Source organism: Deinococcus budaensis (assembly GCF_014201885.1).
Taxonomy (GTDB): domain Bacteria; phylum Deinococcota; class Deinococci; order Deinococcales; family Deinococcaceae; genus Deinococcus; species Deinococcus budaensis.
Window position 1 is genome coordinate 53,869 of the sequence record NZ_JACHFN010000001.1, and the last position, 109,953, is coordinate 163,821.

109 protein-coding genes (1 of these 109 only partly in view) are annotated in these 109,953 nt (G+C 71.3%); 64 read left to right on the forward strand and 45 right to left on the reverse strand.

The genetic code is table 11. The features are described from left to right. The 3 genes from HNQ09_RS00285 to panD all read left to right on the forward strand — a co-directional run. Positions 1–930, forward strand: partial view of a BamA/OMP85 family outer membrane protein gene (locus HNQ09_RS00285; protein ID WP_184023916.1) — the 3' portion only. Its footprint begins 1,617 nt before the window's first position; only the last 930 of its 2,547 coding nucleotides appear in the window; its start codon lies off the left edge, out of view; its stop codon occupies positions 928–930. Between the two features lie 499 nt (positions 931–1,429). Then, on the forward strand, positions 1,430–2,980 hold the full coding sequence (locus HNQ09_RS00290) for an Rqc2 family fibronectin-binding protein (RefSeq protein ID WP_184023918.1): 1,551 nt from the start codon (positions 1,430–1,432) through the stop codon (positions 2,978–2,980). A gap of 130 nt (positions 2,981–3,110) precedes the next feature. Continuing rightward, positions 3,111–3,473, forward strand: coding sequence for an aspartate 1-decarboxylase (gene panD / locus HNQ09_RS00295; protein WP_184023929.1), 363 nt, complete (start codon positions 3,111–3,113; stop codon positions 3,471–3,473). Between the two features lie 74 nt (positions 3,474–3,547). On the opposite strand, the gene HNQ09_RS00300 is transcribed toward panD, so the two are convergent. Then, positions 3,548–4,471: a carbohydrate kinase family protein gene (locus HNQ09_RS00300; RefSeq protein ID WP_184023932.1), complete on the reverse strand. Its 924-nt coding sequence runs from the start codon at positions 4,469–4,471 to the stop codon at positions 3,548–3,550. A 136-nt stretch (positions 4,472–4,607) separates the two neighbouring features. On the opposite strand from HNQ09_RS00300, the gene HNQ09_RS00305 reads away from it, so the two are divergent. The 6 genes from HNQ09_RS00305 to HNQ09_RS00330 all read left to right on the forward strand — a co-directional run bounded on the left by HNQ09_RS00305 (position 4,608) and on the right by HNQ09_RS00330 (position 10,038). Beyond that, complete coding sequence (locus tag HNQ09_RS00305) at positions 4,608–5,522, forward strand: histone deacetylase family protein (protein ID WP_343057544.1); 915 nt, start codon at positions 4,608–4,610, stop codon at positions 5,520–5,522. Between the two features lie 144 nt (positions 5,523–5,666). Next, positions 5,667–6,302: a Crp/Fnr family transcriptional regulator gene (locus tag HNQ09_RS00310; protein WP_184023936.1), complete on the forward strand. Its 636-nt coding sequence runs from the start codon at positions 5,667–5,669 to the stop codon at positions 6,300–6,302. Between the two features lie 98 nt (positions 6,303–6,400). Continuing rightward, positions 6,401–7,453 carry a DNA double-strand break repair nuclease NurA gene (locus HNQ09_RS00315; protein WP_184023938.1) on the forward strand — a complete coding sequence of 351 codons (1,053 nt, stop codon included), beginning with the start codon at positions 6,401–6,403 and terminating at the stop codon, positions 7,451–7,453. 35 nt (positions 7,454–7,488) lie between these two features. Beyond that, positions 7,489–9,267 carry an ATP-binding protein gene (locus HNQ09_RS00320; protein ID WP_184025084.1) on the forward strand — a complete coding sequence of 593 codons (1,779 nt, stop codon included), beginning with the start codon at positions 7,489–7,491 and terminating at the stop codon, positions 9,265–9,267. 11 nt (positions 9,268–9,278) lie between these two features. Next, positions 9,279–9,479, forward strand: a complete 201-nt coding sequence (locus tag HNQ09_RS00325) for a hypothetical protein (RefSeq protein ID WP_184023940.1) — start codon at positions 9,279–9,281, stop codon at positions 9,477–9,479. 22 nt (positions 9,480–9,501) lie between these two features. Next, positions 9,502–10,038, forward strand: a complete 537-nt coding sequence (locus HNQ09_RS00330) for a GrpB family protein (RefSeq protein WP_184023942.1) — start codon at positions 9,502–9,504, stop codon at positions 10,036–10,038. 28 nt (positions 10,039–10,066) lie between these two features. Here HNQ09_RS00330 and HNQ09_RS00335 read toward each other — a convergent pair whose 3' ends face one another. Next, positions 10,067–11,230, reverse strand: a complete 1,164-nt coding sequence (locus HNQ09_RS00335) for a glutathionylspermidine synthase family protein (RefSeq protein WP_184023944.1) — start codon at positions 11,228–11,230, stop codon at positions 10,067–10,069. A 122-nt stretch (positions 11,231–11,352) separates the two neighbouring features. Beyond that, positions 11,353–11,745, reverse strand: coding sequence for a hypothetical protein (locus tag HNQ09_RS00340; RefSeq protein ID WP_184023946.1), 393 nt, complete (start codon positions 11,743–11,745; stop codon positions 11,353–11,355). Between the two features lie 143 nt (positions 11,746–11,888). Between HNQ09_RS00340 and HNQ09_RS00345 the strand changes: the two genes are divergently transcribed. Both HNQ09_RS00345 and HNQ09_RS00350 read left to right on the forward strand, forming a co-directional pair. Continuing rightward, a complete protein-coding gene (locus HNQ09_RS00345) occupies positions 11,889–13,142 on the forward strand; it encodes an aspartate aminotransferase family protein (RefSeq protein ID WP_184023948.1) in 1,254 nt (417 codons plus the stop codon). Between the two features lie 125 nt (positions 13,143–13,267). Further along, positions 13,268–14,677 (forward strand): MATE family efflux transporter, encoded by a 1,410-nt coding sequence (locus HNQ09_RS00350; protein WP_184023950.1) that lies wholly within the window; start codon positions 13,268–13,270, stop codon positions 14,675–14,677. 85 nt (positions 14,678–14,762) lie between these two features. Here the strand turns inward: HNQ09_RS00350 and HNQ09_RS00355 are convergent, their stop codons facing one another. From HNQ09_RS00355 to HNQ09_RS00385, 7 genes are all read right to left on the reverse strand, one after another. Further along, entirely contained in the window at positions 14,763–15,506 is a 744-nt protein-coding gene (locus HNQ09_RS00355; RefSeq protein WP_184023952.1) for an ABC transporter ATP-binding protein, read from the reverse strand. 52 nt (positions 15,507–15,558) lie between these two features. Beyond that, complete coding sequence (locus HNQ09_RS00360) at positions 15,559–16,395, reverse strand: ABC transporter permease (RefSeq protein WP_343057545.1); 837 nt, start codon at positions 16,393–16,395, stop codon at positions 15,559–15,561. Positions 16,396–16,399: 4 nt separating this feature from the next. Next, positions 16,400–17,395 (reverse strand): aliphatic sulfonate ABC transporter substrate-binding protein, encoded by a 996-nt coding sequence (locus HNQ09_RS00365; protein ID WP_184023954.1) that lies wholly within the window; start codon positions 17,393–17,395, stop codon positions 16,400–16,402. 193 nt (positions 17,396–17,588) lie between these two features. Continuing rightward, positions 17,589–18,761, reverse strand: coding sequence for a sulfate adenylyltransferase (gene sat, locus HNQ09_RS00370; RefSeq protein ID WP_184023957.1), 1,173 nt, complete (start codon positions 18,759–18,761; stop codon positions 17,589–17,591). 89 nt (positions 18,762–18,850) lie between these two features. Then, the gene (locus HNQ09_RS00375; RefSeq protein WP_184023961.1) at positions 18,851–19,618 is read right to left on the reverse strand and encodes a phosphoadenylyl-sulfate reductase; all 768 of its coding nucleotides are present in this window, start codon (positions 19,616–19,618) and stop codon (positions 18,851–18,853) included. Further along, entirely contained in the window at positions 19,615–20,160 is a 546-nt protein-coding gene (gene cysC / locus HNQ09_RS00380; protein WP_184023964.1) for an adenylyl-sulfate kinase, read from the reverse strand. Before cysC ends, HNQ09_RS00375 begins: the two co-directional genes overlap by 4 nt. Further along, positions 20,157–21,734, reverse strand: a complete 1,578-nt coding sequence (locus tag HNQ09_RS00385; RefSeq protein WP_184023966.1) for a nitrite/sulfite reductase — start codon at positions 21,732–21,734, stop codon at positions 20,157–20,159. The genes cysC and HNQ09_RS00385 overlap by 4 nt, the downstream gene beginning before the upstream one ends. 156 nt (positions 21,735–21,890) lie before the next feature. Here HNQ09_RS00385 and HNQ09_RS00390 point away from each other — a divergent pair, with 156 nt between their 5' ends. Continuing rightward, on the forward strand, positions 21,891–22,709 hold the full coding sequence (locus HNQ09_RS00390; RefSeq protein WP_184023969.1) for a hypothetical protein: 819 nt from the start codon (positions 21,891–21,893) through the stop codon (positions 22,707–22,709). Between the two features lie 12 nt (positions 22,710–22,721). On the opposite strand, the gene HNQ09_RS00395 is transcribed toward HNQ09_RS00390, so the two are convergent. Both HNQ09_RS00395 and HNQ09_RS00400 read right to left on the reverse strand, forming a co-directional pair. After that, positions 22,722–23,204 carry an Rrf2 family transcriptional regulator gene (locus HNQ09_RS00395; RefSeq protein ID WP_184023972.1) on the reverse strand — a complete coding sequence of 161 codons (483 nt, stop codon included), beginning with the start codon at positions 23,202–23,204 and terminating at the stop codon, positions 22,722–22,724. Between the two features lie 41 nt (positions 23,205–23,245). After that, positions 23,246–24,100, reverse strand: coding sequence for a DUF1028 domain-containing protein (locus HNQ09_RS00400; RefSeq protein ID WP_184023974.1), 855 nt, complete (start codon positions 24,098–24,100; stop codon positions 23,246–23,248). 50 nt (positions 24,101–24,150) lie between these two features. Between HNQ09_RS00400 and HNQ09_RS18735 the strand changes: the two genes are divergently transcribed. The 4 genes from HNQ09_RS18735 to HNQ09_RS00415 all read left to right on the forward strand — a co-directional run bounded on the left by HNQ09_RS18735 (position 24,151) and on the right by HNQ09_RS00415 (position 26,654). After that, a complete protein-coding gene (locus HNQ09_RS18735) occupies positions 24,151–24,546 on the forward strand; it encodes a 3-keto-5-aminohexanoate cleavage protein (protein WP_343057546.1) in 396 nt (131 codons plus the stop codon). Between the two features lie 72 nt (positions 24,547–24,618). After that, positions 24,619–24,876 carry a 3-keto-5-aminohexanoate cleavage protein gene (locus tag HNQ09_RS18740; protein WP_246363042.1) on the forward strand — a complete coding sequence of 86 codons (258 nt, stop codon included), beginning with the start codon at positions 24,619–24,621 and terminating at the stop codon, positions 24,874–24,876. Continuing rightward, a complete protein-coding gene (gene pyrF, locus HNQ09_RS00410) occupies positions 24,873–25,694 on the forward strand; it encodes an orotidine-5'-phosphate decarboxylase (protein ID WP_184023976.1) in 822 nt (273 codons plus the stop codon). Before HNQ09_RS18740 ends, pyrF begins: the two co-directional genes overlap by 4 nt. A gap of 186 nt (positions 25,695–25,880) precedes the next feature. Continuing rightward, the gene (locus HNQ09_RS00415) at positions 25,881–26,654 is read left to right on the forward strand and encodes a hypothetical protein (protein ID WP_184023978.1); all 774 of its coding nucleotides are present in this window, start codon (positions 25,881–25,883) and stop codon (positions 26,652–26,654) included. A 49-nt stretch (positions 26,655–26,703) separates the two neighbouring features. Here HNQ09_RS00415 and HNQ09_RS00420 read toward each other — a convergent pair whose 3' ends face one another. Both HNQ09_RS00420 and HNQ09_RS00425 read right to left on the reverse strand, forming a co-directional pair. Then, the gene (locus tag HNQ09_RS00420) at positions 26,704–27,987 is read right to left on the reverse strand and encodes an AAA family ATPase (RefSeq protein ID WP_184023980.1); all 1,284 of its coding nucleotides are present in this window, start codon (positions 27,985–27,987) and stop codon (positions 26,704–26,706) included. A gap of 66 nt (positions 27,988–28,053) precedes the next feature. Further along, positions 28,054–28,341 (reverse strand): hypothetical protein, encoded by a 288-nt coding sequence (locus tag HNQ09_RS00425; protein ID WP_184023982.1) that lies wholly within the window; start codon positions 28,339–28,341, stop codon positions 28,054–28,056. Between the two features lie 134 nt (positions 28,342–28,475). On the opposite strand from HNQ09_RS00425, the gene HNQ09_RS00430 reads away from it, so the two are divergent. Then, complete coding sequence (locus HNQ09_RS00430; RefSeq protein WP_184023985.1) at positions 28,476–29,660, forward strand: hypothetical protein; 1,185 nt, start codon at positions 28,476–28,478, stop codon at positions 29,658–29,660. A gap of 150 nt (positions 29,661–29,810) precedes the next feature. On the opposite strand, the gene HNQ09_RS00435 is transcribed toward HNQ09_RS00430, so the two are convergent. Beyond that, positions 29,811–31,277 (reverse strand): phytoene desaturase family protein, encoded by a 1,467-nt coding sequence (locus HNQ09_RS00435; RefSeq protein ID WP_184023987.1) that lies wholly within the window; start codon positions 31,275–31,277, stop codon positions 29,811–29,813. Between the two features lie 91 nt (positions 31,278–31,368). On the opposite strand from HNQ09_RS00435, the gene HNQ09_RS00440 reads away from it, so the two are divergent. The 3 genes from HNQ09_RS00440 to HNQ09_RS00450 all read left to right on the forward strand — a co-directional run bounded on the left by HNQ09_RS00440 (position 31,369) and on the right by HNQ09_RS00450 (position 35,589). Then, the gene (locus HNQ09_RS00440; RefSeq protein WP_184023989.1) at positions 31,369–33,321 is read left to right on the forward strand and encodes a serine/threonine-protein kinase; all 1,953 of its coding nucleotides are present in this window, start codon (positions 31,369–31,371) and stop codon (positions 33,319–33,321) included. Between the two features lie 299 nt (positions 33,322–33,620). Further along, positions 33,621–33,956: a Sec-independent protein translocase subunit TatA/TatB gene (locus HNQ09_RS00445; RefSeq protein ID WP_184023992.1), complete on the forward strand. Its 336-nt coding sequence runs from the start codon at positions 33,621–33,623 to the stop codon at positions 33,954–33,956. Between the two features lie 133 nt (positions 33,957–34,089). Next, positions 34,090–35,589 (forward strand): YifB family Mg chelatase-like AAA ATPase, encoded by a 1,500-nt coding sequence (locus HNQ09_RS00450; RefSeq protein WP_184023995.1) that lies wholly within the window; start codon positions 34,090–34,092, stop codon positions 35,587–35,589. Positions 35,590–35,729: 140 nt separating this feature from the next. Here HNQ09_RS00450 and HNQ09_RS00455 read toward each other — a convergent pair whose 3' ends face one another. Then, positions 35,730–35,987 carry a hypothetical protein gene (locus HNQ09_RS00455; protein ID WP_184023998.1) on the reverse strand — a complete coding sequence of 86 codons (258 nt, stop codon included), beginning with the start codon at positions 35,985–35,987 and terminating at the stop codon, positions 35,730–35,732. 140 nt (positions 35,988–36,127) lie between these two features. On the opposite strand from HNQ09_RS00455, the gene HNQ09_RS00460 reads away from it, so the two are divergent. The 4 genes from HNQ09_RS00460 to HNQ09_RS00475 all read left to right on the forward strand — a co-directional run bounded on the left by HNQ09_RS00460 (position 36,128) and on the right by HNQ09_RS00475 (position 40,396). Beyond that, entirely contained in the window at positions 36,128–37,066 is a 939-nt protein-coding gene (locus tag HNQ09_RS00460; RefSeq protein ID WP_184024002.1) for a hypothetical protein, read from the forward strand. Continuing rightward, complete coding sequence (locus HNQ09_RS00465; protein ID WP_184024005.1) at positions 37,050–38,162, forward strand: [LysW]-lysine hydrolase; 1,113 nt, start codon at positions 37,050–37,052, stop codon at positions 38,160–38,162. Before HNQ09_RS00460 ends, HNQ09_RS00465 begins: the two co-directional genes overlap by 17 nt. Before the next feature lie 261 nt (positions 38,163–38,423). After that, positions 38,424–40,166: an SLC13 family permease gene (locus HNQ09_RS00470; protein ID WP_184024007.1), complete on the forward strand. Its 1,743-nt coding sequence runs from the start codon at positions 38,424–38,426 to the stop codon at positions 40,164–40,166. Between the two features lie 80 nt (positions 40,167–40,246). Continuing rightward, a complete protein-coding gene (locus HNQ09_RS00475; protein ID WP_184024010.1) occupies positions 40,247–40,396 on the forward strand; it encodes a hypothetical protein in 150 nt (49 codons plus the stop codon). A gap of 73 nt (positions 40,397–40,469) precedes the next feature. On the opposite strand, the gene HNQ09_RS00480 is transcribed toward HNQ09_RS00475, so the two are convergent. Beyond that, complete coding sequence (locus HNQ09_RS00480; protein WP_184024013.1) at positions 40,470–41,777, reverse strand: MFS transporter; 1,308 nt, start codon at positions 41,775–41,777, stop codon at positions 40,470–40,472. Between the two features lie 241 nt (positions 41,778–42,018). Between HNQ09_RS00480 and HNQ09_RS00485 the strand changes: the two genes are divergently transcribed. Continuing rightward, positions 42,019–42,996, forward strand: coding sequence for a peptidoglycan endopeptidase (locus HNQ09_RS00485; protein ID WP_184024016.1), 978 nt, complete (start codon positions 42,019–42,021; stop codon positions 42,994–42,996). 204 nt (positions 42,997–43,200) lie between these two features. Here the strand turns inward: HNQ09_RS00485 and HNQ09_RS00490 are convergent, their stop codons facing one another. Further along, positions 43,201–43,428, reverse strand: coding sequence for a transcriptional regulator (locus HNQ09_RS00490; protein WP_184024019.1), 228 nt, complete (start codon positions 43,426–43,428; stop codon positions 43,201–43,203). Positions 43,429–43,746: 318 nt separating this feature from the next. Here HNQ09_RS00490 and murA point away from each other — a divergent pair, with 318 nt between their 5' ends. Next, the gene (murA, locus tag HNQ09_RS00495; RefSeq protein ID WP_184024022.1) at positions 43,747–45,030 is read left to right on the forward strand and encodes a UDP-N-acetylglucosamine 1-carboxyvinyltransferase; all 1,284 of its coding nucleotides are present in this window, start codon (positions 43,747–43,749) and stop codon (positions 45,028–45,030) included. Positions 45,031–45,287: 257 nt separating this feature from the next. Here murA and HNQ09_RS00500 read toward each other — a convergent pair whose 3' ends face one another. Next, the gene (locus HNQ09_RS00500) at positions 45,288–46,169 is read right to left on the reverse strand and encodes an aldo/keto reductase (RefSeq protein ID WP_246363043.1); all 882 of its coding nucleotides are present in this window, start codon (positions 46,167–46,169) and stop codon (positions 45,288–45,290) included. A gap of 19 nt (positions 46,170–46,188) precedes the next feature. Here HNQ09_RS00500 and HNQ09_RS00505 point away from each other — a divergent pair, with 19 nt between their 5' ends. Continuing rightward, the gene (locus tag HNQ09_RS00505) at positions 46,189–46,782 is read left to right on the forward strand and encodes a Uma2 family endonuclease (protein ID WP_246363044.1); all 594 of its coding nucleotides are present in this window, start codon (positions 46,189–46,191) and stop codon (positions 46,780–46,782) included. On the opposite strand, the gene HNQ09_RS00510 is transcribed toward HNQ09_RS00505, so the two are convergent. From HNQ09_RS00510 to ald, 3 genes are all read right to left on the reverse strand, one after another. Then, entirely contained in the window at positions 46,779–48,602 is a 1,824-nt protein-coding gene (locus tag HNQ09_RS00510; RefSeq protein WP_184024028.1) for an ABC transporter ATP-binding protein, read from the reverse strand. The two genes, HNQ09_RS00505 and HNQ09_RS00510, sit on opposite strands and share 4 nt — an antisense overlap. Positions 48,603–48,673: 71 nt before the next feature. Continuing rightward, positions 48,674–48,997, reverse strand: coding sequence for a hypothetical protein (locus HNQ09_RS00515; RefSeq protein WP_184024031.1), 324 nt, complete (start codon positions 48,995–48,997; stop codon positions 48,674–48,676). 97 nt (positions 48,998–49,094) lie between these two features. Next, positions 49,095–50,201 (reverse strand): alanine dehydrogenase, encoded by a 1,107-nt coding sequence (ald, locus tag HNQ09_RS00520; protein ID WP_184024034.1) that lies wholly within the window; start codon positions 50,199–50,201, stop codon positions 49,095–49,097. A 163-nt stretch (positions 50,202–50,364) separates the two neighbouring features. Between ald and HNQ09_RS00525 the strand changes: the two genes are divergently transcribed. Genes HNQ09_RS00525 through HNQ09_RS00535 form a run of 3 tightly spaced genes read left to right on the forward strand, consistent with a single transcriptional unit; the run spans position 50,365 to position 51,960 of the window. Then, on the forward strand, positions 50,365–50,835 hold the full coding sequence (locus tag HNQ09_RS00525; RefSeq protein ID WP_184024036.1) for an Lrp/AsnC family transcriptional regulator: 471 nt from the start codon (positions 50,365–50,367) through the stop codon (positions 50,833–50,835). A gap of 30 nt (positions 50,836–50,865) precedes the next feature. Further along, on the forward strand, positions 50,866–51,234 hold the full coding sequence (locus HNQ09_RS00530) for a hypothetical protein (RefSeq protein WP_184024038.1): 369 nt from the start codon (positions 50,866–50,868) through the stop codon (positions 51,232–51,234). 45 nt (positions 51,235–51,279) lie between these two features. Beyond that, positions 51,280–51,960, forward strand: a complete 681-nt coding sequence (locus HNQ09_RS00535) for a peptidylprolyl isomerase (protein ID WP_184024040.1) — start codon at positions 51,280–51,282, stop codon at positions 51,958–51,960. Positions 51,961–51,967: 7 nt separating this feature from the next. Here HNQ09_RS00535 and HNQ09_RS00540 read toward each other — a convergent pair whose 3' ends face one another. From HNQ09_RS00540 to HNQ09_RS00550, 3 genes are all read right to left on the reverse strand, one after another. Then, positions 51,968–52,627: an LrgB family protein gene (locus HNQ09_RS00540; RefSeq protein WP_184024042.1), complete on the reverse strand. Its 660-nt coding sequence runs from the start codon at positions 52,625–52,627 to the stop codon at positions 51,968–51,970. A 118-nt stretch (positions 52,628–52,745) separates the two neighbouring features. Further along, positions 52,746–53,147, reverse strand: coding sequence for a CidA/LrgA family protein (locus HNQ09_RS00545; protein WP_184024044.1), 402 nt, complete (start codon positions 53,145–53,147; stop codon positions 52,746–52,748). 1 nt (position 53,148) lies between these two features. Continuing rightward, positions 53,149–53,844, reverse strand: coding sequence for a 5'-methylthioadenosine/adenosylhomocysteine nucleosidase (locus HNQ09_RS00550; RefSeq protein ID WP_184024046.1), 696 nt, complete (start codon positions 53,842–53,844; stop codon positions 53,149–53,151). A 414-nt stretch (positions 53,845–54,258) separates the two neighbouring features. Here HNQ09_RS00550 and HNQ09_RS00555 point away from each other — a divergent pair, with 414 nt between their 5' ends. From HNQ09_RS00555 to HNQ09_RS00580, 6 genes are all read left to right on the forward strand, one after another. Beyond that, a complete protein-coding gene (locus HNQ09_RS00555) occupies positions 54,259–54,495 on the forward strand; it encodes a ferredoxin (protein WP_184024048.1) in 237 nt (78 codons plus the stop codon). Then, positions 54,492–54,905 carry a hypothetical protein gene (locus tag HNQ09_RS00560; RefSeq protein WP_343057550.1) on the forward strand — a complete coding sequence of 138 codons (414 nt, stop codon included), beginning with the start codon at positions 54,492–54,494 and terminating at the stop codon, positions 54,903–54,905. The genes HNQ09_RS00555 and HNQ09_RS00560 overlap by 4 nt, the downstream gene beginning before the upstream one ends. A 41-nt stretch (positions 54,906–54,946) precedes the next feature. After that, on the forward strand, positions 54,947–55,693 hold the full coding sequence (locus HNQ09_RS00565) for a cyclic nucleotide-binding domain-containing protein (RefSeq protein ID WP_184024051.1): 747 nt from the start codon (positions 54,947–54,949) through the stop codon (positions 55,691–55,693). Beyond that, entirely contained in the window at positions 55,690–56,940 is a 1,251-nt protein-coding gene (locus HNQ09_RS00570) for a MalY/PatB family protein (RefSeq protein ID WP_184024054.1), read from the forward strand. Before HNQ09_RS00565 ends, HNQ09_RS00570 begins: the two co-directional genes overlap by 4 nt. A 49-nt stretch (positions 56,941–56,989) precedes the next feature. Then, on the forward strand, positions 56,990–57,226 hold the full coding sequence (locus tag HNQ09_RS00575; protein WP_184024058.1) for a hypothetical protein: 237 nt from the start codon (positions 56,990–56,992) through the stop codon (positions 57,224–57,226). 91 nt (positions 57,227–57,317) lie between these two features. Beyond that, entirely contained in the window at positions 57,318–57,596 is a 279-nt protein-coding gene (locus tag HNQ09_RS00580; protein WP_184024061.1) for a hypothetical protein, read from the forward strand. Between the two features lie 14 nt (positions 57,597–57,610). Here the strand turns inward: HNQ09_RS00580 and hisG are convergent, their stop codons facing one another. Together hisG and hisZ are read right to left on the reverse strand one after the other, a co-directional pair. Continuing rightward, the gene (hisG, locus tag HNQ09_RS00585) at positions 57,611–58,243 is read right to left on the reverse strand and encodes an ATP phosphoribosyltransferase (RefSeq protein WP_184024064.1); all 633 of its coding nucleotides are present in this window, start codon (positions 58,241–58,243) and stop codon (positions 57,611–57,613) included. Then, positions 58,240–59,385: an ATP phosphoribosyltransferase regulatory subunit gene (gene hisZ / locus HNQ09_RS00590; protein WP_343057585.1), complete on the reverse strand. Its 1,146-nt coding sequence runs from the start codon at positions 59,383–59,385 to the stop codon at positions 58,240–58,242. The genes hisG and hisZ overlap by 4 nt, the downstream gene beginning before the upstream one ends. A 97-nt stretch (positions 59,386–59,482) precedes the next feature. On the opposite strand from hisZ, the gene HNQ09_RS00595 reads away from it, so the two are divergent. The 3 genes from HNQ09_RS00595 (at position 59,483) to HNQ09_RS00605 (ending at position 61,224) form a co-directional block, all read left to right on the forward strand. Then, positions 59,483–60,067 (forward strand): hypothetical protein, encoded by a 585-nt coding sequence (locus HNQ09_RS00595; protein WP_184024069.1) that lies wholly within the window; start codon positions 59,483–59,485, stop codon positions 60,065–60,067. Between the two features lie 82 nt (positions 60,068–60,149). Next, positions 60,150–60,896 carry an endonuclease III gene (locus HNQ09_RS00600; protein ID WP_184024072.1) on the forward strand — a complete coding sequence of 249 codons (747 nt, stop codon included), beginning with the start codon at positions 60,150–60,152 and terminating at the stop codon, positions 60,894–60,896. Further along, complete coding sequence (locus HNQ09_RS00605) at positions 60,886–61,224, forward strand: hypothetical protein (protein ID WP_184024074.1); 339 nt, start codon at positions 60,886–60,888, stop codon at positions 61,222–61,224. The genes HNQ09_RS00600 and HNQ09_RS00605 overlap by 11 nt, the downstream gene beginning before the upstream one ends. Before the next feature lie 63 nt (positions 61,225–61,287). On the opposite strand, the gene HNQ09_RS00610 is transcribed toward HNQ09_RS00605, so the two are convergent. From HNQ09_RS00610 to HNQ09_RS00625, 4 genes are all read right to left on the reverse strand, one after another. Beyond that, entirely contained in the window at positions 61,288–62,061 is a 774-nt protein-coding gene (locus tag HNQ09_RS00610; RefSeq protein WP_184024077.1) for a TerC family protein, read from the reverse strand. 260 nt (positions 62,062–62,321) lie between these two features. After that, a complete protein-coding gene (locus HNQ09_RS00615) occupies positions 62,322–62,921 on the reverse strand; it encodes a TetR family transcriptional regulator (protein WP_184024080.1) in 600 nt (199 codons plus the stop codon). Positions 62,922–63,038: 117 nt separating this feature from the next. Next, positions 63,039–64,199 carry a diaminopimelate decarboxylase gene (gene lysA, locus HNQ09_RS00620; protein WP_184024083.1) on the reverse strand — a complete coding sequence of 387 codons (1,161 nt, stop codon included), beginning with the start codon at positions 64,197–64,199 and terminating at the stop codon, positions 63,039–63,041. Between the two features lie 51 nt (positions 64,200–64,250). Beyond that, positions 64,251–65,315, reverse strand: coding sequence for an HD domain-containing phosphohydrolase (locus HNQ09_RS00625; RefSeq protein ID WP_184024085.1), 1,065 nt, complete (start codon positions 65,313–65,315; stop codon positions 64,251–64,253). A gap of 162 nt (positions 65,316–65,477) precedes the next feature. On the opposite strand from HNQ09_RS00625, the gene HNQ09_RS00630 reads away from it, so the two are divergent. Next, complete coding sequence (locus HNQ09_RS00630; RefSeq protein ID WP_343057551.1) at positions 65,478–66,653, forward strand: S1C family serine protease; 1,176 nt, start codon at positions 65,478–65,480, stop codon at positions 66,651–66,653. Positions 66,654–66,745: 92 nt separating this feature from the next. After that, positions 66,746–67,903, forward strand: a complete 1,158-nt coding sequence (mnmA, locus tag HNQ09_RS00635) for a tRNA 2-thiouridine(34) synthase MnmA (protein ID WP_184024088.1) — start codon at positions 66,746–66,748, stop codon at positions 67,901–67,903. Here the strand turns inward: mnmA and HNQ09_RS00640 are convergent. After that, positions 67,883–68,683, reverse strand: a complete 801-nt coding sequence (locus HNQ09_RS00640) for a hypothetical protein (protein WP_184024091.1) — start codon at positions 68,681–68,683, stop codon at positions 67,883–67,885. The genes mnmA and HNQ09_RS00640 overlap by 21 nt on opposite strands. A 36-nt stretch (positions 68,684–68,719) precedes the next feature. Continuing rightward, complete coding sequence (locus tag HNQ09_RS00645; protein WP_184024094.1) at positions 68,720–69,472, reverse strand: tryptophan-rich sensory protein; 753 nt, start codon at positions 69,470–69,472, stop codon at positions 68,720–68,722. A gap of 158 nt (positions 69,473–69,630) precedes the next feature. On the opposite strand from HNQ09_RS00645, the gene HNQ09_RS00650 reads away from it, so the two are divergent. Then, complete coding sequence (locus HNQ09_RS00650; RefSeq protein ID WP_184024096.1) at positions 69,631–70,074, forward strand: tautomerase family protein; 444 nt, start codon at positions 69,631–69,633, stop codon at positions 70,072–70,074. Between the two features lie 39 nt (positions 70,075–70,113). On the opposite strand, the gene argJ is transcribed toward HNQ09_RS00650, so the two are convergent. Further along, positions 70,114–71,277 carry a bifunctional glutamate N-acetyltransferase/amino-acid acetyltransferase ArgJ gene (argJ, locus tag HNQ09_RS00655; protein WP_184024098.1) on the reverse strand — a complete coding sequence of 388 codons (1,164 nt, stop codon included), beginning with the start codon at positions 71,275–71,277 and terminating at the stop codon, positions 70,114–70,116. Between the two features lie 196 nt (positions 71,278–71,473). On the opposite strand from argJ, the gene HNQ09_RS00660 reads away from it, so the two are divergent. The 4 genes from HNQ09_RS00660 (at position 71,474) to HNQ09_RS00675 (ending at position 74,418) form a co-directional block, all read left to right on the forward strand. Beyond that, a complete protein-coding gene (locus tag HNQ09_RS00660; protein WP_184024099.1) occupies positions 71,474–71,995 on the forward strand; it encodes a hypothetical protein in 522 nt (173 codons plus the stop codon). 220 nt (positions 71,996–72,215) lie between these two features. Next, positions 72,216–73,031: a serine/threonine-protein kinase gene (locus HNQ09_RS00665; protein WP_184024101.1), complete on the forward strand. Its 816-nt coding sequence runs from the start codon at positions 72,216–72,218 to the stop codon at positions 73,029–73,031. After that, complete coding sequence (gene holA, locus HNQ09_RS00670; RefSeq protein ID WP_184024104.1) at positions 73,022–73,924, forward strand: DNA polymerase III subunit delta; 903 nt, start codon at positions 73,022–73,024, stop codon at positions 73,922–73,924. The genes HNQ09_RS00665 and holA overlap by 10 nt, the downstream gene beginning before the upstream one ends. A 56-nt stretch (positions 73,925–73,980) precedes the next feature. Beyond that, positions 73,981–74,418, forward strand: a complete 438-nt coding sequence (locus HNQ09_RS00675; protein ID WP_184024107.1) for a hypothetical protein — start codon at positions 73,981–73,983, stop codon at positions 74,416–74,418. A 69-nt stretch (positions 74,419–74,487) separates the two neighbouring features. Here the strand turns inward: HNQ09_RS00675 and HNQ09_RS00680 are convergent, their stop codons facing one another. Next, the gene (locus HNQ09_RS00680) at positions 74,488–75,477 is read right to left on the reverse strand and encodes an NADPH:quinone oxidoreductase family protein (protein ID WP_343057555.1); all 990 of its coding nucleotides are present in this window, start codon (positions 75,475–75,477) and stop codon (positions 74,488–74,490) included. Between the two features lie 122 nt (positions 75,478–75,599). Between HNQ09_RS00680 and HNQ09_RS00685 the strand changes: the two genes are divergently transcribed. The 4 genes from HNQ09_RS00685 to HNQ09_RS00700 all read left to right on the forward strand — a co-directional run bounded on the left by HNQ09_RS00685 (position 75,600) and on the right by HNQ09_RS00700 (position 80,444). After that, entirely contained in the window at positions 75,600–77,675 is a 2,076-nt protein-coding gene (locus tag HNQ09_RS00685; RefSeq protein ID WP_184024110.1) for a 3-hydroxyacyl-CoA dehydrogenase NAD-binding domain-containing protein, read from the forward strand. Positions 77,676–77,716: 41 nt separating this feature from the next. Beyond that, positions 77,717–78,151 carry a GNAT family N-acetyltransferase gene (locus tag HNQ09_RS00690; RefSeq protein ID WP_184024114.1) on the forward strand — a complete coding sequence of 145 codons (435 nt, stop codon included), beginning with the start codon at positions 77,717–77,719 and terminating at the stop codon, positions 78,149–78,151. Positions 78,152–78,207: 56 nt separating this feature from the next. Beyond that, on the forward strand, positions 78,208–79,389 hold the full coding sequence (locus HNQ09_RS00695) for an acetyl-CoA C-acyltransferase (protein ID WP_184024117.1): 1,182 nt from the start codon (positions 78,208–78,210) through the stop codon (positions 79,387–79,389). A 101-nt stretch (positions 79,390–79,490) separates the two neighbouring features. Beyond that, complete coding sequence (locus HNQ09_RS00700) at positions 79,491–80,444, forward strand: ring-cleaving dioxygenase (protein ID WP_184024121.1); 954 nt, start codon at positions 79,491–79,493, stop codon at positions 80,442–80,444. A gap of 592 nt (positions 80,445–81,036) precedes the next feature. On the opposite strand, the gene HNQ09_RS00705 is transcribed toward HNQ09_RS00700, so the two are convergent. After that, positions 81,037–82,683 (reverse strand): methylmalonyl-CoA mutase family protein, encoded by a 1,647-nt coding sequence (locus tag HNQ09_RS00705; protein WP_184024124.1) that lies wholly within the window; start codon positions 82,681–82,683, stop codon positions 81,037–81,039. 162 nt (positions 82,684–82,845) lie between these two features. Between HNQ09_RS00705 and HNQ09_RS00710 the strand changes: the two genes are divergently transcribed. From HNQ09_RS00710 to HNQ09_RS00740, 7 genes are all read left to right on the forward strand, one after another. After that, the gene (locus tag HNQ09_RS00710) at positions 82,846–83,415 is read left to right on the forward strand and encodes a type 1 glutamine amidotransferase domain-containing protein (RefSeq protein ID WP_184024127.1); all 570 of its coding nucleotides are present in this window, start codon (positions 82,846–82,848) and stop codon (positions 83,413–83,415) included. A 105-nt stretch (positions 83,416–83,520) separates the two neighbouring features. After that, the gene (locus HNQ09_RS00715) at positions 83,521–84,471 is read left to right on the forward strand and encodes a hypothetical protein (protein WP_184024129.1); all 951 of its coding nucleotides are present in this window, start codon (positions 83,521–83,523) and stop codon (positions 84,469–84,471) included. 164 nt (positions 84,472–84,635) lie between these two features. Next, positions 84,636–86,417, forward strand: coding sequence for a translational GTPase TypA (gene typA / locus HNQ09_RS00720; protein ID WP_184024131.1), 1,782 nt, complete (start codon positions 84,636–84,638; stop codon positions 86,415–86,417). 219 nt (positions 86,418–86,636) lie between these two features. Next, a complete protein-coding gene (locus HNQ09_RS00725) occupies positions 86,637–87,638 on the forward strand; it encodes a hypothetical protein (RefSeq protein WP_184024133.1) in 1,002 nt (333 codons plus the stop codon). Between the two features lie 61 nt (positions 87,639–87,699). Next, complete coding sequence (locus HNQ09_RS00730; protein WP_184024136.1) at positions 87,700–88,242, forward strand: hypothetical protein; 543 nt, start codon at positions 87,700–87,702, stop codon at positions 88,240–88,242. Between the two features lie 95 nt (positions 88,243–88,337). Continuing rightward, on the forward strand, positions 88,338–88,865 hold the full coding sequence (locus HNQ09_RS00735; RefSeq protein WP_246363045.1) for a hypothetical protein: 528 nt from the start codon (positions 88,338–88,340) through the stop codon (positions 88,863–88,865). 245 nt (positions 88,866–89,110) lie between these two features. Next, positions 89,111–89,299, forward strand: a complete 189-nt coding sequence (locus tag HNQ09_RS00740) for a DUF1540 domain-containing protein (RefSeq protein ID WP_184024141.1) — start codon at positions 89,111–89,113, stop codon at positions 89,297–89,299. Between the two features lie 62 nt (positions 89,300–89,361). Here the strand turns inward: HNQ09_RS00740 and mntE are convergent, their stop codons facing one another. Next, positions 89,362–90,249 carry a manganese efflux transporter MntE gene (gene mntE, locus HNQ09_RS00745; RefSeq protein WP_184024143.1) on the reverse strand — a complete coding sequence of 296 codons (888 nt, stop codon included), beginning with the start codon at positions 90,247–90,249 and terminating at the stop codon, positions 89,362–89,364. A gap of 187 nt (positions 90,250–90,436) precedes the next feature. Between mntE and HNQ09_RS00750 the strand changes: the two genes are divergently transcribed. Then, positions 90,437–93,745 (forward strand): UvrD-helicase domain-containing protein, encoded by a 3,309-nt coding sequence (locus HNQ09_RS00750; protein ID WP_184024145.1) that lies wholly within the window; start codon positions 90,437–90,439, stop codon positions 93,743–93,745. A 3-nt stretch (positions 93,746–93,748) separates the two neighbouring features. On the opposite strand, the gene HNQ09_RS00755 is transcribed toward HNQ09_RS00750, so the two are convergent. Genes HNQ09_RS00755 through HNQ09_RS00765 form a run of 3 tightly spaced genes read right to left on the reverse strand, consistent with a single transcriptional unit; the run spans position 93,749 to position 96,058 of the window. Next, the gene (locus HNQ09_RS00755) at positions 93,749–94,210 is read right to left on the reverse strand and encodes an NUDIX hydrolase (protein WP_184024147.1); all 462 of its coding nucleotides are present in this window, start codon (positions 94,208–94,210) and stop codon (positions 93,749–93,751) included. Positions 94,211–94,267: 57 nt separating this feature from the next. Next, entirely contained in the window at positions 94,268–94,606 is a 339-nt protein-coding gene (locus HNQ09_RS00760; RefSeq protein WP_184024149.1) for a cyclic nucleotide-binding domain-containing protein, read from the reverse strand. 42 nt (positions 94,607–94,648) lie between these two features. Next, the gene (locus HNQ09_RS00765) at positions 94,649–96,058 is read right to left on the reverse strand and encodes a hypothetical protein (RefSeq protein WP_184024152.1); all 1,410 of its coding nucleotides are present in this window, start codon (positions 96,056–96,058) and stop codon (positions 94,649–94,651) included. A gap of 64 nt (positions 96,059–96,122) precedes the next feature. Between HNQ09_RS00765 and HNQ09_RS00770 the strand changes: the two genes are divergently transcribed. Further along, positions 96,123–96,812 carry a metallophosphoesterase family protein gene (locus HNQ09_RS00770; RefSeq protein WP_184024155.1) on the forward strand — a complete coding sequence of 230 codons (690 nt, stop codon included), beginning with the start codon at positions 96,123–96,125 and terminating at the stop codon, positions 96,810–96,812. A gap of 39 nt (positions 96,813–96,851) precedes the next feature. Here HNQ09_RS00770 and HNQ09_RS00775 read toward each other — a convergent pair whose 3' ends face one another. The 4 genes from HNQ09_RS00775 to HNQ09_RS00790 all read right to left on the reverse strand — a co-directional run bounded on the left by HNQ09_RS00775 (position 96,852) and on the right by HNQ09_RS00790 (position 100,288). Then, complete coding sequence (locus HNQ09_RS00775) at positions 96,852–97,493, reverse strand: NADPH-dependent F420 reductase (protein WP_184024158.1); 642 nt, start codon at positions 97,491–97,493, stop codon at positions 96,852–96,854. Positions 97,494–97,539: 46 nt separating this feature from the next. Then, complete coding sequence (locus HNQ09_RS00780) at positions 97,540–98,655, reverse strand: vWA domain-containing protein (RefSeq protein ID WP_184024160.1); 1,116 nt, start codon at positions 98,653–98,655, stop codon at positions 97,540–97,542. A gap of 79 nt (positions 98,656–98,734) precedes the next feature. Continuing rightward, the gene (locus HNQ09_RS00785; RefSeq protein WP_184024163.1) at positions 98,735–99,760 is read right to left on the reverse strand and encodes an AAA family ATPase; all 1,026 of its coding nucleotides are present in this window, start codon (positions 99,758–99,760) and stop codon (positions 98,735–98,737) included. 3 nt (positions 99,761–99,763) lie between these two features. Further along, positions 99,764–100,288, reverse strand: a complete 525-nt coding sequence (locus tag HNQ09_RS00790) for a DUF2726 domain-containing protein (protein ID WP_184024167.1) — start codon at positions 100,286–100,288, stop codon at positions 99,764–99,766. A 186-nt stretch (positions 100,289–100,474) separates the two neighbouring features. Here HNQ09_RS00790 and HNQ09_RS00795 point away from each other — a divergent pair, with 186 nt between their 5' ends. From HNQ09_RS00795 to HNQ09_RS00805, 3 genes are all read left to right on the forward strand, one after another. Continuing rightward, a complete protein-coding gene (locus tag HNQ09_RS00795) occupies positions 100,475–103,810 on the forward strand; it encodes a heterodisulfide reductase-related iron-sulfur binding cluster (RefSeq protein WP_184024170.1) in 3,336 nt (1,111 codons plus the stop codon). A 155-nt stretch (positions 103,811–103,965) separates the two neighbouring features. After that, a complete protein-coding gene (locus tag HNQ09_RS00800) occupies positions 103,966–104,811 on the forward strand; it encodes a DegV family protein (protein ID WP_184024173.1) in 846 nt (281 codons plus the stop codon). A 4-nt stretch (positions 104,812–104,815) separates the two neighbouring features. Then, positions 104,816–105,997 carry a serine hydrolase gene (locus HNQ09_RS00805; protein ID WP_343057557.1) on the forward strand — a complete coding sequence of 394 codons (1,182 nt, stop codon included), beginning with the start codon at positions 104,816–104,818 and terminating at the stop codon, positions 105,995–105,997. Between the two features lie 27 nt (positions 105,998–106,024). Here HNQ09_RS00805 and HNQ09_RS00810 read toward each other — a convergent pair whose 3' ends face one another. Continuing rightward, complete coding sequence (locus HNQ09_RS00810) at positions 106,025–107,041, reverse strand: DHH family phosphoesterase (RefSeq protein ID WP_184024176.1); 1,017 nt, start codon at positions 107,039–107,041, stop codon at positions 106,025–106,027. A 150-nt stretch (positions 107,042–107,191) separates the two neighbouring features. Here HNQ09_RS00810 and HNQ09_RS00815 point away from each other — a divergent pair, with 150 nt between their 5' ends. Next, the gene (locus HNQ09_RS00815; RefSeq protein WP_184024179.1) at positions 107,192–107,824 is read left to right on the forward strand and encodes an HAD family hydrolase; all 633 of its coding nucleotides are present in this window, start codon (positions 107,192–107,194) and stop codon (positions 107,822–107,824) included. 285 nt (positions 107,825–108,109) lie between these two features. Then, on the forward strand, positions 108,110–109,438 hold the full coding sequence (aceA, locus tag HNQ09_RS00820) for an isocitrate lyase (RefSeq protein ID WP_184024182.1): 1,329 nt from the start codon (positions 108,110–108,112) through the stop codon (positions 109,436–109,438). Positions 109,439–109,953 lie beyond the last annotated feature (515 nt).

The window sequence follows — 109,953 nt, forward strand, 5'->3', positions numbered from 1 at the left end:
GATTTCCTCGATTTCCGCGAGAACCGCACCAGCCTGACCACCTCGGTGGGCAGCTCGGTGTCGGGCAACCTGCCGCTGGTGGACAAGTCGGGCAGCGAGACGGTGAACACCGGGCGCGAGTACACCACCCGCAACTCGGGCTTCTCGGTGAACGCCGGGCGCAACATCACCCGCAACCTGACCGGCTCGGTCGGCGTGGGCTTCTCGTACCGCACCTATTTCCTCGAGCCACTCAAGGACGGCGACGAGACCGACGTCGAGACGCCCTACACCGACGCGCAGGCGAGCGCCGTGCTGCCGCAGACCAGCCGCACGACCAGCATCCGCAGCGGCCTGAACTACGACACCACCAACAGCGCCGAGTTCCCCACCCAGGGCGTGCGCGCCAACGCCGACGCCTCCTACAGCTTCGGGGCCGAGGGGACCCGTCCGGTGGGCTGGACCCGCCTGGAAACTGGCGCGAGCACCTACCTGGGCCTGGGGCGCACGCTGGACAAGGGGCAGGGCATCCAGAGCCGCCAGCAGGTCTTCGCGGTGCGCGCCAACGTGGGCACCCTGCGCGGCAACACCCCGGCGGGCGAGGGCTTCAACGTCGGGGGCGGCAGCTCCCCGGTCGCGGCCTACCAGCTGCGCGGCCTGGACAACAACCAGCTGTTCGGCACCAACTACCTGACCGCCAGCGCCGAGTACCGCTACGACTTCAACCTGATCACCTCGTTTACCCAGGGCGTCTACGGCGTGGTGTTCGCTGACGTGGGCGACGCCTGGAACGACGGCGAGCGCTTCGACCTGAACTACGGCGTCGGCGCAGGCGTGCAGCTCAACCTGGGCTTCGGCGGCGCCCGCCTGCCCAGCCTGCGCTTCGACTACGGCTACAGCCCCCAGAACAGCAGCGGCAAGTTCTACTTCCGCATCGGGAACTTCTTCTAAACGGCGTAGGGCAATAGGGGAGAGGTGGGCGTTCCGGCGTCTGCCTCTCCTTCTTTTGGTTTTCGGTGGTGGAGTCCTTCAGCTTCGGGCGATGTGGTAAAACCGCCGTGTCCCCCCGTGGGACGGGGTGCATGACAACCGGGAGGGGAGGCGCAACACGGGAACACGCGAAAGCACCCGAGTTGCAGCTCGGGTGCAGAAAGGAGGTGGGTCCTTATGAGGAAGCAACGTAAGGATACACCCAGGCGCCCGCGAAAGCCAGTGAAAATGGGTGAGGTGGCCGTGCTGATTGCGGCCCTCGGGACCTTACTCACTGGCCTGGCGGCGCTCCTCAACGTCCTGAACTAAGCCTCTTTCCCCCGGTTGCACCCCCTCTCGTCCTTTGCTGCTGCACCTTGCGCCCACACTGGGCGATTTTTTATGGCCTGTGTCGTCCGTCCCCGACCCGCTACCATGCCCCGATGACCCACGACCGATCACTTCCCGCCGGAGGCCCCCTATGGAAGGGCTGATGCTCGCGCGGGTGCTACGGGACCTGTCCGGGCAGCTGCCCGCCCGCACCCTGGGCTGGGCCTTTCCCGACGAGACGACCGCCGCGCTGCTGCTCGACGGGGTGGGCAACCTGGTGCTCTCCTACCGCCCGCCGCAGCCGGTGGTGTTCGTGTCCCGTGAGCGCCTGCGCGGCGACCCCCACAACGGCTTTCAGCGCTTCCTGGCGGCGCGGGTGCGCGGCGACCTGCTCAGGGCCGAGCAGCTCAAGCTTGACCGGGTCTTTGCGCTGCATTTCGCGGGGGAGTCGGGCTTCGTGGACCAGCCGCCCGTGCGGCTGCTGTTTGAGGTGACGGGCCGCAACGCCAACCTGCTGGTGCTGGGCGAGGGCGAGGGCTTCGAAGGCCGCATCGTGCTCGCCGCGCGCGAGATCACCGGGAGCCGCAACCGCTTCCGTACGGTCCGCACCGGGGGCACCTACACGCCGCCGCCGCCCTACGACAAGCTCGATCCCCGCACGCTGTCGGAGGCCGAGGCGCAGTCACTGGCCGAGCTGCCGCTGGGGCGCTGGCGCGAGCGGCTCGACGGGTTGGGGCCGCTGCTGAGTGCCGAGCTGTGCCGCCGCGCGGGGCTGGCGCCGGGCGAGGCTCCCGGCGACCGCTGGCCTCAGGCGCTGGGTGCCCTGCGCTCGCTGGTGGACGACCCCACTGTCTCCGAGGGCGTGATGCACGAGGGGGCGCGCGAGGCCGCCCGCAGCGAGAAGGCCGCCCAGCTGCGCAAGGCGCTGCGCGAACCGCTCGACAAACGCCTGACCCTGGTGCAGAACCAGCTTGCCGATGTCGGCAGGGCCGAGCAGGGCCTGGAGACGGCCGCCCAGGACCGTGCCGAGGCCGACCTGCTGATGGCCTACGCGCATACGGTGGAGCCGGGTGCGTCGTCGGCCCTGCTGCCTGCCTTCGACGGCAGCGGCGAGGTGCCGGTCGCGCTCGATCCGCAGCTCTCGGCCGTGCAGAACGCTGAGAAACGTTACACCCGTTCCCGCCGCCGCGAGGACGTGTATGAGCGTCTGGCAGAGCGCGAACCCGCCCTGCGCGCCGAGCTGGAGGAGGCGCAATCCCGCCTCGCGCAGCTCGACGCGGCCTCCCTCGAAAATCTTGAAGCGCTGGCGGCCACCCTCCAGGCCGAGCGCCCCGAGAAGAGTCCCTACGGCCTGCGCTTCACCACGCCCGGCGGCTTCGAGGCGCTGGTGGGCCGCAACAACAAGGAAAACGCCACGCTGACGCACCGGATCGGGCGCAGCCTCGACCACTGGTTCCACGCCCAGGGCTATCCGGGCAGCCACGTCCTCGTGCGCTCGGGCGGGCGCGACCTCGACCTGCCCGACATCCTGTACGCGGCGCGGCTGGCGGCGGCGCATTCCAAGGCACGCGGCAGCTCCAACGTCGCGGTGGACTACACCCGCATCAAGCACGTCTGGAAGCCGCGCGGGGCGCCCGCCGGACAGGTTCACTACACCGACCAGAAAACCGTGTTCGTGGACGGGACACTGCCGGAGGGGTAGCGGCGAGCTTCCAGCAGCCAGCCGAGAACGCTAACGCCCCCGCGGGCACCACGGGCCGCTGGTCGCTGGCCGCTCAGATCAAGCCTCCCGTCACCACCCCTGCCCCCCGCGCCGCGTACAATCCGCTGTTGTGGAACGCATCATGTTCAGGGCCAAGATTCACCGCGCGACCGTCACCCAGGCGGATCTCGACTACGTGGGGAGCGTCACCATCGACCAGGACCTGCTGGACGCGGCGGACATCCTGGTCCACGAGCGGGTGGACATCTACAACATCACCAACGGCAACCGGCTGAGCACTTACGCCCTGAGCGGCCCGCGTGGCAGCGGCGTGATCGGGATCAACGGGGCGGCGGCGCACCTGATGCGGCCCGGTGACATGGTGATTATCGCCGCCTACGGCAACTTCACCGAGGAGGAAGCCCGCAGCTTGGAGCCGCGCGTGGTGTTGGTGGACGCGAAAAACCGGATGCTGGAGTTGCAGCCCGCTTAAGGCCGGAAGCATCCGGGGGGGCGTGAACAGGGCGAGCGGGCCACGTTCACGCCTCCTCGTTGGACGCTTCTTCCTCAGCCGGGCAACGCCTCCAGATCGGCGCGGGTGGGCGCGTACGCGCCGGGGCGGGCGCAGGCGGCGGCGGCGGCGCGCAGCCCCAGCCGCAGGTGCTCGGTCCACAGCGCTTCCGGGCGCTCGGTGGCGCTGACGAGCAGCCCGGCACACAGCGCGTCGCCCGCGCCCACCGTATCGGCCACCGTCACGGGCACGGCGGGCAGGTCGGCGCGGCCCGCCGGGTGGTAGAGGGTCGCGCCCGCCGCTCCGCGCGTGATCACGATGGGGCAGCGGGCGTTCAGCCCCCGCAGGTGCCGCAGCGCGCCCGCCTCGCTCTGGCCGGGAAAGAAAAAAGCGAGATCCTCGTCGCTGAGCTTGAGCAGGTCGGCCATCCGGGCCACCGCCGCGAACACCGCCGGGTAGTCGGGGTGGCGGTGGGTGAGGCGGGCGTTGGGGTCAAAGCTGACGCGCACGCCTGCCGCCTGCGCCGCGCGAATCACCCCCAGCAGGGTGTCGGCCAGCGGCCAACGGCTCAGGCTGATGCCCCCGACGTGCAGCCAGCGGGCCGAGTCCAGCCAGCCCTGCGGCAGCCGCGCCGGGTCGAAGTGCAGGTCGGCGCTGTTCTCGCCCAGAAAGCGGTAGGCGGGCGGCGTGAGGCGGTAGACCACCGCCAGCAGGGTGGGGGCCGGGGAGCGCTGCAAGAAATGGGGGTCCAGCCCTGCCTCCGCGCCCGCCTGGGCCAGGTCGTCCCCGAAGTTGTCCTCGCCCACCGCGCCTGCAAAGGCACTGGGCACCCCCAGCCGCGCGCAGGCCCGCGCCACGTTCCACCCCGCGCCGCCGGGATGCGCCCGCCAAAGCCCCTCCCCCGCCGTCACCAGGTCGGTCAGGGCTTCTCCGGCACTCACGATCAGGGGCAGAGACACGGGCGGTTGCGGCGCAGTCATGCCGCACAGAGTAAAGGGCCGCGCCCGCCCCGGTCTCCTCCCGCCTGCAAGCCGGACAGAGGTTGAACAAGATGGGGGGTTGAACAACGTAGGGGGCGCTGCGGCCCCGGCCCCGCCCCTGCGCGAGACTGCGCGGGTGAGCGTTCCCGCTGCCTTCCCGCACCCTTTCCGCGCCTACACGCCCGCCGCCTACACCTTCGAGTTACCCCAAGGCCACCGCTTTCCGGCCTACAAGTATGCGGGCGTGGCGGGGCGGCTCGCCGGGCTGTTGCCGGTGCTGGACACGCCCGCCCTGCGCTGGGCGGACGCGGCGCGGGTGCACGACCCGGTGTGGCTGCGGCGCTGGCGCCGGGGCGAGGTCACGGCGGCCGAGCAACGCGCCTTCGGGCTGCCCTGGAGTCCGGGCGTGGTCGAGCGGGCGCGCCGCGCGGCGGGAGGCAGCCTCGCCGCCCTGCACGACGCGCTGGCGCAGGGCTGGGGCGCCAACCTGGCGGGCGGCACCCACCACGCTTTCCGCGACCGCGCCGAGGGCTTTTGCCTGGTCAACGACGCCGCGATCCTGACCCGGCTGGCCCTCGACGACTCTCTGGCGCGGCGGGTGGCGGTCCTCGACCTCGACGTGCACCAGGGAAACGGCACGGCGGCGCTGCTCGCGGGCGAGACGCGGGCGCTGACCGTCAGTGTCCACGGCGAGCGCAACTACCCCTTTCGCAAGGAGATGAGCAGCCTCGATCTGGGCCTGCCCGACGGGGTTACCGACGGCGAATATCTGCGGGTGCTGCGCGAACAGGCGCTGCCCGCCCTGGACGCCTTTCGCCCGGACCTGCTGCTGTACCTCGCGGGCGCCGACGTGCTGGCGGGAGACCGCTTCGGCCGCTTTGTCCTGACGCTGGAGGGCGTGCGCGAACGCAACCGCGAGGTGCTGGCCTGGGCGCGGGAGGCGGGCGTGCCCACCGTCACCATGATGGCCGGGGGCTACAACCGCGACCACGCCCTGACGGTCGAGGCCCACGCGAGCGTGGTGCTCGACGGCCTAGAGGTCTTCACCTGAGGGGTGCCCCCACCCCCGGCAGCCGAGCGGGAAGAACTTCATAAAGTGCCCCGAACAGGATTCAACCTTATTCAAGGCTAGTACACTTTGGTCAGCTTCGGGGCCTCCCGCTCCCGCTCGCCCTCTCAATGTCAGGAGCCTGCCATGACCCTTCCCATTCCCTCGTCCGCCCTGCCCCACGTCGTTCCTGACCTGCACCGCCGCTCGCTGCGCCGGGGCGAGACGTTGTACTACGCGGGGGACGCGGCACCCAGCCTGTACCGACTGGAAAGCGGGCTGCTGCGGGCCGTCCGGCTGACGCCCCAGGGCCGCACCCTGACGGTGCGCCACATCTGGCCCGGCGACGTGTTCGGGGAAGAGACGCTGCACGGCCTGGGACGCGGGCATCAGGTGACGGCCCTGACCGACGCGGCCGTCACGCCGCTGCACCCGCAGCACCTCGGCGCCGCCGAGCTGTGGGAAGTCACCCGCAGCCTCAGCGCCCAGCTCCAGCGGGTGATGAACGACGGGGTGCATATCCAGAACGGCGAACTGCGCGAGCGCATCGCCCGTTACCTGCTCAACCTCGCGGAGTCCAGCCTGGGCGGCCGCCATGGCGACGGCACCCGTTTCGTGCGCGCCACCCACGAACTGATTGCGGAGGGTACTGGCGCCACCCGCGAGAGTGTCTCCAAGCTGATCGGCGAGATGCGCGACGACGGCCTCCTGACCCCCGCCTACCGCTGCCTGACCCTCACCGACGAGGCCGCGCTGCGCGACCTGAGCGGTTACCACGGCTGAAGGCGGCCCCGTTCCCGACCGGCCCGGCCCCGCGCTGGGCCTTTTGCTGGACACTTTTTGACCCCGGGAGGCGGCGGGCCGCGCGTAGAATGCGCCCTATGCGGATTCGCCTTGACCCCTGGCCGGTAGACACCCAGGACGGCCAGTTGACACTGAAGCCCTTTGCCGGGCTGGTGTTCGACGCCGAGACCGACCTCTGGGCGGCCATCCCCACACGCGGCATTCCCGAGCGGATGCGGCGCATTCTGGTTGTGGACGGCAAGCCGCGCATGGAAGCCCGCCTGCTGCTCGACGACGGGGCGGGCGCGCTGAGCGTGGCGGGGTTCGGCGCCTTCGTGGTCGGCGCGGTGGACCTCTGCCCGCACGGCTCCCGTCAGGCGCAGCTCCAGGGCGTGTCGGCCCGCCGCGTGCTCGCCTACAGCGGCGACGCTCCCCTGGAAGTGGCCCGGCTCAGCCCGCGCAACCCGCACTCCGGCGTGCTGGAATACCAGCCCCACGCCTTCGCGGGCGCGCAGGTCGAGGGCGCCAGAGCCGCCGTGCAGACCCTGATGTTGCGGCGCGAGCAGGCGATGAGCGCCGAGCTGGCCTCGCCGCTGCCCCTCGACGAGACCGACGTGGACGCCCTGCCCGACACCCTCGTCTTGCAAGACGGCCCGGTGCGCCCCGGCGAGGCGGGCCGGGCGGTCGTCGGCTACGTCAAGACGCTGCACACCGATTACCTCGGCGCCGACCGCATCGGGCTGCTGACGGCGCTCAGGCCGGGCGAGCGCACGCCGGTCTTGCGCTTCAAGCTGGGCGACCGGGGCGACGGCGCCGGCGAGGGCCGTGAGCAGCGTTTTACCTGGTATGTGCGCCTCTGTGACGCGCCCTTCTACCAGCACCCGCTGGCGGGCGTGATGCGCCTGGAGATGCACGCGCCCGAAGACACCGACTTCGTGCCGCGCGGCGTGCAGGACATCGCCGACCTGTCGGGAGCGCTGCTCTGCCGCCTCGCCAGCCAGCCCCACAAAGACCCCCGCGCTCCCCAGAACCTGATTCCGACGGCGGCGCTGGAACAGGCGATGGGCCGGGCGATGGGCAGCGCGGAGATGGTGACCCGCCGCATCCGCGCCCATCTGGCCGGGCAGTACGGGTCAAGGGTGGTCGCTTGACCGCGCCGGGCCAGCCCAGCGCCGGGCGCATCGGCATGGTCCTGGGCACCGAGGACGCCACGCCCGTCACCTTCTGGTTCGCCGTCAGCCCCGGCGCCAGCGTGCAGATGGACGACCTCGTGGTCGTGGAGACGCGCAAGCCCGACGGCCAGATGGTGCGCTTCTACGGGCTGGTCGACCATGTCCGCACCCGCCACGAGGGCGTGACCTTCGACAGCGACGTGGCCGACGTGGTGGCCGGGTTGCTGCCCGCCTCGGTGAGTTACGCGGCCCGCGTGCTCGTCACCCGCGTCAGCCCCGAGAACTTCATCCCGCCGCAGCCGGGCGACTCCGTTCAGCACGCGCGCGGCGAGGACCTGCGTATCGCCCTGAGCGCCGACAAGATGAAACGGGCCTTTCCCGGCGGCCTGCTCGCCGACGGGCAGGTGCTGCCAGTCAACTACCAGTTCGTCAACGGCGAGAGCGGCGGCCACATCAACATCAGCGGCATCTCGGGGGTGGCGACCAAGACGAGTTACGCCCTCTTTCTGCTGCACTCGATCTTTCGCAGCGGCGTGCTCGACAGCCGCCACGAGGGCCACGCCACCCGCGCCCTGATCTTCAACGTGAAGGGCGAGGATCTGCTCTTTCTGGACAAGCCCAACAAAGAGGTCGAGGGCGTCGAGCGCGGCGTCCGCGCGGCCAAGAACCTGCCGCAGGGCCGCTACGACCTGCTGGGGTTGCCCATGTCGCCCTTTCAGGACGTGCAGTTCCTGGCGCCGCCGCGCGAGGGGGGCAGCGGGGTGATCGTGCCCAACGTCGAGCAGCGGCTGGGGGGGGTCACGCCCTTCGTTTTCACCGTGCGCGAGTTCTGTGCCCGGCGGATGCTGCCCTACGCTTTTGCCGACCGCAATGCCTCGCTGAACCTGGGCTTCGTGATCGGGTCCATCGAGGACAAGCTCGCGCGGCTGGCGCAGGGCGGTGACGCGCCGCACCTCACCGTGTCCGACTGGAAGGCCGAGACGAACGCGCTGCTCGACGAGTCGGTGCGCTTCAGCGAGCTGGGCGAGGCGCGTATCGAGACTTTCCCGCAGCTGGTGGCGTACCTCGACTACAAGCTGCTGGAGGAAAACGAGGGCGCGGGCGACCGCCGCTGGACTGGCAACCAGTCGCCCGCCACCCTTCAGGCGTTTATCCGGCGCCTGCGGGGAGTGCAAAAGCACCTCTCGCCGCTGGTCCGGGGCGACCTTACGGCGGCGCAGGCGGAGAAGTACCGGCCCAACATCCTGGGCGGGCGCTTCAAGACCAGCGTGGTGGACATCAACCGGCTGGGCAGCCACGCGCAGATGTTCGTGGTCGGCGTGCTGCTGCGTGACCTCTTCGAACACAAGGAGCGCTACGGGCGCCAGGACACCGTGTTCGTGGTCCTCGACGAGCTGAACAAGTACGCCCCGCGCGAGGGTGACAGCCCGATCAAGGACGTGCTGCTCGACATCGCGGAGCGGGGCCGCAGCCTGGGCATCATCCTGATCGGCGCCCAGCAGACCGCCTCGGAGGTCGAGCGGCGCATCGTGTCCAACGCGGCGATCCGGGTGGTGGGCCGCCTCGACCTCGCGGAAGCCGAGCGGCCCGAATACCGTTTTTTGCCGCAGAGCTTCCGGGCGCGGGCGGGCATCCTGCAACCCGGCACCATGCTGGTGTCGCAGCCCGACGTGCCCAACCCGGTGCTGGTCAACTACCCCTTTCCCGCCTGGGCCACCCGCCGCGACGAGGTGGCCGAAGCGGTCGGCGTGCAGGAAACCGAAGACGCGGGCCGCGACTGGCTCGGAGAATAAGGAGAGTGCCCGTGAGCGACGACCAGAAAAAGTCCGGCGACGAGAAGACCATGACCCGCCACGGCGAATGGACGCCCGAGACCTCCGAGGCGGCAGCCCGCGAGGTCGAGCGACTGGCGAACGAGAATCCCTTCGACACTGAGGCGGCGACCGAGAGTACGAACAAGACGCACCTCAACCCGCCGCCGGAGCGGTTGGGCGGGGATCACTAGGCAGGGTCCGGACACGGACGCTATGACTCTGGGACTTCGCCGGGGCACCGTCGAACTTCGCCCGTCCTCGGCGGAGTATCCGGGCCTGTTCGCCCAAGAGCGCGGCCAGGTCGCGCGGGCGCTGGGGCCTCTGGCTGTGGCGGTCGAGCACGTGGGGAGCACGAGTGTTCCGGGCCTCGCCGCCAAGCCCATCCTTGACCTGGCCGTGGGGGTGGAGGATGCGGCGCGGCTGGACGCCTGTATCCGTCCGCTGGAACAGATCGGCTATGCGTCGTTCGGGGACCGGGAGGGGTGGGGCGAGTATTTCTTCGCCAAAGGACCTGACGAGGCGCGCACGCACTACCTGCACCTGATGCCGGTGAGGGAGCAGCGGTGGCGAGATTACCTCCTGTTCCGCGACGTGCTGCGCGCCTGCCCCGACCTCCGGGACGAGTACCAGGCCCTCAAAACGGCGCTGGCGCGGGAGCATGGGGCCGCCCGCGCCGAGTACACCGCCCGCAAGGGAGCTTTTGTGGAGGGGATTCTCGCAGAGTTCCGCTCAGTGGGCGTGGAGGGCTGACCTCCAGCCGCCCAGCTCGGCGCAACCCTCAGCCCGGCGTCACCACATGCGGGGCAAACGTCGCCCGGTTGTCCGTCACACGGCCCCGGCCCTCGCGGATGCCCAGCCCGCACACCTCGTCTCCGGCGACCCACACGCCCAAGACCGGGTAACGGGGACCGTCGCCCACCGCGAACGTCGGCAACTCCGCGTAAGCCTGCTCCACCAGCGGCAGGTCGCCGTAGGCCCCCGCCGTGGCCGCCTCGCCGGGAAGCTGCACATTCTGCCCCTCGCGCGAGTAGAGCGGCTTGCGGACCACGCTCGGCCCCAGTCGCCCCGGCGTCAGCGAGGCGGGCAGCACCAGCCCGGAGTCCGGATACCGCTCGTGCAGCAGCGCCAGCAGGCCCTTGCTGGACGTGACTGCCTTCCACAGCGGCTCGAGAAACCGGGTCTGGGTGGTCGCCAGGAAAGAGCTGTCGCGCGACTCCCAGGCGTACTCGAAGGGCCACAGCCACATCAGGTTCCGGATGGGCAGCGTCCACGTGTCCAGCAAGAACGGCTCCTGCGGGCTGGTTCCCACCTCGTCCGCCGCCAGGAACGAGCCGCTGACGCCCGCCACCCCCGCGAGGTCACGCAGGTAGGTCACGGTGGCGATGTCCTCGACCTCGCGGGCCGAGCTGAAGTGCGCCTGGGTGACGCCCCGCTCGCGCACGAGGTAGGCCCACTGCTCGCCCAGCCCCTCGTGAATCGTGTTCCACTGGCCCGTCCCGGCGGGCAGTTCCCCGCGCTCCAGCCGGTCTTCGAGCCACTGCCACTGGCACACGGCGGCCTCGACCAGGCTGGTCGGCGTCTGCGCGTTGACCTCCAGCAGCCGCGCCCGCCCGCGCCCGTCATAGGCGAGGTCCAGCCGCATATAGAGCGTCGGGTCGTCCCGGTCCCACGACTCGCGCACGGCCGGGTGCAGGAAGGCGGGGATGCCGAGTTCGCCCAGCCGTCCGCCCTCTATGGCGGCGGCGGTCGTCTCCAGCACCATATTCGTGAGGTCCTGGGCGTCCCGTTTCAGCCCCTCGATCTGGCCCGGGGTGAAGGCGTAATAGCCTTCCTCGCCCCAGTACGGGACCGGGTGTTCGGGGGTGGGGGCGTACCAGGTCATGCCAACCTCTTGCAGGCGGGCTTCCCAGTTCGGGCGGGGGAGGAGGGTGCGGCGCTGCATCAGGCCCCCTGCCGGGCCGGGGGACGGCCCCCGACCGAAGGGAGAAGCAGCCGAGAGGATGAGCCGGAGATGGAAGCACGTCTCGCTCTCACCCCGACGGGCTGGAATCGGAGGCTCATCCTTTAGCCGCCGTAGCTCGCGCTGCCGGAGCTGCTCGCGCGGCCCGTGCTGGTGAACCCGCCCCGGCTGACGCCCGGCGCCTTGAAGGAGGTCGTCTTGCCCGAGCGGGTGTCGTAGGTCAGGCCGGTGGGAGCCACGCGCCCCGATGAGGTGTAACCCACGTAACGGGTCAGGCCCGAGGCCAGCCAGATGTAAGGACCGTAAAAGCCGCCGCTGGTCTTCTGGCAGGGGTTTTGCAGGCCGCGCCCTATGGCGTCCCGGTTGGCGAGGCGGCACTGTTCGTAGGAGGTGTATTTGGTGCGCTTGTAGCGGTCGAGGTCCAGATCGTCGTCGCCGCAGGCCACCAGCAGGGCGGGCAGCGCGGCGAGCAGCGGCAGGTGGAAGGTCTTGCTCACCCTCCTGAATACGCCTGGGCGGGGGCGGAGGTTCCGGGGGAGCCGCCGGGGCCGGGGTGTTCGGCCCACCCCTCTGGACACCCCGCCCCGCCCGCTCATGCCCAGCCTCTACACTGGATCTCGACCGCGAGGAGGTTTTTGCCATGACCACAACGAACACCAGGAGCAAGTGGCTCGACGCCGAGCTGCGCTACGACTCGGGCGTCTACAACAAGCATCAGGTCGTGATGGTGCGCGGACAGGGCGCGACCGTCTGGGACGACCAGGGCCGCGCCTATATCGACTGCGTGGCCGGATACGGGGTGGCGAACATCGGCCACAGCCACCCCGACGTGGTCCGCGCCATTCAGGAGCAGGCGGGCAAGCTGATGGTGATGCCCCAGACCCTCCCCAACGACAAGCGCGCCGAGTTCCTGACCGAGCTGGTCGGTGTGCTGCCGCAGGGTCTCGACCGGGTCTTCCTGTGCAACTCGGGCACCGAAGCGATGGAGGCGGCCAAGAAGTTCGCCATCACCGCGACGGGCCGGGGGCGCTTCGTATCCATGAAGCGCGGCTTCTCGGGCCGCTCGCTGGGCGCCCTGGCCTTTACCTGGGAGCCGAGCTACCGCGAGCCGTTCGGGGACGCGGTGGACAGCAAGAACGTGGACTTCGTGACCTACGGCAATATCGAGGAGCTGCGCGCCGCCGTCAGCGGCGAGACGGCCGCCGTGATCCTCGAACCCGTGCAGGGGGAAGGCGGGGTGCGCCCGGCCACGCCGGAGTTCCTCCAGGCCGCCCGCGAGATCACCCGTGAGCGGGGCGCGCTCCTGATTCTCGACGAGATCCAGACCGGCTTTTGCCGCACCGGCAAGATGTTCGCCTGCGAGCACTCGGGCGTGATCCCCGACGCGATGACCCTCGCCAAGGCGATGGCGGGCGGGGTGCCGATCGGCGCGCTGGCGATGACCGCCGAGGTCGCCGACCGGATGCCCAAGGGCGGGCACGGGACGACCTTCGGCGGCAACCCGCTGAGCATGGCCGCCGGGGTCGCCGCCCTGCGCGCGATGAAAAACGAGGGCATGGCCGAGCAGGCCCGCGAGAAGGGGGCCTACTTCATGGAGCGGCTGCGCGCGATCCGCTCGCCCAAGATCCGCGAGGTGCGCGGCCTGGGCCTCATGATCGGCGTGGAACTAAAGGAAAAGAGCGCCCCCTACATCACCGCCCTGGAGCACGAGGAGGGCGTGCTGACCCTGGCCGCGACCCCATTGGTCGTGCGCTTCCTGCCGCCCGTGACCATCAGCCGCGAGCAGATCGATCAGGTCGTGGCCGCCTTCGAGCGCGTGCTGGAGGGTGTCAACCCCCGTGAGGGCCGCGCGGCGGAGCTGGCCGCCCAGAAGGAAGACAAGCAGACGGAATAAGGGGAGGCGTCAGCGGGGCGCGGGCGCTGCTGTCCACCGCGCCCCGCTGGCGTGCCCCGGCCGTGTCTAGCCCTCCGCCATTCGGCTGACGGTGCCTCCCCCCGGCGGGTGTACCTTGGCGCGGTATGTCTGCCGTGTCCCTGACCACCCCGCCTGCTGAACCGGTTCACAGCCGCCCGCCCTCGCGGGAGATCGCCCGTATCGCCGTGCCCGTCAGCCTGGAAATGGTGCTGCAACTGGTGCTGACCTTCGTCAATCAGGTCATCGTGGGCACGCTGGGGGCGGTGGCGGTCGCGGCGGTGGGGCTGGCGGGCAGCGTGAGCTTCATGTTTTTCGTGACGCTGGGGGCGCTGGGGTCGGGCACCTCGATCCTGGTCGCGCGGCGGGCAGGGGCCGGCGACCGGGCGGGTGTGAACGGCGCGCTGGCGGTCGCGCTGGTTGTCAGCACCGCCCTGGCCGCCTTGCTGACCGGGCCGGTGATCCTGGGCGGGGAGGGCCTGCTGCGGCTGGCGGGCGGCGCCGGGGACGTGACCCGCACCGCGTTGCCTTACATGCACGTTGCGATGCTGGCGCTGGTGCCGGGGGTGGTGGGCTGGATTCTCAGCGGGGCGCTGCGCTCGCTGGGGCACGCGCGCACACCGATGGTCGCCACCCTGCTGACGGTCGTGGTCGAGAGCCTGATCGCGGTCGGGCTGGTGTTCGGGGTGGGGCCGCTGCCGCAGCTGGGCGTGGTAGGCGCCGCCTGGGCGCTGGTGGCCGCGCAGACGCTCAAGGCCCTGTGGCTGGCGTACCAGGTGTACGGGCCGCGCCGCCTCGCGGCCTTTGCGCTGCCCCGGCCCGGCACCCGGCGCGGGATTGCGGGGCCGCTGCTGAGGCTCTCGGCGCCCATCGGCTTCACCGAGTTCGTCTGGAGCCTGGGCGGGTTTCTGTACGCCGCCGTGTTCGCGCGGGTGGGCACAGGGGCGCTGGCGGCCAGCCAGATCGTGGGCACGCTGGAGGGCATCTTCATCGTGGGGTCGTTTGGGCTGATGTCGGCGGCGACCGTGTTGATCGGGCGGGCGCTGGGCGCGGGCGACGGCCCCGGCGCGCAGGCCTGGCTCGCGCGGGTGGGCCGCGCCGGGCTCCTGACCGGCCTGGGTTTCGGCGTGCTGTTCGCCCTCAGCGGTCTGCTGCTGCCGCTGCTGTTCCCGGCGGTGGGCGAGGAAGTCCGGTCCATCGCGCTGGGCGGCATCCTGATCAACGCGGCCACCCAGGTCGTCAAGGTCCGCAACATGATCCTGGGCGCGGGGGTCTTGCCGGGGGCCGGGGACGGCAAGGGCGTCATCGTCGGGGACGTGGTGGGGTCCTTCGTGGTGGGGTTGCCGCTGGCGATTTTCCTGGGGCTGTACACACCCCTGGGCGTCTGGGGCGTCTTCCTGGCCCGCGTGGCCGACGAACTCGCCAAAGTCGCCATCTTCGAGTGGCGCCGCCGCCGGGTGGACTGGGAAGCGCTGGCGGCCACGCAGCGGGGCAAGGAGGCGCTGGCGGCTCACTGAAACGCCTTCCAAACACAGAGGGGCCGAAGCGCAAAGCCTCGGCCCCTCTGTGTCGTGCTCGGTCCCGCCCTCAGCCGCGGGGGAGTTACCCCTCCAGCGTCTCGCGCAGCCGGGCCACGTTCAGCTCGCGGGCCGGGGCGTCGAGCGCCACCTCGCCGCCGCGCAGGGCGACGACGCGCTGCCCCAGCGCCAGGGCTTCTTCGAGGTTGTGGGTCACGAACACCACCGTGATCTTTCTGGCCCACCAGATCCCCAGCAGCTCGTCGGCCAGGACCGTGCGGGTGCGGTCGTCCAGGGCGCTGAACGGCTCGTCGAGCAGCAGCAGCCGGGGCTGGAGCGCCAGCGCGCGGGCCAGGCTGACGCGCTGACGCTGGCCGCCCGACAGCTCGTGGACGCGCCGGGGGCCGTAGCCCTCCAGCCCGACCAGCCGCAGGGTCTCGGCCACCCGGGCGCCGCGTTCGGCGCGCGGCAGGCCAAGCCGCTCCAGCCCGAACGCCACGTTGCCGGCCACCGTGCGCCAGGGAAAGAGCGCCGCTTCCTGCTGCACCAGCGTCAGGCGCGGGTCGGGTCCCGTCACGGGGCGGTCGCCCAGCCGAATTTCGCCCACCTGGGGGCGCAGGAAGCCCGCCAGCAGCGAGAGCAGCGTGCTTTTGCCGCTGCCCGAGGGGCCGACCACGCACAGGAACTCGCCCGCTTCCACCCGCAGGTCCAAAGGCCCCAGCCCCGCCGGGGTGGTCGCCGTGCGCGAGCGGCCGTAGCGGTAGGTCACGCCGCCGAGGGTCAGGCTCTCGCCCTGGGGCAGGGTGGCGGGGGCGGCGGGGCGGGGCATGGTGGCGGTCACTGTACACCGCCCGTCAGCCGGTCAGATACGCCATGAAACTTCACCGGGGCACCTCCAGGCCGTAGTCGCGCCGCACCCGGCCCTCCACTCCGCGCAGCAGCGCGTCGAACACGCCGCCGATGATCCCGATGATGATGATGGTCGCCAGCACCAGCGCGACGTTGGCAGTTGCCCGCCCGACTTCAAGCTGCTCGCCGATGGACGCCACTCCGCTGATCAGCAGCTCGCCGCCCACCAGCGCCCGCCACGCGAAGCTCCAGGCGGTGCGCAGGCCGGTCAGCACGTTGGGCAGCGCGGCGGGCAGCAGCACCCCGGTCGTCAGCGACAGACCCCGCGCGCCCAGGGTGCGCCCGGCCACCCGCAGCGCCGGGGGCACGTTCAGCAGTGCGCCCGACACCGCCAGCGCCACCGGAATAAAGCCTTCCAGCACGACCACGAACAGCACCGCCCGTTCGTTCAGGCCGAAAAAGAGGATGGCGAAGGGCACGAAGGCGATGGACGGCACGCTCTGGATGCCGGTCAGGTACGCGCCCAGCGTGGCCCGCAGCGGCAACCACGCGCCCATCAGCAGGCCGACGACCGCGCCCAGCACGACCGCGATGCCGTAGCCGGTCAACACCCGCCGCAGGCTGCCGCCGATGGCCGAGAGCAGCTTGCCGTCCTGCGGTCCCGTGCCCCACAGGCCGTAGCTGACCTCGGTCCACACGGCGCGGGGACTGGGAAACACGTAGGGGGGATAGAGCTTGAGCACGTCGGTGACCAGCCACCAGACGGCCAGGATCAGCGCGAGGCCGATCAGCTGCCAGGACAGCACCCGCCAGCGCGGCGGGGTACCGGAAAGCGGGGCGGGGTCGGCGGTGGGTGCGCGAACGGTCACGGCTTCACCGCTTGAAACCCGGATTGACGAGCGCCCGCAGGTCGGGAATCTGGCGGGCGTACCCGGCCTCCACGTTCAGCGCAGCGTAGTCGGTGAGGGCGGCGAGGTCCAGCGCGGTCGTGAAGCGGGTGCGGGTCATGGCCCGTTGCAGCACCCGCACGTCCACCTGCTGCCCCGTCAGCTTATCGAGTTGCGTGTTGACCAGCGTGCGGGCCGCCGCCGGACTGCGGTTCAGGTAGGCCACGGCGTCCGCGTGCGCCTTCAGGAAATTCGCCACCAGCGCCGGGTTCGCCTGCGCGAAGCGGGTGTTCACGATCAGCAGGGTCGTCGGATACCGGCCGTCCCGCCACACCGTCTTTTCGGAGCCGATCAGGCGGTGTCCCTGCGCCTGGAGCAGCGCGCCCCACGGCTCGGGGACCAGCGTGGCGTCCACCCGCTTGCCCGCAAAGGCGGCAGCGATGTCGGCGGGAGCCACGGGCGTCACGACCACGTTGCCGCCGTCGGTCTGGAGCTTCAGGCCCTCTTCCTTGAGGAGGTGGCGCAGGCTGATGTCCTGCGTGTTGCCCAGGCTAGGCACCGCCACCCGCTTTCCGGCGAGGTCCGCGTAGCTGCGAATTCCGCTGTCCTTGCGGGCGATCAGCACCGCGCCCGCCTCGCTCGCCCCCGCGATGATCTGGAGGGGCATCCCGCGCGTGGCCGCGTTGATCGCCGGGCCGGGGCCGACGTAGGCGAGGTCGATCTGCCCCGCCGCAAAGGCCTCGGTCAGCGTGGTGCCCGAGACGAAGGCCCGCGCGTCGAGCCGGGCTGCCCCCAGCGCTTTCTGGAAGGTGCCGCGCTCCAGGCCGACTAGGGCCGGGGCGTGCGTCAGGTTGGGAAAGTAGCCCAGCCGCACGGTGGGCGCATTCTGGGCCGCCGCGTGGTGGGCCGGGCTGCTCGCCAGCAGGGCGAGGGCCAGCAGCCTCCAGCGCCGGGCGGCTCTGCGGGGTGTGCCTTGGGTCATGGGTCCTCCGGGGTGCTCTCAGGGAAGAGGGGCGGCGCGGGGCGGGTGGCCCCGGGGGGGCCAGGTACAGCCCAGCTTAAAGCAGGTTCCTCCCGGCCTCTGGGCGCCGGCACGGGCCACGTCCGCGCGCGCCCCGCCGCGTTCGGCGTCCTGGGGATCAACGTCGAGGGGGAGCGCCCGGCGGGCCGGGGGTCTAGTCCTGCGCCGCGTACGCCGCCCGCAGCACCTCGGCCACCTCGGGGCGGGTGAACTCGGGGGGCAGCGGCTCTCCGGCGCGCAGTTTCTCGCGCACCCGGGTGCCGCTCAGGACGAGGTGGTGCTCGCGGCCGTGCGGGCAGGTGCGCGGGCTGACGAGCTGGCCGCAGCTCTGGCAGTAGTAGGTGTGCTCGAACTTCAGAATCTGAATCCCCAGTTCCCCGGCCGTAAAGGCCGAGAAGATCTCCTGCGCGTCGTAGGTGCCGTAGTAGCTCCCCACGCCTGCGTGGTCGCGGCCCACGATGAAGTGGGTCACCCCGTAGTTGCGGCGCGACAGGGCGTGCAACACCGCCTCGCGCGGCCCGGCGTAGCGCATGGCGGCGGGGTACACGCTCAGCAGGCTGCGTTCCCGGGGATAGTAGCGGTCCAGCAGCACTTCGTAGGCCTGCACGCGCGCCTTTGCGGGCACGTCGTCGCCCTTGGTGGTGCCGACCAGCGGGTGCAGCAGCAGCCCGTCCACCAGTTCCAGCGTGACCTTGTGCAGGTACTCGTGCGCCCGGTGAATCGGGTTGCGCGTCTGGAACGCCACCGAGGTCCGCCAGCCGCGCGCCTCGATGACTTCCCGGACCTCGGCAGGTGTGCGGTGGTGCCGGGGAAAGGCGCCGCGCGGAACCTCGAACAGGGTCACCGGCCCGGCGAGGTTCACGTCCCCCCCCGCGTACAGCGCCGCCACGCCGGGGTGATCGGGGTCCTGGGTGCGGTAGACCTCGCGGGCCTCCAGGGCCTTGCGGGCCTCGTAGCGTTCCTGCACGTCCAGCGTGCCCACCGCCTCGCCGCCGCGCGTGAGAACCACCCGGCCCGTGTAAGCCCCCGCCGCCTCCCGGCTCACGGGCAGCGTGATGGGCAGGCTCCAGGGGGTGCCGTCCGCGAGGCGCATGTGCTCGATCACGCTCAGGTACTCCGCCTCGCCCAGGAAGCCCGTCAGCGGCGAGTACGCCCCCGTCGCCAGCATTTCCAGGTCGGCAAAGGCGCGGTCGGAGAGTTCCAGCCGGGGCAAGCCCGTCAGCTCGGCCAGGTCAAAGTCGTGCCCGGCGCGGCGCACCCGGTGGACCAGGGTGCCGCCCAGCGGCGCGGGCAGCAGGATGGGAGAGGGAGCAGGAAGGGTGGTCATGGTCAGCCTCGCGCGGTGGAAGTGGAATGAAAGGTTTAGTGGATGAAACGGGTCAACTTCTGGAGCAAAAAAAGGAGCCTGGGGCGTGTTCAGAGTTTGTTCTCTCCGGCCCACAGGCCGCATTCGGTCTTGCCCTTTCCGGCCCAGCGGCCCGCGCGGGCGTCCTCGCCGGGGCGCACGGCGCGGGTGCAGGTCCAGCAGCCCACGCTGAGAAAGCCGTCGAAATACAGCGGGTTGACCGGCAGACCGCGCTCGGCGGCGTAGGCTTCCAGCCGCTCGCGGGTCCAGTGGGCCAGGGGATTGACCTTGACGCGCGGGCCGCCCGTCTCGACGAAGGGAATGTCGGCGCGAGTGCTCGCCTGGTCCCGGCTGCGGGCGTTCAGCAGCGCGGACGGGGCCTTGTCCCGCAGGTAGGTCTGGAGCGGCGCGACCTTGCGAACGGCGCAGCAGGCGTCCGGGTCGGCGGCGTACAGGTCGGGCGGGGTCTGGCCGTCCTCGGGACTCGCCCCCGCGTTCAGGGTCACGAAAGTCATCTGCGGGTACCGCGCGGCGAGGCGGTCCCGCGTCGCCAGCGTCTCCGGGAAGTGGTAGCCCGTGTCCACGAACACCACCTCGCCCCGGTAGCCTGCCCGCGCCGCGAGGTCCAGCAGCACGACCCCGTTGAGGTTGAAGGCACTCGGCATCAGCAGGTCGGGGGAGGTCTCCAGCGCCCAGGCGATCACTTCCAGCGGGTCGGTGTCCGGGGCGAAGGCGGGGGCACCCGGGTCGGCGTGTCCGGCGGCCTCACGGGGCGCACGCGGCTCGGTGGTCAGCGGCACGCCGCCCTGCTCGGGGGTCCGCACGTCGGCGGCCGTCATGCGCCGTACCCCAGGTGCGCGAGGAGCTGGCGTATCCCCTCCTCCACGCTGATCTGGTCGGTCCGCAGGTGCAGGTCGGGCGTCTCGGGGGCCTCGTAAGGATCGGAAACCCCTGTGAAGTGCGGCAGGTCACCTGCGAGCGCCTTGAGGTACAACCCCTTCACGTCCCGTTCGGTCACCACTTCCAGCGGCGCGTCCACGAACACTTCCGTGGGATGGGGCAGCGCCGAGAGGACCTCCCGCCGGGTGTCCGCGTAGGGGCTGATCGCGCTGACGAGCACCGTGACCCCGTGCTTGGCCAGCAGCCCCGCCACGAAGGCGATGCGCCGGACATTGGTGTCACGGTCCTCCCGGGAAAAGCCCAACCCCTTGCTGAGGTTCTCGCGCACGGCGTCACCGTCGAGCAGCTCGACGGCGACCCCGCGCGCCGCGAGGTCGTCCCGCAGCGCCGAAGCCAGCGTGCTTTTGCCCGCGCCCGACAGGCCCGTGAACCACACGACGCGGCCCGTGCCGGTTTCCGGGCGGTTCAGCGTGGCGGTCATGCCGTCACGACCTCCCGGTCGCCGCGCAGCACCGCGTCGGGTGTGAAGCGTTCGTGCCCCACCCGGTCGGCGTATTCGACGAAACTCTCGCCGGGGTGCTTGCCCGCGCGGAAGTCCGAGAGCACCGCCTCGGCGTACTCGTTCAGGCGCACGGCGGGCACCACGCCCTTCAGCTTGGTGCCGGTGCGCTGGGCCTGCCCGATGCTCCCGGCGAGGTGGACGTTGTAGACCTCTTCCTCGCCGCCCGTCTCCTTGTTGGCCCGCAGGGCGCCCATGAAGCCCAGGTCGGCCACCTGATAGCGGGTGCAGGCGTTCGAGCAGCCCGTCAGGTTGATGGTGAAGGGCACGTCCAGGTCACTGAACTTCGGCTCCAGGTCGTCCACGAGGTTCGCGGTGCGCGCCTTGGTCTCGGTGAGCGCCAGGCGGCAGAACTGGGTGCCGGTGCAGGCGATGGTCGTGCCGCGCAGGGTGGTCTTGGGCGCGAGGTCAAGCAGCGCCAGCTCGGCGCTCAGCTCGGCCAGGTCCTCAGTCTTCACGTGCGGGATGACCATGTTCTGGAAGGCGGTGGTCCGCAGCACGCCCTTGCCGTAGCGGTCGGCGAGGTCGGCCAGGCCGCGCGCCTTGCGCGGGTCGATGCGGCCCACGGTGGTCGCCACCACGACGTAGTTCAGGCCGTCCCGCTGCGGGTTGACCCCCAGCACGTCGTTGCCGCCGAAGCGGGCGACGGGGGCGGCGGGGCCGTCGGGCAGCTTGCGGCCCAGGTACTCGGTCTCCACGATCTCGCGAAAGCGCTCCACGCCGATGTCCTTGATCAGGAACTTCAGGCGGCTCTTCTTGCGGTTGACCCGGTAGCCGTGGTCGCGGTACGCCCCGGCGATGGCCCGGCCCACCTCCACCACTTCCTCCGGCTTGATAAAGACGCCCAGCCGCTTGGCGAGGTGCGCGACCGCCCCCAGGCCGCCGCCCACCCACACGTCGAAGCCGACCTCTCCATTCACCGTGTGCGCCAGAAAGCCCACGTCGTTGATCATGTGGATGCCTTCCAGCTCGGGGGTGGCCGTCAGGCTCATCTTGAATTTGCGCGGCAGGTCCTGAAAGTCGTTGCTGCCGGTCAGGGTGCCTTCCATCGCGAAGGCGATGGGCCGCACGTCGATGGTCTCGCGGGCGTCGAGGCCCGCCAGCGGCGAGGCGATCACCGCGCGCACCGTGTCGCCGCAGGCTCCCCGGGGGTGCAGGCCCAGCGGTTCGAGCCGGTCGAAAATCTCGGGAATCTTGTCGATGGTCAGCCAGTGAAACTGAAAGGCTTGACGGTCGGTCACGTCCAGAAAGCCGCGCCCGTACTCCTCCGCGATATTGGCGACCTCGCGCAGGGTCGAGGTGGCGAACTCGGCGCTGGGCACCCGCACGCGCATCATCAGGAAGCCGTCTTCTTGCGGCCGCTGCGGGTACACGCCCGCCCACTTCAGCAGGTCGATGCGCTCGGGGTCGATAAAGCCCTGCGCCGCGTACTGCGGGATCAGGTCGAAAATCTGGAAGGGGGGCAGCTCTTTTTTCAGGGTCTCGATGTCGCTCATGGTTGAAAGCTCCGGGGGAGAGGAGGTTGGAGGGCGCGCCGACGACCCGCCTCGGGTGCGGCCCAGAGTAGATGACAAGAGAGATCAACAATGTGGCTTGTCTGGGTAGGGCAGCCTTCAGAACAGCGTCACGTGGAACGCGACAACATGCGGGTTATGAAGCTCTGGCCGCTGCTGCTCGCCTCCGTCGCCTCGATCTCCCTGGCGGGCGGGGTGGAAGGCCCTGCTCTGCCCCGGCTCAACCTGGATGCCCGCACGATTGGGCGGAGTGCCGAGGCACAGACCGTCCAGGGTGTCCCCCGCGCGGATGGACCGACCTTCTTTTTCCCCACCCACGTCCGCGCCGTCATGAATAAGCCGGGCCAGCGTTGGCAGCCCCGGTATGACACGGAACTCCCCGGAGCTTACGTCGCCGTCTATCCGGTCGCTGGACTCCTCGCCCAGTACCCGGAGCGGGGCGAGCCGTGGAACGTCCGCACGCAGATGGATACCCTGCGTGCCTTGAACACTGGCCGCCTGGGGCTGAACGAAGTCAAGTGGCCCTTGACCCTGCCCTTTCTGCCGCTCGTGAACGCCAACCAATACGGCACGGGCGCGGCCCGGACCTTCAGGACACCTGCCTTGCAGGGCCTGCGCTACCTCGCCGTCCACTCCCAAGAGGACGGTGTGCGAATCAACCGCGAGCGTGTCTTCTACACCTTCCAGGGCCTCAGCCACGACGGACGCTTTTACGTCACGGTGCAGGTGCCCTACGCTCCCGCCAGCCTGCCCACCCGCGCCGAGCTGGACCGGACGAAGAACTACGATGTGGCTCCCTATCCGGCCGAAAGCAGGGGCAAAGGTCCAGCCTATGACGCCTATCGGCAGAAGGTGGACGCCTACCGTGCAGATCTCACCCGCAAATTGAACGCCGAGGAAGGCAAAGCAGACTTGCGCGCCCTCGACGCCCTGGTGCGCTCCATCCGGCTGCGCTAACTGCTCTCCTGCTCAGGCGTTGGGCTTGAGCAGATGCCCCAGGCAGTGCCCGTAGCTCACGCCCTGCCGCGCGTCGGTCACCAGGTCTTCCACGCTGAAGTCCTGCAAGACGCCCAGCATCGCGTCGCGCATCCGGGTATAGACGGTGGCGCGGACGTGGCAGCGGTTCTCCTCGACGCACGGCTCGTGCCAGTTGAGGCTGATGCATGAGAGGGGCGCGACCGGCCCGTCGATGGCCCGCACCACCTCGCACAGCGAGATCAGCCGGGGCTTGCGCGACAGCGCGTACCCGCCGCCGATGCCCTTCTTGCTCTTGACGATGCCCTTGGCGGTCAGCGCCGCCAGAATCCGCACCAGGTACGGCCGGTGGACGCCGGTCGCCTCGCTGATCTCCTCGCTGGACACCCAGCGCGCCGGGTCCTGGGCATCCAGCGCCTGGGTGCCCAGGAAGCCCAGCGCCTGAAAGGCGTACACGTCGGTGGCCGAGAGGCGCATGGGGGGAGGCTACCAGCTTCCGGCGGCCAGCCGCCAGCCGCTTATTCCCCGAAGCGCTCCCGCAGGTAGTTCAAGGCCGCCGGGTCGAATCTCCCGCCCGGCACCCAGCGTTCCTCCAGGTTCTCGGTGCCGAACATGGCCCAGGCCGCCGCCTCGGTCTCGGGGTCCCAGGGGCCAGCGGGCAGCGAGGTCGCGTAGTCCTCGATGATCAATCGGGCGCGCAGCCATTCCAGCTCGTCTTCGGTCAGCTCGCGGGTGGATTCGGGCCGCCCGAACAGCAGGTCGTGGAGGCCCAGCAGCCGCTCCAGCTCGCCGCAGGGGTCCGCGTGGTCGTCGGCGCGCAGGTTCACCCAGTCGTCGGTCAGGCCCGCGTACCCGCGCCCCGGCCCCACGCACAGCAGCGCCGCCGACTGCCGCCCGCGCCTGTCGCCCCCGGCGGCGTCCCCGGCCCGCAACGCCGCGAGCAGCCGCCGGGGGAGAGGCTGACCTCCCGCCCCCTCCCACGCTGCCCGCATCGCCTCCATGACCCCTGGCCCGGTCAGGATGTTGCCCTGCATCGCCACGTCCGTTCCCGCGTGGCCTCCCGCCCAGGCGTGGCAGCCCTCGCCCGTGAAGGTCACGCTGCGCCCGTCCGCCCCCACGATCCCGAACTGCCGCTGCTGGATGTCCGCGTCCTGCGCCTGGAACTGCGCGGCGACCTCCTGCGGCCCCAGCCCCGAGGCGAGCAGGCGCAGGCCGTCGGGGCCGAAATTCGGGTTCACGTAGCTCTGGGTGGCGACCGCGCCCACGCCCGAGCGCGCAAAGGGCACCAGCGCGCCGACCGCCAGGAACTTGCTCGCCACGGCGACGCCCAGGTCGCCCGTCACGGGGTCGCGCCCCACGATGGAAAAGGTCATGGGCCAAGGCTAGCAGCGGGGGGCTGGTGGGGGTCCGGTACTCTGGGGCCGTGCTTTTGAAAGCCTGTCTGAACGGTGACCGTCCGCCCGGCAGCCACCCGGCGCTGCCCGTCACGCCTGCCCAGCTCGCGCAGGCGGCGCAGGCGGCCGCCCAGGCGGGCGCGGGGGCGCTGCACCTCCACCCCCGGGACGAGGGCGGCCGGGAATCGCTGGAGGCGGGGGCCGTGGCCGCCGCGCTCAGGGTCGTGCGCGCCGCCTGCCCCGGCCTTCCCGCCGGGATTTCGAGCGGTTTCTGGATCCTGCCGGACGTGGCTGCCCAGCTTGCGGCGGCGCGGGCCTGGACCGTGCGCCCCGATTTCGTGTCCGTGAACTGGCACGAGGCCCACGCCCGGCCCCTGGCCGAGACACTGCTCGGCCTCGGCGTGGGTGTGGAAGCGGGGCTGTGACACCGGGAGGCGGCGCGGGCCTTTCTGACCTGGCCCCGGCGCGACCGGGCGCTCCGGATTCTCGTCGAGGTCATGGACCGGGGGCCGCAGGAGGCGCTGGACGAGGCCGCCGCCGTTCTCGCACTGCTGGACGAGGGCGGGGTCGGGCCGCCCCGCCTGCTGCACGGCGCGGGCAAGGGCGCCTGGCCCCTGCTGCAAGAGGCCGGGCGCCGGGGCCTGGATACCCGCACCGGCCTGGAAGACACCCTGACGCTGCCGGACGGCACGCCCGCACGGGACAACGCCGACCTCGTGCGGGCCGCCCGGGCCGTGTTAGCCTCCGCCCGATGACCTCCGCGCCCCCCTTTGCCGCCGCCGTCACCGAGCGCACCCGCCGCCTCCAGACCCGGCTGTGCGTGGGCCTCGACCCCCGCGCCGGGGCGTACCGGGACGCGGCGCACCTGCGGGAACATACCCTCGACGTGCTGGAGGCCGCCGCCCCCTACGCCGCTTGCCTCAAGCCGCAGCTCGCCTTTTTCGAGGCGCTGGGGCTGCCCGGCTTCGCGCTGCTGGAAGAGGTCTGCGGGGCCGCCCGCACGCTGGGCCTCCCGGTGATTCTCGACGGTAAGCGGGGCGACATCGGCTCGACGGCGCAGGCCTACGCGCAGGGCTGGTTGACGGGAGCGCACGCGGGGGACGCGCTAACCGTGAATCCCTTTCTGGGCTTCGGGACCCTCACCCCGTTTGTGGAAGCGGCGCGGGCCAACGGCGGCGCGGTCTTCGTTCTGGTGAAAACCAGCAATCTCGATCAGGCGGACCTCCAGGGCCAGGGCGTCAGCGAGCGGGTGGCGGCGGAAGTCGCCCGGTTGGGAGAAGAGGAGCAGGGCGAGTACGCCAGCGTCGGCGCGGTCGTGGGCGCGACCCATCCGGGCGACCTCGCCCGCTTCCGGTCGCTGATGCCCCGCGCGCTGCTGCTGCTGCCCGGGCTGGGCGCGCAGGGGGCGGCGGCGGCGGAACTGGCCCCGGCATTTCGCCCCGGCGGCACCGGCGCCTTGGCAAGCGCCAGCCGGGCCGTGCAGTACGCGCAGGGGCTGGACGTGGCGGCGAGCCGGGCGGCGGCGCGGGGACTGAGAGACGAGCTGAACGGCGCGCTGGCCCCGGCGCGCTGACATTTTTCACAGGTGAAGAAACGCTTAACCCTTCGGGGGGGTGCAGCGTCCTCCGGATTGACTAAGCTCAGGGCAGTTCCGTCATCGCAAGGTCAGCTCAAGCGTTCAGAAGCTTCCGTCTCCTGGGCTGGCGCCCGCCTGTGCAAGGTCAGGCGTCAGGCGCCGGACGATCAGTGAGGTCTTCTTATGCGGACGGTTTTCTCCCGAAGGCTGGCGCCCCCTGTCACCGCAGCCGCTTCCCAGGAGACCCTGCGGCTCAGCGTCGTCCCCGAGCGGGTGCTGCGGGCCTTTTTGTGGCTGATCGCGGGGTTGATCGTGGTGCCGACCCTGCTCAACCTGCTGCTGGCCGCCTCGCCGACGCTGGCGGACCAGGGCCTGTTCACCAAGCTCTACAACCTGACCTACCTGGACCGTGAGCAAAATCTGCCCTCCTACGTCTCCACCGCAGCGCTGTTCGTGTGCGCCGGGCTGATGTTCGTGATCGCGCAGGTGTCGAGGCGGCGCCAGCAGCGCGAGAACGCCTACTGGTGGGTGCTGGGCCTGGTGTTCCTGGGGCTGTCGTTCGACGAGACGGCGGGCGTGCACGAGGGGCTGTCGGAGTCGGCGTCCTCGGCTGCGGATTCGGCGGGACTGTCGTCGCTGGCGTCCCTGGGCTGGGTGACGCTGGGGCTGCTGTTCGTCGGGCTGTTCGCGGTGGTTTTTTTGCGGTTCTGGCTGCGGCTGGCGCCGCGTGTTCGCCTGCTGCTCGGGCTGGCGGCCGCGCTGTACCTCGGCGGCGCGCTGGGCATGGAGGTCCTGGGCAGCCGCCTGTCGGACCTCTACGGCTTCGACGACCTGCACTACAAACTCGCCGCGACGGTCGAGGAGACGCTCGAATTTCTGGGCACCGCCGTGCTGCTCTACGCCCTGCTGTGCTACCTGAGGCTGATGGTGGGCCGCCTCGACCTGCACTTCCGCTGAGGGGAAGGCGCCGCCGGGTAAGGCGGCCGGGCGCGGGGGCGCCGCAGGCTCAGGTGCCGCCCGGCGCCTCCCCGTGCGCCTCCCGCAATTTCCGCCAGCGCTCCGCCACCCGCGCCTCCCACCCCTCGCCGGTCGGCTCGTAGAGGCCGAGCGCCACGCCGCCGGGCAGGTAATTCTGCTGAAAGCTGCCCTCCGGGTCGTCGAAATAGTAGGCGTAGCCCTGGCCGTAGCCCTGAGAGCGCATCAGGGCGGTGGGCGCGTTGCGCAGGTGGACGGGCACGGGCAGCGTCTCGCCCTCGCGCACGGCGTTCAGGGCGTTTTTCCAGGCCACATACACCGAGTTGCTCTTGGGCGCCAGCGCGAGGTACACGACCGCCTGCGCGAGCGCGAGGTCGCCCTCCGGGCTGCCCAGGAACTCGGCGGTGTCGCGGGCGGCCACACACAGCCGCAGCGCCTGCGGGTCGGCCAGGCCGATGTCCTCGGCGGCCATGCGGACGATCCGCCGGGCGACGTACAGGGTGTCCGCGCCGCCCTCGACCATGCGGGCCAGCCAGTAGAGCGAAGCGTCCACGTGCGAGGCCCTGACCGACTTGTGCAGCGCGGAAATCAGGTTGTAGAAGTCCTCGCCGTTCTTGTCCATCGCCGGAAGGTGGCGCCCGAAAGCTTCGGTCACCGCTTCCGGGGTCACCGGGTCGGCGAGCGTCGCGGCGACCTCCAGCGTCGAGAGCGCCCGCCGCGCGTCGCCCTCCGCGAGCCGGGCGAGCAGGTCGAGGGCCTCCGGCTGGGCCGTCACCCCCGGCAGCCCGCGTGGGTCTGCGAGTGCGCGCTCCAGCAACCCGCGCACCTCCTCCTGCGTCAGCGCTTCGAGCACCAGCGTCCGCGCCCGTGACCGCAGCGCCGGGTTGACCTCGAAGCTGGGGTTCTCGGTGGTCGCGCCGATCAGGGTCAGCAGGCCCGACTCGACGTGGGGCAGCAGCGCGTCTTGCTGCGCCTTGTTGAAGCGGTGAATCTCGTCCAGAAAGAGGATGGTGCGTACGCCCCGGCCCCGCACGCGCTCGGCTTCCGCCACCGCCTCGCGCACGTCCTTGACGCCTGCCGACACCGCCGAGAGCGGGATGAAGTGGGCGCCCACCTCGGCCGCGAGCAGCCGCGCCAGGGTGGTCTTGCCCACGCCGGGCGGTCCCCACAAGATCAGTGACCCCAGCCGCCCGCTTTGCAGCACGCGCGTGAGCGGCTTGCCCGGCCCCAGCAGGTGTGATTGCCCCACGACCTCGGCGACGGTCTGCGGGCGCAGGCGCTCGGCCAGGGGGGCGGGCGGGTCGAAGAGGGTCACGCGGGGCAGGATAGCGGCCCTTTAAACAGTTTTTCAGGCTCGAAGAGCGAAGAGGTGCACCTGAAACTATTTTTTGCTGTTGAACAGGGTGAGTTGCCGGATGATCTCGGCATTTTGCTTGACCTGAATGAGGTCCATTCGCACTCGCGCCTCATCGGCAATCTGACTAATTTGTGCAGCGCTCTTGGCATTTAGCGACAGGGTGACGTATTCGGCATAGACCGTTTCGGCGGTACTCACCGCCGCAGCGGGGGTTACATCCCGCATTTGGCCTATGTCACCCTGAAATGCCTGCCCTAGCACCATGCCGCCCGCAAAGAGGCCGAGCGCTGCCGCCCATGCTTTTAGTTTCATAGACCCCACCTGTACCATGAGAAGCCACTCATAGCGTGCATATTTGCGGCGCTCGGCTCTGGATCTTGGTCACTCGGCCGGAGCGCTCAGGCTGACGACTGGCCGCTGTCAGTCCACGGCCCTATCCTCCTCACGTGCCTGCCCCTGATCCCGCTGAACGCTACATCCGCCTCGCCCACGCCATCGACGCGCACGCGGAAGGTTATATCGATGGCTACGGCGGTCCCGCCGAATGGGCTGACCGGACCAAGCGTGACCCCGCCAAGCTCCGGGCGGAAGCCGGAGCGCTCCTGGACGCGGTGTCGGAGGTGCAGGACCCGGCCCGCCGCACCTTCCTGACCGTGCAGGTGCGGGCGATGCAGACCATGACCCGGCTGCTCGCGGGCGAGGCCATCCCCTACGCCGACGAGGTGCGCGGCCTGTACGACATTGACCCCGTGCGGACCAGGGCGGCCGAGCTGGAAGCGGCCCTCTCGGCGCTGGACGCCGCGCTACCCGGCTCCGGCCCGCTGGAGGCGCGCGAGGAGGCGCTGCGGGCACGGGTGGCCGTGCCCAAAGACGACCTGCTGCGGGTGGCCGCGCCCATCCTCACCGAGCTGCGGCGGCGCACCCGGGAGCGCTTCGGCCTGCCTGAAGGTGAGGATTTTTCCATCGGGCTGGTGCAGGACAAGCCCTGGAGCGGCTACAACTGGCCGCTGGGCAACCTGCAAAGCCGCATCGACCTCAACACCGACCTGCCGGTGCTGCTGCCCGCGCTGCCCGACCTGCTCGCCCACGAGGGCTACCCCGGCCACCACACCGAACACGCGACCAAGGAGCAGCGGCTGGTGCGGGGGCGCGGCTGGCACGAGCACAGCATTCAGCTGATCAACGCGCCCGAGTGCGTGGTCTCCGAGGGCGTCGCCACCAACGCCCTGCGCGCCCTGATGGAAGAAGGGGAGGTCGAGGCCTGGCTCACGGGCGAGCTGGCGGGGGTAGCGGGCCTCGACCCCGACGACGTGCGGGCCTACCTGGCCGCCAGCCGCGCCCGCGACGGGCTGCGGGGAGTCAGCGGCACGGCGGCGCTGATGCTGCACGGGGACGGCGCCCCCGAGCGCGAGGTGCTCGACTTCCTGATGCGCTTCGGGGCCGCGCCCGAGGCCCGCGCCCGCCAGAGCCTGCGCTTCATCTCGCAGCCCACCTTCCGGGCGTACATCTTCACCTACAGCGTGGGCGGCGACCTCGTGAAAGGATGGCTGGAGCGTGGGGGCACCCCCGCCTTCGCCCGCCTGCTGCAAGAACCCCTGACGCCGGGCGACCTGCGCGCGGCGCGGGCCTGAGAGGGAGTTCAGGGCGCTGGTGCTGGGGCTGGGGCGCCTGCGGGCCGCCGCCGAGGCCGGGTTGCCCCGCTGGAGGCCGGGCAGGGCTGCGTGCGGCAGACCTTCGTGGGGGACTGAAGGCTAAGCCGGGCGCGGGACGCGGCGCGCGGGTCAAGGCTGTCTCGCGCGCCGCTCCCTGCCTCCCCGCTCCCCGAACACGTCCGCGAGCGCCGCCCGCGCCGCCCAGTACCCGCTCATCCCGTGGATGCCGCCGCCGGGCGGCGTGGCGCTGGAGCACAGGTACACGCCGCGCGCGGGGGTGCGGTACGGGGTGGGGGTGGGCAGCGGGCGGGCCAGCAGCCCCCACAGGTCGCCCCGGCCCCCGTTCACGTCGCCGCCCCGAAAGACCGGGCTGAAGGCCTCCAGCTGCCGCGCGTTGGTGGTCACCCGCGCCAGCACGAGGTCGCGGAAGCCGGGGGCGGCCCGCTCGATCTGCGCCTCGATCACGTCGGCGTAGGTGTCGGGCGTGCCCGGCGGCGTGTGCGCGTAGGCCCAGAAGGTGTGCCCCCCCGCCGGGGCGCGCGTGGGGTCGAAGAGGGTGTGCTGCGCGGCGAGCACGTAGGGCCGGTCCGGGGCCGCGCCGCGCGCCACCTCGACCTCCGCGCGCGCGATCTGCTCCAGCGAGCCGCCAAGGTGCAGGGTGCCCGCCCGCGCCAGGGCCGGGTCGCGCCACGGGACCGGTCCCTGGAGGGCGTAATCGAGCTTCAGCAGACCGGGGCCGTAGCGGTAGCGCGAGAGCCACGCGCGGTAGCCCGGCGTGACCCGGCTTCCCAGCAGGTTCAGCAGCGCGGCGGGGCTGGAATCCACCAGCACCGCGCGGGCGGGCGGCAGGTCGCTCAGGGAGCGGACCTCCACCCCCATCTCGATCTCGCCGCCCAGAAAACGCAGGTAGCCCACCAGCGCGTCCGTGAGCGACTGCGCCCCCCCACGTGGAAAGGGCCAGCCGACCGCGTGCGCGAGGGTGCCCAGCATCAGCGCCGCCGCGCCTGTGCCGGGGGTGGAGAGCGGCAGGTTCGCGTGCGCGGCGAGGCCCGCCCAGGCCGCCCGCGCCTCGGGGGTGCGCAGCAGGCCCGCCGTCCAGGCGGCCGGGGGCACCCCGCGCAGCCCGAAGCGCGCCAGCGTCAGCGGGTGCCGGGGCCAGCGGGGCAGGGGCCGCAGCACGTCGTCGAGGACCCCGCGCCAGTCGGCCACCAGCGGCCCGAACAGGGCACGCCACGCGGCTCCGTCCGCGCCCAGGGTCCGCGCCGCCGCCTCCAGCTCGCGCTCCACGACCACGCCGGTTCCGTCCTCCAGCACGTGCCCGAAAGGCGCGTCCGGCTGCACCCACTCCAGCCCGAAGGCGTGCAGCGGCCATTCCCGCAGGGCAGGCGAGGCGTACCCCAGCGGGTGAACCGCGCTGCCCAGGTCGTGCCGGTACCCGGGGAGGGTCGTCTCGGCGCTGCTCAGACCGCCGCCGGGGTGGGCGCGGCGCTCCAGCACCCGCACCCGCAGCCCCGCGCGCGCGAGCGTGACGGCCGCCGTCAGCCCGTTGGGTCCTGCGCCCACGATCAGGGCGTCGAGTGGCGGGGCCGGGGTCATGGAAGCAGGGTAAGGGTTTGGGCGGGCGTCCGGGGGCGGGAGGAACGGGGCGCCCGCACCTTTTCCCCGCGCGGCGCTACACTTCCCCCCAATGGAAATCGGCGCGACCGTCGCGGACCGCTACCTGCTGCGCGCCCTGTTGGGCGAGGGCGGCAGCGCCAAGGTCTACCGCGCCGAGGACATCCGCCTGGGCCGCGAGGTGGCGGTCAAGGTGCTGCATCCCCACCTGCCGGAAGGCGAGCGCGCCCGCTTCTTGCGCGAGGTCCGGACGCTGGCCCGCCTGACCCATCCCGGCGTGGTCCCGGTGCTGGACCTCGGGGAGGTGGCGGGCGAGGGGGGAGAGGGGCGGGTCTTTTTCACCATGCCGCTGCTGCGGGGGCCGATCACCGCGCTGGGGCCGCTGGAGGACGCGCCGGGACCGCTGGCGGCCTTCTTGACCGCCGCCGCCTTCGCCTCGCGGGCGCTGGGCTTTATTCACGGGGAAGGCATCGTCCACCGCGACCTGACCCCCGGCAACGTGCTGCTCGACGCGTCCGGACTGCCCCGGCTGATGGATTTCGGGCTGGTGGCCCTCTCCGAGCACACCCGGCACCTCACCCGCTCGGGGGTCACGCTGGGCACGCCCGCCTACATGGCGCCCGAGCAGGCGCGCGGGGTCGGGGTGGGGCCGCGCAGCGACCTCTACGCGCTGGGGGCGGTGCTGTACCGGGTGGCCTGCGGCTCGCCGCCCTTTGTGGGAGACAGTGACCAGAGCGTGCTGTTTCAGCATGTGTACGAGGCCCCCGCCGATCCGCGCGACCTCAATCCGGCGGTGCCCGGCGCGGTGGCGCGGGTGCTGCTGACCCTGCTCGCCAAGGCCCCCGAGGACCGCCCCGAGAGCGGGGAGGCCGCCGCGCACCTCTGGGCGCTGGCGCGGCGCGAGGTCTGGACCGCGCACGCGCGCGGGCAGTACCGGGGGGGCCGCGTCCGCACCGGCGAGCACCCCGACGGCCCCGCCCGCGCCGAGGGATTGCAGGAAGCCTGGAGCGTGCCGCTGCCCGGCGAGGTCACCTGGCCCGCCGCCGTGGTGGGCGAGGGCGACCTGCTGGCGGTGGGCACCCGGGGCGGCCAGCTGGTGCTGATGCACGCGTCCGGGCGGCCCTACGCGACCTACGCCGCCCGCGACGAGGTGACGGCCCCGGCGACCTTTGTGGGCGGCCACATCCTCTACGGCGCCTGGGACGGCACCCTGCGGCGGGTCGGGCTGGCAGACGGTCAGGAGGTCTGGCGCCACCAGGCCCGCGCCGAGTTCACCGGGGCGCCGACCCTGTGGGGGGGCCGGGTCCTGGCCGCCAGCCGCGACGGGCACCTGCACGCGCTGGGCGCCCGCACCGGCGAACTCGCCTGGGCCTACCGCGCGGGCGGGCCGGTCGCCGCCTCGCCGGTGGTGTGGGCGGGCGCCGCGCTGCTGTGCGACGAAAACGGCTGGCTGCACGCCCTCGACGCCCGCAGCGGGTCTCCGCTCTGGAAAGTCGAGGTCGGCACCGTCCACGCCACGCCCGCCCTGCTGCCCACCGCGCCGGGCCGCGCCACCCTGCTGGTCCCGACCTGGCCGGGCGAGGTCCACGCGCTGGCCCTCAGCGCCGCTTCCGGCCGGGTGACCCTGGAGGGCCAGGACCCTACCCTCTGGACCTACGACCTGGAAGACGAGGTCTGGGCCGCGCCCGCCGTCACCGGAGGCGGCGCGCCCGGCGGCCTCGCCATCGTGGCGGGCTGGGGGGGCACCGTGCGCGCCCTGCGTCTCGCGGACGGCGAGGACGTGTGGGCGCACACCCTGGAAGGCCGCGTGACCGCCAGCCCGGTCCTCAGCGGGGGGCTGGTCTTTCTGGCCTCCGAGGCCGGGGAACTCGCTGCCCTCGACGTCCGCAGCGGGGCCGTGCGCTGGCACCGGCGCGAGCGCGAGGGCGTGCAGGCCACGCCGCTGGCCGCCGCCGGAACCCTCTACGTGGCCTTTATGAACGGCACCCTGCGGGCCTACCGCGCCGGGGCGGGAGAGCCGCAGTAGACCCGCCCCGGGGGGGGGCTGGCGCAGAGAAAACCCGTTCAGCAGGGCGAGAAGCAAGAGCGTCCCGGAAAGCCCAGGGCCGGGGCGACCCTCCCTCCCTTCTGGTCAGGCCCTGGTGGCCAGGCCCCTGCCAGGGGTCCTTTCGCACGGGTGGGAGGCGGCCCCGGGGGCTGGCCCCACCCGGTGGCGCGGCCGGTGGTGCGGCCGCAATCCGGCGGGGGCTGACGTTTGTCTGCCCTTCCCGGGCGTACACTCGCCGCAGCGTCGTTTCCCCCCTTCCCGTTCCCGGAGGTCTGCCCATGCCCAACATCGGTCCTGCTGAACTGCTCGTCATTCTGGTGATCGCCCTGCTGGTGTTCGGCCCGCGCAAGCTGCCTGAACTCGGCAAGAGCCTCGGCGCGGGCATCCGCGAGTTTCGCCGGGGAACGGCGGGCCTCAAGGAGGAGCTGGAAGGCAGCCTGCGCGAGGGTCCGGCCGCCCCTGCGCCGGCCGCTGCGCCCGTGCAGACCGTGGTCGCCCAGGCGGTCGTGCCTGCGGTGACCCCCGCGCCGCCCACCCCCGTGGCGCCCCAGGCCGTCACGCCCGCCCCCGCAGCGGCCCCGGCTGCCCCGGCGGACGACGCGCCCCGTTCCTGAGCGGCGGCCCTGGGGGCTGATTTGTGCGCTGGGTGAAAGACCGCCGCTGTTAGATTGCCTGCGTGAGCTGTGACCGCGTGGCACCCCAGGCCTTTTTCCCCGCACCCTCCGTGACCCGGCCGGAGCGCCGCTGATGCTCGCCCGCGCCCGCAGCGTGGCATTGATCGGCGTGGACGCCGTGCCCGTCGAGGTCGAGGTGGACGTGAGTCCGGGCCTGCCCAGTTTTATGGTCGTCGGCCTCCCGGACCAGGCGGTCAGCGAGGCGCGCGAGCGGGTGCGCGCCGCCGTGCGCAACGCGGGCCTGCCCTTTCCCGCCGCGCGCATCACGGTGAACCTCGCGCCCGCCGACCTCCGCAAGGAAGGGCCGCTGTACGACCTGCCCATCGCGCTGGGGCTGCTCGCCGCGCAGGAACTGCTGCCCGCAGGCGCGCTCGCGGGGGTGGTCAGCGCCGGGGAACTGGCCCTGGACGGCACCCTGCGCCCCATTGCCGGGGCCGTCAACCTCGCGCTGCTCGCCGCGCAAGAAGGCCTGCCTGCCCTGCTGCCGGAGGGGAACGCCGCCGAGGCCGCCCTGATTGACGGGGTCAGCGTGTACGGGGCCGTCAGCCTGCTCGCGGCGGTGCGCCACCTGACCGGAGAAGTGAGGCTGGAAGCGGCGCCGCCCCCCGAACCCGCCCCCGCCGAGGCCGCCCTGCTCGACCTGGCCGACCTCAAGGGCCAGACGGCGGCCAAGCGGGCGCTGGAGATCGCGCTGGCCGGGGGGCACAACCTGCTGCTCGTCGGCTCGCCTGGCAGCGGCAAGACCATGCTGGCCCGGCGCGCGCCGGGGTTGCTGCCGCCCCTCACGCGGGCCGAGGCGCTGGAGGTCACCCGCATCCATTCGGCCGCCGGGCTGCTCGCCGCGCGGGGCGGGCTGGTGGGTCACGCGCCCTACCGCGCGCCGCACCACACCGTCAGCGACGCGGGGCTGATCGGCGGCGGCAGCGTGCCCAAGCCCGGCGAGGTCTCGCTGGCGCACCGTGGGGTCCTCTTTCTCGACGAATTTCCCGAGTTCTCGCGCAAGGCGCTGGAAACCCTGCGGCAACCCCTCGAAGACCGCACCGTGTCGATCAGCCGGGCGCGGGCCACCGTCACCTACCCGGCCAACTTTCAGCTGATCGCCGCCATGAACCCCTGCAAGTGCGGGCACCACGGCGACCCCGAAAAAGCCTGCACCTGCACCCCCGCCGAACGCACCCGTTACGCCGGGCGCCTCAGCGGCCCCTTGCTCGACCGCCTCGATCTGCTGGTGCGGGTGCCCAGGCTGACGGTCGAGGAGCTTTCCCGCGCGCCGGAGACCGAGGGCAGCGCCGCCGTCCGCGAGCGGATCGCCCACGCCCGCCGCCGCATGCTGGCCCGTCAGGGCACCCGCAACAGCGACCTCGCCGGGCAGGCCCTGCGTCGGCACGCGCCACTGGCCCCCGGGCCGGAGGCTTTCCTGCGCGCCGCTGCCCGCCAGCTCAGCCTGACGGGACGCGGCTACGACCGCGTTTTGCGGGTCGCCCGCACCGTCGCGGACCTCGCCGGCAGTCCGGAGATCCGCGAGCCTCACCTGGCCGAGGCCGTGACCTACCGCCCACGCGAGCTGACCTGACCCGGCTCCTGGCCCCGTGCAGGCTGCCGCACGGCTGACCTCGCCCGGTGGCCGCCGCGGCGGGTCCTTCCTTCAGTGCTCCGGCAACCAGGCCGCCCCAAGTCGGAGGCGGCCTGGCCCTTCATGCGGGGGGCCTGGGGTCAGGCGGTGCCCTCGCTGCTGTCCTGGCCGCTGCGGGCGGTGCCGTCGTCTGCGCCGCTGCCGTCTTCCATCAGCCCGCGCGGGTTGACGATGGCCGGGACGCTGCTCGCGTTGCCGTTGACGATGGCGGGCAGCGCGCCTGCCTCGTCCTGAAGCTGCTCGCCCTCGACGGGCGAATTCACCCGGTTGCTGCTGTCCTGCTCGACTTCCTCGACGCTCTTGCCCAGCGGAGCGTCGCCGTAGCGGTTGCCAGTCATGGGTCAGTGTGCCGCCGCCGCCGGGCCGGGCACGTGAGGCCTGGCTTGCGCGGGCCTTTAGGGCTGGCCCCTCCCCGGCCGCGCGGGCGAGGCCAGCAGCCCAGCCGCTATGCTGCCAGGAAGGTGAGGAGAAGCGAGCGATGACTGAGCGTGTGCTGACGGCCCTGAGGGGTCTGGGAATCGAGGGGACGCCCGCTGCGGCGCTGGAGCGCGAGGACGCTTTTTTCGCGCTGCTGGGCGAGATGCTGGTCTATCAGGACGCGCAGGGCACCCGCCGGGTCACGCTGCGCGACCTGACGCGCATTCACAGCGACCAGGGCGGGCTGCTGCGGGTCGAGACTCCGGCGGGCACCGCCCTGACCGCCAGCCTGCTGGGCTTCGACCCGGCGCAGGTGCAGCCCTTTTTCGCGCAGGTCCGCGACGCGACCGCCCGCGCCAAGAATCTTCCGGCCGCGCCGGTGCCCACCGCAGGCGGCCTCAAGACCTTCGGCAGCGCCCCCCGCGCGCCCATCGTGCTGGGTGAGGCGGCGCCTGCCCCTGCGGTCACCCCCCCCGCCGAAGCCCCCGCGCCGGGGACCGTCACGGTTCGGCCCAAGCTTCCGGCCGCCCAGATGCCAGCGCCCCAGACTTCGGCGCCCACGGCCCCGCAGCGGTCAGAGGAGCCGCCCACCCCGAAGGTCGGGGCGGTGAACACTTCGGCCAAGGCGGTTCCGGCGGCCCCCCCCCAGGTGTCGCCGGTCAAGGCCCCGCCCGCCGAGACGGTTCCGGCCCGTCCTGGGGACCTGCTCGCGGCCCTCGCGGAACGGGCCAGCGCCGTTCACGCCTTGGTGGGCCGCCTGCGGCTGCTCGCCGTGGTGCTGGGGCTGGCGGCCGCCGGGCTGGCGGTGATCCAGTACCTTGACGAAAATCCCTTCCAGGGCCTGTGGACGCTGATCGCGGGGGGGGTGGGGGCCATCGCGCTGCTGATCTTCGCGGACGTGACCCGCCTGATCGTGACCCTGGCCCGGGCGGTGGCCGGAGAGCGCGCCGCCGAGCCTGCGCGCTCCGAGACCGCTCGCCCGGATGCGTCCCGACCCTGAGCTGGCCCGTCACGCGGCGCGCGAGCTGGTCGCCGGGGCCGTCGCCATCCCGTCGGTCTCGGGCGAGGAGGGCGCCGCCGCCGCGTTCCTGACGGGCTGGATGGCCGGGCACGGCTTCGCGGCGCACATCGACCAGGCCGGAAACGCGGTGGGCGAGCGCGGCAGCGGTCCCCTCACGGTGGTGTTGCTGGGACACATCGACACGGTGCCCGGCGACATCCCGGTGCGGGTGGAGGACGGGGTGCTGCACGGGCGCGGCAGTGTGGACGCCAAGGGCAGTTTCTGCGCTTTCGTGGCGGCGGTGGCGGCCCTGCCCCCGGCGGCGCTGGCTGGAGCACGTTTCGTGTGTGTCGGCGCGACCGAGGAGGAGGCGCCCAGCAGCCGGGGTGCCCGCCACGCCGCGCGCGCCTACCAGCCCGATTTCGTGCTGATCGGGGAGCCGAGCGGCTGGGAGGGCCTGACGCTGGGGTACAAGGGCCGCCTGGTCGCGCGGGTACGGGTCCAGAAGGACAACTTCCACACGGCGGGCGATGGCACCAGCGCCGCCGACGACCTCGCGGAAGGCTGGTGGCGCGTCCGCGAATGGGCGGCCCGCACCTCCGGCGACGGTGTCTTCGACGCGGTGCAGGCCACCCTGGGCGGGCTGGCCTCGCACAACGACGGGCTGACCCAGGTGGCCGAGGGCACCTTCAGCCTGCGTCTGCCCCCGCGCCTGAGTCCCCGCGCGGCGGAAGACGCGCTGCTCGCCGCGCTGGAGGGCCTGCCTGCCCACGTCACCTTCAGCGGACACGAGAGCGCCGTGCGCCACCCGCGCGACAACGCGCTGACCCGGGCGCTGCGGGTCGCCATCCGGGCGCAGGGAGGCACGCCCGTCTTCAAGGTCAAGACCGGCACCAGCGACATGAACGTGGTCGCGGAGCTGTGGCCGGTGCCCACCCTGGCCTACGGCCCCGGCGACAGCGCCCTCGACCACACGCCGCAAGAACGCCTCGACCTCGGGGAGTATGACCGCGCCGTCGCCGTGCTTCAGGCCGCGCTGACCCGCCTCGCTGCGGGCACGGCGCGGGCGGGTGAGGCGTCCCCGGCGACCTCCTGATACGGGTGCCGTCCAATCCGTCATCAAACCGGGAGAGCGCCGATTTAATAACTCCTTTCCCGGCACCCGTATGCCTCGATCAACGTGGCCTCAAGGCCAGCTTCGCCCCGCGCGTGAGACACTTGGGCTTCCGCCGTGCCTGGATTCGGTCCCGGCAGGCCACGCTCCCGCGGGGGTGGCCTGCCCGGAGACCGGCCCCCTGTGCCCGTTTCCCGACCTGCTTTGTCGCCTTCCTGAGTTGCCCCCTGCCCCCGGAGACCCATGGACCCCGTCACCATCCTGCTGCTGCTGTTCGCCCTGGCCCTGCTGCTGTTCGCCACCGAGTGGCTGCCCGTGGACGTGACGGCGCTGCTGCTGCTGGGCGCGCTGCTGGCGCTGGGGCTGCTGGCGCCGAAGGAAGCCTTCGCGGGGTTCGGCAGCGACACGGTCTTGACGCTCGCCAGCCTGTTCGTGCTGACGCGGGTGCTGCTGCGGGCCGGGGTGATCGAGTGGGTGGGCGTCACCCTGGCCCGGCGCGCCCGCAACGCCGCCGGGATGGTGCGCGGGATGCTCAGCGCCGTGGCGGGGGTCAGCGCCTTTACCAGCAACACCGCCACGACCGCCGTCTTCCTGCCGGTCGTGACCGGACTGGCGCGGCGGGCGGGCATCGCGCCCAGCCGGGTGCTGATGCCGCTGGCCTACGCCAGCATCCTGGGCGGGACCATCACCGTGATCGGCACGAGCACCAACCTGGTCGTGTCGGGCGCGCTGCCCGCTGCTGGCCTTCCCCCGCTGGGGTTTTTCGAACTCGCCTGGGTGGGGGTGCCGGTGGCCGCGGTGGGGCTGCTGTACCTCTTTTTCGTCGCGCCCCGGCTGCTGCCCGCCCAGGACGCCGCCATCGAGGAATCGCTGCGCGCCTACCTCGCGGACCTGACGGTGGCGCCGGGCAGCCCGCTCGCCGGGCAGACGCTGCGCGAGTCGGGCCTGGGCCGCGACCACGGCCTGACGGTCGTCGCCGTGCGGCGCGGCGACCAGACCATCTACGCTCCTGGCCCCGCTTTCGCAGTCGAGGAGGGCGACACGCTGGCAGTTGAGGGGCCGACCGACCGCATCCTGACCGGGAAAAGCACCCTGGGCGTCTTTTCCAAGAGCGAGCAGAAGCTCCAGGTGGGGGGCGTGGCCCCGGTGCGGCTGGTCGAGGCGGTCGTGCTGCCCGGCAGCATCCTGATCGGGCGCACCCTGCGCGAGGCGCGCTTTCGCGAGCGCCACGGGGTCTCGGTTCTCGCGCTGCACCGCCGCGCCCGCACCGTCGAGCGGCTGGGCAACCTGCGCGTTCATGTCGGCGACGTGCTGCTGATTCAGGGCACCCCCGAGCGCGTCGCGGGACTGGGCGACCACCTCACCCTGCTGGGCGACCTCACCGAGGAGCAGCGCGACCTGCGCAAGGCGCCGCTGGCCCTGCTGCTGTTCGGCGGGGCGGTGCTGACGGGTGGTCTGGGCCTGTTGCCGCTCAGCGTGGCGGTGGTAATTGCGGTCGCGTTGGCGCTGGCCCTGCACCTCGTCACGCCGGAAGAAGCCTACCGCTCGGTCGAGTGGCCGGTGATCGTGCTGGTCGCCTGCATGCTCGCCTTCGGCAGCGCGTTCGAGGACACCGGGGCCGCGCGGGTGCTCACGACGGCCATCTCGGGCGTGCTGGAGCCGCTGGGACCCCACGGTCTGCTGGCCGCCCTCTTCACCGTGACGGTCGCGCTGACCCAGCCCATGAGCAACCAGGCTGCCGCGCTGGTCATGCTGCCGCTCGCCATCGGCACCGCGGGGGCGCTGGGCTACGACCCGCGCCCCTTCGTGATCGGGGTCACCGTGGCGGCGAGCAACTCCTTTATCACGCCGCTGGAGCCGTCGTGCATGCTGGTCTACGGTCCGGGCCGCTACCGCTTCCTGGACTTCGTGCGCGTCGGCTCCGGCCTGACAGTGGTGACCTTCGTGGTGGCGATGCTGGTGATTCCGCGCGTCTGGCCCTTCTGACCCCCTCCCCGCCCGTCCGGCAAGGATTGCTTTACAGCAGGCAGGGGGCGGTTTGTGTGATCGGCTGTTATGCTGCGCCCATGAGTTCAGACCGCAGCCATGCCCGGATGACGTGGGCGTTCGTCGTGCTCGCGCTCGGCGCGCTCGTCGGCATCGGCACGACCGCCGCCCTGCTCGCCCGCAAGGACCGCCCCCTGCCCGACGACCCCGACGCGCCGCTGTTCATCTGAACCGGGGCGGGGAGTAGGCAAACGGAGCGCAGTGCGCGGGGAATGAAAAGAGCTGTCCCCCGCGCACCGCGTCTCAGTCCGCCGCGGCGGGCGGCGCAGACGGGCTGGGCGCCGGAATCGGGAGCTGGCGGGGGAGACGCACCCACAACGCGAGCAGCGCCGCGCTGCCCAGGGCAGCCAGAGCGATCAGGCCCAGGCGCGGTCCCAGCGGGCCGTCCTTGCCGATCAGGAAACTGGCGATCAACGCTCCGGGCGGTCCCATCCCCACCAGCACGAAGGAGTACAGGCTCATCACCCGCCCGCGCAGGTGGTCAGGAATCGAGAGCTGCACCGTGCTGTTGGCGCTCACCAGCAGGGAAAGCATCCCGAAGCCGCAGGCGGCCAGCACGGGCGCGGCGAGCAGCGGCCCCGGCGTCAGGGCCAGCGCGACCGTGCTGACGATCAGGAGCAGCGCGCCGACCCGCAGGTTGCGCAGCGGATTGGGCTTGCTGGCCTGCCACAGCGCGCCCGCCATCGCGCCGATTCCGAACGCTGCCGAGAGGGTGCCGAAAGCCGCTTCGCGCGCCCCGAACACCACCCGCGCGTAGTACGGGATGATGATGTTGAAGTTGATCACCGTGAGGCTCAGCAGCCCGACCAGCAGCATCACGTTCCGCACGGCGGGCGTGCGCCGCACGTAACCCAGCCCCTCGCGCACGTCGTCGAGCACGCTGCCGTGCGGGACCGCCTCGCGCGCCGGAAAGGGCAGGGTGGCGAGCGCGAACAGCACCACGAAAAAGGAAGCGACGTTGAGGTAAAAGGGCAGCGCCAGCCGGGCGATGTTGTCGGCGTTCCCGCCCGCCAGCAGCGAGATGCCTAGCGCCGCCACCACCCCGAACAGCGCCTGCCCGACGGTGCGCGATACGTTAAACGACAGGCTGTTGAGCGCCACCGCGTTGGGCACGTCGCTGCGCGGCACGAAATCGACCACCATGCTCTGACGGGCGGGCATGTCAAAGGCGTTGGCGGTGCCGCTGACAAAGGCGATCAGCATCACCAGCGGCAGCGTCACCACGCCCAGGTGGGTGGTCACGGCGAGCGCCGAGGCGGTCAGCAGCAGCACGATCTGGGTGGTCAGCAGCACCCGCCGCCGGGGCACCCGGTCGATCACGGCCCCCGCGAACAGCGACAGCAGCAGGCTGGGCAGGAACTGCGCGACCGTCACGTAGCCCAGTGCCGCGCTGCTCCCGCCCGACAGCTCCAGCACCAGGTACTGCTGCGCGGTCGCCTGCATCCACGAGCCGACCAGCGAGAGCAGCTGCGAGAACCAGTAACGGCGGTATTCGGGATGGCGCAGGGCGCTGAACGTCCGCGAGCGCCACGCGGAGGCGCGGGCAAACATGCCCCCCAGCATAGGCGCGCGCGTGCCTGGCGCCCCCCTCTGTCCCGCAGGACCGAACACGCTGGCTTCCCCCGGCGGCTCCCCCCTCCCCGGCTCCCCCCAGCGTGAAGGCTTGGCAAAGGGAAGGGCGGCATGTTACGGTGCCCCTGTTCTGCTTTTCTTGGGCCGCTTCTCATGCGCCTGCCCCTTGCCCGACTCCGGTCCGCCCGAGTGTCCTTCCGCGCCCTGTGAGCCTTTTCCCATGTCCGTACTCCCCCGCACCACGCTGCTGCTGGCCCTGCTGACCTTGACCGGGGCTGCGGCGCATGCTCAGGCCACCACCCCCGTTTCCGGCCCGGACCGCCCCGTGCGTCCGGGCCTCGCCGTTTCGGCCCCCGGAATCACGGTGCAGCCGGGCGACACCGCCTACAGCCTGGCCCGCGCGCACGGCCTGAGCGTGGAGGCGCTGCTCTTGCTCAACGGCCTGGCCACCCCGGACCTGCGGGTCGGGCAGGTGTTGCGGGTGCAGGCCACGCCGCCGCACAGCGTGCAGCCGGGAGAGACGTTCTACGGCCTGTCGCGGCGTTACGGGGTCAGTGTGGACGCGCTGCTGGCCGCCAACGGCCTGCCCCGGGACGCGGTGCTGGAAGTCGGCCAGGTGTTGCAGGTGCCCGCGCCCGGCGCCGCGCGCTCCGTGACTGCGGCTACCCTGCCGGGTGCGCCTGTGGGAAGTCCCGTCGGCAGTGTGGCCGCCCCGGCCGCGCCCCTGCCCTCGCCCGCGACGGCGGCCACCGGCGTGACCAGCGGCGTGGGGCCGGGAGATGCCCCCTCCGCTTCCACGCTGCCGCACGACTGGCGCGGCGCGGCGCTGGCATTGCTGGGCGTGCCCTACGTCTACGGCGGCACCAGCCAGAGCGGGCTGGATTGCAGCGGGTTCGTGTTGCAGGTCTTTTCGCCGCTGGGCGTGCAGTTGCCGCGCCGCAGCGCCGATCAGGCCCAGACGGGCGTGCCGGTCGCGGCTCCGGACCTCCAGGCGGGCGACCTGGTCTTTTTCGACACCGTCGGGCGCGGTGAGGTCACCCACGTCGGCATCTACCTTGGCGACAACCAGTTCGTGAATGCCAACTCGTACAAGAAGCAGGTCGCGGTCGACCGTCTCCAGGGTGACCCCTACTGGGGGCCGCGTCTGCTGGGCGCGCGCCGGGTACTGCCGCCGACGATGTACGGCTCGGCCCGCTGAACCAGGGCCGCAGGGCAACCCCCCCATTCAGGGGGATAGCCCCAGCGCTGCGGGCGGGGTCAGGCAGCGCGTCTCAGGTTCCCGCCGAGCGTTGAAGACCCGGGCACGGCAGGACCGCTCGCGGGGCTGCAACGAAGACCATAGAAAATGGCGCCTGCGGCGCCGGGAATGTTCTGTCGTCCGGGCAGGACGGGTAGGACCGGGTCAGCCGGATTCGTCGCCCAGCTCCTCGCTGTCCAGCAAGGTGCGGTACTCGTCGAGGTGCTCGCCCTCGCCAAGTTCGCGGGCGATTTTCTCGATGGCGAGGCGCACGACCTCGCTCTTGCTGATCAACCGCTCGGGGCTGGAAAGTTCGTAGGCGGTGCGCGTCAGCAGGGCGTCTTGCTCCTCGCTGATGACGACCTGGAGGCGTTTGCGTTCCTTCTTCGGCATTCCCTCTCCCTCTTCCGGCGCGGCGCTCCCCGTGGAGGGAAGCCGCCCACGGCCTGCGCGCAGTTTCCGACTTGCGGGGCAGCGTAGCACGGCGCCTGAGTGCCCTCAACATCTTCAGCGTGCTGCTGTTGTGAGGTCCATGTGTTCCGCGCTTCAGGGGAGACACATCCACCCCGCCCCTTTGCCCCCCACAGTGAGCGTAGACGTGCAGTGAGCATGATGTGTAAGATGCACGCTGAGCGCCGGGACTGCCCGGCCCCGCCCCTCTTTTTCCTGCTGCCCACCCCGCGCCCAGCGCGCGCCTGAAAGGAAACCACCATGCAACTGACGCCGCTGCACCTCCAGGGAGGCCGGGACCTGTCCGGCGAGATCGCTGTCCAGCCCAGCAAGAACGCCGCGCTGCCCATCATCGTGGCGAGCCTCCTGAGCAGCGAACCCGTCACCCTGCACGGCGTGCCCCGGCTCAGCGACGTGTATACCATCCTGGACCTCGCGCAGCATATCGGCACGCGCCATGCCTGGGTCGGCCCCAACAGCCTGACGCTGCACACCCCCGAGATCCTGAACACCGACGCGCCCTACGCGCTGGTGTCCAAGATGCGCGCGAGCTTCATTATCCTGGGCGCGATTCTGGCGCGGGCGGGGCAGGCGACCGTCTCCATGCCCGGCGGCTGCGCCTGGGGGCCGCGCCCGGTCGACCAGCATGTCAAGGCGCTGCGGGCGCTGGGCGCCGAGATCAGCGAGGACGGGGGCAACTTCGGGGCGGTCCGGCACGGGCACCTCAGCGGCACGTTCGTCTTCGAGATGCTGACGGTGGGCGGCACCCACAACGCGGTGCTGGCCTCGGTGCTGGGGGGCGGCGTGGTCACGCTGGAAAACGCCAGCATCGACACCGACGTGGTGGACCTGGTCAATTTCCTGAACACGCTGGGCGCGCGCATCGAGGGGGCGGGCACCAACACGCTGACGATCCACGGGGTTGCGGCCCTACGCGGCGGCGAGTACACCGTGATTCCCGACCGCATCGAGGCCGGGACCTTCATGATCGCGGCCGCCGCCACCCGCAGCCGCCTCACGCTGACCAACGTGCGGCCCGACCATCTGCGCGCGATCACGGCCAAGCTGACCGAGATGGGCGTGGACATCCTCGAAGCCGGGGACCGCCTGATCGTGGACGCGCGGGACCGCGAGCTGAAGCCCGTGAACGTGACCACCCAGAGCTTTCCCGGCTTTCCCACCGACGTGCAGCCGCAGATGAGCGCCCTGCTCGCCACCGTGCCGGGCACCAGCGTCATTCAGGACCCGGTGTACCCCGACCGCCTGACGCACGTGGCCGAGTTGCAGCGCATGGGCGCCAACATCACCGTGAGCGGCTACACCCAGGTGATCCAGGGCGGCAAGCTCCACGCCGCGCCCGTCAAGGCCGCCGACCTGCGCGCCGGAGCGGCCCTCTTTATCGCCGCGATGACCACGGAGGGCGAAACGGTCATCGACGGCGTGCAGTACCTCAACCGGGGCTACGAGCGGCTGGCCGAGCGCTTGCGCTCCATCGGCGCCAACGCCTGGCAGCCCCAGCCCATGCTCGCCAGCGCGATGGACTGAAGCCGACACCGTGAACGGCGCCCGCCCCGGAAGAGGAGGCGGGCGCGTTGTGCTGTTGGGGGGAAGGACCGACGGGCTGAAGGGAGGCTTCGCCGCCTTCCCCCAGCTTGCCCCCATACCAGCAAGACCGGAAGGGTTTCGTTCCCGGTCTGGTGGGGTGAGCGGACCCGCAGGGCTACGCCGCAGAGCGAGTGACCGGGACGGACAGCGGTGGGAGTTCAGGAGGGGTACTTTTTCCCTTCAACGGAAGCCCGCTGTCAGACCTCGCCACCCCACGTCTGCCCGTGCGCGGCCCAGGCTGCCTCGATGGCCTCCAGCATTCCGGCGGGCAGCGGCCCCCTCTCCGCAACCGCCGCGTTGCGCTCCAGGTTCTCCACCCGCGCCGTGCCCACGATGGCGCTGCTCACGCCGGGGGCGAAGGCGGAAAAGCGCAGGGCGAACTCGGTCCAGTCCAGGCCCTGCGGGTCCAGCTTCAGCGTCTGCAAGCGCTCCCAGTACACTTCGGCGTATTCGCCGACCGGGCGCTGGGCAAACTGCCACGCCGCGTTGGCGATGGGCCGCTTGGCGATCACGCCCAGGCCACGCGCCGAGGCGCCGGGCAAGGCGTGGTGCAGGCTCCACTGGTCGGTGACGTTCACGCTGGTCTGCACGCTGCCGAAGTGGCCCGACCCCGCGGCCCAGGCCAGCGCCTCGTTCTCGCCGCTGTAGGCCGCGACCCGGATCAGTCCGTCCTCGCGCGCCCGCGCCAGTTCGGCCAGCAGGTCCTCCTGCTGCAAGGTCTCCAGCGGGCACGAGTGCAGGTGGAAGATATCCAGGTGGTCCGTCCGCATGGTCCGCAGCGCCCGCTCGATGCCGGGGCGGATGCTCGCCGGGGTCCAGTCCTGGGCACCTTCCACCCCGTAGCCGCCCTTGGTGCTCAGCACGAACTCGTCCCGCCGCCCGGCGAGGTGGCGCCCGATGCGCTCCTCGCTGAGGCCGTAGCCGCGTGCCGTGTCGATCAGCGTAACGCCCAGGTCGAGGGCGCGGTGGAGCAGCCGCTCGGCCTGCGACTCGTCGAGCGTCTCGGCGCCGACCTGCCCGGCGCCCAGGCCCAGGACGCTGACTTTCAAGCCCGTGCTCCCGAAATCTCTCTGTTGCATGGGGCGTACCATAACCCCCATGAGCGACCCCGCGCCGACCTTCTGGGAGATGAGCGAGGAGGAATACCTGCGGACCGAACCGGAGAGTCCGGTCAAGCGGGAGTTCTTCGGCGGCTACGTGTACCCCCTGCACGGCGCGACGGTGGCGCAGGCGGGGGTAAGTGCTGGGCACGGAGAGATCAGCGTAAGTCTGACGCTCGCGCTGGCGCCCGCTGCTCGTCGCCAGGGCTGTCGGCTCTTTTCAGCGGATATGCGCGTCTACGCCACGCCTCCGGCCGGGCAACGGGCCTACTTCTACCCGGATGTCGTGGTGACTTGCGAGGCCATCACCGCCGAGGCGACCTCCGTGCGCAACCCTTGCCTGGTGGTGGAGGTGCTGAGCGCGAGTACTGGCCACAGCGACCGGACGACGAAACTGCTGGCCTACACCAGCCTGCCCAGCCTTCAGACCTACCTGATCATTGACCCGACCCGGCGGCTGGTGCGGGTGCTGGCCCGTGACGCTGAGGGCTGGACCGACTGGGAATTGTCAGGGGAAGGCCATGTCCCCATCCCCTGCCTCAACACCACCCTCACCCTGGACGACGTCTACGCAGGTGTGCTCGACCGCTAGACCAGCTCGGCCCGCGCCTCCTGCTCCCGGCGGAACTGGAGTTCATAGAGGTCGCGGTAGAGGCCCCCGGCGGCGATCAGCTCGGCATGGGTGCCGTCACCGACGACTTCCCCGGCGTCCAGGACCAGAATCCGGTCGGCGTTGCGGATGGTCGAGAGGCGGTGGGCGATCACGAAGGTCGTGCGGCCCTGCATCAGCGTTTCCAGGGCGGCCTGCACCAGCGCCTCGGATTCGTTGTCGAGGGCGCTGGTCGCCTCGTCCAGAATCAGGATGCGCGGGTCCTTGAGCAGCGCCCGCGCGATGGCGACGCGCTGGCGCTGGCCGCCGCTGAGCTTGACGCCGCGTTCGCCCACCACCGTGGCGTAGCCGTCTGGAAACGCGCTGATAAAGGCGTGGGCATTGGCGGCGCGGGCGGCGGCCTCGACCTCGTCGGCGCTGGCGTCCGGGCGGCCGTAGCGGACGTTCTCCTCGATGGAGCCGGAAAACAGCAAGGTCTCCTGGGGCACCAGCCCGACCTGGGCGCGCAGGTCGGCCAGGGCGTAGTCGCGCACGTCCCGCCCGTCCACCTGCAAGGTTCCGCCCGTCACGTCCCAGAAACGCGGAATCAGGCTCACCAGCGTGGTCTTGCCCGCGCCGCTCGGCCCCACCAGCGCCACGACCTGTCCGGCGGGCACGTCGAAGCTCAGGTTCCGCAGGATAGGCGAGTCGCCGTACTGAAACGTCACGCCGTCGAAAGTGACGCGGCCCTCGGCGCGGGTCAGGGGGGCGGGCGCGGCCGGCTCGGGCAGGTCGCTGCGCTCGTCGAGCAGCTCGAAGATGCGGCCCGAGGCCCCCAGCGCCTCCTGAAACTGGTTGAAGATGCCGGTCAGCGCCGCGACCGTCCCGCCGACCTGAAGCGCGTAGATCAGGAAGGTGACGAGGTTGCCCGGCGTGAGGTCGCCCGCCATGACCTGTCGCCCGCCGAACCACAGCACCACCGCGAGCGCCCCGAAGGTCAGGAAGCTCATGGTGCCGCCCATCAGCGCCTGGAGGCGGGCGCGGCGCAAGGAGGCCACGAAGGAGGCCAGCACGCCCGCGCCGTAGCGCCCGCGCTCCACCTGCTCGGCGGTGAAGCTCTGGACCACCCGCACGCCGCTGATGGCCTCCTCGGCGCTGGCGTTGGCCTCGGCCACCCGGTCTTGCACCTCGCGGCTGACCCGGCGAATCTTGCGGCCGATGAATACGGCAATCCCGATCACCAGCGGAATCACCGCCAGCGTCAGCAGGCTCAGGGCCGGGCTGGTGAGCACCAGCAGCGTCACGGCCCCGATCAGGCTGACCGTCTGCGCGGCGAGTTGCGCCAGCGCCGTGCTCGTCACCGTCTGCACCGTGCCCACGTCCGCCGTGAGTCGGCTGGTCAGGTCGCCGGTCTTGTGGTCGGCAAAAAAGCGCGGTGAGAGCGTCAGCAGGTGCCCGAACAGGCTCTTGCGCAGGTCGGCCACCACGCCCGCCCCCACCCGCGCGAGCAGGTACGACTGCGCCGCCCCGAACAGCGAGGACAGCGCGAAGATGCCCAGCAGCGCCAGCACCGTACGGTCGAGCGGCCCGGTGTCGGTGCTGCCCACCCGCAGAAACGAGGCGTCGATCAATCGCCCGAACAGCAGCGGGAACACCAGATTCAGGCCGCTGGAGACCAGTGTGGCGAGCAGGCCCAGCACGAAGATGCCCCGGTAGGGCCGCGCGTAGGCCAGCAGCCGCGCGAGCTGTTTGGGATCACGCTTCACGCGCGGCGCGTTCGGGTCACGGCCTGTGGGGGCCAGGCGGGAGGGGCGGGACATCATGGGGGTAGGGTACGCCCGGGAGGGGAGGGAGGATGGCCCGTCAGGTCTTGCCGAGGATCATCCGAGATGGCTCATTCGAAATCGTCGTCCCCATAACGATCATGTTCAACGGAGGAGCCGAAGCGGCCATTGTCCCTGAAAAGCTGATCGGGGTGAGAACCTACCCCTCTTTCACGCTGACTCAAATAGTTGCGTTCCTGCTCCCGACTGATGCGTGCGGAACCTGCGCTGCCCCTTTCCGAGAGAGGGAAGAAGGCGGAGTAGTGGCTTTGCTTTTGCTCGGTCAGCCGCTCTTCTCGTTGTTTGAGCAGTTTTTCGAGATGGAAACGCAGATCATGCGCGAACTGAGAAACTTCAATGTGTGTCTGGCACTCCGGGCAAAAAATTTTGGACACAAGTCACCTTACGTTGGTGACTTGCGTGAGACACGCTGAAATGAGCGAAGGCGGCGGGCCTTCTCAGTACCCGCCGCCTTTCCCTTTTCATTCCTACCTACGCCAGCACCGCCTCCGGCTCCACCGCCGCCAGCTCGAAAGCGTCCGCGACGCCCTGGTAGGTGAGCTGGCCCTGATAGGTGTTCAGGCCCAGCCTCAGCGCCTTGTTGCGGCCCAACGCCGAGACGCCCTGCTCGGCGAGTTGCAGCACGTAGGGCAGGGTCTGGTTGGTCAGCGCGAAGGTGCTGGTGCGCGGCACGGCCCCCGGCATGTTCGCCACCCCGTAGTGGATCACGCCGTCCACGACGTAGGTGGGGTCGTCGTGCGTGGTCGCGTGGATGGTCTCCACGCAGCCGCCCTGGTCCACCGCCACGTCCACGATCACGCTGCCCTCGGGCATCAGCGCGAGCATGTCGCGGGTGACGAGGTGCGGGGCTTTGGCGCCGGGAATCAGCACGCCGCCGATCAAGAGGTCGGTGTCGGGCAGCAGGGCGCGGATGTTCGCTTCGCTGCTCATCATGGTGGTCAGGCGCCCGAAGAACACGTCGTCGAGGTAGCCCAAGCGGCGTTGCGACACGTCGAGGATGGTGACCTTGGCGCCCAGGCCCATCGCCATCTTGGCCGCGTTGGTGCCCACCACGCCGCCGCCGATGATGGTGACGTGGCCGGGCTGCACGCCGGGCACGCCGCCCAGCAGCACGCCGCGCCCGCCGACCGGCTTCTGGAGGTGGTAGGCGCCCGCCTGCACGCTCAGGCGCCCGGCGACTTCCGACATCGGCATCAGCAGCGGCAGGCTGCCGTCGTCGAGCTGCACCGTCTCGTAGGCCACGCCGGTCGTGCCCGACGAGAGCAGCGCGTCGGTGAGCGGGCGGTCGGCGGCGAGGTGCAGGTAGGTGAACAGCAGGAGACCCTCGCGCAGGTAGCCGTACTCGGCCTGCACCGGCTCCTTGACCTTGACCACCATCTCGGCGGCCCAGGCGTCGGCGGCGGTGCCGAGCTGGGCGCCCGCCGCCGCGTACTCGCTGTCCGCGATGCCGCTGCCCACGCCCGCGCCCTGCTCGACCACGACCGTGTGCCCGCGCCGGACCAGCGTGCCGACCCCGCCGGGGGTGAGGGCCACACGGTTTTCCTTGACCTTGATTTCCTTCGGGAGTCCAATCTTCATGCCATTCCTCCGAGGGCCGCCCGGCCCAGAAAGCCGCCGACCCGCCGCGTTTGATGTGGCGCAATGCTAGCAGGACCCCCACCAAGCGGGATTGCCACACCAGCCTCTCCCGGGAGGATCGACGCAACCGGGTTGCGCCGGGACTGCTAAAATCCGGCCATTCATGCCGCAGCCCGACCTGGACGCCACCGACCGCCGTATCCTGACCATTCTCCAACGGGACGCCCGGATGCCCAACACCGAACTCGCCGACGAGATCGGCCTGACGCCCGCGCCCACGCTGCGGCGGGTGCGGCGGCTAGAGGAGGAGGGGATCATCAGCCGTTACGTGGCGCTGCTTGATCCCAAGCGGGTGGGGCGCGACCTGATGGTCTTCGTGCGCGTCACCCTGGACAAGCAGACCAAGCAGGGCTTCGAGACCTTCGCCGAACACATGCGCCACCGCCCCGAGGTGCTGGAGTGCTACCTGTGCCTGGGCGACACCGACTACCTGCTCAAGGTCTGCGTGCCCGACCTCGACGCCTACCAGACCTTTCTGGTGGACGTGCTGGCCGCCATTCCCGGCGTGCGGAACACCGCGAGCACCATCGTGGTGAAGCAGGAGAAGTACACGACGAGTCTGGCGCTGGAGTAGGGTCGGGGAAGAGTCTCCCAGGAGGTCGCAATGAAAGGTTGGAGACGAGTGGTGTTGGCGGCCCTGACTGCCTTGCTCGCGGCCTGTGGCCCGCACCTCGCCGACGACGAGGAGCGGTATCTGGCCCAGGGCTACACCCGGCTGAGCGCCCACGCCTATGTGCGGGAAACGGACGGGGGACACAGCTTCGCCTTCGCCTCCGAGGGAGAACTGGGAGAGGCAGCCGTTCTGACCCACCTGCGGGAGAAGGTGGAGCAGGCCCGATCGGAGCTGCGGCAGGCGCGGGCCGGGGGCACGGACGCGGCCGACAGCGAGCGGCTGGAACGCCGGGTCAGGCTGGCCGAGGCCACTTTCGAGCAGGTGCTGGGCGGCCTGGGCCGGGAGCCTGGTCGGCGCTGAGGCTGGGGCAGGGTGGTCCGGCCCGCGCGCGCTAGGCTGAGGTCCATGCGTTCTCTCGCCCTGTCCGCCCTGCTGCTGGCCTCCGCCGCCCCCGCGCAGACCTCCACCCCGGATCCGGCGACGGCGCCCGCGCTCACCTTTGCCCCGGTGCCGTACCTCAGCGCCCAGCCCGTCCGCACCTTCAAGGAACCCGCCTGGGTCGTCAACCCGGCCCGGACCTACCGCGCGGTCCTGAAGACGGGCAAGGGCGACGTGACGGTCGAGCTGTACGCCAAGCAGGCGCCCAAGGCGGTGAACAGCTTCGTCTTTCTGGCGCTGAACCGCTTTTACGACGGCACGCGCTTTCACCGGGTGGTCGAGGGCTTCATGGCGCAGGGCGGCGATCCGCTCAGCGCCGACGCCGCGCAGAGGGCCAGGTGGGGGACGGGCGGCCCCGGCTACAACTTCTTCGTCGAACTCGACGAGGGGCTGAGGTTCAATGCCGCCGGGGTCCTCGGCATGGCGCGGTCGCAAAGCTACTTCTCGCAGGGGAGCCAGTTTTTCATCACGCTGGCCCCCGCCGATTTCCTGACGGGGGAGTACACGGTGTTCGGACGGGTCGTGGCCGGACAGGACGTGCTGCAAAAGCTGACGCGCACGGCGACGAGCAGTCAGGGCGGCGAGACGCCGATCAGCAGGGCCGAACCCGACGTGATCCAGAGCGTGCAGATTCTGGTGTCGCAATAACGCGCCGCTAGCCTGCGGTCAACGCGACCACCAGCGTCACGATCAGGGCGGCCAGGCCCATGCCGATGGAACTGGCCGCCCCGGTCGTTTCGCCCTCCTCGCGGGCGCGGGCAGTCCCGATGCCGTGCGCCACGCTGCCGATGGCGACCCCGCGCGCCAGCGGATGCCGCACCCCCAGGCGGGTCAGCGCGGGCGGCAGCACAAGCGCCCCCAGCAGGCCCGACAGAACGGCGAGGGTGGCGGCCAGGGCAGGCGGCGCGCCCGTCACGTCGGCGAGTTGCAGGGCGACCGGACTGGTGGCGGGGGCGGTCAGCAGCGAGCGTTGCGCCTCCGGGTCCAGCGCCAGCAGCCGGGCAAACAGGGCGTCGGCGCCCACGCCCACCAGCGTCCCGGTCCCCCCGCCCAGGAGGAGCGCCCGCCACTCGCGCGCCAGCAGCGCCCGCAGCCGGTAGAGCGGCACCGCCAGCGCGACCACCGCCGGGCCGAGCAGAAAGGAGAGGGGCTGCACCTGCGCCGCGTACCGCTCGTACGGCGTGCGCGTGAGCAGCAGCCCGGCGGCGAGCAGCACCGTCGCCACCAGCGTCGGATTGACCAGTGGGTGCCGCGCCCGGGCCTGCATGACCACCCCCAGCGCGAAGGCGAGGAGCGTCAGGGCGACCCAGGTCACGGCGCTCCTGCGGAGGGGGCAGTGGGGGGTGGGGGGTGGGCAGCGAGCAAGGCGGGAAGCCCCAGTCTGGGTTCTGCGTGGCCCAGGAGGGTTTCCCCGGCTCCCTTCCCCTGACCGCTCACCCCTGCCCCCGCACCAGCCGCGCCGCCAGCAGCCCCGCCGCGCCCGCGCCCAGCCCCAGCCCGGCCAGCATCACCAGCAGCCACAGCCCCCATTCGGCGCCCGCCGACAGGTACTCGATCACGCCGACGGTGGCGGGCACGAACAGCAGGCCCAGGATGCCCAGCAGCCCGTCGGCGGCCGTCTCCAGCCAGTGCAGCCGCACGACTCCCAGCGACAGCGCCGCCCACAGCAGGCCCATCCCGACCACCGACCCCGGCAGCCCCAGCTCCAGCACCCCCACCAGCGCCGTGCCCAGCGCCGCAAAGGCTGTCAGCAGCCCCAGCCCCAGCACGAAGCGCACCGGGGCGGACAGCTTGCCCGTGACCGGGACGGGAGGGACTGGCGCCGGACCGTTCACCTCAGGCCGGGGTGCTCAGGCGGGCGAGCATTCCGCGCACGACCTGCTTGGCGTGGCGGGCGACCAGGGGCATGAAGGTCCGGTAGTCCACATTGGCGGCGTGGTCGGCGGTGTCGCTGACCGAGCGGATCACCACGAAGGGCACGCCCGCCTTGGCGCACACCTGCGCGACCGCCGCCCCCTCCATCTCGGCGCAGGCGGCCCCGAACCCCGTCCAGAGGCGCTGCACCCCCTCCTGCGACGCGATGAACTGATCGCCGCTCGCCACCCGGCCTTCCAGCGCGCGCACGCCTTCCACCTCGCCCGCTGCGGCCAGCGCGGCGGCGCGCAGTTGGGGATCGGCGGCCCAGGCAGGGGTCTCGCCGGGGACGGTGCCCGGCGCGTAGCCCAGGGCCGTCACGTCCACGTCGTGCTGCACCAGATCGGTGCTCACCACGATGTCGCCCACCCGCAGGTCGGGGTGAACGCCGCCCGCCACGCCGGTAAAGATCACTCGGGTCGCGCCCGCGTGCAGCAGGTGCGTGGCGGTCATCGCCGCGTTCACCTTGCCGATGCCGCCCCGGGTGAGCAGCACAGGTACCCCGTCCAGCACGCCCCGGTGGAGGGTCACGCCGGGCCGCTCCAGCGTCTCCCGGGCTTCCAGGCCCTCCAGCAGCAACTCGATTTCCTCGTCCATCGCGCCCATGATCGCCAGCATGGGGGGCAGTGTACGGCGGCTGTGGAGGCAGGTGCGTTAAAGGGTGTTCCCCACCCCCCAGCCCCCTCCCCGGACTTGCAAAGCTGCGCAGCAGAGGGCAGGGGGAGCGAAGCGCTGCGCTCGGCAAGAGTCGTTCCGGGCGTTTGCGGAGGCGCCCAACCCGTGACGTGTCCGGCCTCGACGCCATCCTTCGCCCCCTTGGAAGGCCTCGGGCCTGGCGGCCCGAACGGCTCGGCGGCCTGGAAGGCGAAGGTGAGGGGTGGAACCCGGCCGTCGGCTGACCCGGGAAGAACCGGCGAAGCTGGAGCTTTCGCCCCTCTTTTCGGCGACTGGCCCCTGGCGACCGGAAGCTGGTCGCTGCCCCCTTGACCCAGGTCATGGCCTGCCCCACCCCCGGGGCGGCACCCTGGACCCATGCCCCATATCATCGTCAGTCCCTGTATCGGCGTCAAAGACCAGAGCTGCACCGAGGTCTGCCCGGTGGAATGCATCTACGACGCGGGCGAGATGTTCCTGATCCATCCCGACGAGTGCATTGACTGCGGGGCGTGCGTGCCCGCCTGCCCGGTCAGCGCGATCTTCCCCGAGGAGGACGTGCCTGCCGGGGAAGAGGAATTCATCGTGAGGAACAAGGCGTTTTTCGGGCTGTGAGTCCTGCCCTGAACCTTGCAGACCTGCTTCCGGCGCTGAACGTGCTGCTGGTCGGGGTGTGGGTGGGCATGTACCTGTTCACGACCTTCGTGGTCAGCCCGGCGTTTACCGAACTCTTCCCGGACGCCCAGACCCGCCACGCGCACCGCCGCCGGGTGGGCCGCCACTACGCGCGGGTCAACGGGCCGCTGACGCTGGCGCTGCTGGCGACCGTGCTGGCGCTGGGCCTGACGCGCGGCTTCAGTGCGGCGCTGGGCGCGCAGCTCGCGGTGCTGCTGCTCATCGGCGGGCTGGTCGCCCTGCACGTCCGGCGGGGCGAGGCGGCGGCGCGGCCTCCCGCCTGGATCACCCACCTGACACTGGCGGCCAGCGTGGTGCTGTGCGGGCTGGCCGTGGCGGCCTGGCCCTGACCCCGCGCGGCGGGAGAGCGGCGCGTGGCACCATCGGGCCAGTGACGCCTCCCGCCCCCTCCGCCGCCGACCTCGCCCGCGCCGAGGTGCTGCTCGGGCACGCCCCGGTCTTTCAGGGGGCCGAGGCCGCCGACCTGCGCCCGCTGGCCGCGCTGGCGACTTTCCGGACCCTGCGGCGCGGCGAGCACCTCTTCGAGGCCGGAGAGGGGCTGGACACCGTGTATCTGGTGAGTTCGGGCAGCGTGCGGGTCTACCGGCTGGCGCGCGGCGGCACCCGCGAACTCACCCTGCATGTGGAAGGCCCCCGGCAACTCGTGGCAGATGTGGCCGCGTTCGGGACCCGGGCGCTGGCTCCGGCGAGCGCGGTCGCGCTGCACACGCCGACCGAGGTGCTGTGTCTGCCCGCCGGACCCGTCCGCGAGCGGGTTTTCGGCACGCCCGCCCTGGCGCAGGCGGTGATCGCCTACCTCGCGCGGCGGCAGGCCGAGCTGCTCGCGCGGATGGAGGGGCTGGTCTTCAGCGAACTCGGCGAGCGGCTGGCCGCCTACCTGCTGGAGCACGCCGACCAGCCCCACGCCCTGCCCACCAACAGCGAACTCGCCGCGCTGCTGGGCACGGTGCCCGAACTGGTCAGCCGCAAGCTGGGCGAGTTCTACCGCCTGAACCTGATTGTGCTGGAACGCCGCACCGTGCGCGTCACGGGCCGCGCCGAACTTGCCCGGCTGGCGCGCCGCCCCGCGGCAGGGGAGGGGAGCCAGGGAAGCGGGGGGCGTATGCTCCCTCCATGACCCAGGCGGACCTGCCCGAACTGACCCCCCTGACTCCTGGCACGGCATCCGAGGCGGGGGCGACCGACGTGTACGGCAGCCTCGACCCCGCCGCGCTGCGCCATCCCGACAGCCTGAAATGGACCGCCTTTCCCGAGGGCGTGATTCCGCTGTGGGTGGCGGACATGGACTACCCGGTGGCGCCGCCCATTCTGGACGCCCTGCACGACCGCCTGACCCGTGGTCTGGGGTATCCCCAGTTGCCGGGTGATCCCCTCCTGAACGCGGCCCTGCGGGAGCGCCTGGCCTCGCACGGCCTGACCGACCTGCCGCCCGAGGGCGTGGCCTTCCTGCCGGGTGTGGTGCCGGGCATCTACGCCTCGGTCGCGGGGCTGACCCGTCCAGGCGACCCGGTGCTGAGCATGACGCCGGTCTACCATCCCTTTCACCTGGCGGTCACCGAGCAGGGCCGCCGGGTGGCCGCCGCGCCGCTGCGTGAGCCGGAGGGGACAGGGGCCCGCTGGGAGATCGACTGGGCCGCGCTGGAGACCGCCGCCCAGGGCTGCGGGCTGCTGCTGCTGTGCCATCCCCACAACCCCACGGGCCGGGTCTGGGACGCCGCCGAGCTGGCGCGGCTGCGCGACTTCGTGCTGGAGCGGGGCCTCTACGTGATGTCCGACGAGCTGCACGCCGAGCTGCGCTTCACCTCCCAACCCTTCGAGGCGTTCGCCGCCGACCCCCGGGTGCGGGCGCGGACCGTCACCCTGACTGGCCCGGCCAAGGCCTACAACACGGCGGGCCTGGGCATCGGGGCGATGGTGGGCCACGACCCGGAGCTGGTGCGGCGGGTGCGCGCGGCGGCGGGCGGGCTGATGGGTCATCCCTCGGCGTTGAGCGTGACCGCTTGGCAGGCCGCGTTGCGCGCGGGCGGGCCGTGGCTGGCCGAGACAGTCGCCTACCTGCGCGGCAACCGCGACGTGCTGGGTGCCTTCCTGGCCGCCCGGCTGCCCTGGGTGCGCTGCGCGCTGCCCCAGGCGACCTACCTCGCCTGGCTGGACCTGCGCGCCCACCCACGCGCCGGGGACATTCAGCAGTTTTTGCTGGACGAGGCCAGGATCGCCGTCCACAACGGCCCGGTGTTTGCGCCGGGAGAGCTGGGCGCGCGTTACCAGGGCTTCGTGCGCCTGAATTTCGCCACCAGCCGCCCGCTGCTGATCGAGGCGCTGGAGCGGATGGCGGACGCGCTGGGCGAGACCATTTCGGCCTGATGGGCAGGCATTCCGTCCGGCCCGGAAGCGTCTCTGCTACGGTGGGGGCGTGATCAAAGACGACATGGCGATTCATGCCGGTGTTCCCGAAAAGGCCGTCAAGGCGGCGCTGGGCCAGCTCGACCTCGAGGAAGCCTTTTCCGGCGTGAGCTGGAACCTCGCCCGCAACCGCCCCGGCCGCCCCACCAAGGTCTATTTCGAGGCCGAGACGACCGCCGAGATTCAGGCCGCGAAAAACCGCCTGGAACGTCTGCTCAACGACAGCGGCTTCGATCTCTACCCCTGAGCCTCGCTGCTCGCGCCGCCCCGGGCCGCTCACGTTTCACGCGGGTGGCCCGCCGCCTTTGTTCCCAAGCCCCATGTGTGGAGGCCATCCCATGCCGCTCACCGAACCCCAGGTCCGTGTCTTGCGGGCCATGCAGCAGGGCGCTGCCCTGACCGCCCATTTCCGTCCCGGGCGCGGTCCCTTCCACACCCTGGGGGGCAGGCGGCTGGGCATCGTGCTGCTCAAGGAACTCGAATCCCAGCGGCTGATCGCGCGGAGCGGGGAGGGCGCCGGGCGCGGGGCGGCGGGCTACGCCCTCACGGCGGTGGGGGAGGCGGCGCTGGCCGGGTGGGAGGCGGGCCGGGGGCCGGGGAAGCTCGACCTGCCCTGAGGGGCCGCCCGGGCCTACGGCGTCAGCTCACGCAGGCGCTCGATCAAGGGGCGCAGCCGCCCCCGCCGCAGCTTGAGGGCCGCGCGGTTCACGACCAATCGGGCGCTGGAGTGGTAGAGCACATCGACTTCCTCCAGGTGGTTGGCGCGCAGGGTGCTGCCCGTCTGGACCAGATCGACCACCGCGTCGGCCAGTCCGGTGAGCGCGGCGAGTTCGATGTTGCCCGACAGTTTGACGACCTCGGCGGGAATGCCCTGCGCGGCCAGGTACGCGCGGGCCGAGCGCGGGTACTTGGTGGCGACCCGCCCGATGGGGCCAGTGGCGCCGACCTCGCGGATCAAGGAGAGGCGGCAGGCGGCGAAGCGCAGGTCCACCGGCTCGAAGACCGGGCGCCCCGACTCGATCAGCACGTCCTTGCCGACGATTCCGGCGTCGGCCACGCCCAGGTCCACGTACACGGGCACGTCCTGGTTGCGCAGTTCCAGCACGGTCACGCCGGGAAACTCGTGGCGCAGGGCGCGCGACTTTTCCGGCAGGGTCAGCGGCAGCCCGGCCTGCGCGAGCAGCGCCACCGCTTCTTCCAGAATCCGGCCCTTGGGCAGCGCCAGGGTCAGGTGGTCGGGTCCCCGTTGCGCGGCGGGGGTCATGCGCCCACCTCGGTCAGGGTCTCGCCGCGTGCCCAGCGGCGAATGCCCCGGCGCTGGCAGTAGGCGAGCAGGTCCGGCTGCTGGTCGGTCCAGGCCAGTTCGGCGGTCAGGCCCTGGGCGCGGGCGTACTCGGCCCCCGCCGGGTCAAGGGCCAGCACCAGTTCGGGTTCGGGGGGCAGCCCCGCCGCCGTGGCTTCGGTCAGCCGCTCCAGCCCGATGGCGAAGCCCGCGCCCGGCAGCCCGCCGAGGTCGTAGCGCCCCCCGCCCAGCAGCGGCTGGTTCAGCCCCGGCGTGTAGGCGCGGAAGGTCAGCCCGGTGTAGTACCCGTAGCGGCGGCTGGCGCCGAGGTCGAACAGCAGCCCGCTGGAAATGCCCGCCAGCGGCGCCACCGCCTCCAGATGCGCGACCGCCGCCCGCGCCCGCTCGCCCCGCGCGAGTGCCCCCGCCTGCGCCAGCACCTCTGGGCCGCCGTACAGGTCGGTCAGCGCGTGCAGGGTGCGGGTGACCTCCGTGCTCAGGCCGTGCGCCGCCGCGAGCAGGCCGATGTCCGCGCCGCTCTTGCGGTCCACCGCGTCGTGCAGGGCCTCGCGCGCCGCGCCGTGCAGCCCGGCGTCCTCCAGCACCGCGTCCACGAAACCCGGGTAGCCCACCTCCATCACCGCGCTCACGCCGACCGCCTCCAGCGCGTGCAGCCCCAGCCGCAGCAGCTCGGCGTCGGCCTGCGGGGTCGCCACCCCGATCAATTCCACCCCAACCTGGCCGAACTCGCGCAGACGGCCCAGTTCGCTGGTCAGCGAGCGCAGCCACAGCCGCCCGCCGTACTGAAGCCGCAGCGGAAAGGGGCCATCCGGAAACCGGGCGCGCACCAGCCGCCCCACCGCCGTGGTGAACTCGCTGCGCAGCGCGAGCACCTCGCCCCCCGAGTCGATCAGCTTGAAGGCCCGCGCGCTTTGCGGGTGCCCCTCCCCGGCAAACTCCAGCGCGGGAACCTCCACCCCCCGGTAACCCCAGGCGGCGAAGACCCCCGACAGCCGGGTCCGCAGATGCTCGCGCCACTGCCACTCGGGCGGCAGCACGTCGCGGGTGCCTTCGGGAACACGGGCCAGGGTGGGGGGGCGGGGGGGCAAGCTCACGGGGGGTATTAAAGCACCCGGACAGCTCCGGAACAGGCCGCCCACGACCGCCGGAGCCGCGACAGGGAGTCCTGGCTTGCGGCGGCGGCCCGCTATACTTGCCCCCATGCGCCGCGCTTTTCCCGCTCTGCTCCTGCTCGCGCCCCTGCTGGGGGCCTTGTTGGGCGGCTGTGCCCGCACGGCCGACACCTTCAAGCCGCGCATCGTGGTCACCAGCCCCGACGGCGGCGGCGTGGGCCGGGCACGCGACTTCACCGTCAAGGGCTACGCGCTCGACGACCAGGGGGTCACCCGCATCACGGTGGACGGCAAGGCGATTCCGATTCAGCCGGGCAGCCGCAAAATCGCCAATTTCACGTTCCAGACGCGGGTGCAGGGCGCGCGCGGCGAGGTGACCATCGGGGCGCTCGACGCGGCGGGCAACAAGAGCGTGCTGGTGCTGCCGGTCACGGTGGACGCCGCACCTCCCACCCTCCGGGTGACCCGCTTCGAGCGCAGCGGCAACGTGATCCGGGTGACCGGGGTCGCCACCGACAACAACCGGGTGGTGCAGGTGCTGGTGGACGGCAACCGCTTGAACATCACCTCCGGCTCGCGGGTGGACTTTTACGCCGAGACGAGCGGCATCTACGCCGACCTCCAGGCCATCGACGGGGCAGGCAACGTGACCCGGCTGCGCGCTCAGCGCTGAGCCTGCCACGCCGCGCCCGTTGCGGGGGGCACAGTCTTGCGGGAGCACAGTCCTGCCCCACGGCGTCCGCTAGCCTGCCCCGGTGCCGCCCCGCCTGCCCCGGTCTCCCCGCCCCACCCCGGCGCAGGAGGTCCCGCCGCCCCCGCACCTGCCCGAAATCCTGCGCCGCCTGGCCGCAGCCTACCTGCCCACGCCGCCCGCGCCGCGCGTCAGCCCCGAGCCGCTCGACGACCTCGTCGAGACGATCCTGGCCCAGCAGAACACCTCCGCCCTGACCCGGCGGCAGTTCGCGGCGTTGCGGGCGGCCTATCCGGTCTGGGAGGCGGCCCTGGCCGACGGTCCCGACGGGATCGAAGCCACCCTGCGCGCGGCGGGGGGCGGCCTGGCCCGCCTCAAGGCCGACTACCTCTGGAACGTGCTGCACCGCCTGGAGGAGACGCGCGGCGAGCTGAGCCTGCGCGTGCTGCGTGAGCTGGACGACCCGGCGGCCCGCGCCCTGCTCGAAAGCCTGCCGGGGGTGGGCATGAAGACGGCCTCGCTGATGCTGCTGTTCGACCTCGCCCGCCCCGCGATCCCGGTCGAGAACAACATCTGGCGGGTCGCCGGGCGCCTCGATCTGGTGCCCGCCCGCTGGAACGTCCTCAAGGTCGAGCGCTGGTTCGACGAGGTGCTGCCGCGCGACTGGGCCACCCGATACGTCTTTCACGTCTCGGGCGTGCGCCACGGCCGCCAGACCTGCCTCGCCCGCCGCCCGCGTTGCGAAAGCTGCGTGCTGCGCGACCTCTGCCCCTCGGCGCCGCTTTTTCTGGAAGGCCGGGATGAGGCTTGAGGCGCTCCTCGCAGCGCTGGGCGAGCTGTTCGGCCCACGCCTGAGTTTGCGCGAGGCGGGTGGGGAAGAGCGCGGTGTGGTCTTGTTGTGGGATGGTGAGGTGGACTGCACCGCCGGACTGGCGGAGGGTGGCCTGGAAAGCGTCGCCTGGCAACTGCTCAGCACCGCGCAGGACGTGTGGTTACAGCGTCTGGGCGAGGAGGGCGTGCATCCTGGCGCCTGGGCCACGGCCTCTCCCGACGTGAGCCGCGACGGCGTGGGGCTGGTGCTGAGCCTGCGTGGCACGGAAGGTGTGGTGGCCTCGGTGCGCGTTCCACTGACGGGGTGACGGTCCTGCGCCATGAAGAAGCGCCCACCACAAAGGGGCGGGCGCTCCTGTCGTGCTAAAGCCTCAGCCCGCGTCGGGGTGGCGCTGCGTCTCGTGCAGCTCGACCGGCTTGCCCTTGCGGGCGCGCAGGTTGAGCACCTCGACCATGATCGCGAAGCCCATCGCGAAGTAGGTGTACCCCTTGGGAATCTTGAAGCCGAAGCCGTCGGCGATCAGGTTCACGCCGATCAGGAGGAGGAAGGCCAGCGCCAGCATCTTGACCGTCGGGTGCGCCTGCACGAAGTCCCCGATGGGCCGCGCGGCAAACAGCATGATGGCGACGGTCAGGACCACCGCGCTGACCATCACGCCGATGTCGTCGGCCATCCCGACCGCCGTGATCACCGAGTCGAGGCTGAAGACGATGTCCAGCACCATGATCTGCCCGATAATCGCCGCGAAGTTGGCCGAGGCGACCCGGCCTGCCGTGGGCGCGCCGTGGGTGCCGGGGCCTTCGAGTTGTTCGTGCATTTCCTTGACGGCCTTGTACAGCAAAAAGAGGCCGCCGAAAATCAGGATCAGGTCGCGCCCCGAAAATCCCATCCCGAACAGCGTGAACAGGTCGTTTTGCAGCCGGTAGATCCAGGTGATGGAAAACAGCAGCAGCAGCCGCATGACCAGCGCGGCCATCAGGCCCACAGTCCTGGCCCGTTGCCGCTGCTCGGGCGGCAGCTTGCCTGCCAGGATGCTGATGAAAATCACGTTGTCGATGCCGAGGACGATCTCCAGCAGCAACAGGGTTCCAAAGGCCAACCAGGCCTCGGGCTGGCTGATCCAGCCGAACAGGGTTTCAATCACAGGGAGGCTCCAGGTCGGGCACAGGGCGGGTGGCAGGCGCTCGCGGCATTCCAGTTCCACTCCAGGCGAACCGCCCCCACAGCAGCCGGGGCGGCAGAATCGGGCAGCCATCCGGCCTTCCGGCGCGCTCATCCTCGGCGCGATACCTCCCATGCTCCGGGAGAAGTTGTGCACGAATCTTAAATGTGAGATGAAGGACCTTCATGTTCGCCTGGCGTGGCCCCGCGCGCGGGCTGCCCAGGCGGGGGTCAACCCGCGTCTCAGCGCGCCGTCGCGCCGTCGAGGTACACGCTCAGCAGCGCCCGCGCGGTGCCCTGAGGGTCGGCGGGGGGCGCGCCCATGACCAGCGGGTACATCAGGGCCAGCAGTGCCCGCGTCAGCATGGCGGGGGGCAGGTCCCCGCGCAGCTCGCCCCGTGCCGCCGCGCCCTCGATCAGTCCGGTCAGGCCGCCCATCCAGACCCGGCGGTACTCGCTTTCAAAGGCCGCGCGGCGTCCGGGCGACACGTGGCGCAGCTCGCCCGCGAGTTGCAGGCCCACGCGCTGCTCGGGCGCGCTCGCCAGCAGGTCCCCCACCAGCGTCTCCAGCTGCGCCCGCACGCCCGACTGGGTCCCGGCGTGCGCCACCAGGCGGCTCAGGCCCGCCAGCGTGCCCTCCAGCATCGCCAGAAACAGCGCTTCTTTGTCCTCGTAGTGGTGGTACAGGGCGGGTTTGGTCACGCCCACCGCCTCGGCCACCTCGCGCATGCTCACCCCGTGGTAGCCGCTCGCCACAAAAAGCCGCGCGGCCTCGGTCAGGATGCGGGCGCGGGTCGTGTCGGGCGTCGGAGAGGGGGGCAGCGCAGAAGACGGGACGGTCACGGGCACATGATAGCCCGAGGCGGGGCGAACGTCCCGGCCAAGGCAGAAGCGGCGTCTGGCCGGGCAGGTCCAGCCGTCCGGGCAGCGGACCTGCGCGGCGGGTGCCCGTGACCCAGGTCAGGACTGGCGTGCGGCCGTGGGGACGATCTCCGCTGCCCACACGTCCTGCGGCGTCTCGCGGCGGCGGATCAGGGTCCAGTCCTGACCGTCCCACAGCGCCTCGGCGGGGCGGGGGCGGGTGAGGTAGGCGCTGCTCATGCTCGCGCCGTAGGCTCCGGCCTGTCCGACCGCGAGCAGGTCGCCGGGGGTGGGGGAGGGCAGGCGGACGTTCCGCGCCAGCAGGTCGCCGCTCTCGCAGGCGGGTCCGGCCACGTCCCAGGTCCCCTCCTCGTCGCCGTTCCACAGCGCCGTGACCGGGTGCTCGGCGCCGTAGAGCATGGGCCGCAGCAGCTCGGTCATGCCCGCGTCGGTGAGCAGGAAGTTGCGGCCGGTGCGCTTGGTGCCCACCACCCGTGTCAGCAGCGTGCCCGCGCGGGCCACCAGATAGCGTCCCGGCTCGACCCACAGCCGCGCGCCGAAGGCAGAGGCCGCCGTCCGCGCCTCCCGCGCGATGCCCGGCAGGTCGGCGTCCACGCCCCAGCCGCCGCCCACGTCGAGGACCTCCAGATCGCCCGTCTGCGCGTGCAGCTCGGCCAGCCGGGCGAAAGCCGCGCTGAAGTCCGAGGCGTCGCGAATCGCGCTGCCGATATGAACGTGCAGGCCGCGCGCGTCGTGTCCGGCGGCCCGCAGGGCCTCCAGCACGCCGGGCGCCTGCGCGGGCGTCACGCCGAACTTGCTGTCGGCCGCCCCTGTGGCGAGGTGGTCGTGGGTGCTGACGCTCAGGGCCGGATTGACCCGTACCAGCGCCCGCGACCCCGGCGGCAGCAGCCCGACCTCCTCCTCGCGGTCCACCACGAAGGTCGCGCCCAGCCGCGCGCCCGCCGCGTACTCCCCGGCGGATTTGGCGGGGCCGTTGATCAGCACCTCGTCTCCCGTCATGCCGACCTGCTCGGCCCGCGCAATCTCCCCGGCGCTCACGCACTCGAAGCCGACGCCCGCCGCCCGCAGCCGACCCAGCAGGGTCAGGTTAGGGTTGGCCTTTATCGCGTAGTAGACCCGCGCGCCTCCGAACGCCGCGCGCACCCTTGAGAGCGCCGCGTCCAGCTCGGCGGCGTCGTAGACGTACAGGGGTGTGCCGAAACGCTCGGCGGCGGTCAGGAGGTCGGGGCGCGCGATCACGCCGGGCAGTCTAGCGGAGCCGGTCTGGCCGCCCGGTCCGGGGGCCAGGCTTCAGGACTCCGGCAGGCCCAGGAAGGCCTCGACCACCTGGGGGTCGAACTGCCTGCCCGCCTGCTCGCGCAGTTCGGCCAGCGCCTGCTCGCGGGTCCAGGCCCGCTTGTAGGGGCGCTCGCTCACCAGGGCGTCGTACACGTCGATCACCGCGAACAGCCGGGCCAGCAGCGGAATGGCCTCGCCCGCCAGCCGGTCGGGGTAGCCGGCGCCGTCCCAGCGCTCGTGGTGGTGGCGCACCAGGCTCAGCGCCCCTGGCGGCACGAAGCCCAGCGCCCTCACCAGCCGCTCGCCCTCGGCGGCGTGGACCTGCATCTCCGAGCGCTCCTGGGGCGTCAGCGGCCCCGGCTTGAGCAGGACGCGGTCGGGCACCACCAGCTTGCCCAGGTCGTGCAGGTAGGCCCCCAGCCGCAGGGTGTCCAGCGCCTCCGCGTCCAGGCCCAGCGCCTGCCCCAGCCGGGCGGCCCGGACGGTGACCCGGTCGGTGTGGCCCTGGGTCTCGCGGTCGCGGGCTTCGAGCGTCAGCCCCAGCGCCCGCAGCGCGGCCTCGCGGGCGTCGAGGGCCTGCTGCTCGGCGCGCTTCTGGCCTTCGATGTCGGTGCAGGTGCCCACCCAGGCCACCCCCTGCCCCTGTTCGTCCAGCACCCGCACGCCCTGGGTCAGAAACCAGCGGTACCCGCCGCCCCGGCCCCGCACGCGGTACTCGACCTCGTAGTTCTCCCCGCGCTCGACCGCCCGGCGCCAGCGGGCCACGGTGGGGGCCTCGTCTTCCGGGTGCAGGGCTTCTTCGAACCCGAAGCCGCGTGTCTCGCCGCTCAGGCCGGTGTAGTCCACCCAGCGGCCGTTGACGTGTTGCCAGCGCCCCGCCGCGTCGGCGGTCCAGAGCATGACCGGCATCCGGTCGAGCAGCCGCAGGTAAAGCTGGTCCAGCCCGGCCCCGGACGCTGACGACCCGGACGATGGCGGCCCGGACGCTGGACGCCCGGCGCCGGGGGTCCCGGCCTCCGCCTGCCCGGACCCCGTGAGGTCGGACAGCGGATCGAGAGAGGTTTCCGCAGAAGACATGGGGGCCATTGTGTGCGGATCAGGGGCCGATCCTCAAGCGCGGCGGGGCGCGGGGGGGGGCGCGCCGGTCAACCCTCCGGCCCTTTTGCGAAGCGACGGTCAAGGGTCTCAGAGCCGGGGCCGCCCCCCGCTGCCAAGAATGACGCCAGGAGGTTTTGCGCCGTGTCCCGAACCCTGGTCCTGACCCTGCTGCTCTCCCTCGTCCCGTCGCTGGCCGCCGCCCAGACGGCCCCCTCCCTCCCCGCTGGCGCGTCCCCGGCCAGCCTGCCCGCCGCCGAACAGGCCACCGTCAACGTGATCGACCGGGCGCTGGGCAGCGTGCTGTACATCACCACCGCCGCGCCCAGCAGCGGGCAGGGAACCTTTTCCAGCCCGCTGTTCGCTGACCCCCGCGAAGAGGGCGACCAGGGCACCGGCAGCGGCTTTTTCATCGACGCGCAGGGATTCGCACTGACCAACTACCACGTCGTGGAGGGCGCCACCCGCATCACCGTGAACCTGCGCGGCAGCCGGCAGGATTTCAGCGCCCGGGTGGTCGGCACGGCCCCCGACTACGACCTCGCCCTGATTCAGGTGCAGGGGGTTCCCGCAGGGCTGATTCGGCCGCTGCCGTTTGGCGACAGCGACGCCTTGCGGGTCGGGCAGACGACCATCGCGCTGGGGGCCCCTTTCGGCCTCCAGTTCAGCGCCACCAGCGGCATCGTGTCGGCGGTCGAGCGCTCGGTGCCCACCGGGGTTCGGCAGATCGCCCAGAACGCCATCCAGACCGACGCCGCCGTGAACCCCGGCAACTCGGGCGGACCGCTGCTGGATTCCTCGGGGCGGGTCATCGGGATCAACACGCAAATCCTGTCCCCGGCCGGCGCGGCGACCGGGATCGGCCAGAGCGCGGGGGTGGGCTTCGCGGTGCCCAGCAACGTCGCCCAGCGCCTCTTGCCCGGGCTGCGGGCCGGGCGGACCATCGTCGGGCCGGTGATCGGCGTGACCCTGACGCCCTTTGAGCTGACCGATCTCTCCGAGCAGGCGCGGGAGCAGTACCGCCTGCCGCGCGCGGGCGCCCTGGTCTCGCAGGTGCAGCCCGGTGGCCCCGCCGCCCAGGCCGGGGTGCGCGGCGGCGCGGCGCGGGTCCAGACTCCCCTGGGCGCCGTCTTTCTGGGCGGCGACGTGATCACCGCCGCGAACGGGCAGCTGGTGGAGACCAACGCCGACCTGCGCGAGTTCCTTTTTGGTCGGCAGGCGGGCGAGCGCGTGACCCTCACCGTGAACCGGGCGGGGCAGACCCTGACCCTCCCCGTCACCCTGGCCGCCGGAACGCCGCCCCCCGCCGGGAACCGCTGAGGACAGCCAGGAAAAAGGTAGAGGGGGGGAGCGCGAATGCGGCTTCCCTCTCACGGTTGGCGGCCCGCGCGCCTGCTAAGCTCCCCGGCGGTATGGGCACCCCGGAAGCAGGAGACAAGTCAGGCGTGCGGGTTTTGTGTGCGATGTCGGGCGGCGTGGACTCCAGCGTCACGGCGGCGCTGCTCAAGGACGCCGGGTATGGGGTGATCGGCGCGATGATGCGCTTCTGGCCCGACGACAAACGCACGGACACCTTCGACTCCTGCTGCTCGCCCGACGCCGCCTACGAGGCCCGGCGGGTGGCCGAGCAGGTCGGCGTGCCCTTTTACCTGCTGGACTACCGCGAGCAGTTCCAGCGCCACATCGTCGGTCCTTTTCTCGACGAGTACGCGCGGGGCCGCACCCCCAACCCCTGCGTGAACTGCAACACCAAGGTCAAGTTCGACGAGCTGGTGAGAAAAGCGCGGATGCTGGGCTGCCAGTACGTGGCGACCGGCCACTACGTCAAGCGCGTGGAGAGCGCGCGCGGCGAGGTCGAGTTCCATCGGGGCGACGACCCCCGCAAGGACCAGACCTACTTCCTGTGGGGCACGCCCCGAGACGCGCTGCCTTTCATCCTCTTTCCGGTGGGCGAACTGGAAAAGCCGCGCGTGCGCGAGATCGCCGCCGAGCGGGGCCTCCTGACCGCCAGCAAGCCCGAAAGCCAGAACATCTGCTTCGTGCCGGGCCGGGTGCAGGACTACGTGGCCGAGCAGTTGCCGCAGGCCCAGGGCTTCATCCGCGAGATCAAGACGGGGGAGGTCGTGGGCGAACACCTGGGCACCCAGTTCTACACGCTGGGGCAGAAAAAGGGCCTGGGCCTGTACCAGTCGCACCGCGTTCGCCACGTCGTCCACCTCGACCCGGTCACGAACACCGTCTGGGTGGGCGACTACGAGGACTGCCTCTGGACCGGGCTGCGGGCGGAGGGCGCCAACTACCTGCTCGACCTCGCCGAACTGCCGCGCGAACTGGAGGTGCAGGTGCGCTACCGCACGAGGTCGGTGCGCGCGACCGTGCTGCACGCCGACCAACACGGCTTCGAGCTGCGCTTCGAGGACCCTCAGTTCGCCGTCGCGCCGGGCCAGAGCGCCGTGCTGTACGCGGGGCCGCGTCTGCTGGGGGGCGGTCTGATCGCCGACCACGTGCGCGAGCTGCCTGCCCTGCCTGCGGCGGCCCCGCGCCCGCGTTCAGGCGTTCCGGCGCTGTAGGGCGCGCCGCAGCCCGACCACCAGGGCGGCGGCGGCCAGCGGCGCCAGCGAGCGCGTCTGCCGTCCCAGCAGCGCCGCGCCCAGCGTTCCGGCGGCCAGCCCCCGCGCCAGCCGCACCCGCTCGGCAGGGACCCGCTGCGGAGTTCGGTCGCAGCCGCTCTGCACCGCTTCGGGGGCGGTCAGCCACGGCGTGATCCCCAGCGCGGCCAGGGCCAGCAGGTCCGTGAACACGTGGCGTCCCCGGGACCCGCGCCCGGCGGGCAGCAGGGCCGCCGCGCCCACCCCCGCCGCCGCGCCGCCGGACGCCTGAAACGCGTCGCCCCGCCCCGCCGAGAGCGCCAGCGCGGCCCCCGGCACCAGCGCCGCGACCCGCTCGCCGCCCCGCGCGGCCAGGGCGGCTTGCCCGGCAAGCGCGGCCACGTCGAGGGCCTGCGGAGGGTGCCCGACCGTGGCCGCCAGGGTCCGCAGGCCGCTGAGGGCGCCCAGGCCCGCCAGCACGTTCGGCCCGCCTCCCAGCAGGGCCGCCAGCGCCGCGAGCGGCAGCGCGGCGTTGGCCGTGTCCGGGTGGTCGGGGTCGAGTTCGCGCGCGGTCGCCCAGCCCAGGAAGCCCGCCAGCCCGACCTCCAGCGCCTCACGCCCCGCCCGCCCCGAGAGCCGTGCGGCCAGCGCCGCTGTGACCATTCCCGCCGCCGCGTAGCGGTTCGAGGGCACCGAGAAATCCAGCGGACGCGCCAGGGCCGAAAGGGCCGGAGCCGGGGCGAGCGGTTCAGCAGGGGACATGGGAATACCGTACCCCGCCCCATGCCTGGATAGGCGTTACAGCGCCGAGCGCGGCCGCCGCGCCGCCAGCACCCCGCCCAGCAGCACCAGCGCGGCCGCCAGCGCCACCCCGATCACCACCGCCGTCACCTCCGGCCGGGCGAGGTAGACCCCGTAAAAGGCCCACAGCAGCACGGCCGCAAAGGCCCAGTCGCGAAAGCGCACCAGGAAGAGGACCCCGATCAATGCCGCAATCACCACCAGCACCGCCGACCACGCCGCCGCGCCCAGCCCCGCCAGCCCGGCGGTGACGCCCAGGCTGACCAGCCAGGCGGTGACGTTGGCAATCGTCGCCACGCTGATCCAGGCCAGGTACAGGCTGCTGGGCAGCGCCAGCGTCAGCCCCTCGGCGCCCTGGGGCGGCAGCCCGCGCACCCGCAGGTACAGCCAGATCAGCGCCCCCAGCAGCCCCAGCATGATCAGCACGCTGAGGCCGAAGTTCAGGCTCTGGAAGGCCAGCAACCACGCCACGTTGAGCAGGTTTCCCAGCAAAAAAGGCCAGAACAGCCGGTCGAGTCGGGGGCCGCGCTGCGCCGGAAGCGCCTGATACACCGCGAACACCAGCAGCCCCAGGAAAATCGGCCCCCATACCGAGAAGGTCAGCCCGGCGGGGGTAAAGGCGTTGGGCAGGCGGCCGCTCACCTCCGCGTTGGAATTGCCGAACAGCGGCAGCGCGTTGCTGAGGTAGTTCATCACCAGCGTCAGGGCCGTCGCCGCGAGCAGGGTGATCTGGCGGGGGAGTCCGGTCATGCTTCAGCTTAGGCGGCGCCGGGTCCCCCGAGCTGTCGGCGGAATGACGAAGTGCGGTCGGGAACGTCCCGACGCGGGGCGCCCGCTTTTTCCCCGGCGCAGGCTCCGGCACCCGTCGCCCTGCCCCCCGTCTCACGGACCGCCGTCACACTGGCCCCATGCCTTACCTGAAAGTGACCTGTGCCCGGCTGCCTGCTGAGCGCAAGGCCGAGGTGGCCCGGCAGCTCACCGAGGCGGTGAACCTGCTCTTCTTCTCGCCGCGCGGCGGCCCCAGCCGGGAGGAACTGCGTGAGCACACGACCGTCCACTTCAGCGAGTTCCGCGACGAGGACCTGTACATCGGTGGGCGCACCCCCCGCGAGCGGGGCCGGGTGGACCTCACCGCCGAACTCTCCGACTGGAACATGAGCGTGAGAAAGCAGCGCCGGGTGGCCCGGCATCTGACGCCCGTCCTGGCCCGGCTCTTCGGGATGGAGGGGGATCTGGACGGGATCAACCTCCGGTTCCACTCCTACCCGCCGCGCGATTTTGCGGTGGGCGGGCGCCTGCTGTCCGACCGGGTGCCCTGGATCGGACAGGTCCTCAAGCGGCGCGCCGGGTAGGGCGGCCTCCCCCTCTTGCCAGGGGTGCGGTCAGCACCCTCAGGTCGTGTATTCGGCGTTGATGCTCACGTACCCGGCGCTGAGGTCGCAGCCCCAGGCCTCGCCGCGGGCGTCCCCCACGCCCAGCCCCACCTCGAAGACGACTTCCTCAGCGCGCATGGCCGCGCTGACCGCCGCCGCGTCGTAAGGCAGGGGACGGCCCGCGAAGACCGGCGTGCCCTGCACCGCGACCGTCATCCGCTCGACCTCCAGCGCCGCGCCGCTGCGCCCCACCGCCATGATCACCCGGCCCCAGTTGGGGTCGTTGCCGTGCACCGCGCTCTTGAGCAGTGGGCTGACGCAGCAGGTGCGGGCGGCGGCCAGCGCCTCGGCCTCGGTGCGGGCGCCCGAGACGCGCACCGTGAGCAGCTTGGTCGCCCCCTCGCCGTCGGCGGCGATCATGCGGGCCAGCTCGCGCAGCACGCCCTCCAGCGCCGCCAGGAACTCGGGCAGGTCCACCTCGCCCGCCCGCCCGTTAGCCAGCACCACGGCCATGTCGTTGGTGCTGGTGTCGCCGTCCACCGTGACCGCATTGAACGTCCGGTTCACGATGGCCGGAAAGGCCGCCCGCAGCGCCCCCTGATCCACCCGCGCGTCGGTAAAGGCGAAGGCGAACATGGTCGCCATGTCGGGGTGGATCATGCCGCTGCCCTTGGCGGTGCCCAGGATGCGGGCGCCGGTGCTGAGCGTAGCCTGGGCCACCTTGGGCCGGGTGTCGGTGGTCATGATCGCCTGGGCGAAAGCGTCCGCGCCGCGCTCCAGCCCGTCCGGCAGGTGCTCCACGCCGCCCAGCACCCGGTCCATCGGCAACAGGTGGCCGATGATGCCGGTGGAGGCGGTCAGCACCAACTCGGCGCCGATGCCCAGCACGCTGCCCAGCGCCCCTGCCAACTCCGCGTTGTCCCGGGTTCCCTGCGCCCCGGTCGCCGCGTTGGCATTTCCGGCGTTCACCACCAGCGCCCGGACCGGCCCGCTCCCGGCGGCCAGCTCGCGGTTGCGGGTCACGCAGGCCGCCGCCGCCGCGCTGCGGGTGCCCGCAAAAGCCCAGGCGCAGTCCGCGTCGCTCACCACGCACGACAGGTCGGTGCGGCCGCTCGGTTTGATTCCGGCACTCATCGCCGCTGCGCTGAAGCCTTTGGGAAAGGTCCGTCCCGAATCGGTCATGGGCGCATGGTAGCGGGGAGAGGTCGGCGGCGCGGCGGGCCTGGGCAGCGGGGCGCTGGGCAGCCGAGCACTGGGCAGCGGGGCGCGCGCGCGGCGGGGCAGGCCCCCCAGCCCTGACCGGCCCGTGACGCCCCCTGCACATTCCTCACGCGGCCTTCACGGCCGGGGCGGGGCCAGGCGGGTAGGGTGGGAGGCCATGAAGAACGTCCTGCTCACCCTGACGGCGGCGGCCCTGCTCTCCGGCGCCGCGCTCGCCGCACCCGTCAAGCTCCAGACGGTCCCGGTGACCCTGGAACCCAGCGCCCGGCTGCTGACCCTGAACGACGCGGGCATCGCCAAGGCCTTTCCGTCCTCGGCCAGCCGCCCCGAAGCGGTGTTCGTGACCGAGGACCTCAAGGTCACGGTCGCCTTCGACTGGCGCGAGGCCCCGCTGGCGACCCCCGGCGTGACCGAGGTGACCAACCGGTTCGCCGCCAACCTGCGCTCGCAGGTGCCCAACCTCAAAACGGTCCGCTCGGCCGTGGTGCAGGTGGGCGGGCAGCCCTGGGGCCAGATCATCTTCACCACGCCAGGGCAAGGCGACGACCGCCGGGTCGAGATGCTGCTCACCAGCGCCGGGGGCCGCCTGCTGGTCGTCACCATCGCCAGCAACGTCAAGGACTACAGCCGCAACGAGAACGTGGTCCGCAACCTCGCCAGCAGCCTGCGGGTGAACTGAGGCGCGGTCGGGGCACGCCGCCCCCCGCCTCTCCAGGGACGGCAGGCCGGTTCTCCGGGTGGGGGAACCGGCCTGCCGGCGCTTATGACAGAGTCCGGTGCCCCCGCCGCTTTGCTCCGGCGGTGCAGCGTCCTTTTCACTTGAAAGGTCGCAGACGCCAGGAGGGTCGTCCTGTCTTTCGGAGCGGGGCCGACGGTTCGCGGTGGCCCGGCCCCCTACAATGCGGGGCGTGCCGGACCTTCCTGACTTCCAGCCTCTTTTCCAGACCCGGGTGCTGGCGCAGCGCGGCGGCGTGCGGAGCGAGGCGGGCGAATGGGGCGGGCAGGCGGTGTTCGTCAAGACCCTGCTCTCGGACGATCCGGCCGCCGCGCAGCGCTTCGAGCACGAGGGCGAGATCGCGGCGGCGCTCGACCACCCGGGGGTCGTGCCGCTGCTGGCCCGCCGCCCCGCGCAGTTGATCTTTCCCTGGCTGGAGGGCCAGACGCTGCGCGAGCGGGTGGAGGCCGGGCCGCTGTCTGCCGCCGAGGCGCTGGAGGTGGCCGACGGGCTGCTCGCCGCCGTGGCCCACCTGCACGCCCGGGGGGTGACCCACCACGACCTCAAGCCCGAGAACGTGCTGCTCGAAGGCGGGCAGGCCCGCAGCGGCAGCGTGCGCCTGATCGACTTCGGCATGAGCCATTCGCGGGCGCTGGCGCTGGACATCCACGGCGGCACCCGCATGGGCACTCCGCATTTCATGGCCCCCGAGCAGTTCCGGGGCGTGCGCGGCGACCCGCGCAGCGACCTGTACTCGGTGGGCGTGCTGCTGTTCGACTGCCTCGCCGGGCACCCGCCCTACGCCGACGCGCTGGGCTGGCTGACCGGCCTGACCGACGAACGCGCCCCCCTGCCCGGCCCTCCCGAGCTGCACGGGGTCCTGTGCGCGGCCCTCAGCCGCGACCCGGCTGGCCGCCCGGCCTCGGCGCAGGCGCTGCGGTCGGCGCTGCGCGAGGCGGCGCGGGCGCTGGGGCTGGAGCTGGAGCGCGCGTGCCCCTGATCGCCTTTTCCGGCAACCGTTTTCTGGCCGAAGAAGCCCTGCGGGGGACCCTGGCCGCCCGGGGTCTTCCGGCGCGCGACTTGCCCCGGCTGGCGGGCGAGGAGGTGAGTGCCGAGGCGCTGGCCCCCTTGCTGGCCCCCAGCCTCTTCGGGGACGGCGGCGTGGTCGTGGATCTCGCCGGGGTCAAGCCCGACAAGGCGCTGCTGGAGCTGCTCGCCTCGGCTCCCGTCACGGTCGCGGTGCTCGATGAGGCGGCCCCGCCCACCCGCGTGAAACTCTACGAGGCGCGCGGCGAGCATGTGGCCTCGCCCGCTCCCCAGAAGACCGGCGACGTGGCCGGATGGGTGGCGGGGCGCGCGAAAAAGACCAGCCTGAAGCTCGACCGCGAGGCCGCCCTTTACCTCGCGGAGGTCTTCGGCCCTGACCTGACGGCCATCGCCGGGGAGCTGAACAAGCTCGCGCTGCTGGACCCGCCGCTGACCGCCGACCTGGTGCGGCGGGTGGTGGGCCGCGAGCCGCCCGGCGACTCCTTTGCCATGCTGGGCGCGGCGACCACCGGCAAGCCCGGCGAGGCCGTGACCCAGCTGCGGCGCCTGCTCGCCAGCGGCGAGGACCCCTTCAAGCTGATGGGCGCGGTCGTGTGGCAGTACAGCCTGGTCGCCCGCTGCGTGGCCCTGACCCAGCAGGAGGGCCGGGTGACCGAGGCGGCCGCTGCTGCGCGCCTGGGCGTCAAGCCCTATCCGGCGAAGAAGGCCCTGGAGGTCGCCCGCCGCCTCAGCGAGGCCAAGATCCGCGCCCATCTCGCGCGCATCCTCGACGCCGACCTCGCCATGAAGCGCGGCCTGGACCCGGCGGTGACGCTGGAGCGGCTGATCGTGCAACTCAGCGTGTGACGGTCTGCTCCAGGCTGCCTGACCGAGCGGAAAGGCGCGTCGGGTAGGATGGGGGCATGGCGACCCTGTACCTGATCCTGCTCACCCTGCACAACCTCACCCGCTGGCTGGTCTTGCTGGCGGGCGTCTGGGCGCTGCTGCGGACATTCCGGGGCGTCGGCGCGGCGCGCGAGTTCGCCCCCGGCGACCGCCGCGCGGTGTCCATCTTTGCGGGCACCGTTCACCTGCAACTGGTGCTGGGCCTGCTGCTCTTCGGCCTGCTGGGGTCGCAGGGCGCCCGCGCCTTTGCGGACAGCCGCCCCAGTTTCCAGTGGGAACACGTCGGCCTGGGCGTGCTCGCCGCCGTCTTCGCCACCCTCGCCACCGCGCTCAGCAAGCGCCGTGAGGGCAACCAGGCCAAGTTCCGCACCGCCGCGCTGTGGACCAGCCTGAGCCTGCTGACCGTGCTGGCGCTGATTCCGTGGTGGCGTCCGCTGCTGCGTTTGTTCTCGTAGGAAAGCAGGCTGTGGGACGCGGGGCGCGGGCAGGCCGAGAGCCACCGCGCATCGCGTCCCACAGCCCCCTTACCGGCCCGGCTCGATGATCACTTTCCCGGTCGTCTTGCGGTCGAGGATGTCCCGAAAGGCGCGGGCGCTCTCGGCCAGGCCATAGGTCGGCCCGACCTGCGGGGTGACCTGCCCGCTGGCGACCAGCGGCGTCAGGGCCTGCGCGGCCTCGCGGGTGGCCTCCCGGTCCCCCATCAGCGAGGTCAGCCACAGCCCGGTCACAGTCAGGTTGCGCTTCATCAGCTCGACCGGGCGCAGGCTGGCCTGTTCGCGGCTGGCGTTCCCGATCACGATGACGCGGCCCCGGTTCGCGGCCATGTCGAGGCTCTCCTGAAACCTGCGGCCGCCCACGACCTCCAGAATCAAGGGCACGCCCCCTCCGCCCGCCGCGTCCCGCACCTTCTGCACCCGCTCAGGGTCGTCTTGCAGCAGCGTCACGTCGGCGCCGAGGTCGCGGGCGATGCCCAGTTTTTCCTCGGTGCTCGCCATCGCCACGATCCGCATCCCCAGCGCCTTTGCCAGTTGGATAGAGGCCGTGCCCAGCGCCCCCGCCGCCGCCTGCACCAGCACCCACTCGCCCTCCCGGCCGTGCCCCAGCGTCTTCAGGCCGTGGTAGGCCGTGAAGTACGACACCGGAAAGGCCGCCGCCTGCGCGCCCGAGAAGCTGGGCGGCACCGGGATCAGCGCCGCGGCGGGGGAGAGGGCGTATTCGGCCAGGCCGCCGCGCCCGCCCAGGCTGGCGACCCGCCCCCCGACCTCCACGCCCGTCACGCCCTCGCCCAGCGCGTCCACGATGCCGGCGAACTCCATGCCCGGCGTGTAGGGCACCTTGGTCCGGGTCAGGTACTCGCCCGCCACCGCCAGCACGTCCGCGAAGTTGATGCCCACCGCCTCCACCCTGAGGCGCACCTCGCCGGGACCGGGCTGGGGCCGGGGCACCTCGCGCACCTGCATGACCTCGGGGGGACCGAGTTCCTCGACGACGACTGCTTTCATGGTCTCGCTCACGCGGTCCAGTGTACGGGCTGTTCCCCGCCAAGTGAACGTCCACGTACACTCTGAACGCGCACGTATTTGACCCGGCCCGTTTCCCGTGGAAGCATGGGCGCACATCCAAGGAGGCAGCCTGCATGAGCATCGTCGAGCAGACCCGCGAGGGGGACGTTCTCGTCCTCACCATCCACAACCCGCCTGTCAACGCCTTTTCCCCCGGCGTCCCCGAGGGCCTGCACGCGGGCCTGGACGCCGCCGAGGGAGATGAGGGCGTCCGCTCGGTCGTCATCATCGGCGGCGGGCGCACCTTCATCGCGGGGGCGGACATCAAGACCTTCGACCTGCCGCGCGAGCAGGCCCCCGACCTGCGCGGGTTCATCACGCGGCTGGACGCTTTTCCCAAGCCCACCGTCGCCGCGATTCACGGCACGGCGCTGGGGGGCGGCCTGGAAGTCGCGCTGGCCTGCACCTACCGGGTGGCGACGAAGGACGCGCAACTGGGCCTGCCGGAAGTGAAGCTCGGCGTGCTCCCCGGCGCGGGCGGCACCCAGCGCCTGCCGCGCGTGGTGGGCGTGCCAAAGGCGCTGGAGATGATGCTCTCCGGCAACCCGGTGAAGGCGACCGAGGCCCAGCAGCTCGGGCTGGTGGACGAACTGGTGGAAGGCGACCTGCGGGAGGGGGCCGTGGCCTTTGCCCGCGCCCACGCCGACGCCCGGCCCCTGCCCCGCATCAGCGAGCGCAGCGCGCAGGCCGACCCGCAGGTCTTCGCCGCCGCCCGCGAGGGCATCAAGAAGACGCACCGGGGCCAGCTCTCGCCGGGCCTGATCGTGGACCTCGCGGAGATGGCCGTCACCAGGCCCTTTCAGGAGGGCTGGGAGGCCGAGGCCCGGCTTTTCATGCAGGCCAAGGACTCGCCGCAGTCGCGCGGCCTGCGCCACATCTTCTTCGCCGAGCGCGAGGCGGGCAAGATTCCCGGCCTGACGAGGGACACGCCGACTACGGAGATCAACTCTGCCGGAATCATCGGCGCAGGCACGATGGGCGGCGGCATCGCGATGAACTTTCTGAACGCCGGGATTCCCGTCACCATTGTGGAAACCGCGCAAGGCGCCCTTGACCGGGGCCTCGCGGTGATCCGCAAGAACTACGAGAACACCGCGAAAAAGGGCCGCATGACGGTGGAGGACGTCGAAAAGCGCATGGCCCTCCTCACGCCGACCCTGAACATGGAAGACCTCGCGGACGCCGACATCATCATCGAGGCCGTCTTCGAGAACATGGACGTGAAAAAGGACATCTTCACCCGGCTCGACGCCATCGCCAAGCCGGGCGCGATCCTCGCCACGAACACCAGCACCCTCGACGTGAACGAGATTGCCGCCGTGACCGGGCGGCCCGAATCGGTCATCGGCCTGCACTTTTTCAGCCCCGCCAACGTGATGCGGCTGCTGGAGATCGTGCGCGCCGAGAAGACCAGCGATTCCGTGCTGGCGACCAGCCTGGCCCTCGCCAAGCGCATCAAGAAGGTCGGCGTGGTGGTCGGCGTGTGCGACGGCTTTGTCGGCAACCGCATGATCCACCGCTACGGTGACGAGGCCCGCAAGCTCGTCGAGGAAGGCGCGAAACCCGAGGACGCCGACGCCGCGATGAACGCCTTGGGCCTCCCGATGGGACCCTTCCAGATGAGCGACATGGCCGGGCTGGACATCGGCTACGCGATTCGCCAGCATCAGGCGAAGGTGCGCGGGGAGCCGGAGCCGGACGGCTGGCTCGACCGCATCGTGGAGATGGGCCGCAAGGGCCAGAAGACGGGGGCGGGCATCTACGACTACGGCGAGGACCGCAGGCCGAAGCCTAACGCCGACGTGCAGGCCCTGATCGAGGCCTACCGCGCCGAGAAGGGCGTGCAGCCCCGCGCACTGAACCCGCAGGAACTCACCGAGCGGCTGGTCTATTCCCTCGTCAACGAGGGTGCCCAGATTCTCGACGAGGGCATCGCCCAGCGGGCCGGGGACATCGACGTGATCTACATCTACGGGTACGGCTTTCCCCCCTACCGGGGCGGCCCGATGGGGTACGCCGACGAGGTGGGCCTGAAGAACGTGGTCGCCGCCCTGGAGGGGTACGGCCAGACGCCCGCGCCGCTGCTGAAGCGCTTGGCCCAGGAGGGCAAGACCTTCGCGGGGTACGACCGGGAGCGCGGGCAGAGCTGAGCTGCCCCGCCAGGTCCGGGTGAGGGAGAACAGCGGTGACCATGCCTGACATCACAGTGCGCGTCCTGGAGGGCCAAGAGACCGGGATCCTCGACCACGTGGCCCCCGACGTGTTCGACGGCCCGGTGAATCCCGCCTGGACCGCCGAATTCTTCGCAGACCCCCGGCACCATCTGGCGGTGGCTCTGGACGGCGGCGTGGTGGTCGGGATGGCCTCGGCGGTGCATTATCTCCACCCGGACAAGGCGCCGGAGATGTTTATCAACGAGGTCGGCGTGACGGCGACCCATCAGGGCCAGGGGCTGGGACGGCGGCTGATGGAGGTCTTGCTGGCGCACGCCCGAGGCCTGGGGTGTGTCACCGCCTGGGTGCTGACAGAGCCGGAAAATGCCGTGGCCCGCCGGCTCTACACTTCTGTCGGTGGTCTGGAGACTCCCTGTCAGATCATCGTGATTCCGCTCGGTTCCGGCGCTTGACCCAAAATGGCCGGGCTGTCCTGCCCTCTTCTTCCAGACTTGCAAGGAGTCATCCAATGCCCCAAGCTGTCATCGTTTCCACTGCCCGCACCCCCATCGGCAAGGCCTACCGGGGCTACCTCAACGACACCCACGGCTCGGACATGGGCGCGCATGTCGTGACCCACGCGCTGCAACGCGCGGGGGTTGATCCTGCCGAGGTCGAGGACGTGATCATGGGGGCTGGGAACCCCGAGGGCGCGACCGGCTCGAACATCGCCCGGCAGATCGCGCTGCGGGCCGGACTGCCGGTGACCGTTTCCGGCGTGACCGTCAACCGCTTCTGCTCCAGCGGCCTGAACACCATCGCGCTGGCGGCCAACCACATCATGGCCGGGCAGGGCGAGATCATCGTGGCGGGCGGGCTGGAAAGCATCTCTCTGACCCAGAACGAGCACGCCAACAGGTACCGCCTCAAGGGCGAATGGCTGACCGAGCACAAGCCCGCGATCTACATGCCCATGCTGGAAACGGCCGAGGTGGTGGCCGCCCGCTACAAGATCAGCCGCGAGGCGCAAGACGAGTACGCCTACCACTCGCAGATGCGGACGGCGGCGGCGCAGCAGGGCGGGCTGCTCGACCAGGAAATCGTGCCCTTCACCGCCACCATGAAGGTGCAGGACAAGGCGACCGGCGAGATCAGCGACCGCGAGGTCACCCTGACGCGGGACGAGGGCAACCGCCCCGAGACCACGCTGGAGGGCCTCGCCAAGCTCAAGCCGGTGATCGAGGGCGGCTGCGTCACGGCGGGCAACGCCTCGCAGCTCAGCGACGGGGCCTCGGCCTGCGTGGTGATGAGTGACGACCTCGCCCGCGAGCGCGGCCTGGAGCCGCTGGGCATTTTCAGGGGCTTCGCGGTGGCGGGCTGCGAACCCGACGAAATGGGCATCGGGCCGGTATTCGCGGTGCCCAAGCTCCTGAAGCGCCACGGCCTGACGGTCGGCGACATCGGCCTGTGGGAACTCAACGAGGCTTTTGCGGTGCAGGGCCTCTACTGCCGCGACACGCTGGGCATCGACCCCGAGATCTACAACGTGGACGGCGGCTCGATCTCGGTCGGCCACCCCTACGGCATGAGCGGCTCGCGGCTGACGGGACACGCCCTGATCGAGGGCAAGCGCCGGGGCCTCAAGTACGTCGTCGTGACCATGTGCGTGGGCGGCGGCATGGGGGCGGCGGGCCTGTTCGAGGTGCTGTAAGGAGGGAAGTCGCCAGCCGCCAGCGCAAGCCCCCGGTCCCCGTGTGGCCGGGGGTGTTTCTTGCTCATATTAGTTTGATGTTAAACCATTAGACTGGGGCCATGACCTCTTCCCCCCTGATTCCCCACGGCCTGCACCATGTCACCGCCGTGACGGCGAACGCGCAGGCCAATCTCGACTTCTATACCGGTGTGCTGGGCATGCGGCTGGTCAAGCAGACGGTCAACCAGGACGACGTGACGGCCTATCACCTCTTCTTCGCAGATGGGGCGGGGAGTCCGGGGAGCGACCTGACCTTTTTCGAGTGGCCAGTGCCCCCGGAGACGCGCGGGAACAACTCCATCACCCGGACGGGGCTGCGGGTGCCGGAGGGCAGCCTGGACTGGTGGGCCGGGCACCTGCGCGGGCACGGGCTGGAGGTGACCCCGGTCGAGCGTGCGGGCCGTCCCCACCTCGATTTCGCGGACCCCGAGGGCCAGCGCCTCAGCCTGGTGGAGGGCGGGCCGGCGGGCGTGCCGTGGGAGGGCAGCCGGGTCTCCGCGGGGCACCAGATTCTGGGGCTGGGACCCGTGGAGCTGACCCTGCCGGGCCTTTTTCCCACCGAGCGGGTGCTGACGCGCGCCTACGGCCTGCACGCGGCAGGCACCTACCCCGACCCCGAGGACGCTGGGCGAACCATTCACGTCTACGCGATGGGCGAGGGCGGTCCCCACGCCGAACTGCACCTGCGCCTCGACCCCAGCCTGCCCCCGGCCCGCTCCGGGGCAGGCGGTGTTCACCACCTCGCGCTGCGGGTGCAAGACGGCGAGTACCACGCCTGGGCCGATCGCCTGAGCGGCCTGGGCCTGCGCACCAGCGGCGAGGTGGACCGCCACTGGTTTCACTCGGTCTACTACCGCGAACCCCAGGGCATATTGATCGAGCTGGCGACGGATGGCCCCGGCTTCGCGGTGGACGAGGACTCCGCCCATCTGGGCGAGACGCTGGTGCTGGCTCCCTTTCTGGAACCCCGCCGCACCCAGATTGAGGCGGGGCTGACGCCGCTGCGGCGCTGAGTCCAGCGTAGGCGGCGGGTCGGTCAGCCACCTACGTCCGGCAGGGCCAACAGCTCAAAGCCCGTCGCCCGGAGTGCCCGGAAATCCAGGCCCCCGGGACGCGCCAGGGCAAAGGCGAGGGCGGGAGCATCTGAGGATGGCCATGGGCGTTGTGGGTCCAAGGCGTAGAAGTCCAGGCGCTGGGAGATCAGGGCCAGCCGGAGCGTGGCCTGACTCCGGGGGTCTACCACATCTGGCGCCAGGGCCGTCTCCAATAGCAGAGGTGTGTCCAAGTGCCACCAGCCCGGCGCGACGGCCAGCAGGTTCTGCTCTCTATCGCGCACCGTCCAGATCGTCCAAGGGGGCGGTGGCAGAAGCTCCCCCAGGCTTTGCAGGTAGAGCTGCGCGGCGGCTTCCCGCTGGGCAGGCGCGGACGTGGGCGCGAGGTGGACGCCGAACAGGCCCACACTCTTCCCCTGAATCCGTCTCCCCGCCAGCCATGTGCCAGACGGCAAGAAGTCGAACTGTGTCCGGTAGTCCCGCAGCAGCTCGGCTCCCCGTATCCTGGCTTCCGGTGGCGGTACCCGTATCAGACGGTGGAGCTGCCCGTCCCTCACACCAGCACCGGCTCCACGTACTCCCCGTAGACCCGCTTCAAGGTGTCCATCTGCTCGCCCAGCGTCGTGTAGGCGTGGGCGCACTCCAGAAAGGCGGGCATGGTGTTCGCTCCGGTCACGGCGGCGTCGCGCAGGGCAGCCAGGGCGGCTTCTGCCCGCACCGGGTCGCGCTCGCGCCGCACCTGCGCCAGCCGGGCTTCCTGCACCCGCTCGACCTCGGGGTCGATCAGCTGGATGGGCACCTCGACCGCGTCCTGCACGAAGTCGTTCACACCCACGATGATGCGGTCGCCGGTCTCGACCTCGCGCTGGTAGCGGTAGGCGGCCTCCGCCATCTCCAGCTGGAAAAAGCCGTTGTCGATCCCCGCCTCGACCCCGCCCATGTTGCGAATCTGCTCGATGTAGCCCAGCGCGGCGGCCTCGATGTCGCCCGTGAGCTTCTCGACGTAGTAGCTGCCCGCCAGCGGATCGATCACGCCCGCCACGCCCGTTTCAAAAGCGATGATCTGCTGGGTCCGCAGGGCGATGGTCGCGGCCTCCTCGGTGGGCAGGGCCAGCGCCTCGTCGTAGGCGTCGGTGTGCAGGCTCTGGGTGCCGCCCAGCACCGCCGCGAGCGCCTGAATCGCCACCCGCGAGATGTTGTTCAGCGGCTGCTGCGCGGGCAAGGACACTCCGGCCGTCTGCGAGTGCGTCCGCAGCATCCACGACCTCGGATTTTTCGCGCCGTAGCGGTCCCGCATCTGCCGCGCCCAGATGCGCCTCGCGGCGCGCAGCTTGGCGATCTCCTCGAAAAAGTCGTTGTGGATGTCCCAGAAAAACGAGATGCGCGGCGCGAACTCGTCGATGTCCAGCCCCCGCTCCAGCGCCTTTTCCACGTAGTGGAAGCCGTCGGCCAGCGTAAAGGCCAGCTCCTGCACGCCCGTCGCCCCCGCCTCGCGGATGTGGTAGCCGCTCACCGAGATGAAGTTCCACCTCGGCACCACCCGGGGACCCCACTCGAAGGTGTCGATCACCAGCTTCACGCTGGGCGCGGGCGGGTAGATGAACTCCTTTTGCGCGATGAACTCCTTGAGGATGTCGTTCTGGATGGTCCCGCCGATTTTCGTCAGGTCCTTGCCCTGCTTCTGCGCGTTGGCGATGTACATCGCCCAGATCGCGTTCGCCGGGCTGTTGATCGTCATGGAGGTGGTGACCTGCTCGGGGTCGATGCCCTGAAAGAGGATCTCCATGTCTGCCAGGGAACTCACCGCCACCCCGCACTTGCCGACCTCACCCTTACTGAACGGGTGGTCGGAGTCGTAGCCCATCAGGGTGGGCAGGTCAAAGGCGGTGGAGAGGCCCGTTTGCCCGGCCTTCAGCAGCGCGTGGAAGCGCTCGTTGGTCTGCTCGGCGCTGCCGAAGCCCGCGAACATCCGCATGGTCCAGAGTTTGCCCCGGTACACGCTGGACTGCACCCCGCGCGTGTAGGGAAACTCGCCGGGATAGCCCAGGTCGCGCCCTGGGTCCCAGTCCCCCAGGTCGTCGGCCGTGTAGATCGGCTCGGGGTCCAGGTCGGAGAGGTTCTTGAAGTTGTACTTGCGCTCGGGGAACTTCTGGGTGGCGGGCAGGTACACGCTCTGCATCCACTCGTTTTTGGTCTTCATCGGGCAACCTCCGGGGGCGGGGGAGAGGCGGAAACAAACGCTCGTTAGGTGGGAACAGGGTAGCAGAAGGGGCGGGTCGGGGCCGGTACGTTCGGCGCCACGCTCAAGCCCCCTCAAGGCTGCTCTCGGCCCGCGTCCATCTTGGCGGGGCAGGCTGAGCGCATGACGAAGCAGCCGTTGCAGGGCAAAAAAATCGCCATTCTCGCCGCCGACGGGGTAGAGGAGATCGAACTCACCAGCCCCCGCCAGGCCCTCGAGGAGGCCGGGGCGACCGCCGACCTCGTCAGCCTGAAGCCGGGCGAGATTCAGGCCATGAAGGGCGACATCGAGCCGAAGGGCAAATACCCGGTGGACCGGGTGGTCTCGGAGGTGAAGGCCCCGGACTACGACGGCCTGCTGCTCCCCGGCGGCACGGTGAACCCCGACACGCTGCGGCTCGACGGGGCGGCCATGCGCTTCGTGCGCGAGATGTACGACCTGGGCAAGCCCATCGCCGCGATCTGCCACGGCCCCTGGAGCCTTTCCGAGACGGGCATCAGCCAGGGCCTGAGGATGACGAGCTGGCCCAGCCTGAAGCGCGAACTCACCCTCTCGGGCGCCGAATGGGTAGACGAGGAATGCGTGACGGACAAGGGCGTGGTGACCAGCCGCAAGCCGGACGACCTCCCCGCCTTCAACGCCAAGATGATCGAGGAATTCGCGGAAGGGGACCACAGCCGCCGCCGGAAGTGAGGGCGGTCAGCAGGCGGAGAGGCCGGGCGGGGGGCTTTCCCCCTCTCCCGCCCCCGGCCATCTGGCCCATGCCCGGCCCGCGCATGGCGTCCTAACCTGGGGCCGATGCCCGATCCCCTGCCCACGGCCGCCGACCTCGCCGCCTTTTCGCTCGCCGCGCAGCATCCCCTCACGCGGACCTGGGTGGACGACCGGACCCGCCTTGCCCTGCTGGCCGAGGAACACGCCTTCGACCTGCAACTCGCCACCGACCTCGACCTCGCGGCGCAGCGGGCCGACTTTTTGAATGTGGGCCAGCCGCCCGCCGCGTTTCTGAACCGCTGGGCCGAAGTCGGGCCGGACCTGGGGGCCATGCTCTCCATCCGCTTCGAGGGCCTGGACCGTGAGAAGCCCTTTGTGGACGCCAGCGTGACGACGCGGCCGCTGACGCCGGATGACCTCCCCGCCTTGCAGCAGGCGGCCCTGGACGTGTACGGCGCCTTCCAGCCCGGACGGCTGCGGGTCTGGAGCGCCGCGCCGCTGGAGGGATGGACGGCGGCCCTGCCCGGCGCCTCAGCGGACCTGCGCGTGCTCGCCGCGCCCCTGGCGGCCCTGCGGCGGAGGGGGGTCCCGGACGGCCTCACCCTCCGCCCGGCCCGCGACCTGACCCACCACGGGGAGGCGGTGGCGGCCTACGCCGCCGTGGACGCCCGGCACCCGCAGCACGCCGGGCAGGCGCGCGTGATAGAGGAAGACGACCTGCGGGCCTGTATCGAGGCGGGCACGATGTTCGACGTGCTGTGGCGCGGAAGCTGGAGCGGCTACGCGGGCACCCTGCCCGAGACGCAGCTCGGCCTGCCTGCCCAGGTCGTGCAGGAGTTGCTGCTCGCGCCACATGCACGCGGCCACGGCCTCGGGCCGCCTTTGTCCACGCTGCTGGCCCGCGCGCTGCCCGGGGACGAACGGGTGCTGTCCGGCACCATCCACGGTGAGAATCTCGGTGCCCGCCGCGCGGCCCGGAACGCCGGACGGCACGACGTGGGAGGCTGGAGCTGGGTGCCGCTGGCCGAAGCGTGACCCCCACCTGACCCTCCCCCCCGGCTCATCTGCTAAAATCCCCGTTTGGGTATCCCGCCCCATGGGCCAGACCGGACCTGCGGCGGGTTTTTTCATGCACATGAGCTGAGAGCTGAAGGCTGACCGCTGAGAGCTAGCGGCTCCGCGATCAAGGGAGCTGACCTATGGAATACCGCAACATCGCCATCATCGCGCACGTCGACCACGGCAAGACCACGCTGGTGGACGGCCTGCTTAAGCAGACCCTCAAGCTCGGCCACGGCGAGGAGATCGCCGAGCGGGCGATGGACTCCAACGACCTGGAAAAGGAACGCGGCATCACCATTCTCGCCAAGAACACGGCGGTGGAATACAACGGCGTCAAGATCAACATCGTGGACACCCCCGGCCACGCCGACTTCGGCGGCGAGGTCGAGCGCGTGCTGGGCATGGTGGACGGCGCGCTGGTGCTCGTCGACGCCGCCGAGGGGCCGATGCCCCAGACCCGCTTCGTGCTGCGCAAGGCGATCGAACTGGGCCTCAAGCCCATCGTGGTGATCAACAAGATCGACCGCAACGACGCCCGCCCGGAGGAGGTCGTCAACCTGACCTTCGACCTGATGGCCGAACTCGGCGCCAGCGACGACCAGCTCGACTTCCCGATCCTGTACGCCATCGCGCGCGAGGGCAAGGCCTTCCGTGACCTCGACAAGCCGCAAGACGACATGCACGAGCTGTTCGAGATGGTGCTGGAGCAGATTCCCGCGCCCCAGGTCGACCTCGAAGCGCCCTTCCAGATGCTGGTCACCAACCTCGACTACTCCGAGTACCTGGGCCGCATCGTGATGGGCCGGGTGCAGCGCGGCACCGTCAAGAAGGGCGAGTTCGTCCAGCTGATGCACAAGGACGGCACCATGACCAAGAGCCGGGTCGTGCAGCCTTTCACCCACATGGGCCTGCGCCGCATGGAGGTCGATCAGGTGGGGGCCGGGGACATCGTGGCGCTCGCGGGCATCGAGGACGCCCAGATCGGGGAGACGGTGGCCGACCTCGCCGACCCCGAGGCGCTGCCCATCATCACGGTGGACGAGCCGACCGTCTCCATGATCTTTCAGCCCAACACCAGCCCCTTTGCAGGCAAGGAGGGCAAGTACGTCACCTCCCGTCACCTCAACGACCGCCTCAAGCGCGAGGTCATGACCAACGTGTCGCTCAAGGTCGAGGAGATTCGCCCCGACGAGTTCAAGGTCTCGGGCCGCGGCGAGCTGCACCTCTCGATCCTGCTGGAAACCATGCGCCGCGAGGGCTACGAGGTGCAGGTCGGCGCGCCGCAGGTCATCATCCGCGAGATCGACGGCGTGAAGCACGAACCCATCGAGCACCTCGTGATCGACGTGCCTGAGGCCTTTTCCTCCACCGTCATCGGCGTGCTGGGCGCCCGCAAGGGCCAGATGGTGAACATGGAGCCGCAGGGGACCCGCACCCGAGTGGAGTTCAAGATCCCTAGCCGCGCGCTGTTCGGCTTCCGCACCCAGTTTCTGTCCATGACCCAGGGCGAGGGCATCATGAGCCACATCTTCGACGGTTACGCGCCGTGGGCCGGGGACCTCAAGACCCGCCAGAACGGCTCCTTGGTCAGCATGGAAGACGGGGTGGCCTTCGCGTACTCGATCTGGAAGTTGCAGGACCGGGGCGCGTTCTTTATCGACGCCGGGCAGGAGGTCTACGTCGGCATGATCGTCGGTGAGAACGCCCGCGAGCAGGACATGAACGTCAACGTCTGCAAGAACAAGAAGCTGACGAACGTGCGCTCCTCGGGCGCCGACGAGGCCCTAACCCTGATCCCCCCGCGCCGCCTGAGCCTGGAAGACGCGCTGGAGTACATCGCGGACGACGAACTGGTCGAGCTGACCCCCCAGAGCATCCGCCTCCGCAAGAAGGTGCTCAACCCCAGCTTCCGCAAGTAGGCGCCGCGCCGCCCCAGAGGGGTCGGGCGAAGCGGCTTGCACAGCGCGACTTGCACAGCGGTCAAGCCGAGAAGTGACCAGAGAGACCCCCGGGCCACCCCGGGGGGTTTCCCTTGCCCTTCACAGCCCCTGGGGCCAGCGGCGGAAACCGCCTGTCTCCTCTCCCCGTACTGGAACCATGTCTCGCCTCGTCTTGTCCGTCTGGGACCCGCACCGCTGATGTTGCCCGACGCCGTGGCCTGGATCGTGCACCCGCTGGCGGGCCTCGCGCTGGCGCTGTGGGGGTCGGTGATCTTCTCGCGCCGGGGCAGGCACGCCGCCGAGGTGGGGCGGGCCGCCGCCATCCTCGTGCTGCTGGCGGTGCTGGGGGCGGGGTGGGCGGTGCATCCGGCGGCGGGGATGCTGCTGGGGTACCTGGGGTCGCGCGGTTTTCACCGCTGGCAGCGGGACTGGCGGGCGCTGCTGGTGGGGGTGCTGGCCGGACTGGTCTTTCTGGGGCTGGGGGCGACCTGGCTGGTCTTCCCCCTGGTCGTGATGGGCATCGTCTGGTTGACCACGGCCGGATTCACGGCGGGTTCCGGCCGCCGCCCGCAGGCCGTGGCGGCTCCCACCTCGCCCCCGCCGCTGCCCGAGCAGGCGGGCGGCTTCCCCGTGGGCAGTTTCGGGAACTGGGCTGGCCCCGCCGGGGCCTATGCCGAGCGCCGGGAAGCGCGGCGGCAGGCCAGGCGGGCGAGAAAGCTCAGCAAGCGGCAGCGGGAAGCGGCTGACCTGGCCCCGCTTCCTCCCCCCCCAGCTCCGGCTCCGGCCTTGCCCCCAGCCGCCTCCACGCTGGCCGCCTATGTCCGCGACGACCGCCTGCCCGGCGAGGCCCGCGCGCAACTCGCGGCGCTTGACCTGCGGACCCGCGAGGCCCTGACCCATCTGGAAGCCCTGGGCCAGCAGGGCAGCGAGGCGGCGTACCTCGCCCGCGCCGTCCGCGAGGAGTACGCGCCGGGGGCAGTGCGCGCCTACCTCAAGCTGCCGCCCACCCTGGCCAGCACCCAGCCGCTGGAGGGGGGCAAGACCGGCCGCGACCTGCTGCGCGAGCAGCTCGACCTGCTCTTGAACGCCGTGCAGGATATCCTGGGCACCGCGCTGCGCTCGGGCGGCCAGGACCTGCTGACCCACCAGCGCTTTCTGGAGGAGAAGTTCCGCAAGCCGAGGGGCGATCTGGAGGTGTAGCGGGTGCGGGGACGCCCTCCCGCTTTCAGGGCCGCGTCACGCCGCCTGAGTACCCTGCCGTATGAACTTGAGAACGGTGGGCGTTTCCGGTGGGCTGATGCTGGTGTCCCTGGCGGGCGCCTCTTCCCTGGTGGAACAGAGGCAGGCTGCTCTGGAGGCCACGCGCCTTCATGCCGAAGTCTTCCCGAAGCACCTAGAGCGCTGCTTGGACGTTGGCGCAGAGTCGCATACGGACGTGGTGGCCTTTCCGGCTGGCCGGGCCGACCGGGTATACATCTATGGGTATAACCGGGGCCGGGCCTACCTGATTCGCGGGGGTCAGGCCCGGCTCGTCTGGTGCGGCGAAAGGTTGCTGCCAGAGCGCCGGGCGGCAGCGTCGGCCTTCCGGGGAAACGCCGCCCGCGCCCTGTCTTTCCCCTTTCGCACAGCAGCCGGGGCCTTGCCCGTCGAGCGCGGTGAGATGGACATTTTTCGGAGTTTCGCAGGGCGGCTGAGCACCCTGCGGATGAGCCGGACGGGCGAGATCGTCTGTTCTCAGAACCATTTCGAGGAGGGGGAGCTGCGGACCGCCTTCCAACTTGACGCCCGCGACATCTGCTCCTGAAGGGCAGCTCTGGTGGCCTGCCTATGTGGACGGGGGTCACCCGCCCCTTGGTTTCTTAAGATTCGCTCTCTATCCTGACCTCTGGACTCCGGATGATGACCAGACCCCTGCCTACCGCCTCCGCCGCTGCCACCGCCCCCCACGCCGACCTTCATGCCGCGTCTCTGCTGCTGGCTGCCGAGGCCGTGCTGGCGCACCTGCATCCGCGCGCGCCGCTGCGTGTGGCCGGGGTGACGCTGGACGCGCCCGGCGTGAGCTATCCCCTCGACCCCGACCCTCAGGCGCTCGCCGCCCACCGGGGCCTGCGCGAGGACGTGGTGTTGGTGGCCCTGGCCCGCACGGCGATGGCCCGGTTGCTGAGTGTGGCCCTCCCGGAGGCCGAGGCGGCTGCGCGCAATCCCCGGCGTCTTCTCGCCGCTGCCGTGACCGACCCTGAGGAGCTGGAAGTCCTGGACGCGCAGCTCACGGTGCTGGAAGCCCGCGCCCGCGCCCTGCTGCGCCGTTCCTGGGCCGAGGTGGAGGTCGTGGCGGCGGGCCTGCGCGAGTACGGCCAGCTTGACCCGCAGGCGGTCGCCCACCGCATCGCCTGCGCCCAGGGCATCCGGGGCACCCTGCTGAACTGAGCGCCTGGCCCACGTCGGCCGCGTTGCCAGTCCAGCGCCCAGGCCAGCGGGCTTTCACGGAATCCTCAGCTCCGGCTGGGGCCGGTCAGGTCGGGGCCAAGGGCAGAAGCGTCCCAGCGCCGTTCTGCGCTCCACTCCGGCAATCCCACCTGAACCTGTCGGATTTGTGGCCTAATCCTTATTTAGGGAGGCGGGTCACGGTCGTGGGGCGGCCTCACGCGCACGCTGCACGCAGGAGGTCACCCATGAACGACAGCAACATGCAGGGCAGCGTCGTCAGCCGCTGTGACGCCACCACCTGCCGTTACAACGAGCAGGAGCAGTGCATGGCCGGGCAGATCGAGGTCAGTCTCAGCGGGCAGATGGCCCAGTGCCTCACGTTCAGCCCGGAAGACGGACTGGGCGACACGGACAGCCAGCGGCCCAGCACCTGATTCACCGGGTGATCCCAGGGGCGGACCCGCACGTCGAGGCGGGTCCGCCCCTGCCCGTCCCGCTACAGCACCAGCACGCCGTGGTGCTTGGCCTTTTCCTGCGGCTCGACATGAATGGTGACCGCCGAGCCGGCGATCTGCTCGTGGATGGCGTCTTCCAGGCGGTCACAGATGGTGTGCGCCTGCTGCACGGTCATGGTTCCCGGCACGACGAGGTGAAACTCGACAAAGGTCACGCGGCCCGCGTGCCGGGTTCTCAGGTCGTGCATCTCCAGGGCGCCCTCGGCGTGTTCGCTCATGGCCTGACGGATGCGGGTCTCGGTCTGGGGGTCTACCCCCGCGTCCATCAGGCCGCCCACGCTCTCGCGGACCAGCCCCCAGCCGCTCCAGAGGATGTTCACGGCGACCAGCAGCGCCAGCGCCGGATCGAGCCAGTGCAGCCCCGTGAGGCTGGCCAGCAGCACCCCGGCCAGCACCCCCACGCTGGTAAACACGTCGGTCAACACGTGCCGGCCGTCGGCGAGCAGCGCGGGCGAACGCGCCAGCCGCCCCACCCGCAGCAGCACGCTCGCCCAGATGCCGTTGAGCACGGTCGCCCCCAGGTTGATCGCCAGGCCCGGCAGCGGCGCCTCGACTGGGCGCGGGCTTTGCAGGGCGGGCAGGGCCTCGCGCGCGATGCTGATCGCCGCCAGCACGATCAAGACGCCCTCGGCCACCGCGCTGAAATACTCGGCCTTGGAGTGTCCGTAGGGGTGGTTCGCGTCGGCAGGCCGGGCCGCCACCCGCAGGGCGATCAGGGCGGCGACGGCGGCCGCCACGTTGATCACGCTCTCCAGCGCGTCCGAATACAGCGCCACGCTGCCGGTCAAGAGGTACGCCAAAAATTTGAGGCCCAGCACGGCGGCGGCCACCACCACGCTGCCCAGGGCAATCCTTGCCGTGCCGTCCATGGGGATGAGGCTAACAGGGTTAGGCACGGCAAAAGCCGCCACCCGGCCAGGAACAGCGCGGCGCTGGCGCAGGACCGAGGTCGGCAGGCCAGGAAGGGCGAGGCTCGCCGGGGCGCTGGCGGCCCCTCCCTCCGGCCCGGCCGCTCCGTTACGCCTGCAACGTAACCCCCCCTGCTAGAATCGTTCGGTGACTCTCGCGCCGGACCTGCCCGATTCCCCTTTGCTCGCCCAGCTCAACCCCAACCAGGCCCAGGCTGCCGACCACTACACCGGCCCGGCGCTGGTGATCGCGGGGGCGGGCAGCGGCAAGACGCGCACGCTGGTCTACCGCATCGCCCACCTCGCCCAGCACTACGGGGTGGACCCGGGCGAGATCCTGGCGGTGACCTTTACCAACAAGGCCGCCGCCGAGATGCGCGAGCGGGCGCGGCACCTGATTCCCGGCGCCGACCGGCTGTGGATGAGCACCTTCCACTCGGCAGGCGTCCGCATCCTGCGGGCCTACGGCGAGCATATCGGGCTGCGGCGGGGCTTTGTCATCTACGACGACGACGACCAGCTCGACATCCTCAAGGAGATCATGGGGTCCATTCCCGGCATCGGGCCGGACACCAATCCGCGCGTGCTGCGCGGCATCCTCGACCGCGCCAAGAGCAACCTGCTGACGCCCGCCGACCTGGGCCGCAGCCCCGAGCCGTTTATCAGCGGCCTGCCGCGCGAGGCCGCCGCCGAGATGTACCGCCGCTACGAGGCCCGCAAGAAGGGCCAGAACGCCATCGACTTCGGGGACCTGATCACCGAGACGGTGCGCCTCTTCCGCGAGGTGCCGGGGGTGCTCGGCCGGGTGCAGGACCGTGCCAGGTTCATCCACGTGGACGAGTACCAGGACACCAACAAGGCGCAGTACGAGCTGACGCGGCTGCTGGCCAGCCGGGACCGGAACCTGCTGGTGGTGGGGGACCCCGACCAGTGTCTCCCGCCCGGCACCCCGGTCTGCACCCCGAATGGAGAGCGGCCCATCGAGGAGATCGCCGAGGGGGACTTCGTGTGCGGCACGGGTGGGGACGAGAGCCTGGTTCCGGCCCGCGTCACGCACGTCAAACGCGGACACTCGGCGGGGCCGCTCTGGAACGTCACAGCCGGGGGGCGCGCCCTGCGCGGCACTCCCCACCACGTCGTCCTGGCCCGGCACGAGCCGATGGCCGGGCAGTGGTACGTCTCCCTGATGTACCGCGAGGACCGGGGTTACCGCCTGGGCCTGACGGTGGGTGCCCTGACGGTGGGTGCTGGGCAGAACGCCGAGGGCGAGACCGACGACGGCTACCGGGTCCGGCTCAACCAAGAAAACGGGGACAAGGTGTGGGTGCTGCGCGTCTGCGAGTCCCGCGCCGACGCCGCGTACTGGGAAGCGCTGTACACCGCCCGCTACGGCCTGCCGACCGCCCTCTTCCACGGGGTGGGCCGGAATCTGGCGATGGGCGAAGCGCAGCCCGCGCGCCTTTTTTCCGAGCTGGATACGGTAGGCGCGGCGCGGCGGCTGATGGCCGACCTGCACCTCCACCCCGAGTTTCCGCACCATCGCCCGCAAAACGGGGCGCGCCGCCAGAGCGTGAACCTGGTGATGTACCAGGATTTCCGGCATGGCCTGGTGGGCTACCACCGCATCCAGTGGAGCAGCAACCGCGCGGACATCGCCCAGCAGCTGCTGGACGCCGGGCATCCCGTTCGGGACGACGGCAAGGGCGGCTTCCGCCTGGAAGTCAGCCGCAAGGACTACGCTCAGGCTCTGACCGAGGCCCAGCAGATCGCCCGCGACGGTGGACTGGAACTTCAGCGCAAGGCCGTGGTGGGCGGCCGCATGTACGCTTTCCTGCCGCTCTCCCACCTGCACCCCGGCATGAAGATGCTCGCCCAGGAGGCGGGGAGGCTGCGCGAGGTCAGCGTGGAGGCTGTCTCGCAAGAAGCTTACGGCGGCCCCGTCTACGACCTGACCGTCTCGCCCACCCATACCTACGTGGCGGGCGGGCTGCTCGTCCACAACAGCATCTACAAGTTCCGCGGCGCCGATATCCAGAACATCCTCGACTTTCAAAAGGACTACCCCGACGCCCGGGTCTACATGCTGGAGCACAACTACCGCTCCAGCGCCCGCGTCCTGGGCCTCGCCAACCGGCTGATCGAGAACAACGCCGAGCGGCTCGACAAGACCTTGAAGGCGGTCAAGGCGGACGGCCACCCGGTTTTCTTCCACCGGGCGACCGACCACCGCTCGGAGGGAGATTTCGTGGCCGAGTGGATCACTCGGCTGCACGGCGAGGGGATGCCCTTCACCGACATGGCGATCCTGTACCGCACCAACGCCCAGTCGCGCGTCCTGGAAGAGTCGCTGCGGCGGGTGCAGATTCCGGCCAAGATCGTGGGCGGCGTGGGCTTCTACGACCGGCGCGAGATCCGGGACGTGCTCGCCTACGCCCGCCTCGCCCTCAACCCCGACGACGACGTGGCGCTGCGCCGCATCATCGGGCGGCCCCGGCGCGGCATCGGGGACACGGCCCTCGAACGGCTGATGGAGTGGGCGCGGGTCAACGGCACATCCATCCTGACCGCCTGTGCCCAGGCCCAGGAGCAGAACATTCTCGACCGGGGCGCGCAAAAGGCCACCGAGTTCGCGGGGCTGATCGCGGCGATGAGCGACGCCGCCGACCTCTACCCGCCGGGCGGCTTCCTGCGCTTCGTGATCGAGACCAGCGGGTACCTCGACCTGCTGCGCCAGGAAGGGCAGGAGGGCCAGGTGCGCATGGAGAACCTCGAGGAACTCGTCAGCGCCGCCGAGGAGTGGTCGCAGACGAACGAGGGCACCATTCACGATTTCCTCGACGACGCCGCGCTGCTCTCCAGCGTGGACGACATGCGCGCGAAGCAGGAGAACAAGGGCGTGCCGGAAGAGGCCGTCATCCTGATGACCCTGCACAACGCCAAGGGCCTGGAGTTCCCGGTGGTGTTTATCGTGGGCACCGAAGAGGGGTTGCTGCCCAGCCGCAACGCGCTGACCGAGGGCGAGAGCGGCATCGAGGAAGAGCGGCGGCTCTTTTACGTGGGCATCACCCGGGCGATGGAGCGGCTCTTTCTGACCGCCGCGCAAAACCGGATGCAGTACGGCAAGACCAACGCGACCGAGGACAGCCGTTTTCTGGAGGAGATCGAGGGCGGCTTCGACGCGGTGGACCCCTACGGGCAGGTCATCGACTACCGCACCAAAAGCTGGAAGGACTACCGCCCCACCGTGCCCGCGCGCGCAAACGCCGTGAAGAACACCAGCCCCATGACCTCGGAGATGGCTTACCGGGGCGGCGAGAAGGTCACCCACCCCAAGTTCGGGGAGGGGCAGGTGCTCGCGGTGGCGGGCGTGGGCGACCGCCAGGAGGTCACGGTGCATTTCGCCTCGGCAGGCACCAAGAAACTGCTGGTGAAATTCGCCAACCTCACCAAGCTGTAGGCCTCACTCGCGGTTGACGATGTGGCGCAATGTGCCGGGGGGTGTACCGAGAAGCTGATGGGCCGCCAGCGGATGCACCGGCCTGCTCGCCAGCTCGGTCAAGGGAATCCAGTCGCAGGGAAAGGAGGTCTGGTCGAGCACGGCAAACGGCCCGGCGGGAAGTTCCGCTGGGGCTTCCATGCGGAAATAAAAGCCGATCTCATGCTGACGGGCCGCCCCCACCCCGAAAAAGGACTCGACAATGCCGGCGAGGTGCAGCGGCCCCGGCTCCAGCCCGGTTTCCTCGGTCCATTCGCGGGCGGCGCCGGAGGCCGCGTCCTCGCCCACCGCGAGGGCGCCGCCCGGCAGGTACCAGAACGGCAGCCCCGGCTCGGAGGTCGCCAGCAGTTTTCCGTCCCGCACGCAGAGGATGGCGACGCGCACACTGAACTTCACGCCGCCCAGGGGCAATCGGATATCGGTCATGGGGAAGCAGTCTGGCGTCTGCACCGGCTCTGACGCACCCAGCCAGATGGCGGAGGATCACCAGACCCCTTCACAGCTGGCCGAAAACGTCTGGAGGGGAAGCCCGAACAGCGTCAACGCCTGCACCGTACCCCGGTAATGCTGGCGGCTGACGAAGGGAAGCTCGCCGCAGTCGCCCTCTCCCCCCTCCGGTACGACGCGCACGACGCGCAGACGCAGAATCAGGATTCTCTGCGCCGGGTTATCCAGCAGGTTGAAGGTTTCGCGCAGGGCGTGGCGGGCGAACACGTGCCCGTCGGCGCTCAGTCCGGCGGGGATGGTCGGCACGAGGACGGGAGCGAACGCACCTGCCAGCAGCAGGGCCAAAGCCAGGGCGAGGGGGCGCGGGGGGGTCATGGCCGCCAGCGTGCAGGAAAGTGGCGGCGGGCGCATCCCGCTTCAGGTGGACTCCGGCTCGCCCTGCGCCTCTGCCCGCACGCTCGGGTCGGGGTCCTGGCGTAGCGGCCCACGCAGGGCTTCCGGCAGATCTGCCCTCCCGGCCACCGCCAGCCGCACTCCCTCGTCGGGGTCGGCGGCCAGGGCGGGCCACAGGGCAGTGGGCAGGGCCGGGTGACGGGCGGCGGCGCGGCGGACGCCGGGGTTGGGGTCGGCGGCGAGCCGGGCCAGCGCGTCTTCTCCCGGCACTTCGGCGTAGGCGACCGCGCGGCGCACCTCGGGGTCGGGGTCGGCGGCGAGCTGCCAGAGCCGCTCCGGGCCGAGGTCGGGCCGCACCGCCAGGATGGTGCGCACAGCCGCGTCGGGGTCCGCGAGCAGCACGTCCAGCACCCCCGGCGCGAGGCCCTCGGCGCTGGCGACGTGCAGGCGGATGTCCTGCTCGGGGGCGCGGGCCAGGGCCAGCACGGCGGCTTCGGGCAGGTCGTTGCGCTCCAGCACGGCGCGGCGCACGGTCTCGGAATCGCCCCCGGCCAGGCGGGCCAGCAGCTCGGGGGGCACGCCGGGGCGGCGGGCCAGGGCGGCGCGGACCTCGTCCTCGGCGTCGTGTTCGGCGCGGGCCAGCCAGGCGGCGGGCACGCTCCAGGCTTGCAGGGCGGCGGCGCGCACGGTGGGGTGCTCGCTGACCGCGAGCCACTCGCGCACGTCTCGGGGCAGGTCCACCCGGCGGGCCAGGGTCGCCAGCACGTCCGGGTCGTCGCCCTGCGCCAGGGTCAACATGCAGTCGAGCGGCAGGTCGAGGCGCCGGGCCACCGAGGCGCGCACCGTGCCGTGGGCGTCTTCCACCAGGGTCCGCAGCACGTCTCCCGGCAGGTCGGGCCGGGCGGCGACGGCCCGCCGCACGTCGTAGTCGTCGTCTCCCGCGAGCTGACGCAGCAGCGCTTCGGGGAGGTCCGGGCGCCGGGCGACCGCCTCGCGCACCTGCCAGCCCGCGTCCTGCGCCAGCGCCTGAATGCGGCCCTCACCCAGACCGGGCCGCGCGGCCAGCGCCGTCCGCACGCTGAAATCCTCGTGGCGCAGCGCGCCGTCCACCACCCAGCCCGGCGCCTGCGGCAGCGCGAGCAGGGCCGTGACCCCCTCGGCCGGAAAGGCGCCCAGCAGGTTCGGGCGCGCCAGGCGCATCAGCGGCAGGCCGGGATTCTCCAGCACCTCGGCGGCAAAGGCCGGGGCCAGCAGCCCCAGCACCTCCACCGGCGTGTTGGGGTGCCGCGCCACCGCCGCCCGCACCCGCGCGTCGGGGTGGCCGCTGAGGGCCGCCAGGGTATCGGCCGTCGCCCTCGGAGCGCCCGCCGCCTCCAGCGCCGCCTCCACGTCCAGCGTGGTCAGGGTCCGCAGCCCAGGTTCGGAAAAGGTCATGGGTCAGATGATGCCAGACCCGTCCGGGTGCGGAGGGGGGCCGCCGGTGTGCCACGATGCCCCCATGAGGCTCGCCATCCTGACCGACGTTCACGGCAACCGCTTTGCGCTGGAGGCGGTGCTCGAAGACCTGCGGGGCCAGGCGCCGGACGCGGTCCACAACCTCGGTGATACCGTCTGGAACGGGGCCGACCCCGCCGGGGCCTGGGCCTTGCAGCGCAAGCACGCGCCGCCCAGCGTGCGCGGCAACACCGACGAGTTCCTGCTCGCGGACCCCGCCCGGCTGGACCCGGAGACCCGGAGCCACCGCGCTTTCCTGGAGCGCGAGCTGGGCGGCATTCCCCCCGAACTCGCCGCCCTCCCGCTAACCGCCCCCGCTGGGAACGGGGAGGTGCTGCTCGCGCACGGCAGCCTGGTGGACGCGTGGCAGGCCCTCTTTCACCTCTCCGGCGAGGAGAGGGCGGCGCAGGTGCGGGCGTGGCCGGGCGCGCGGGTCGTCGTGGTGGGGCACACCCACACCGAGGGCCTGTTCACGCAGGGCGGGGTGACCTTCGTCAACGCCGGGGCCGTCTCGCGGCAAAAGGACGGCGACCCCACCGCCCGCTGGGTGCTGCTCGAACGCCGCGCCGGGGTCTGGAACGTGACCTTCCGCCGCGTGCCCTACGACGTGGAGGGGGCCGCCCGCTGGGCGGCGAAGCACCTGCCGGACGGCGCGCAGGAGGCGCGGGTGCTGCGAACCGGGTTCAGGAACTGATCCCGTGCCTGCGGGCCGCCCCCGCTGCGCGCACCCTCCTCAGCGGTTGAGCAGCTTGAAGGCGTGGTCGTTTTTCGTCCAGCCCGAGTTCAGGGCGTGGGTGATCCAGATCAGGGCCAGCGGCTCCAGCAGGCGGCTCTGGGTGATGTCGCCCAGGTCCACCACGCCCCAGCCGACGCTCTCCAGCAAGCGCGTCACGTCCGCTTTGGCCCCGGCATCGTTGCCGGCGATGAACATGTCCGGCTCGCCCCCGGTGAAGCCGCGCGGGTCGAGCATCGCCCCGGCGGTGACGCTGTTGAGCGCCTTGACCACCCGCGCCCCCGGAAGCCAGCCCTGCACCTGCTCGCCGCCCGAGGTGCTGAAGCCCAGGGCCAGGGCGGGTTTGCCCTCCGAGAAGTCCAGCGGATTGGTGATGTCCACCACGACCTTGCCCTCCAGGTTCTCCCGTCCAGCCAGGTGCAGCGCCTCCCGCGTGCCCTCCCACTTCGTCGCCAGCAGCACCAGTTCCCCGAACGCGGCGGCTTCGGCGTTGGACGCGGCCCTCACCCCGGGATAGGTCCGCACGAACGCCTCCAGTTTGGCCGGATCGCGGGTGCCGATCATGGCCCCGTGTCCCAGCCGCACCAGACCGGCGGCGAGCTGCTGACCGACCATCCCCGAACCGATCACGCCGAAGTTCATGCCCGAGTGTTCGCCCGCGCCGGGCCGGGGATTGTGAGCTTCCCGTCTACTCCTCCAGCCGCAGCACGTCCCCGAAGGGAAAGCCCTCGTTCTCCAGCCCGCCGGGCGGCACCACCCAGAGGGTCGGCATGGCGGGCGCCTCTGCTGGAAAGTCGCCGTAGCCGTCGCTGAGGTAGATCAGCACGTCGGGTTCGTGATCCTGCGCCAGCGCAAAGATCGGCCGGAAGTCGGTCCCGCCGCCGCCCTGCGGGTCGGGAATGGCGTCGCCGGGGCGCAGGTCATAGGGGCCGTACGCCTCGGTGTCGGCGTAGTAGAGGATCGCCCGCACGTGTGGGTAGGCACCCAGCACCCCCTGCACCTCGCCCACCAGCGCCCGCACCGCCGCGTCGTCCACGCTGCCGGAGGTGTCCACCGCGATGAGGGCGGTCAGCGACTCGTCGTCCAGCGCCTCCAGGTACAGCCCGCGCCCCACGAAGCGGCGGTCGAAGCCTCCGAAATCCACCGGCGTCCGGGCCAGAAAGCGCCACAGCTGCGCCCGCCAGTCCAGCCGCGCGGGGGCCAGCCGCGCGAGTTCGCGGTGCATCCCCAGCGGGTCGTGGCCGTGCTCGCCGCCCATGGCCTCCACGCTGCGGGCCTGGGCCAGCGCCTGCTGCCACTGCCGCGAGGCGCTCTGCCCCGGTTTGCTGCCCTTTGGCGGCGCGTCGGAGGGAGGGCCGTCGAGCAGGTCGTCCGCATCCTCGTCGCCCTCTCCGTCCTCCTGGCCCTCGGTGGCGGTGTAGACCTCCTCCACGCTGAGCTTCTCCAGGTGGTCGTCGCGCACCGCCCCCGGCGGCAGCGGCAGTCCGGCGGCGGCGACCATCCCGTTCACGATGGTGTCGGCGGCCCGGTTCCAGCGCCTGCGCTCACGTGGCCCCCGGCGCTCCACGTGCGAGAGCGCCGCGTGCAAGACCTCGTGCAGCAGCAGGCCGTCGAGCACGTCGGGCGGCAGGCTGGCCGCCACTTCCGGGTTCACGTACACCCGTTCGCCGTCGGTGCTCGCCGCCGCCACCTCGCGCGAGGGCACGAATTCGGCGTGCAGCAGCAGCGTGGCGAAGAAAGCCGACTTGCCGCGCAGGCGCAGGCGCGAGCCGGAGACGAGGCGCTGGAGGTCGGGGGAGGTCATGGGCGGCACCGGAGGCGGGAGGCGGTGCGCGGTGCGCGGGAAACACCAACCGCGTTCTGCGTCCCGCGCACCGCTCTCCTCATTCCCCCTCCGCCAGCGCCAGCGTTCCCGCCACCAGCGCCGCCAGCCGCTCGTCGCGGGTCAGCAGCCCGGCCAGCTCGCCGAGTTGCCCGATGGCCTGGAACTTGCTGACCAGCGTGGCGACGTACAGTTGCAGCCACTCCGGCCCGGCGGCGTCGGCCAGCCAGGTAAAGGCGTGAAACGCCTCGTCCGCATCTCCCGCGCGGGCGGCCAGCCCCACGACGGCGGCGTAGCGGACGCTGGGTTCGCCCGGCAGCCTCAGCCCCGCGCCCTGCCCGCGCAGCACCAGCCCGAGGTCGGGAAGCTGCTCGTAGAGCCGCACAAAGGCGCTGAACTCCGCCCCGGCGGCCTCCCCGATGGCGGGGGCCACGTCCAGCCCGGCGCGGTGCAGCTGCGAGGCCATCTCCCAGGCGCGCGGGCTGGGCCAGGCGGGCTGCGCGGGGTCGAGGCGGTGCAGCAGCTCGGGGCGGAAGGTCAGGAAAGCGATCACGTGCTCGTGCAGCCCGCGCCCCAGCGCATACGCGCGCCACGAGTCGAAGTCGGGCCGCACGCTGAGGTGCAGAAAGCGGTTGGCGAGCGGCGCGGGCATGTCGAAGACGCTGGCGCGGTCCTCCTTGCGGTTTCCGGCGGCCCACACGAACCAGCCCTCCGGCAGTTCGTAGCTCCCCACCCGGCGGTCGAGGATGAGCTGCTGCGCCATGCCCTGCATGGTGGGCGGCGCCATGTTCACCTCGTCCAGAAAGAGAATGCCCCTTCCGGAGCGCGGCAGGAACTCGGGCGGGTACCATTTGCTCACGCCCCCGCCCTGGCCGTCCGCCTCGGGCACGGGCAGGCCGCGCAGGTCGGTCGGCGCGAGCTGCGAGAGGCGCACGTCCACGAAGCCCAGGGCGTGCCGCTGGGCCACCTGCGCGACCACGCTGCTCTTGCCCACGCCGGGCGGTCCCCAGATCATCGTCGAGAGCTTGAGGTCCCCGCCGATCAGGGCCGAGAGGTAGCTTTGCAGGTCGCTGGGGGTCAGGCTCACGCCTCAAGGGTAGCGCCTGGGAGCAGGCGGGTTTTGCAAAGCGGGCAGGTCCGCTCCCAGCCGCCCGCCGAGTTCCGCCGCCGAATACGCCCGCGAAGGCAGCCGCAGCAACTTCAGCCCCGCCGACCGGAAGGCCACGTCCTTGACCGCGTCGCGGTGCTGTTGCTTCTCGCTGCCGTGGGAAGCCCCGTCGAGTTCGAGGGCCAGCACCGGGCGGAAAGCCTCGGCGGCGTTCACGATCAGGAAGTCCACGTGTTTGTCACGCAGGCGGGCATAGACCGCACCCCGCTGCGCCTCGGCCCTGATGCGAAAGAGGTCGTTCAGGCGCACGTTTGGAAAGACCCGGTAGGGTGTTCCCGCCAGCACCTCTTCCAGCACGCCGAAAAAAGCGTTCTCGTCGCGGCTGAAAAAGTAGCGTTTGACCTCTACCGGCAGGGCGTCGGGGACGGTGCTATTGGTCGGTTCCGGGACAGCAGCGGGTTTTTCCTTGACTCCGAACAGACTGGCGAGACAACCGAGGGGGGACATGGGCCGGAGCTTAGCGGGCGGCGCTTTCCTGCGTGGCTGCACATCCGTGACTTTGGCTGACCTGCGTACAAGTGCGCCCGCATAAACTGTGCTCAGCCCCGAGCGCATCGTCGCCGCCCGCTATACTTTGACCCAGTTCAAAGTTCTGGGTTCCCACGCCCTGCCCCACACCCCCAGGAGACCGCCTTGCTGCCGCTCGAACACAAAATCCTGTTCTTTCTCTTCGCCCTGATCGCCGGACTGTACGGCCTGTGGGGCTTTTACCGCCTTTACCTGCGCGTCAAGCGGGGTGCCCCCGCCTCCGAGGTCCGCTGGAACGAGCTGGGGTCGCGGCTGTGGTACGCCGTCAAGACCTCGCTGACCCAGGAGCGGACCTTCCGCCGCCGCCCGTGGGTGAGTGCGCTGCACAGCCTGATTTTCTACGGGTTCGTGTACTACCTGCTGGTCAACGTGGTGGACGGCCTCGAAGGCTTCTTTCCCTTCCACATCTACTCGGACAGCTTCCTGGGAGCTGCCTACAACCTGCTCGCCGACGTGCTGAGCTTCCTGGTGCTGGTCGGCGTGGTGAGCCTGGTGGTCCGGCGGCTCTTTCATCCCAGCAAACGCGACTTCCGCTTCACCGAAAAGACGCTGCTGCACCCCCTGCTGAAGCGCAACTTCATCCAGCGCGACAGCCTGATCGTCTCGGGCTTCATCTTCTTCCACGTGGGCAGCCGCATCCTGGGCAACGCCGCCAAGATGGTCGAGGAAGCCCGCGACCTGGGCCGCTACGACGCCTTCCAGCCGATCTCGTCGGCGCTGGGGTCGGCGCTGTTCGGGGGCCTGAGCGACTCGGCCATTCAGGGCTGGCGCGTCTTCGGGTACTGGGGGGCGCTGGGCAGCGTGCTGGCGTTCCTGGCCTACTTCCCCTACACCAAGCACATCCATATCTTCATGGCGCCCCTCAACTACGCCCTCAAGCGCCCGGTTGGCTCCGGCGTGCTGCCCCCGATGAAGGGGCTGGAAGAGGCGATGGAAGCCGAAGAACCCCGGCTGGGCGCCGAGAAACTCGAGGACCTGGAATGGCCCCGGCTCCTCGACGCCTACGCCTGCATCCAGTGCAACCGCTGCCAGGACGTGTGCCCGGCGAACGCCACCGGCAAGGCGCTGTCGCCCGCCGCGCTGGAGATCAACAAGCGCATGGAGCTGAACGTGCTGACCTCGGGCGGCGGTGGGAGCCTGCTGGCCGGAGGAGGCCCGACCACGCTGGGTTTGGCCGCGCAGAGCCTCGCGGCTCCGGCGGGCGCGCCGCACCCCAGCCCTTTTACCCTGCGCCCCACCGCTTTCGAGTCGGGGGCCTCCACCGCCCACCCCCTGCTGGAATTCGCCATCAACGAGGAGTCGGTGTGGGCCTGCACGACCTGCGGCGCGTGCATGCAGGTCTGCCCGGTACAAGACGAGCAGATGCTCGACATCATCGACATCCGCCGCCATCAGGTGATGGTCGCGGGCGAGTTCCCGCCGCAGCTTCAGACCGCCTTCCGCGGCATGGAACGTGCCAGCAACCCCTGGGGCATCTCGCGCGACAAGCGCCTGGAGTGGGCCGAGGGGCTGAAGGTGCCCACCATCGACGAGAACCCCGAACCCGACGTGATCTACTGGGTGGGCTGCGCGGCGAGTTACGACCCCGGCGCGCAGAAGGTGGCCCGGTCCTTCGTGCAACTGCTGGACAAGGCGGGCGTGAACTACGCCGTCCTGGGCAAGAAGGAGGCCTGCACGGGCGACTCGGCCCGCCGCTCGGGCAACGAGTTCCTGTACCAGACGCTCGCCCAGGAAAACGTCGAGACGCTCAACTCGGTCCGGCCCAAACTGATCGTCGCCACCTGCCCGCACTGCATGAACGCCATCGGCCACGAGTACAAGCAGCTCGGCGGACACTACCGGACCATCCACCACACCGAGTACCTGGAGACGCTGGTGGCGGCGGGCAAGCTGCCGCTGGCGCAGCTTGAGCAGTCGGTCACCTACCACGATCCCTGCTATCTGGGCCGCCACAACGGCGTGTACGACGCGCCGCGCACCCTGATTACCCAGATGGCCGGGCAGGTGCTGGAGCTGGAGCGCAGCCGCGACAATTCGTTCTGCTGCGGCGCGGGCGGTGCCCAGTTCTGGAAGGAGGAGGAGGAGGGCCGCGAGCGCGTCTCCGACAACCGCTTCCGCGAGATTCAGGCCCGGCTCGACGGGGCCGCGCAGGCTTCTGCCGAGTACCAGCAGACCGGCAAGGTCGTGGCGGTGGGCTGCCCCTTTTGCAAGTCGATGATGAACTCGACGCCCGAAAAGGCGGGGCGCGACGACATCGTGGTGAGGGACGTGGCCGAGCTGATGCTCGAAAGCGTGCAGCGCGCGACCGGCGAGTGGGTGGCCCCGGCCGAGGCGCCGGACAGCACGCTGGAAGAGTCTGCCGTGCCCGTCGTTCCCAACGCGGAGCTGCCGATGCACCGCACCGGGGAGACGCCCGCCGCCGACGCCGACCCGGACGTGCTGGGCCAGACCAGCGCCGAGGTGATCAACGCTCAGCCGGGCAGCCCCCTCGCCAACGCCCACACCCAGCCGGAAGCCCAGGCCGCCGCACCCAGCCCGGTTACGTCCTCCTCGGCCGATTCGTCGCCGCGCAAAAGCTGGAAGCCCCGGGGTGGGGGAGACGACGTGGCGCAGGCACAGGCGCAGGCGGCCCCGGTGGCCGAGGCGCCCGCTGCGTCTGCCCCGGCCCGCAAAAGCTGGAAGCCGAAGGCCGGGGCCGACGACGTGAGCGCGGCAGCGGCGACCAGCGTCCAGCCGCCCGCCTCCAGCCCGGCACCCGCCGGTGAGGCGGCCCCGCCTGCGCGCAAGGCCTGGAAGCCCAAGGGGAGCGGCGACGACGTGAGTGCTGCTCCCGTCCCGCAGGCCGGAGCGGCAGCTCCCGCCGGCGCGGCGCCCGCCCGCCCAGCCTGGAAGCCCAGGGCGGCGACCCAGCCGGAAGCGCAGGCGGAGGTCTCCGCCGCCCCCGCTGCGGCCCCCGCCGACCCGGCCTCCGGCGAGCGCAAGAAGTGGAGTCCGAAGGGCGCCGCGCCCGCTGTCCCGGAAGCCGCTGCCCAGTCTCAGCCCGAACAGCCTCAGCCCGAAGCGGCGGCCCCGACGGTCGAGCCTGTTTCTCCGGCCCCCCAGCCGGGAGAGCGCAAGAAGTGGGCGCCCAAAGCCGCCACCAGCGCCGCCCCTGCCGAGCGTCCGGTTGCTGCGGTGGAAACCGTGCCCGTCACGGCCGAACCCGCCGTCACTCCAGGCGAGCGCCCGAAGTGGCAGCCTAAGGCCAAAGCCCCAGTGCCCCAGGAAGCCTCAGCGCTTCAGCCTGCCGCCGCCGCGCCCATCACCGAGCACGTCCAGCTCGCCGAGGTCGGGGAAAACGCGCTGGAGCGGGGCCAGCAGGCCACGGGGGACGCCAGCCCGGCCGGGTCCGGGACGGGCGAATCCGGGCGCAAGAAGTGGGTGCCCAGGAAAAAAGACTGAGCGCCCCCGTCCCCTTCCCCAACGCCGTCCACCCGGGCGGCGTTTTGCCGTGCTGCCCGCGAGAGACCCTGGTCGGCGTCGCGGGCGCGGCACCAAAACGCCTGCGGGCCGCCCCCCGCCGACCGCTCCTGCACGGCCGCGCTAAGATCACCCCCATGACCATCGCCATCGTCACGGACTCCACCAGCGACCTCAGCCCCGAGCTGTGCGCGCAGCACGGGATTCGGAGTGTGCCGCTGTATGTGCTGTTCGACGGCAAGATGCACAAAGACGGCATCGACCTGAAGCCCGCCGAGCTGTTCGCGGGACTGAAGGCCGGGAAAAAGACTCCCTCGACCTCCCAGCCCAGCCCCGCCGAGTTCGCCGAGGTGTACCGGGAGGCGCTGGAGACGGCCGATGAGGTGCTGAGCGTGCATATCAGCGGGCAGCTCTCGGGGACGGTGGGCAGCGCGCGGCTGGCGGCGCAGGACTTCGGGGGCCGGGTGACGGTGGTGGACAGCCACCTCGTCACGCTGGGGCTGGGGATGCAGGCGCTGCGGGCGGCGCAGCGGGCGCGCGAGGGCCGCAGCATGGCCGAGATCGTCTCCGAACTCGAACGGGTCGCGGCGCAGGCCGACATCCGCTTCACGGTGGACACCCTGGATTTTCTGCGGATCAACGGGCGCATCGGCGGGGCCGCCGCGCTGCTGGGCGGCCTGCTGAACATCAAGCCGATCCTGACCGTCCGGGCCGGGCGGGTCGAGTCCGCCGGGCGGGTGCGCGGGCACAAAAAGGCCATGCAGGACATCATCGGTCACGTCGGCAAGTACGTGGCGGCGCACCCGGGCGCGCGGGTCGCCCTGCTGTGCACCGTGGGCGGCGAAGGCTACTTGCAGGAGGTCCGCGCGGGGCTGTCGGGCCTGACCTTCGAGGACATGGGGGACCACCCCATCGGGGCGGTCGTCGCCACCCACACCGGCCCGGGGACGGTCGGCGCGATTCTCGAACCCCTCTCGGCGTAGGCACGTGGGCGCACCTCCTCCGGCCCTGCGGAACAAGGGGCGGTACGTCCTGCTGGCGCTGGCCCTGACTGCTGGGCTGTGGACCTGGCGCGAGCGGGCGCCGCAGCTTCCCGACCCCCAGACGATGGTTCCCGAACTTCAGAACGTGCAGGCGAGCGGGCGCGGCGAGGCGGCGCCGGGCTGCCTGGGCAACGCACCTGCGGCTCTCCCCGCGCCGCCTCCGCCCCTCCCGCTGAGCGGTCGCCTGGGCCTGTGGGTCGCCGAGATTGACCCCGCGACCCTGCGCCCCCTGCGCGCCGTGGCCCAGGATCCCGACGGCGTGTTTCCGCTGGCGAGCACCTACAAGCAGGCGGTGCTGTGGGCCGTGCTGCGGCAGGTGGACGCCGGAACTCTGAAGCCGGCCGAGCGCTTCGACGTGACCCAGGCCAACCAGAGCCTCGGGGACTACCCGTACGACGGCAGCAACGTCCGCGAGCTGACGGTCCGGATGATGCGCGACAGCGACAACACCGCGACCGACATCCTGCACCGCCGGGTGGGCCTGAGCCGCGTGCAGACGCTGGCCGACGAGCTGGGGCTGTGCCGCACCCGCCTGATTCTGCCCACCAAGGCGTGGTGGGTGGCCCAGACGGGCCTGTCGAGCGTCCTGGCCCCGGGCACCCCGGGCGGCGCACGGTGGAGCGCGGCGACCGGCGAGGAGCGCCTGCGCCTGGCGAGCGCCCTCGACGCCGACGCGCAAAAGCAGCGGGCCGACGTGCTTCAGCAGCGGCTCAATGCGTATTTCGACGCGGGCAGCGATCCGCGAGACGACCTGCGGGTGCACAACCTCAGCACGCCGTACGAGTTTGCCACCCTGCTGGCCCACGCCTCCCTGCGCCCCGGCCTGAGTCCGGGCGCCCGCGCGTGGCAGCGCGAGGTCGCCGCGCTGGGCTATGGCCGCGCGGCGCTGCGGCCGGGGGCCGCCCAGGTCACCGGGTTCGCGGGCAAGGGCGGCAACGGCTGGCGGCTGCTGACCTACAGCGGCACCTTCCGCACCGGGGACGGGCGCCACGTCGTCTACGCCTTTATGCAGCACGGCGCCGCCGAGACCTACACCATGCCCAACACCCGCCGCGCTTTCGCCTGGATCAATGCGGGGATCGCGGCGGTGCTGGGTGAGCCGGACCCCGGACCGGACTCGGGCTGAGTGCGGGGCTGGGCAGGCGAACCGGCGTCAGGAGGCGGGCGCCGCCGCGTCGGCCCGGCCGAGTTCCGCCGTGATGGCCTCGTCCAGCCGGGCGCGCACCTCGGCGTAGGGGAGGGCCAGCGAGGCCCCCGCCGCCGGGACGTGGCCGCCGCCCCCCAGCGCCACCGCGATGTTCTGGGCGCTGACGCCCCCACGCGAGCGCAAGGAGAGCTTGACCCGGTCCCCGAAATCCTTGACCATCACGGCCAGGACCGAGCCTTCGGCGCCGCGCAGCAGGTTCACGTAGGACTCCACGTCCTCCCAGGAGGATCCAGCCCGGTCGAGCATCGCGTCGTCCACCCGCGCCAGCACCACCCGGCCGCCGTGCAGGAACTCCAGGGTGTCCAGCACCTCGCGCAGCAGCAGGTAATAGGAGCGCGGGTTCTGGCCGAGCTGGTCGTTGAGCCAGCCCAGCCGCGCCCCGTGCGCCCGCAGCCGCGCGGCGACCTCGAAGGTCTGGGGCGTCACGCTGTCGAAGCGGAAGTTGCCCGTGTCGGTGGTCAGCCCCAGCATCAGCGGCGTGGCGATGGCTTCCGACCACGGCGCTCCGAGCGCGTCCACCACCTCGGCCACCATCATCGCGGTGGCGGGGCGGCCAGGGTCCACCAGCAGCGCGTCGGCGCGGCGCAGGTTGGTGCCGTGGTGGTCGATGTTCACGACCTCGCCCGCAAAGGCCCGCAGGTCCGCGCCCGCCACCCGGCCGGGGTCGTTGTTGTCCACGTCGAGCACGGCGGCCAGCGCCTGCGGGGGCCAGGCTTCCAGCCGGGGGCTGATCTCGCCCGGCTGCGGCAAGAAGCGCAAGAAGCGCGGCACGTCCATCGGCGCGACCACCGTCTTGCCCAGCGCCCGCAGCGCCCGCGTCAGGCCCAGGACGCTGCCCAGCGCGTCGCCGTCGGGATTCTCGTGCGTGAGGACCACGATGGGGCCAGCCTGCTCCCGCAGCTTGGCCGCGACCGCCGCGACATCCTGGGCGTAGCGGGGGGCCGCGTCGTTCATGCCGTTCATGGGGCCGAGTATAGGGGCGCGGCTGAGCTTCACCCGGGCGGCCCGGTTCCCCCTCCCCGCCCGGCTGTCCGCCTGCGCCCTGCATCTGAACAGCTGCGTCTGAACAGCGCCGCCGCGCCCCCCCGCCCCCTGCGCCACAATGCCGGGCATATGACCCTCCCCAGCCTGCCTGCCGCCCGCCACGTCGCCTTTGACTGGGGCGGCGTGTTTACCGTGGGCACCTTCGACGGGCGCTCGACCTGGAACGTTGCCCAGCGCGGCGGCGTGCCCGTCGAGCGCGTGCGTGAGAGCTATTTCCGGCACGTGGGGCAGCTGGAGGTCGGGGCGTGGACGCTGCCCCACTTCTGGGAAGTGATGCGGCGGGAGACGGGGCTGACCCTGCCTTATGCCGAGTTCGAGACCCTGTATCTGGGCAGCGTCCACGACAACCCGCCGATGTACGCCACCCTGGCGCGGCTGCCCCGGGGCGTGCGCGCCGGCCTGCTGAGCAACAATTACCCGGTCGTCAGCGACCACCTGCGCCGCGATCCGCGCTTCGCCCGCTTCGACGCGCTGGTCTTCAGCAATGAACTGCGCCAGAAAAAGCCCCACCCGGACGCCTTCGCCGCGTTGGAGGAGGCGATGGGCGTGCCCGCCGCGCAGACCGCTTTTGTGGACGACGTAGAGGAGAACGTTCGCGCCGCCCGCCAGGCCGGATTTCACGGCCTGCTCTACCACCACGAGCGCCACGCCGAGTTCGAGCGGGAGCTGGCCGCGTGGCTGGGGTGGGGCGCCGGCGGCTAGCCCTGGGTCCTGACCTGCTGCGGTGGTGTACCTGCCGGTGTGGTGTACCTCGGGGCACGCCGGGTACACCACGCCGCAGCCGGGGTGAGGTTCCCCACAATGGGCCTAGGCCAGCCAGGGAGGCGCCCCACCACGCCGGGGCCGTCCCCACGCGCCGCATCCGCCCCCCGCAGCCTGTCCGCCCCTCCTTATTCCGCGCCTGAACTGGCGTCCACCTGTGTTCCTCCCCCCTTCCTCGCCCCACCCGGCGAGGAGCCGCCGCCCCCACCCTCCGAGGAGACCCCCATGACCCCCCCCTCCCAACAGCACAGCCCCCGCACCCACGCCGAGATTCTGGACAAGACCTGGCAGACCGAGGAGCGCTGGCAGGGCATCCGCCGCAACTACTCGGCGGCTGAGGTGGTGCGGCTGCGCGGCTCCCTGCCGGTCGAGCACACCCTCGCCAGGCACGGGGCGCAGAAGCTGTGGCGCTCAATGAAGGAAGAACCCTTCGTGAACGCGCTGGGCGCCTTGACTGGCAACCAGGCGATGCAGCAGGTCAAGGCGGGCCTGAAGGCGATCTACCTCAGCGGCTGGCAGGTCGCCGCCGACGCCAACAACGCCGGGCAGATGTACCCCGACCAGAGCCTCTACCCCGCCTCCAGCGTGCCCGACGTGGTGCGGCGCATCAACCAGACCCTGCGCCGCGCCGACCAGATTCAGCACGCCGAGGGCGCGGGCGACATCGACTACTTCGTGCCTATCGTGGCCGACGCGGAGGCGGGCTTCGGCGGCCCCCTGAACGCCTTCGAGCTGATGAAGGCGATGATCGAGGCGGGCGCGGCGGGGGTGCATTTCGAGGACCAGCTCGCCTCGGAAAAGAAGTGCGGGCACCTGGGGGGCAAGGTGCTGGTGCCCACCAGCCAGTTCATCCGCACGCTGAACGCGGCCCGCCTCGCCGCCGACGTGTCCGGCGTGCCCACGGTGCTGATCGCCCGCACCGACGCCGACGCCGCCAACCTGCTCACCAGCGACGTGGACGACAACGACAAGCCCTTCACGACCGGCGAGCGCACCCCCGAAGGCTTCTACTATGTCCGGCCCGGCATCGAACAGGCCATCTCCCGTGCCCTGGCCTACGCCCCCTACGCCGATGTGATCTGGTGCGAGACCTCGGTGCCCAACCTGGAAGACGCCCGCAAGTTTGCCGAGGCCGTCCACGCCCAGTTTCCCGGCAAGCTGCTCGCCTACAACTGCTCGCCCAGCTTTAACTGGAAGAAGAACCTCGACGACGAGACCATCGCCAGGTTTCAGGTCGAACTCGGCAAGCTGGGCTACAAGTTCCAGTTCATCACCCTGGCGGGCTTTCACTCGCTGAACCACTCGATGTTCGAGCTGGCTTACGGCTACGCCCGCAACCAGATGACGAGCTTCGTGGAGTTGCAGGAGAAGGAATTTGCCGCCCAGGAGCGGGGCTTCACCGCCGTCAAGCACCAGCGCGAGGTCGGCACCGGCTATTTCGACCTCGTGGCGCAGGCGGCGGGCGGTGGCCAGAGCAGCACGACGGCGCTGGCGGGCAGCACCGAAGCGCAGCAGTTCGGCAAGGAGCGGGTGGCGGCGGGCGCGCACGACTGAGGGGGAGGGCGGCCAGCTTCCAGCGGCCAGCCGCCAGCGAAAGCGCTCACGTTAGGATCGCCGGGGGGAGGGGAGAGCCGTGGGGAGGTTCTTCCCTTCGGTGTTGGCGTCACCCCAGTGTCATGCGGGGTTCGTAGCCTGGGGCATGGTTGCACTTCTGCTGGCTGCCCTCGCGTCCGCCCAGCCGGTCTCGGTGTCTTTTCCTGAGGGAGCAGTGGTTCGCGTGTCCCCACCAACCGAGCCTGAAGCCGACGACGTGAATTGGTCTCAAATTGAGACGCTCTATGCGCCCAGTAAGCGGGCGGCAGCCGTGCGCTTTTGCTGGGAAAGGCTGCGCTTTACCGGCTGCTCCGTCCGCCTTGTTTCGCCCGGCCGCCCACCACTGACTCTGAAAAACAGTGATGTGCTGAGTCTCCTCTGGACGACAGACGGACGATTTCTCCTGGGGGCAGGACGCAACACATTGAGACTCTGGAATATGCGGGGTGGCACTCGGGCCGTGGTTCCTGGGAGCG

Excerpts from the sequence above, each read along its gene's own strand:
- HNQ09_RS00640 (WP_184024091.1), bottom strand. The coding sequence starts at position 68,683 with ATGTCCCCTGCTGAACCGCTCGCCCCGGCTCCGGCCCTTTCGGCCCTG.
- HNQ09_RS00355 (WP_184023952.1), bottom strand. The coding sequence starts at position 15,506 with ATGCCCCGCCCCGCCGCCCCCGCCACCCTGCCCCAGGGCGAGAGCCTG.
- aceA (WP_184024182.1), top strand. The coding sequence starts at position 108,110 with ATGACCCCCCCCTCCCAACAGCACAGCCCCCGCACCCACGCCGAGATT.
- HNQ09_RS00530 (WP_184024038.1), top strand. The coding sequence starts at position 50,866 with ATGAAAGGTTGGAGACGAGTGGTGTTGGCGGCCCTGACTGCCTTGCTC.
- HNQ09_RS00500 (WP_246363043.1), bottom strand. The coding sequence starts at position 46,169 with ATGCAACAGAGAGATTTCGGGAGCACGGGCTTGAAAGTCAGCGTCCTG.
- HNQ09_RS00695 (WP_184024117.1), top strand. The coding sequence starts at position 78,208 with ATGCCCCAAGCTGTCATCGTTTCCACTGCCCGCACCCCCATCGGCAAG.
- HNQ09_RS00715 (WP_184024129.1), top strand. The coding sequence starts at position 83,521 with ATGCCCGATCCCCTGCCCACGGCCGCCGACCTCGCCGCCTTTTCGCTC.
- HNQ09_RS00315 (WP_184023938.1), top strand. The coding sequence starts at position 6,401 with ATGCGGATTCGCCTTGACCCCTGGCCGGTAGACACCCAGGACGGCCAG.
- HNQ09_RS00290 (WP_184023918.1), top strand. The coding sequence starts at position 1,430 with ATGGAAGGGCTGATGCTCGCGCGGGTGCTACGGGACCTGTCCGGGCAG.
- HNQ09_RS00645 (WP_184024094.1), bottom strand. The coding sequence starts at position 69,472 with ATGACCGGACTCCCCCGCCAGATCACCCTGCTCGCGGCGACGGCCCTG.
- HNQ09_RS00400 (WP_184023974.1), bottom strand. The coding sequence starts at position 24,100 with ATGACCTTTTCCATCGTGGGGCGCGACCCCGTGACGGGCGACCTGGGC.
- HNQ09_RS00345 (WP_184023948.1), top strand. The coding sequence starts at position 11,889 with ATGACCACAACGAACACCAGGAGCAAGTGGCTCGACGCCGAGCTGCGC.
- HNQ09_RS00770 (WP_184024155.1), top strand. The coding sequence starts at position 96,123 with ATGAGGCTCGCCATCCTGACCGACGTTCACGGCAACCGCTTTGCGCTG.
- HNQ09_RS00365 (WP_184023954.1), bottom strand. The coding sequence starts at position 17,395 with ATGACCCAAGGCACACCCCGCAGAGCCGCCCGGCGCTGGAGGCTGCTG.
- HNQ09_RS00800 (WP_184024173.1), top strand. The coding sequence starts at position 103,966 with ATGACCATCGCCATCGTCACGGACTCCACCAGCGACCTCAGCCCCGAG.
- HNQ09_RS00375 (WP_184023961.1), bottom strand. The coding sequence starts at position 19,618 with ATGACGGCCGCCGACGTGCGGACCCCCGAGCAGGGCGGCGTGCCGCTG.
- HNQ09_RS00700 (WP_184024121.1), top strand. The coding sequence starts at position 79,491 with ATGACCTCTTCCCCCCTGATTCCCCACGGCCTGCACCATGTCACCGCC.
- HNQ09_RS00740 (WP_184024141.1), top strand. The coding sequence starts at position 89,111 with ATGAACGACAGCAACATGCAGGGCAGCGTCGTCAGCCGCTGTGACGCC.
- HNQ09_RS00320 (WP_184025084.1), top strand. The coding sequence starts at position 7,489 with ATGGTCCTGGGCACCGAGGACGCCACGCCCGTCACCTTCTGGTTCGCC.
- HNQ09_RS00475 (WP_184024010.1), top strand. The coding sequence starts at position 40,247 with ATGAGTTCAGACCGCAGCCATGCCCGGATGACGTGGGCGTTCGTCGTG.
- HNQ09_RS00685 (WP_184024110.1), top strand. The coding sequence starts at position 75,600 with ATGAGCATCGTCGAGCAGACCCGCGAGGGGGACGTTCTCGTCCTCACC.
- HNQ09_RS00505 (WP_246363044.1), top strand. The coding sequence starts at position 46,189 with ATGAGCGACCCCGCGCCGACCTTCTGGGAGATGAGCGAGGAGGAATAC.
- HNQ09_RS00330 (WP_184023942.1), top strand. The coding sequence starts at position 9,502 with ATGACTCTGGGACTTCGCCGGGGCACCGTCGAACTTCGCCCGTCCTCG.
- HNQ09_RS00675 (WP_184024107.1), top strand. The coding sequence starts at position 73,981 with ATGGCGACCCTGTACCTGATCCTGCTCACCCTGCACAACCTCACCCGC.
- HNQ09_RS00390 (WP_184023969.1), top strand. The coding sequence starts at position 21,891 with ATGAAGCTCTGGCCGCTGCTGCTCGCCTCCGTCGCCTCGATCTCCCTG.
- HNQ09_RS00460 (WP_184024002.1), top strand. The coding sequence starts at position 36,128 with ATGACTGAGCGTGTGCTGACGGCCCTGAGGGGTCTGGGAATCGAGGGG.
- HNQ09_RS18740 (WP_246363042.1), top strand. The coding sequence starts at position 24,619 with ATGGACCGGGGGCCGCAGGAGGCGCTGGACGAGGCCGCCGCCGTTCTC.
- HNQ09_RS00415 (WP_184023978.1), top strand. The coding sequence starts at position 25,881 with ATGCGGACGGTTTTCTCCCGAAGGCTGGCGCCCCCTGTCACCGCAGCC.
- HNQ09_RS00555 (WP_184024048.1), top strand. The coding sequence starts at position 54,259 with ATGCCCCATATCATCGTCAGTCCCTGTATCGGCGTCAAAGACCAGAGC.
- HNQ09_RS00485 (WP_184024016.1), top strand. The coding sequence starts at position 42,019 with ATGTCCGTACTCCCCCGCACCACGCTGCTGCTGGCCCTGCTGACCTTG.
- HNQ09_RS00335 (WP_184023944.1), bottom strand. The coding sequence starts at position 11,230 with ATGCAGCGCCGCACCCTCCTCCCCCGCCCGAACTGGGAAGCCCGCCTG.
- HNQ09_RS00350 (WP_184023950.1), top strand. The coding sequence starts at position 13,268 with ATGTCTGCCGTGTCCCTGACCACCCCGCCTGCTGAACCGGTTCACAGC.
- HNQ09_RS00775 (WP_184024158.1), bottom strand. The coding sequence starts at position 97,493 with ATGAACTTCGGCGTGATCGGTTCGGGGATGGTCGGTCAGCAGCTCGCC.
- HNQ09_RS00725 (WP_184024133.1), top strand. The coding sequence starts at position 86,637 with ATGTTGCCCGACGCCGTGGCCTGGATCGTGCACCCGCTGGCGGGCCTC.
- HNQ09_RS00650 (WP_184024096.1), top strand. The coding sequence starts at position 69,631 with ATGCCTTACCTGAAAGTGACCTGTGCCCGGCTGCCTGCTGAGCGCAAG.
- HNQ09_RS00465 (WP_184024005.1), top strand. The coding sequence starts at position 37,050 with ATGCGTCCCGACCCTGAGCTGGCCCGTCACGCGGCGCGCGAGCTGGTC.
- HNQ09_RS00660 (WP_184024099.1), top strand. The coding sequence starts at position 71,474 with ATGAAGAACGTCCTGCTCACCCTGACGGCGGCGGCCCTGCTCTCCGGC.
- pyrF (WP_184023976.1), top strand. The coding sequence starts at position 24,873 with ATGACCTCCGCGCCCCCCTTTGCCGCCGCCGTCACCGAGCGCACCCGC.
- HNQ09_RS00760 (WP_184024149.1), bottom strand. The coding sequence starts at position 94,606 with ATGACCCCCCCGCGCCCCCTCGCCCTGGCTTTGGCCCTGCTGCTGGCA.
- hisG (WP_184024064.1), bottom strand. The coding sequence starts at position 58,243 with ATGACCCCCGCCGCGCAACGGGGACCCGACCACCTGACCCTGGCGCTG.
- HNQ09_RS00470 (WP_184024007.1), top strand. The coding sequence starts at position 38,424 with ATGGACCCCGTCACCATCCTGCTGCTGCTGTTCGCCCTGGCCCTGCTG.
- HNQ09_RS00455 (WP_184023998.1), bottom strand. The coding sequence starts at position 35,987 with ATGACTGGCAACCGCTACGGCGACGCTCCGCTGGGCAAGAGCGTCGAG.
- HNQ09_RS00780 (WP_184024160.1), bottom strand. The coding sequence starts at position 98,655 with ATGACCTCCCCCGACCTCCAGCGCCTCGTCTCCGGCTCGCGCCTGCGC.
- HNQ09_RS00710 (WP_184024127.1), top strand. The coding sequence starts at position 82,846 with ATGACGAAGCAGCCGTTGCAGGGCAAAAAAATCGCCATTCTCGCCGCC.
- HNQ09_RS00705 (WP_184024124.1), bottom strand. The coding sequence starts at position 82,683 with ATGAAGACCAAAAACGAGTGGATGCAGAGCGTGTACCTGCCCGCCACC.
- HNQ09_RS00435 (WP_184023987.1), bottom strand. The coding sequence starts at position 31,277 with ATGACCCCGGCCCCGCCACTCGACGCCCTGATCGTGGGCGCAGGACCC.
- HNQ09_RS00450 (WP_184023995.1), top strand. The coding sequence starts at position 34,090 with ATGCTCGCCCGCGCCCGCAGCGTGGCATTGATCGGCGTGGACGCCGTG.
- HNQ09_RS00490 (WP_184024019.1), bottom strand. The coding sequence starts at position 43,428 with ATGCCGAAGAAGGAACGCAAACGCCTCCAGGTCGTCATCAGCGAGGAG.
- HNQ09_RS00395 (WP_184023972.1), bottom strand. The coding sequence starts at position 23,204 with ATGCGCCTCTCGGCCACCGACGTGTACGCCTTTCAGGCGCTGGGCTTC.
- HNQ09_RS00810 (WP_184024176.1), bottom strand. The coding sequence starts at position 107,041 with ATGAACGGCATGAACGACGCGGCCCCCCGCTACGCCCAGGATGTCGCG.
- HNQ09_RS00425 (WP_184023982.1), bottom strand. The coding sequence starts at position 28,341 with ATGAAACTAAAAGCATGGGCGGCAGCGCTCGGCCTCTTTGCGGGCGGC.
- HNQ09_RS00665 (WP_184024101.1), top strand. The coding sequence starts at position 72,216 with ATGCGGGGCGTGCCGGACCTTCCTGACTTCCAGCCTCTTTTCCAGACC.
- HNQ09_RS00580 (WP_184024061.1), top strand. The coding sequence starts at position 57,318 with ATGCCGCTCACCGAACCCCAGGTCCGTGTCTTGCGGGCCATGCAGCAG.
- ald (WP_184024034.1), bottom strand. The coding sequence starts at position 50,201 with ATGAAGATTGGACTCCCGAAGGAAATCAAGGTCAAGGAAAACCGTGTG.
- mntE (WP_184024143.1), bottom strand. The coding sequence starts at position 90,249 with ATGGACGGCACGGCAAGGATTGCCCTGGGCAGCGTGGTGGTGGCCGCC.
- cysC (WP_184023964.1), bottom strand. The coding sequence starts at position 20,160 with ATGACCGCCACGCTGAACCGCCCGGAAACCGGCACGGGCCGCGTCGTG.
- HNQ09_RS00765 (WP_184024152.1), bottom strand. The coding sequence starts at position 96,058 with ATGACCTTTTCCGAACCTGGGCTGCGGACCCTGACCACGCTGGACGTG.
- HNQ09_RS00815 (WP_184024179.1), top strand. The coding sequence starts at position 107,192 with ATGACCCTCCCCAGCCTGCCTGCCGCCCGCCACGTCGCCTTTGACTGG.
- HNQ09_RS00690 (WP_184024114.1), top strand. The coding sequence starts at position 77,717 with ATGCCTGACATCACAGTGCGCGTCCTGGAGGGCCAAGAGACCGGGATC.
- HNQ09_RS00730 (WP_184024136.1), top strand. The coding sequence starts at position 87,700 with ATGAACTTGAGAACGGTGGGCGTTTCCGGTGGGCTGATGCTGGTGTCC.
- HNQ09_RS00625 (WP_184024085.1), bottom strand. The coding sequence starts at position 65,315 with ATGTCTTCTGCGGAAACCTCTCTCGATCCGCTGTCCGACCTCACGGGG.
- HNQ09_RS00570 (WP_184024054.1), top strand. The coding sequence starts at position 55,690 with ATGACCCAGGCGGACCTGCCCGAACTGACCCCCCTGACTCCTGGCACG.
- mnmA (WP_184024088.1), top strand. The coding sequence starts at position 66,746 with ATGGGCACCCCGGAAGCAGGAGACAAGTCAGGCGTGCGGGTTTTGTGT.
- HNQ09_RS00735 (WP_246363045.1), top strand. The coding sequence starts at position 88,338 with ATGACCAGACCCCTGCCTACCGCCTCCGCCGCTGCCACCGCCCCCCAC.
- HNQ09_RS00300 (WP_184023932.1), bottom strand. The coding sequence starts at position 4,471 with ATGACTGCGCCGCAACCGCCCGTGTCTCTGCCCCTGATCGTGAGTGCC.
- murA (WP_184024022.1), top strand. The coding sequence starts at position 43,747 with ATGCAACTGACGCCGCTGCACCTCCAGGGAGGCCGGGACCTGTCCGGC.
- HNQ09_RS00535 (WP_184024040.1), top strand. The coding sequence starts at position 51,280 with ATGCGTTCTCTCGCCCTGTCCGCCCTGCTGCTGGCCTCCGCCGCCCCC.
- HNQ09_RS00550 (WP_184024046.1), bottom strand. The coding sequence starts at position 53,844 with ATGCTGGCGATCATGGGCGCGATGGACGAGGAAATCGAGTTGCTGCTG.
- HNQ09_RS00605 (WP_184024074.1), top strand. The coding sequence starts at position 60,886 with ATGAGGCTTGAGGCGCTCCTCGCAGCGCTGGGCGAGCTGTTCGGCCCA.
- HNQ09_RS00755 (WP_184024147.1), bottom strand. The coding sequence starts at position 94,210 with ATGACCGATATCCGATTGCCCCTGGGCGGCGTGAAGTTCAGTGTGCGC.
- HNQ09_RS00595 (WP_184024069.1), top strand. The coding sequence starts at position 59,483 with ATGCGCCGCGCTTTTCCCGCTCTGCTCCTGCTCGCGCCCCTGCTGGGG.
- HNQ09_RS00790 (WP_184024167.1), bottom strand. The coding sequence starts at position 100,288 with ATGTCCCCCCTCGGTTGTCTCGCCAGTCTGTTCGGAGTCAAGGAAAAA.
- sat (WP_184023957.1), bottom strand. The coding sequence starts at position 18,761 with ATGACCACCCTTCCTGCTCCCTCTCCCATCCTGCTGCCCGCGCCGCTG.
- typA (WP_184024131.1), top strand. The coding sequence starts at position 84,636 with ATGGAATACCGCAACATCGCCATCATCGCGCACGTCGACCACGGCAAG.
- HNQ09_RS00440 (WP_184023989.1), top strand. The coding sequence starts at position 31,369 with ATGGAAATCGGCGCGACCGTCGCGGACCGCTACCTGCTGCGCGCCCTG.
- HNQ09_RS00525 (WP_184024036.1), top strand. The coding sequence starts at position 50,365 with ATGCCGCAGCCCGACCTGGACGCCACCGACCGCCGTATCCTGACCATT.
- HNQ09_RS00310 (WP_184023936.1), top strand. The coding sequence starts at position 5,667 with ATGACCCTTCCCATTCCCTCGTCCGCCCTGCCCCACGTCGTTCCTGAC.
- HNQ09_RS00445 (WP_184023992.1), top strand. The coding sequence starts at position 33,621 with ATGCCCAACATCGGTCCTGCTGAACTGCTCGTCATTCTGGTGATCGCC.
- HNQ09_RS00385 (WP_184023966.1), bottom strand. The coding sequence starts at position 21,734 with ATGAGCGACATCGAGACCCTGAAAAAAGAGCTGCCCCCCTTCCAGATT.
- HNQ09_RS00510 (WP_184024028.1), bottom strand. The coding sequence starts at position 48,602 with ATGATGTCCCGCCCCTCCCGCCTGGCCCCCACAGGCCGTGACCCGAAC.
- HNQ09_RS00480 (WP_184024013.1), bottom strand. The coding sequence starts at position 41,777 with ATGTTTGCCCGCGCCTCCGCGTGGCGCTCGCGGACGTTCAGCGCCCTG.
- argJ (WP_184024098.1), bottom strand. The coding sequence starts at position 71,277 with ATGACCGATTCGGGACGGACCTTTCCCAAAGGCTTCAGCGCAGCGGCG.